Raw genomic sequence first — 115,343 nt, 5'->3', positions numbered from 1 at the left:
ATTTCATTTTTTTTCCCTTGTCGAGTTGACTCAATTGTAAGAGCGATTTAATATGCGCTCCGTCTTCAACGAGACGTAACTTAAACGATTCCCCTGTAGTTCAGTCGGTAGAACGGCGGACTGTTAATCCGTATGTCACTGGTTCAAGTCCAGTCTGGGGAGCCAAGTTTAAGTTAGATTAGATAGTTATCTAATAATGTAAAAAGTAATTCCCCTGTAGTTCAGTCGGTAGAACGGCGGACTGTTAATCCGTATGTCACTGGTTCAAGTCCAGTCTGGGGAGCCACTTTTTACAATATGAAATAGTTATCGAACTAAAAATAGCGATTCCCCTGTAGTTCAGTCGGTAGAACGGCGGACTGTTAATCCGTATGTCACTGGTTCAAGTCCAGTCTGGGGAGCCATTTTTAGAGTTAATAAAAGTATAACGATTCCCCTGTAGTTCAGTCGGTAGAACGGCGGACTGTTAATCCGTATGTCACTGGTTCAAGTCCAGTCTGGGGAGCCACTTTTATTAAAGCGTTAAAATAAAGTATTGCGATTCCCCTGTAGTTCAGTCGGTAGAACGGCGGACTGTTAATCCGTATGTCACTGGTTCAAGTCCAGTCTGGGGAGCCAACTTTATAAGTTACAAAGAGTTAAAGTAAAGAATTGCGATTCCCCTGTAGTTCAGTCGGTAGAACGGCGGACTGTTAATCCGTATGTCACTGGTTCAAGTCCAGTCTGGGGAGCCAACTTTATTAAAATAAGTTAAAGTATTACGATTCCCCTGTAGTTCAGTCGGTAGAACGGCGGACTGTTAATCCGTATGTCACTGGTTCAAGTCCAGTCTGGGGAGCCACTTTAATTTAGCAAGACGTTTGAAAGGTATTTTACGATTCCCCTGTAGTTCAGTTGGTAGAACGGCGGACTGTTAATCCGTATGTCACTGGTTCAAGTCCAGTCTGGGGAGCCAACCTTTTATAACACACCTCACCTGCTTACCATCCCAATGCTGTATCAAGTAATAAATCCACTGCAATTCAAGATTAAACCTGTTTATAATACATCCCACTAAACCTGTATCACTCTCCCTAAGAGTTTTTTGATCGTGTTGAACGGATTCTTTATGACAACCTCAAAATATTTCCAGTTGCTTCTGTTTCTGCTGTTTATAGGACTTTCCTGTCTCAACTATCAGTTCGCACAGAAAACCTTAAGTAAACAGGCAGCTGAACAACTTACGCAATACTCGACAGTGATCGCGCAAGAAAAGGCATGGCAAGGCAAGGGCCAAACGCTTTATGAATTGCTTAAGCCCCAATTTAGTTTTCAATTTTTCCAATATATCGATGCATCTGACAGCAAAAATAACTTTACGAAAGGCGAGCTAATCGCAACAAGCGACTCAATGTTAGCGCGACTATTCGTCATAGAGTCACCTCATACTCAAGTTTTACAAGCTGGTCGGCTGCAGATCAAACTTTCCACACAGTTAGTACAGAAGCAAACCATCAGCCAATTCCAAAATCATTTACTGATTATCTGGGGCTGCTTTGCTGTCATCGCTTTTCTCCACCTTCTGTTAAGCCTAAAGCAGAGAAAAAGTATTCGTTCCATCTCGACCTATATCGAAAAACTCGGTCAGCTCTCTTTCGACGCTATCGACCAATCACAATTTAAAGGTGAATTTCGAAATACAGGTTTAATCTTAGAGAAAGCCAAACAGTCGCTAAAGGCAAAAGTCGGTGAACTACATGAGCTCAATAACCAACTGAGCAAAACCGTATTTCAAGATCCCATTACTGGCTTTGCAACAAAAGCACGTTTTACCGAGAAACTCGACGAAATCTGTAAAACAGACTCTAAAGAGTTCGGGATCTTAGTCATAGTCAAAGCCACAGAGCTTGCCAATATCAATCAACTACATGGTCGAGATGCCGGCGATGATTACCTTTGCAGAATTGCTCATGAGATGAGACTTGCGATAAATGAATCTGGACGAGCGCAGTTCTTTAGGATCTCTACGGCCGACTTCGCAGTCGTGATCCCAGATAGAACAATTAAACAATGTTCAACCATAGCCAACCAACTAAAATCGGCTTTTCGTGAATATCAACACCAAATTGGCACACCGTCCATCGCCCATATTGGTTTAGTGCCTTATCTTGAAGACAGCGATCCTGCATCATTGATGACCCTTGCCGATACAGCAGTCAGTATCGCCCAAACTCTCGGACCAAATTGTTACCATATCCAAGAAAAACTTACTGGTGGTGAACTGTTTGGCGAAAGCCGCTGGAAAGTAGCCATCAATGACCTGCTAAGACGTAAAGCAATCAAGTTTTATATTCAACCGATCCGTCCATGCCGTAACGATGTTGAATCATACCGAGAGCTATTATCACGATTTTATAATAGCGAAGGAAAGCTATTACCCACGACGACGGTTATTTCCATGGCCGAACGTCATGGCATGAGTGAAGAGCTCGACAAACTAGTTGTACTCAATACCCTACGTTTATTACTGCAAACGCCGAACCTTACTGGCTTGATTGGTATTAATATCAGCGCTGCCTCTGCGACCAATAAATCTTTTGTCTCTTGGTTAAAAAATATATTAACCAAACAGAGACAGGTAGCCGCGAGGCTTGTTTTCGAAGTGAGTGAGTCTGGTATGCAAACCAACCTTAGCGCCACTTACCACTTTATTAATGAACTGCATAGCGTAGGTTCACGGATCTCTATCGAGCGCTTTGGACTCGGCTTTACCTCATTCAAATTCTTTAAAGAGGTACGCCCCGATTATATTAAGTTAGACCATAGCTATACCCAAGAGATCACCCTAGATCCACACAATAAGTTTTTCGTTAAAATGATCATTGATATTGCTCGTAAACTTGGGATCAGAGTGATCGCCACCGGTGTTGAAAAACAAGAGGATAAGCTTGCAATGGAACAGCTGCTTATCGATGGCTTGCAAGGTTACTATATCGCCGAACCCAGCCCATTGAAGCAGGATGAAAAGACGGCAAATACTGTTTAATTCTGACTATTTATAAAGCAAACTTTTTATCCTTGCTTTCTATGTGTTGTTAATAGCTTAGGAAAAGCCGATAATAGCGCTAATTCTGTCTAACAAATTGATTAGAGATGAGTGAATATCTCCTGTTATTGATCGGCACAGTGCTGGTCAACAACTTCGTATTAGTAAAATTTCTTGGCCTTTGCCCCTTCATGGGGGTGTCTAGCAAACTCGAGTCAGCCATCGGCATGTCGATGGCGACAACGTTTGTGTTAACGCTGGCCTCTATCTTAAGCTATCTGGTTAATCAGTATTTATTGCTGCCGTTTGACCTAGGCTATCTACGCACGATGAGTTTTATCCTCGTTATTGCCGTAGTCGTGCAGTTTACCGAGATGCTAGTTCAAAAAACCAGTGCGTCCTTGCATCGTGCCCTAGGTATCTACCTGCCCTTAATCACCACAAACTGCGCCGTATTAGGTGTCGCACTTCTTAATATCAATGAAAAGCATGGTTTTATTGAGTCGGCTATTTTTGGGTTTGGCGCTGCTGTTGGCTTCTCATTGGTATTGATTCTTTTCTCGGCTATGCGAGAGCGCCTTGCCGCTGCCGATGTTCCTACACCTTTTAAAGGTGGAGCCATTGCAATGGTTACCGCAGGACTGATGTCGCTTGCGTTTATGGGATTCACGGGGTTAGTTAAATAAACATGTCTGCTATTGTCATCGCTATTGTTGTACTTACAATACTCGCGCTCGTCTTTGGTGTCTTACTTGGATTTGCCGCAGAGAAATTTAAAGTTGAAGGCAACCCTCTAACCGATCAAATCGAAGCGCTTTTACCACAAACTCAATGTGGTCAGTGTGGTTATCCAGGATGCCGTCCATATGCCGAAGCCATTGCTAACGGCGATAAAGTCAACAAGTGTCCGCCGGGCGGCACAGCTACCATGGAAAAGCTTGCCGATCTGATGGGTGTCGAACCTGAGCCGCTTAGCGCTACTGAAGCCGTTCAAGTAAAGAAAGTCGCCTTCATTCGTGAAGAGGAATGTATCGGTTGTACTAAGTGTATCCAAGCCTGCCCTGTCGATGCGATTTTAGGTTCAGGCAAGTTGATGCATACCGTCATTACTGACTACTGTACAGGCTGTGATCTGTGCGTTGCGCCCTGCCCGGTAGACTGTATCGACATGCTACCCGTAGAACAAACCACCAAGACCTGGAACTGGCAGCTAAACGCTATCCCAGTTAAGCAGTTGCAAGAGGAAAAGCCGTGTTAACTTTATTAGAGCAAATTGATAAAGGGACGCTTTGGCGCTCACATGGTGGTGTTCACCCTCCAGAATTAAAATCGCTTTCTAACAAGACCATCATCAGTGAGCTACCACTTGCCAGCCAATATATTTTGCCACTGACACAGGTTGGCGATAGTGCGCTACTGGCAGTTAAAGTTGGCGATCGCGTCCTAAAAGGTCAGAGCCTGACTAAGGGAACCAGCTTCGCTTACAGTCCAGTGCACGCGCCAACATCAGGTTTTATCACCCAGATCCAGCCTATGCCAAGCAACCATGCATCCGGCATTGCGGTACTCAGTTGTGTTATTGATGCAGATGGTGCAGATGAATCAGTTGAGGTTGTCGAAGCCGATGTATCATCTTTAAGCAATCAAGAGATCCTCAGTAAAATTCAGCAAGCTGGTATTGCAGGCCTTGGCGGAGCGGCGTTTCCAACCCACATCAAGCTCAGCCCTGCCAGTGATATTGAGCTGGTAATCATCAATGGTGTCGAGTGCGAACCCTATATCACCTCGGACGATCGTCTGATGCGTGAGCATAGCGATGAGATCCTTTCGGGCATTGCGATTATTCAGAAGCTGCTAAAGCCTAAGCGGATCATTATCGCCATCGAAGATAATAAACCCGAAGCCATCGAGGCTATGCAACATGCGCTTAATCGCAGCGAGTTAGCGACAGATAGCGCCAGGATCACCGCAGTTCCCACCAAGTACCCTTCAGGTGGTGAGAAACAGTTAATTCAGATCTTAACCGGCCAAGAGGTGCCATCGGGCTCTATTCCAGCTCAGCTAGGCATGTTAGTACAAAACGTCGGTACGGCTTACGCTATTCACGATGCCGTGGTAAATGGGCTAGCATTGACCCGCCGAGTAGTAACCGTAACAGGTTTAAACAGCCAAGCACCGGGTAACTATTGGGTTCCGATTGGTACGCCTGTGAGCCATCTGCTACAACAGTTAGGCTTTAGCGGTGATCTGGCCCAAGACAAAGTGATTATTGGTGGCCCTATGATGGGTCACTCTCTACCAGATACCTCTGCGCCCGTACTAAAGGGCACAAACTGCGTTCTATTGCCTAGCAGTGAAGAGATCGCTCCAGAGCAAGCAGAGAAGCCCTGCATTCGCTGCGGTGAATGCGCAGTTGTCTGCCCGACTCTACTGTTACCTCAGCAACTGTTTTGGCATGCAAAAGCCGAAGAGTACGATAAGGCCGCAAGTTTTAACCTACATGATTGTATCGAATGTGGTTGCTGTAGCTATGTTTGTCCAAGTGATATTCCACTGGTTGAGTATTACCGTATCGCTAAATCTGCAATACGCACCCAAACCGAAGAGAAGAAGCAAGCAGACTTTGCGAAACAACGTTTTGAAGCAAGAGTACAGCGCCTAGAAGAGGAGAAACTTGCTCGAGAGGCCAAAGCCAAAGAAGCGGCTGAGCGACGCAAGACAACGATGTCTAGCGGCGATAGAGACGCCGTTGCTGAAGCGATGGCGCGTATCAAGGCGAAGAAAGCAGCCGAAAGTCTGCAAGTTAAGACAACGCCTGCTGCTGACGATAAGAAAGCACAAGTTGCAGCAGCGGTTGCCCGTGCCAAGGCTAAAAAAGGCAATACAAACGCTCAGGTTGACGCCCAACCAACAACTGGCGCTACACCAGCTGATGATAAGAAGGCACAAGTTGCAGCAGCGATTGCCCGCGCTAAAGCCAAGAAAGCGACACAAGCAGAATCGCCTGATGCCGATACTAAAACGGAGGCTATGACTGCGCCTGTCAATACAGCAGTAACTGACAAGAAAGCGCAAGTTGCGGCAGCCATTGCTCGTGCCAAAGCTAAGAAAGCTGCGCAAGCGGGCACGTCTGAGGCCGATGTTAATGCTGAGCCAATACCAACTACAGTCGATACAGCAGTAACTGATAAGAAAGCGCAAGTTGCTGCAGCTATCGCCCGTGCTAAAGCCAAGAAGGCAGCACTCGCGGCTAGCAATGATGGCACCCAAGTGCAGCATAGCGAGGTGGACACAACCACGGCGGTTAGTGATAAAACCGACTCTGAGAACGCTATAGTTCAGAGCTCTGTCATTAAACCATGTGGAGCTGAGACCTCTACAACTGATTCAGCCGAAGATGCTAAAAAAGCCCGTATCGCCGCAGCAGTGGCTAAAGCCAAGGCTAAAAAGCAGTCGCAAGCCATAGAGCCTCAGCCTAGTAAAGCCGCTGATAGTGAAATCTCAGCTGCTCCAGACTCTGATATTCAAAGGTCTGATATTCAAAGCTCTGATACTCAAACCAATGATGCAAAGACTTTTGTAACTGAGACCTCTGTAACAGACACCCCTGTCGCCGAGTCTGCTGCAGATGTGAAAAAAGCCCGTATCGCCGCAGCAGTAGCTAAAGCCAAAGCTAAAAAGCAGTCTCAAGCCTTGGAGTCTCAGCCTAATAAAGTTGCTGATAGTGAAACCCAGAATACTCAAACCTCGAATGTTCAAGTATCGAAAGCTGAGACTTCAGTAGCTGAGTCGGTTGAGCCTGAGCTAGCTGAGACAAAGTCTACCGAAACCCTGTCAGCTGACGATGCGAAAAAAGCCCGCATCGCTGCAGCAGTGGCCAAGGCAAAAGCGAAAAAGTTGCAGCAAAAATTGCAGGAAAAGGAATAAACCATGGCGTTTAAGTTAGCCTCATCACCTCATTTGAAGGTGAAACTCCAGACCCAAAGTGTGATGCGCCGGGTTATTTTATGTACCCTTCCCGGTATCGCCGCCCAATGCTATTTCTTTGGCTGGGGCGTGCTCATACAGGTGATGCTAGCCATTGTTGTGGCATTAGCAGCCGAAGCTGCTGTACTGGCTCTGAGAAAGCGAGCCGTACTTGCAACGATTAGCGATAATAGCGCCGTATTGACTGCTATCTTGCTAGGTGTTGCCATCCCACCCATCGCGCCTTGGTGGTTGGTGGTGATAGGCACCCTGTTTGCCATCGTTCTGGTTAAGCAGCTCTATGGTGGACTCGGTCAAAACATTTTCAACCCGGCTATGGCCGCTTATGTCATGCTACTGATCTCTTTCCCTGTGCAGATGACGAGCTGGTCAATTCCAACGGCTATTGCCCAAAATCCAATGGATATTGGCTTAACGCTACAGGCTATTTTCGGCTCAATGAGTGCGGAGCAGCTAAACCTGTATAAACTTGGCTTTGACGGCATCGCAATGGCAACCCCACTCGATACCGTTAAGACAGATCTATCTTTAGGATTAACGACCACTGAGAGCCTAAGCAAAGCGATATTTAGCGATGGCTATGGTATTGGTTGGTTTTGGGTCAACATGGCTTACCTCGCTGGCGGCTTGGTCATGTTAAAGCTCAAGGTTATCCGCTGGCATATTAGTTTTGCCATTATTGCTTCGCTATTTGTCTGTAGCAGCTTTGGTTATCTGCTAAGCCCTGATACCCATGTTGGGCCTTTGCTACAGCTGTTTTCCGGTGCAACCATGCTCGCAGCTTTCTTTATCGCAACCGATCCTGTTACCGCAGCAACCAGTGTTCGAGGACGCTTACTGTTCGGCGCTATTATCGGTGTATTGGTTTATGTTATTCGTACCTATGGAGGCTACCCCGACGCCTTTGCATTTGCCGTCTTACTGGCCAACCTCTGTGCACCATTTATCGACTATTACGTCAAGCCACGCACTTATGGTCACCGTACGGGCAACTGAGCATAAAGAGAATTTATTTTGAAAAAATCAATGTTAAAAAATGGTTTGCTTCTAGGTCTATTTGCGCTTTTGTGCACAGGACTAGTCGCTGCTGTAAACCAATTTACTTACGACAAAATTAAGCAACAAGAGCAGATTGAGCTAGCTCGTGTACTTCATCAGCTCATCCCTGATGAGATCCACGACAACGAACTCACTGGTCACTGTATCTTACTCAACTCGGCGGAGTTTTTAGGCACAGACAGCTCTCTGCCCGCTTATGTCGCGACAAAAGACAATAAAGGTGTCGCGATTGCCATAGAAACCATCGCTCCCGATGGCTACAACGGCAATATCCGTATCATTGTCGGGATAAGCGATAAGGGTGAAGTCTTAGGTGTTCGCACCTTGTCCCATCAGGAAACCCCTGGTCTTGGTGATAAGATTGAGCTAAGAAAGTCTGACTGGGTACGCTCATTTGATGGACTGTTTTTACTATCAGATGAAGACAAGCGCTGGAACGTTAAAAAGGACGGCGGTGACATAGATCAATTTACCGGCGCAACAATTACACCACGAGCCTATGTCAAAGCAGTTAGAAATGCCGTTAGCTATTTTAATGCTAATAAGGCACAGCTATTGTCGACACCTGCCAATTGCGAGGTTGGAAATGAGTGATTATAAAGAGCTAGCCAAACAAGGTCTCTGGAAAAATAACCCTGGACTAGTACAGCTTCTGGGTCTATGCCCTCTTCTTGCGGTTACCGCAACCTTAACCAATGCCTTAGGCCTAGGCCTAGCGACCATGTTGGTTTTGATTGGCTCTAATATCTTGGTTTCTCTAGTGCGAGATTTTGTACCAAAAGAGATCCGTATTCCGGTGTTTGTGATGATTATCGCAGCACTAGTGACAACAGTGCAGCTGCTTATCAACGCTTACGCTTATGGCCTGTACCTGTCACTAGGGATCTTCCTGCCACTTATCGTCACCAACTGTGTGATTATCGGCCGTGCAGAGGCTTTTGCTTCACGCAATAATGTTACCAAATCAGCCTTTGATGGACTGATGATGGGCCTAGGTTTTACCCTAGTCCTATCTATATTGGGCGCGGCCCGTGAAATATTGGGCCAAGGTACGCTATTTTATGGTGCCGATCAGTTGTTAGGTGAGTGGGCTAAATCATTAACGATTCAGATCTGGCAAGTTGATACCAGCTTCCTATTGGCCATGTTGCCGCCTGGCGCCTTTATTGGCATGGGCTTACTCATTGCACTTAAAAACGTTATCGACCAATACTTGGCTTCCAAACAACCTAAAGTGGAACAAGAAGCGCCGACTCGTGCACGTATTACAAAAGTGAATTAGGCCACAGCAACAATAATAAAACACACGATACGGATACTAGACAATGAATACAGAAAAACGCCGACAGATCCTTGAAAGACTAAGAGAAAATAACCCTCATCCAGAAACTGAGCTAAATTTCTCAAGTCCCTTTGAACTGTTAGTCGCTGTAACGCTGTCAGCACAGGCTACCGATGTCAGTGTCAATAAGGCTACCGATAAACTCTTTCCGGTAGCCAATACGGCACAAGCAATTGCTGACTTAGGTGTTGAAGGTTTAAAGCCTTACATCAAGACCATTGGCCTGTATAACAATAAGGCCATTAATGTCGTTAAAGCCTGTGAAATCCTAGTCGAGAAATACAATGGCGAAGTGCCGGAAGACAGAGAGGCGCTTGAATCGCTTCCTGGCGTTGGTAGAAAGACGGCTAATGTGGTGTTAAACACCGCTTTTGGCTGGCCTACGATTGCCGTTGATACTCACATAGATAGAGTCGCAAACCGCACTAAATTCGCTATCGGCAAAAACGTCGTTGAAGTGGAAAAGAAACTGTTAAAGGTCGTTCCAGCAGAGTTTAAGGTCGATGTGCATCACTGGCTTATTCTGCACGGTCGTTATACCTGTATCGCACGTAAACCTCGCTGCGGAAGCTGCATAATTGAAGATTTATGTGAGTTTAAAGATAAAGTCTATCCAGAGGAATGATCCTGTTTAGCAGGGACAATCAAGAACAACATAAGCAAACCTAGAGTCATAAAAACAAAAAAGCCGCTATTAGCGGCTTTTTGCTATCCATAGGTTTATACCGATTGGTATTAGTACATACAGATAAAGAAAACAGTTAAAAACGCAGCAATGATTGCAGTAAGACCCAGTGACATTTTCAGTTCAGTTTGCATGGTGTTCTCCTTAAAATATTGAACTAATAGTATAAGAAACAGGGGACTTTCTCAGACTAATTTAGGTATTTTGTGATCCATGCCAGACTAAAGAAATTGATCTCGCTCAATTTTTACAAAGTGTATCTATCATCATAAATTTCGATATACTTCGGCTCACTACCCTATCACTTGGATATTTATCATGGCACAACTACTACATACCATGCTCCGCGTTGGCAACCTTGAACGCAGTATCGAGTTTTACACCAAAGTATTAGGCATGAAGCTACTTAGACAAAGCGAAAACAGCGAATATAAATACACCCTAGCTTTTGTTGGCTACGATGAAGAATCAACTGGAAGTGCGGTGATAGAGCTGACCTATAACTGGGGCACTGAATCTTATGATCACGGTAACGCCTTTGGCCATATTGCTATCGGCGAAGAAGATATCTATGCACGCTGCGATGCTATCGCTGCTGCAGGTGGCAAAGTAATCCGCCCAGCAGGTCCTGTTGCTGGCGGTACAACTGAAATTGCATTTGTAGAAGATCCTGATGGCTACAAGATTGAGTTTATCCAGATGAGTTCTGCCGAGAAAGGCTTAGGCTAAGTTTTGGTTCTTTTCATCTGAGATAAAAAAAAGCGCCTTTCGGCGCTTTTTCTTTAAGGCAAATAGCGATAGCTATTTAGAAGTTCATGGTTACACCAGCAAAGTAAGTACGACCGATTGTGTCGTAAACTTCTGGTACAGTACCACCGTCACTACCGTTAGATACTTTTGATGGTTCTACATCAGTAAAGTTCTTAACACCCGCACTTAGCATCCACGCATCGTTGATGAAGTAAGAAGCAGAGACGTTGTGGTATAGAACCGAATCAACTTTATTGCCCTTAGCTAAATCATCCATTTCACCGATATAACGGTTGAAGTACATTACACTCCAATCATCTTGACCAGCTTTAATCGTGAAGTTATTACGTAACTCAGCATAAGCACCGAAGTTACCATCGATTGTACCAGTGTAATCTTTACCGTCTTGCTCAAAGTTCAGCAAGTGAGTGGTGTCGTTGCTGATAACCCAGTCTAGACTCAACGCTTCGAAGCTATATGCCAAGTTAAAGTCGATACCACTCGTATCTTGGAAACCAACGTTAGTCAATGAGTTAGTCAAGTTAGACAGATCACCATCTGGACCAATTTTAAATGTTTCACATGCTGAAGCATCGCCGCCATAACAAGCATCTAGACCAGCTTGAGTATCAAGACGCGTAATTGCGTTCTTTACTTTAAAGCGCCAGTAATCGACTGTTAATGACAAACCATCAACATAGCTTGGCGAGTAAACAAGACCAGCTGTGTATGACTCAGACTCTTCAGGCTTAAGATCTTCATCAGAAGTACGGTTAACTAAGATCTGAGGATCTTTTTCGTTACCCCAAGGATCGTCTAGGTAATCGTAAGAACCTGAATCACCACCATATAACTCACTTACACTTGGTGCACGGAAACCTGTTGCAGCAACAGTACGGATCATTAGTTCGTCAGTCGCTTCATAAGTTAAACCAATTTTCCAAGTCGATGCATTACCAAATGTAGAGTAATCATCAAAACGTAGTGCAAATTCACCAGTTAGCTTATCGGTAAACGGTACGCTCACTTCTTGGAATACCGAGATAACATTGTAGCTACCATCAGTCGGGTCTTGTTGTGCTGCAGTACTTTCACCTGCTACGACAATTGGATCTGGGTTATAGTAACCGCTCTCATAACGGTATTCGGTACCGATTGCGAACGCCACTGCACCTGCATCTAAGTCAAATAACTCACCGTTAAGACCTGCTGAGAATACATGCTGCTCGTTACCACCATTAGACTCTTGATCGTATGAAACACTATTTAGTAATTCTTGATCTGTCATCGGCTGACCCGTTAACCACGGAGCTTGGTCAGCATAGATAGCCTCTGCCATCAGGTTAGCGTTAACTGAATTCTCTACGCCTGTTTTAGCTTTGTTATTACCATAGGTGTACGACATATCCCAGTTCATACCCGTATTGATATCTAGCGAGCCTTCAAGGCCTGCAGAGACACGCCAGGTGTCAGTGTCCTGGTTATAAATACGAGGACCAACATCATTCATACGTTTTCTATAGTTAACTTGACCATTTTTGTCTGGTGTAATACCAGCATCGATCATGTCTTGATCAAGCTCTAAACATTTCAATGGATCATCACCAACCTTGCAAACGTCTAACATGATATTTGCAGGTTGCGGTGCTAACTGTTGGTTTGACTTACGCTTTGTATAAAGCACGTCACCAGTTAAAACGATATCGTCACCTAGCTCTTGAATCATGTTAGCGAACAAGCTGTAACGCTTACTTGGTGTTTGATAAAAGCTATCTTGGGTATAATCATAACCTTCTTCACGGTCAACCCAGTTGCCATCTTTATCTTTAACCTTACCGCCTAAAGAACCGTTAGGAATGAATGAGCTTGAACCTGGATCTGTCCAGTCACGGTCTGACTGAACTACGCCGCGACGATCTGAGTAAGCAGCACCAAATGTATAGTTGCCAGAGTCGGTATTGAATCCGTAAAGCGCACTGATCTCACCGTTTTCGCCGTCACTCTTATCGGTCATGCCGCCAGTAAGATCAACTTGGAAACCTTCAAAATCTTTCTTGGTGATAATGTTAACTACACCAGCAATCGCATCAGAACCGTAAACAGCAGATGCACCATCTTTTAAGATTTCAACACGGGCAATCATAGCAACTGGGATTGAGTTAAGATCAACTGCACTATCGGCACCCGAACCAGAGTTAACCATGCGACGGCCATTTAACAAAACAAGCGTACGCTGTGAGCCCATACCACGTAGATCAACCTGTGCAATACCATCTGCACCGTTGTTTGTACTAGAACCAACAGCGGCACCCGCCATTGATGTTTGCGCTTGTAGAATTTCATCTACAGATGTAAAACCTTCAGCACGGATTTCATCTGCGCCAATTACAGTTACTGGCGAAGCCGTTTCCATATCTTGACGTTGAATGCGGGAGCCGGTAACAGCAATGCGTTCTACATCGGCACCGACTTCTTCAGCAAACGCTGTATTTGACATGGTAAAAGCGCTGGTAGAAACCGAGGCGATTAAACCCAACTTAATCGCAGAGGCCAATTTAGATGGTCTGTTCATTATGTAATACTCCCTAACCTATTTATTTTTATATACACGTCATTTGTTATTCTTGACGTTGATATGGATACTGCAATTTCACGTTTAAAGCGTCAATCAAGCAATTTATTAACCATTGACACTATTTTGTTAAAATAAATAAGTTAAAACGTAACAACACTTATTCGCGCATCGCCAGCATAATGAGATCTTCGTCACGCAGCAGTTCGATACACTACAAATAAAGGCATAAACAGCTAAATCACCTAAAAACAATGCAACGTTTTTTTAACCACGCCAAAAACAATAAGCGTGACACGCATCACAAAAACAACTCCTTAAGTTTAGTAAGGGACTTACTTTTAATGATATTTTTTAGATATTGCTCATGTTTTTTAGTGCCATTTTAGGCTAGCAGTCAGTCTAGATTCAGCTTTAATAACCTTAAAAGTCGTTACTTGTGAACAAATGTTATAAAGCTCAGTTTTGGCTTTCATGACGATTGCAGCAACAGAGCCTAAGTTGATAAATAGCGATGTTAAGCGTAGAAACTAGCGACTAAGCACTATCGACAAATATGACTCAAGCTGGAGAGTAAGAGCCTGAAAACATCATGACGGGAAAGAAGAGCTATATAAATAGGAGTATTATTGAGCTTGGATCATTTCGAAGTGAAATTCGGGGCCAAAGCGCCCCGAATTCATAGGAGGGTTGAACATTAGAGCAGAATCAAAGTTGTCTCTATATACACTAAATATTTGGCTGAATAATATTAAAGTGAGTATAGGCTCGAGGAGTAGCTATCCGTCCTCTTGGGGTTCTTTGGATAAAACCTTGCTGAATTAGAAATGGTTCTAGCACATCTTCAATGGTTTCTCGCTCTTCACCAATGGCTGCCGCAAGGTTATCTAACCCCACAGGTCCACCCATAAACTTATCAATAATGGCAAGCAGTAGCTTTCTGTCCATATAATCAAACCCCTCGGCATCAACATCTAACATGTCTAATGCTTGCTCAGCGACGATTTTGGTAACGGCTCCGCTATGTTTGACCTCGGCAAAGTCTCGCACACGCCTGAGTAACCGGTTAGCGATACGCGGCGTACCACGTGATCGGCGCGCAATTTCGATAGCGCCTTCATCGTCAATCTCAAGCTCCATCACTTTAGCTGAACGCGTCACAATGCTTGATAAGTCTTTAACGTTATAAAATTCGAGTCTTAGTGGTATGCCAAAACGCGCTCTTAATGGCGATGTCAGTGCTCCGGCACGCGTTGTAGCACCAACCAGTGTAAATGGTGGCAGATCCAGCTTGATGGAACGGGCTGCGGGCCCTTCTCCAATCATGATATCCAGCTGATAATCTTCCATCGCCGGATATAAAATCTCCTCAACCACGGGGCTTAAACGGTGGATTTCATCGATAAATAGTACATCGTTAGGCTCGAGGTTCGTCAGCAGCGCCGCTAAGTCTCCCGCCTTTTCAAGTACGGGGCCCGATGTAGACTTGATATTCACACCCATTTCATTAGCAACAATCATCGCTAATGTGGTCTTACCTAAACCTGGCGGGCCATAAATCAGCATATGGTCTAACGCTTCGCCGCGTTTCTGTGCCGCTTCGATAAAGATCTTTAACTGCGCACGCGTATCATCTTGACCAGTATATTCATCCAGCAGTTTAGGTCGCATTGCGCGATCAACGGCTTCGATTTCATCGCGCTCAATTATGTTTGGCTGTATGAGTCGGTCAGCTTCAATCATCTATTTTCCTTAAAGCATCGATTTCAGCGCTGATTTAATCAGCTCTTCTGAACTCATGCCATCTGTATAAACCGCCGAAACCGCTTTGCTTGCTTGTGCAGGTTTGTAACCTAAAGAGAGCAGCGCAGCGATTGCATCTTCTTCTGCGGTATTAACCGCTTCAGGGACCTTATAGTTGGATTGCAGCATAAATTCTCGCTCTGAGCCAACAGAGGCTTCCATCAGGCTCTTGAGTTTATCGCGCATCTCCACCAACAATCGTTCTGCCGTCTTCTTACCAACACCAGGTAACTTAACGAGTGTGGCGATATCGTCACGCTCGACACAAGCGACAAATTCACTTGCAGTCATTCCCGATAAAATCGTTAACGCAAGCTTAGGACCAACACCGTTGGCCTTAATCAGTAGCCTAAATAGGCTTCTCTCTTGCTTAGAGACGAAACCATATAGCAGCTGCGCATCTTCTCGTACAACAAAGTGCGTATAAATAACAGCTTCTTGACCTAATTCCGGCAGCTCATAAAAACTGGTGAGGGGCATTTGAATTTCATAACCCACCCCAGAAACATCCACTAGCACCTCAGGTGCCTGCTTCTCTATTAATAACCCGCGAATTCGACCTATCATTTATATCGTCCATATGTTCTAACATTGGCTCTGCCACCAAGGGCGACCAAACTCTGGCAAGTATGATAATGACACACAGCCACACCTAGCGCATCTGCAGCATCGGCTTGCGGAGCGCTTGGTAATTTGAGTAGCTGCTGGATCATATGCTGTACTTGGGTTTTCTGCGCACGTCCCGTACCCACCACCGCACTTTTAATTTGCGTCGCGCTATATTCAGCGACCGGTAGGTTTGCTGCAGTTGCCGCAACGATTGCAGCACCGCGAGCCTGACCAAGTTTAAGTGCTGAGTCGGCATTTTTTGCCATAAACACACGCTCAATAGCAAACTCGTCGGGTTGGTATTGTCTGATGATCTCAGAAAGACCATCGAAAATTTGCTTCAAGCGTATGGGGAGCTCGTCAGAGGTTGTACGAATACAACCACTGCCAACGTAGATCTGCTGACGACCAACGCAATTAATCACGCCATAGCCAGTGATCCTAGAGCCGGGATCGACTCCTAAAATTATTGCCATATAAGCTTTATTCCAGACCTTCCATCACTTCGTCAGAAATATCTGCGTTATGATAAACCTCTTGAACATCATCATGATCTTCTAAGTTATCAATTAAACGCAAAAATTTTGGCGCAGTATCGGCATCTAACTCGGCTTTAGTCGATGGGAACATGGTCACCTCAGCATTGACAGACTCAAGACCTGCTGCGTCTAAGGCATCTTTCACACTACCAAAATCTTCAGGAGACGTGAGTACATCGATAGAACCGTCTTCATTGGTCACCACATCTTCAGCACCCGCTTCCAATGCCGCGTCCATTACCGTGTCTTCATCAACACCTTCATACGAGATGATGCCCTTCTTATCGAACAGGTAAGCAACCGAACCATCGGTACCTAAGTTACCACCAGACTTACTAAATGCATTACGCACGCCCGATACGGTACGGTTTTTATTGTCAGTCATGGTTTCAACTAACACCGCGGTGCCACCTGGACCATAACCTTCATAAATAATGGTTTCCAACACTTGACCATCTAGCTCACCGGCACCGCGCTTAATTGCACGCTCAACCGTATCTCGGGTCATATTATTTGATAACGATTTGTCGATAGCGGCACGTAAACGTGGATTTGAGTCTGGATCGGAGCCGCCTTCACGAGCCGCTACAGTCAGCTCACGAATAAACTTTGTAAAAAGTTTGCCACGTTTTGCATCTTGAGCCGCTTTACGATGCTTGATGTTGGCCCATTTACTGTGTCCTGCCATATCTTTCTCCTAAATGCCTTTTATACCCAAACTACCTGAAAAACTGAAAGAAATAACTAAATTAATGTGCAAGTGACTTGGGTATAGGGGGAATTACTGTTTGGTCTCAATTAGTCGAAAAAAAAGCCGAGTCTTAACTCGGCTCTTATTACATCTTACTTATTCAGCGTCTTTTACTTCAGCATCTTTAGCTTCCGCTTCAACAACACTAACACCAAGCTCGGCTAACTGCTCAGGATTGGCAAACCCTGGAGCATTGGTTAACGGACAAGCAGCTGTCGTTGTTTTAGGGAACGCCATCACGTCACGGATTGAGCTCGCGCCAGTCATCAACATGATGATACGGTCTAAACCAAATGCAAGACCTGCATGAGGTGGTGTACCGTAGCGTAATGCTTCTAATAGGAAGCCAAACTTCTCGTTCGCTTCTTCGTCATTAATACCTAGAATTCTAAATACAGCAGACTGCATCTTGCTATCGTGAATACGTACAGAACCACCGCCTAATTCACAGCCGTTCAATACCATGTCATAAGCATCAGAAATCGCACCCGTTGGGTTAGCTTCTAGCTCTTCAGGTGTCATGTTGCTTGGCGCTGTGAATGGGTGGTGCATTGCATGCAGTCCGCCATCAGAGGTACGCTCAAACATTGGGAAGTCAACAACCCAAAGTGGTTTCCACTCACCTTGAAGTAGTTCGAAATCTTCACCCGCTTTCAGACGTAGTGCGCCCATAGCTTCGGCAACGATATTAGCTTTATCTGCACCAAATAGAATTAGATCGCCAGTTTGTGCGCCAGTACGCTCAAGTAGCGCCTTAACCACGTCTTCACTTAGGAACTTAAGCACTGGAGACTGGATGCCTTCCATGCCCTTATCAAGGTCGTTGACCTTCATCCAAGCTAGACCTTTCGCGCCGTAGATAGTGACATACTTAGCGTATTCATCTAGCTGCTTACGTGAAAGCTTAGCGCCATCAGGAATGCTCAGTACTGCAACACGGCCTTCAGGATCGTTTGCTGGGCCATTAAATACCGCAAACTCAACATCTTTAACGATATCGGCAACGTCAATCAGCTCAAGCGGGTTACGTAAGTCTGGCTTATCTGAACCAAAACGACGCATCGCTTCTTCGAATGTCATCTTAGGGAACTGGCCTAAATCAACATTCAATAACTCTTTAAATAGACCGCGAACCATCTCTTCCGTCTTATCCATGACTTGCTCAGAGGTCATAAATGACGTTTCGATATCGATCTGAGTAAATTCAGGCTGACGGTCAGCACGTAAGTCTTCATCACGGAAACACTTGACGATCTGATAGTAGCGGTCAAAACCAGACATCATCAACAACTGCTTAAACAGCTGTGGTGATTGTGGCAATGCGAAGAACTGACCTTTATAAGTACGGCTTGGTACTAGGTAGTCACGCGCACCTTCTGGTGTCGCCTTAGTCAGAATTGGCGTTTCGATATCGAGGAAACCGTTACCATCTAGGAAACGTCTTACCGCACTTGTCACTTTAGAGCGGAAGATAATACGGTCAGCCATCTCTGGGCGACGTAGATCTAGGTAGCGATACTTAAGACGCTGCTCTTCGGTATTGTGCTGATTTTTGTCCATGTTGATTGGCAGTGGTGCAGAGCTGTTCAAAATGGTTAGCTCTAGACCTAAAATCTCAACCTCACCAGTACGCATATCGGCGTTAATCTGGCTGTCAGGTCTTGCTCTTACAAGGCCTTTGATCTGAACACAAAATTCGCTGCGTAGTGTGCTTGCAACGTCAAAAACTTCAGGAAGGTCTGGATCATAAACAACCTGAACGATACCTTCTCTATCACGAAGATCGAGAAAAACTACGCCGCCTAAATCTCGGCTGCGATTAACCCAACCCACTAGGGTCACTTCTTGACCTACGTGAGACTTATTGACGTCTCCACAATAATGACTGCGCATTTAACTCTTTCCTTTATTCCGCAAAGCGATGCTTGAGGATCTGGTTCAAAATAAGACAAAAGCGGCATTATAGAGAAATATTGCCGTTTTCCAAATAACTTCTCGATTAGTCGGCTAACTATCCATCAATTTAGATTAAAAATTAAATAGTTTGGCTTATCTTAGCAAAACTAGGTGCTTCGATATGCCCTGCCACCCGCATTTTTTGCACGATACATCTGTTTATCTGCAGTTTTCAATAGTGCATCGATACAATCACCATCTTTTGGATAGACTGCAATACCTATGCTAGCCGATGCACTTACAGTCTGATCATTTATAACAAAGGGCGTTGATAGGCTGCTTAATAAATTTTCAGTCACATCATAAACTGATTTAAGATCTTTGATGTTATTTAAAATAATTACAAACTCATCTCCACCAAGGCGTCCTACAGTATCGGAGCGACGAATGCTGTTAGCGAGCACCTCACTCACATGTATCAAGAACTTATCGCCAACTTGATGACCAAACTTATCGTTAATCAATTTAAAACCATCTAAATCGATAAAGATCACTGCAAACTGGGCAGTGTCTCGAGCGTGCAACAATATAGCCTGCTCGAGTCGGTCTTCAATCAACATTCGATTAGGTAACTGAGTCAACGCATCATGCTTAGCAAAATGTGCCATCTTATTCTCGGCTTCAATACGCAGTGCTACCTCTTTACGTAAACGCCGAATGACCAGCAGTGCCATGAAGATGACTAAGGTCAGAATCGAAAACGCCACTATGCTAATTTTGAGCTTATTCTCATATTCATCGCGACCAAACTCAACGGTCTGTGACACCCACTTCTGATGGATCTCTTGCTGCCGAGTGGAGTCGATATTTGCCAATACAGCATTGATGAGAGGCAGCAGTTCTTTTTTGCTATGGTGAACACCAAAATGGCTACGTTGTTGAGCGAAACCTACCAACATTGACATCTTCAAGCTAGAAAATTTATCGTTGCGCAAGTTACGACTTAAGTTCACCACCTTATCGATAAAGACGTCTGCCTTGCCCTGCTCTACCGCTTTCAATCCAGCTTGACTATCGGGCACCAAAATCAGCTTTAACCTTGGATGTTCACGCATTAACTGACCAATAATATGATAGCCTTCAACCACGGCGACTCTTTGCCCTTTGAGATCATCTAGGCTAAAAACATTAACGTTATTGAATGACGTCACCAGCCCCCAAGGCGCAGGCCAATATGAATCGGTAAAGCTCAATTGAAATTCCCGCTCCGGAGTCTTAGCCACAGAGCCCGCCATGTCCACCTCTCCGCTTATTAGCGCATCAAGCAAGTTTTGCCATTCATCAAACACTTGCGTTTCAACAGTGAGACTCAACTCATCGGCGATAATATTGACGATATCACTGTTAATCCCCGCATATTGACCCTCTTGCAGATACTCCATCGGTTGCCAGTTGCGCAGATACCCCACCTTCACAGTGCCAACCTCTTCGATTAGTCGCTGCTGAACAGGTGTTAAATTAATCAAGCCCTGTGTATTTTTATAGATTCTATCCTCTGGGTTTAACATCCACTTACGTTCAATGGTGGCTAACTCCCCTTGGGATATAAGGCTGAATCCCGCCGCAACTCTCTGGGCGAAGCCCTGCTCACTGCCTCGATTGAGCACAAACAGGTCAGTCTTAAACTCCAAGTCAATATACTGATGAAATTGCTCCCAGCTATGATTTAAAAGCAGGTAATGCTGAGTCCAAGCAGAGGCTGCAACGAACGCGCTAATCTCGCCACTTTTAGCCGCTTCAATCATGCTATCGACAGAGTGATAATAACGAATATCCGAATCAGGCAAGGCATCGACTAACTCAGGTAAGTAAGGTGACGTTGGAGAAACAGCCACAACTTTGCCCTTAAGCTCCTCCAGGCTTTGCAGTGGTTTTTCAAATGAGAATAAACGGCTAGCCACACGATATATCGTATGGGTGCGATTAAGGCCCGTCTGCATAGAAGTCGATTCAGGATAGCCTAAGTGAACATCGGCTATACCGCGCTTAATATTATCTATGCTCTGTTTCATGCTACCGGCAACAAATCGAATCGGAAGCCCAGTTTTTTCAGACCATAACTTCCAGATATCGACTAATAAACCATGGGGTAAACCGTCTGATCCGATATCAGCAAAAGGCTCAACACCTGCTTGCATCGCTATCACGATATCGTTCTGATAGCGTAAGTTTCCAAGCCAGCGACGCTGATGACTCTCAATCACCTCGGGCTCAATTTCATTAAACCCTTTCGAAATCAAGGCTGCCAGCCGATTACTGCCCTTTTGTACTGCGGGAGATATCGACAAGGCGGAGATAAGTTTACGATTCTCAACAGGAAAGTTGACCGAGATGATGTTGTTAATCTGGCTTTGTCGTAAAAAGCCTTCCAAACCTACAAATACAAAAACTTCCTCATTAATCACAGCTTTTATTAATTCACTGCGATTATCAAAGTAGCTGAATGTAAGCTTTGGTTGCAGCCGCTTTAAGATTGCTATTTGTGCCGCACCTTTAACGACACCGATTTTATAAGGGATGATATCGGCAAAGCTTTGTGCCTGTGGTAATTGGTAGTTGATGTAGAGGAAACTGTTTACACTCGCTATTTTTTCAGCAAACTCATATTGATTTTCTCGAGTGGTCGTCTTGGCCATACCAATATGCACATCGGCGACTCCCATCTCTAAATCTGTTAAAGAGGCCTCCCAGTTAGAGGGCTTAAACACCACTTGCGTGTTCGTCTGTTTCGACCATTCCAGCCAGATATCGACCAAAAGACCGCTTGGTTGATTATTTTCATCGACAAACTGAAAGGGGTAACTGTCGTTGCTCATTGCAATAGTTAGCGGCACTTCCCCTACCTTTGAATCCGAAAAGGCCGGAAACGCGATAAACATCAGCGCAAAAATTCGCAACAAACAAGTGATAGTTTTCAATTACATTTCTCACAAGGTTAAATAATTGGGTTTATTTTGTTTAATTATTGCTATTAGACAAAATTTTATGAGGAAATTCCAGTGCTAGTCTTGCTGGTTATAGAGATGTTTAGCTAGAATGAAGAGTTGAACTCTCACTATTTGATCACATGAACTCTTCTCAAGATAATCTCTTTGCCAAGCCATACGAACGCGTCAGCGACTTTCAATTCGATGACAAAGTAGCAGGTGTATTTAATGATATGATCAGGCGCTCCGTTCCTGGTTATGGTCAAATAATCAATACCATTGGCGATTTAGCCCAAAAATACGCCACGCCTAACAGCAAGATTTATGATCTAGGTTGCTCATTAGGATCGGCAACATTAAGTATTCGCCGTCGGGTAGAAGGCCGTAACTGCCAAATCATCGCCATCGATAATAGCGAGTCGATGATTGAACGCTGCAGTGAGAATCTATCGGCTTATGTGAGTGAAACTCCGGTAGAGCTAGTCTGTGGTGATATTCGCGATATTAAGATAGAAAACGCATCTTTAGTCGTGCTGAATTTCACAATGCAATTCCTTGCGCCAAGCGATCGTGAAAGCCTGCTCAACAACATCTATCAAGGCCTGCTACCTGGTGGTTTATTGGTGCTGTCTGAAAAGCTTTACTTTAAAGAAGAAAAGATCCAATCAACTTTGGATGATTTACATCTCGATTTCAAAAGAGCAAATGGTTACAGTGAGTTAGAGATCAGTCAAAAACGTAGTTCGTTAGAAAATGTGATGAAACCTGATACACTGACCGAGCATGAAAACCGGATCAGAGCACAGGGGTTTGGCCAGTTCAGCGTTTGGTTCCAATGTTTTAACTTCGCATCAATGGTGGCAATTAAGTGATTAGCTTTAGCTCGTTTTACAAACAAATTTCTGACTCTAGCCTACAACACTGGCTGGAGACACTTCCTTCTATTCTCGGCCAATGGCAACGTGAGCATAAGCATGGATCACTGCCAAAGTGGGAAAAGGTGCTTAACAAACTGCATTACCCTGAAGCTGACATCATCGATTTTAAGACCAGCGTAAAAATTGGATCCGGTGAACAACTTAGCGATGGTGAGAGAGAAAAACTTGAAAATCTTTTAGCCATTTTCAAACCTTGGCGCAAGGGGCCTTACTCTCTACATGGAGTAGAGATTGATACCGAATGGCGTTCAGACTGGAAGTGGGAGCGTGTTGTTCCACATATCTCTCCACTGCAAAACCGTACCGTATTAGATGTTGGCTGTGGTAGCGGTTACCATATGTGGCGTATGTTGGGTGAAGGTGCCAAACACGTTGTTGGTATCGACCCATCACCACTATTTATGTGTCAGTTCGAAGCAGTTAAACGTATTGCAGGCAATGATCATCCGGTGCACTTCCTACCTTTAGGGATTGAAGAATTGCCCGCGTTAGATGCATTTGACACCGTATTCTCTATGGGCGTCTTATATCACCGCCGCTCGCCTATCGATCATATCTATCAATTACGAGATCAGCTACGCACTGGCGGTGAACTCGTGCTTGAAACGCTTGTGATAGATGGCGATGAAAATACGGTACTCGTGCCAAAAGATAGATATGGCAAGATGAACAATGTTTGGTTCTTGCCATCAGTTGACGCACTGATGCTTTGGTTAAAGAAATGCGATTTCACAGACATACGTTGTGTCGATGTCGATGTCACCTCCTTGGCAGAGCAAAGAAGTACCCAATGGATGCCAAATGAGTCATTAGTCGATTATTTAGACCCTAATGATGTTAGCCTAACGGTTGAAGGCTACCCGGCACCAAAGAGAGCCACCATCATTGCCACCAAGAATCAGCCTAACAAAGATTTAATCTAGCCAAAAATAGTAAATGGGAAGCACTATGTTCAAGCAGATAATTTGTATCGCCGCAATTACCGCCGTTATTTCAGGTTGCGCAACGACCAAAGACACTAACGCACCGATCCCTGTTGATGCGGCTGCGCTCGAAGCCAGTCTAACTAAACAAGAAACAAATATTCTTGAAGCAATCGATAGTTGCAACCAAGCTCAGTCTGCAGGGTATGCCCAGCTAAGTAGTCAAGTTGAGGCGCTAAACGCTAAAGTGGCTCAGTTAGATGTGAAAAAAGAAGCCGCTGTTGTGCCAGTTGTCACCCCAGTGCAATGCCCACCTTCACCTATCGGTGATAAGTTTATACTCGGTGCTATCGAAAACGTTTATGTCGAAGAAGTTAAGGCAAGCTTTAATACTCGAATCGATACTGGTGCAGAGTCTTCATCATTAGATGCACGAAATATCATCCTATTTGAGCGAGATGGCAGTCAATGGGTACGATTTGACGTGTTTACCCAAGGCGATAAGCAGCCAGCTAAAACATTCGAATCTAAAGTTGAGCGTTTTGTTCGCATCAAACAAGATGCCGATGATAAAAGTGACCGTCGCCCAGTTATCCACGCTCACCTAGAGATTGGTCCATATAAAGCCGAGACCGACCTGAACTTAAGCGACCGTAGCCATTTGGAGTACCCATTATTACTTGGGCGCAAGTTTATGCAGGACATCGCGGTTGTCGATGTTGGACAAACCTATATCCACGGAAAAAAACAAGACGCAAAGCCGTCTAAAACAAAATAATAGGATAATTGCAAATGCATTCTAGAAAGCCTTTTTATATTTTAGTTGCTTTACTGTTTATCGCCGGGATAGCTGCAAGCGTTTACCGTGGCATTGAACACAATGTTCCATTCCTACCGGGTAAACAGGTTCAAAGCTGGACTGTGGACGCTAAAGTCAGCTTTCAAGGTACAGGCGAGCCAGCGGAAGTTTCTTTTTCACTGCCTGAAGATCCTGCATATGAAATCCTAGTTGAGAACGCAACATCTCCAGGTTATGGTTTGACCATTACCAATAACGAGATCGATCGTCGCGCTATCTGGTCGATAAGAAGGGCCGTCGGCACGCAAGATCTTTATTACAAGGTTACCCTGATCCCAACAGGCCAAGATATGCTTAAGGCCGATGGAATTCCTGCAGCACCGAGTACTTATACTTGGCCTGCAACTGAAGAAGCCGCAGCACAGCAAGCGATAGAAGAAGTCTGGTCTCGAAGTGCAACTAGCCTATCATTTGCACAGCAGCTCAATAAGGCGTTAAACGCCAACGAGCGCAGCCAGAATATTGAGCTACTGCTAGCAAGCAACTCCCCAAGCAAATTGTTCATCAGAATGCTGCACAGCAAAGGGATCCCAGCAAAAGAAGTGAGTGGTCTATATCTAGAAGATCAGCGTCGTAGACAGCAACTAGCCAACTTTGTTGAAGTTTACCATGACGGCCAATGGCACCTATTCAATGCCGAAGACGGCAGCCAAGGCCGACCAGATAACTTACTACTATGGGATCGCTCAGGTACCTCTGTGCTAGATGTGATCGGCGGAGTAAACTCACAAGTTAACTTCTCTATGCTACAAGATACGCGTTCGGCGCTGGCCACCGCTATCGACGTCATGAAAAATGACAACGCATTAGACTTCTCCCTTTATCAGCTACCATTAGAAGAACAGAGCCTATTTAAAGGGATCTTACTTATCCCTATCGGCGTATTGATGGTGGTATTCCTGCGAGTGATTATCGGCATCAAGACTTCTGGTACCTTTATGCCGGTATTGATTGCATTGGCCTTTATTCAAACCACACTACTTACGGGTTTGATTGGCTTTTTGCTAATTGTTGCATTTGGTTTAATGATCCGCTCTTATCTATCGGAGCTAAACCTTCTGCTGATCTCGCGGATCTCCGCGGTGATTATCGTGGTGATCGGCATCATCGGACTATTTACCCTGCTCTCTTATAAGTTTGGTCTCAGCGAAGGGCTAACAATCACCTTCTTCCCAATGATTATCTTGGCATGGACCATTGAGAGAATGTCTATCTTATGGGAAGAGGAAGGTCCAAAAGAGGTGTTTGTTCAAGGTGGTGGTAGTCTGTTTGTTGCAACCCTCGCCTACCTAGCAATGAGTGCCTCTTGGGTGCAGCATTGGGTATTTAACTTCCTAGGTATTCACCTAGTGATTTTGGCGCTGGTATTACTTATGGGCCAATACACAGGCTATCGCTTACTAGAGCTTAAGCGCTTTAAGCCGCTAGCTGGAGATAAATAATGTTCCTAGCTAACCCTTCAGACTTAAGGCGTAACGGCGTCCTTTGTATGAACAAGCGAAATATCGACTATATCGGTCGATATAATCCGCGTAAGTATTACAAACGCGTCGATGATAAGTTAACCACTAAGCAGTTGGCGCTGGCAAATAATATCGCGGTGCCAGATCTGATAGGTACCGTCTGTGAGCAGCACGATATCGCCAGCATCCCCGCTATGGTCAACGACATTGATGGCTTTGTCATCAAGCCCTCTAAAGGCTCTGGTGGTAAAGGGATTTTAGTGGTCACTAAGGTCGAACATGGGCGTTACTATAAGCCAAATGGTCAAGAAGTCACCCCATCAGAAGTCGACCGCCACGTATCTAATATTCTCAGCGGTCTATTTTCCCTTGGTGGAAAGCCGGATGTAGCGATTGTTGAAGGCCTTATTCAATTCGACCCGGTGTTTGATGGCTATTCCTATGAGGGGGTGCCAGATATTCGCTTGATCATCTTTAAAGGCTTTCCCATCATGGGCATGTTGCGATTATCAACGGCGGCATCAGACGGTAAAGCGAACCTTCACCAAGGCGCTGTCGGTGTTGGTATCGATATCGCAACAGGTAAAGGCTTACATGCAGTGCAGTTTGATCAACCGATTGACCTGCATCCCGATACCCAAAAAGAGCTGATCTCTATTGCCGTGCCACAGTGGGATACGCTGCTACATACCGCCTCTATGGCCTATGAGATGTCTGAGCTTGGTTATCTCGGTACCGACATGGTATTAGATAAGAATAAGGGCCCGCTGTTACTTGAGCTTAACGCACGTCCAGGCTTGGCGATTCAGATCGCCAACGGTCGTGGTATTTTGCCCAATCTACGCCATGTTGAAAAAATGGGTAACCACAACATGTCAGTAGAAGAACGTGTGGCATATGCAAAAATACACTTCAGTGCTGGCAACTCGTAAATTTAACAGCCTATTAGCTGCAATTGTAGTTATCGCTTGTTGGTTTAACACGGCAGCTCACGCTGCCGTGTCACCTATCCCACTTTTAGTCGAACAGTGCTTAAGCTACCAATTCCCCACGGCTCTGAGCGATTCATCCCTAGAGAGAGAAAAACAAGCTAGCGACATCCAAGCCATCGAGCTTGAACGCGAGCTGATCGGCTTTTTTAATATCAACGACAGAATCAAATACTATCGCCAATTCCCGCTAAACTATGGCGATCGAGAGCTACTGTTACAGTGCCAACTTTATTTGGCCGATGAGTTAGCGCTATTTTTTAACTCAGCTAAATTTCAGTCGATTCAGTTTGCCTTAGCCGGCAGTGATGATCCATCAGTCAAATCCTTAGCAATGCGCCTTAATCGACTTGCTAAAAATACCGATGCCCCTAACTACAAGGCGCAGTTACACACGGCGCAAGCCGCATTTAAACAAGGGGTCAGCAGTCAATCTTTGAGCCTCAACTTTCTAAATGAGCAGTGTAAGCTTGGCAGCAATAACGATGATAATACCTCTACAGTCGACTTTAATGACTCACTCGCTAGCTATTTAATTAAGCAGCCGGATGAGACCTGCCGTCAACAGGTATGGCAGGCATACCAAGCTAGGGCGTCGAGTCGCAATGAAACTCCGTTAGCAAGGATCCTCGATTTACGCCAGCAACAGGCAAAGCAAGCGAGTTTTACTGACTACAGCCATCAACAGTTACATCAGCAATGGCTATCAACGCCAAAGCTGGTAGCCCAATTTCTTAACAGCCAGACCCAAGCGATTAATATCGCACCTTGGAACCTAGGTTTAGCCTTATCTCAAGCCGAGCCAGTTAAGGTCAATACTGTTTCATCTAAACGCTGGCTACAAGAGATAACGACTGAACTGGAAGCCTTTGCAATTGCAATCACGCCGGTTAACGACAAGCTTTATCGAGTCTGGCTAGATGGGCGCTTACTTGGCGATATCTACATAACGCTAGGAGCTAAAAACCAGGCTAAACCGATCCGCAAGCAAGTTGTAGGGCAGCAGTTCGGTCAATTCGAGTTGATATTAAAACCTGAACTTAAAACCTATCAGCAGCAAGCAACACTGGTTGATGCAGTGGCTGGCATCATCAGCCAGCTTGCCAGTGGCCAGAGGTTCTACTTAGCAAATACCATCGGTGAAACGCAAGATACAGCCCAAATCGACACCCTTTGGCTACAGCAGTACCTTAAAGGCCAACTCCTGCCTGACTTAAAGCAAGACAGTAGAGAAGCGCTATTGCAGCAATACGCACTGCAGTTACAGGTATTTAGAGCGAAAGTCGCCCTCAATACCTATCTAGCGAGTGATAGTCCGTTGAAGTTTAACCTTGAAACGGCCTTTTCAGAGGCATTTGGTACAAGCTGGGACAATATACATGACGCACCTTATACCTATAGCGCTATAGCCTTTGAAGGACCTGTTTATTACCAAAGCTTATGGCAAAAAGCCTTAGCAAACTATATTTACCAATCGACAAAAGACTGTCAGAATCAAAAACTTGTCTTCGATTATTTAGTGGTTAATGAATCATCTAGCAAGCTTGCAAATACATTGCAGCTGTTATTAGGTGAGCCGATAACTAATGACTCACTTATCAAAAGGACTCAATATGCCTTCAATCATCAAGATCAGCACCCTCGCCGCTGCACTCTTTTGCATAAATAGCTTTGCCGCAGACCTTGCTGTCACAGAGTCTTCAAAAGCCCAAGTGTATCAAGGGATCAAAAACAACCTAGAAGAACACTTGTTCGAGCTGCCGCCTCGTGTACAAGGACACTACGGTATACGTCAATACCGTATGACGGGCGATAGTAAGTATGCCAATGCTGCACTTGTCGACCTCTATGTCGTTACCGAAGCGCAAGCTTTCTACGCCTGTAATCTCGATAAGCCCGGCTTTATCAGTGACCAAGCCGAACAAGCAATCTCTGTTCTTGGTAAAGGCCCCCGAGCCAAAGCACGTAAGAAGGCGCTACAGCCCTTCCCTGAATTTATCTTCTATACCGATGTTCTGCTACGTTTTTCGAGCCGCATCGATGAATTTGGCTTTACAGGCCCCTGTCACGATAAGTTAACCGCAGCACTGAAAAAAGCCGACTTAAAAACGGGTTTAACCGATAAAGCCATGATTGAAACTTGGGCTGCTCAATTGGTGAACTATGTTTACTGGGCCAAGCAGATTGGCGTGGGTGATTATCTTGCCGATTACAAGCAAGCCTTTATCGAAGTCTATCCAGACAGCAAAGATGATAAGCTCAATAAGAAACAGTATCGCAATAAGTTATACGGCATGACTCATTTTATCTTCGCTGCCAGCGAGTACTATCAGCACAATGTCGATGCGAAGGAGTTTGCTTGGATTTTAGATCATTTCGAGCACAATATTGACCGCATCTTAGAAGATGCCACTGACGATATTATTGCCGAAGTAGGGATCAGTTTTCTGCTTGCAGGCAAAGCAGACCACCCCGTTGTTAAAAAAACCCAACAACATATTATCAATGCCTTCGATAGCAAAGAGCAGATTATCCCTTCCCCGCGAGGCAACCCAGACTTAGTTATCGGTGAGCACCGTAATGTATTGGCTATGATGTTATTAGATTGGCCAGAGACGCTACACAAAGGCCCTTATCTGTCTGAGCTAAAGGCAACTAAAAAGTACTTACCAAAGCAAGTCACGCCATTGAAAAAATAGGCCGTGATCATTAAGAGGTCTATCACCTAGACCTCTTATTCACTTGCTTTCATTAACTTCGAACGATATACAAGCACAAAAGCAAACAAGCGCTCTAATTGAGCGCTTGTTTGCTAAGAAAAGATAATATTTAAACTTTAATATTGATTATGCTGCCGACCATATCTGATGAGCTTTGTATCTCCTCTGCCGATGCTTGTGCATTAATCCCCGCTTGCGTGACATCGACTAATGCTTGGGTCGCACTAACTTGAGTCGTTCCATTATCAACAGTCGTGGTGCCTGACACGGTCTGGCTTGCACCAGCAACATCAATCGTGGCTTGAGTTAAGTCTGACTGAGCAGACTGAAAACCATTTTGGCCAGAGATAATACTCGGTGGGATCTGCATAACATCGCCCTTATTAAGAGGAACTTACTTGCTTAATTATTATCTAAAATTTATACAAAGTACAGTTGTAACCCCAAGTATCTCCTATCTCAAAAGTGTCGTTATACTGAGCAAGACTCACGTGTACGAATAGTGTTAGAATTAGCTAATACCCTTGCATAATGATAGACTTGTAGAATAAATGTGAGATCCTGCTTACAGGCGAGTAGAAGAGGATAATCTGAATGGAAAATGCAAAAATATTGGTCGTAGATGATGACCCAATCTGTTCAAGTCTCTTACTATCCATTCTAGGCGATGATTACCAAGTTACCACGGTAAACTCCGGTGCCGATGTGATTGATATTGCAAATATCCAGCGCCCGAACGTGATTTTTTTAGATATCATGATGCCTGGTAAAAATGGTTACCAAGTCCTGAAAGATCTAAAACAAGATCCACAAACCGCTAAGCTGCCAGTGATTATCGTCAGTGCACTTGCAGAGGAGTCCGATGAAAGCCTTGGACTAAGACTGGGCGCCGATGCTTATCTAGGAAAACCTATCAGCCCAACAGAAGTCTTTGCGATACTGAAAAAGTACCTGTAACAGATGTTTCAAGCTACTTAAGCGTAAAGACCAGCTCCAAACGAGTCAAAATTATTTGGGCTTGCTTTGTCCTGCACACATTCGTCCTTGCGCGCTATTGACTATCCATTTTTAATGGTACGAGCATTAGATTTACGCTCGCACATGGCAAGCGTAAATTTATGTCCATTAAACTCGTGCCTAGCACGCATACTCCCCCTAGCTACCATCCCGTTTCCCAGTCTTTCCAAACTGGATTTAAACCTCGCTCAAGCATCGCTTTGGCGACCACTTGCGGCGTTCGCTCATCGCTGATCTCAAACTGATCCAGTTCGGTATTGGGCTCAACATAACCACCTGGCTGAGTTGAGCTACCGGCACTAACATTGGTCACCCCCAGCGCAAACAAATTATCTCGAAGCTTTGGGCTTTCTCGGGTCGATAGGCTAATCTCCAGTTGTTGATTAAACAATCTAAAGGCGCAGATCATCTGCACTAGCCCTTTATCGGTTAGCTCCACTTTTGGCGATACGCCGCCCGTACAGGGCCTAAGCCTTGGCAGAGAAATACTGTAGCGGCTGCGCCAATAGGTTTTCTCTAAATAATCTAAGTGATGCCCCATTAACAGTGCATCTAAGCGCCAATCATCTAAGCCAAGCAACACACCCAAGCCAATCTTATCGACACCGGCTCTGGCGACCCTATCGGGGGACTCGAGTCGATAGTTAAAGTCTCTCTTCTTACCTCGAGTATGGTGCTCGCTATAGGTCTGAGGATTATAGGTTTCCTGATACAACATGACCGCATCGAGACCAGCCGCGACCAACTCTTTATAGTCACGCTCCTCAAGGGGCTGCACCTCCATCGCCACATGACTAAACTGCTCGGTGACTAGCGGTAAGATCTGCTTAAAATAGGGAACGCCAACTTTAGACTCATGTTCGCCTGAAACCAGTAGAATAGCATCATAACCCATCGCTTTGATTGGGCGTATCTCATTGGAAACATCATCACAAGATAAGGTCTTACGCTTAATTTTATTACTCATGGTAAAACCACAGTAATCACATTCATTGGCGCAGAGATTTGACAGATATAACGGAATATACATGCCGATACTCGCGCCAAAGCGCTGACGCGTTAGGCTAACGGCCTGCTGCGCCATCTGCTCAAGATAAGGTTCAGCCGCTGGCGACAAAAGCGCGAGCAAACTGTCTAAATCCCCCGATGGACGCTGCAAAGCCCGCTCAACATCGGTCGCGCTAGTGGAATACAACTTTAGTTGAAGCTCAGAGCGTGACAGCTTTTGAAATACTTGGACAAAGCTCATAACCACTCCCTCGAGGTTAAATAATTATGCATCATTTAAAAACCCCGTAAGCGGACTGGTATTGTGCGCTTGATGGCTAACAGCACCAAGCCCTGCCACATATGCCTGCCGCCCCGTGTTGACCGCTTGAGCAAAGCAGCGGCCCATAGCCACGGGATCTGAACTGCTGGCAATCGCGGTATTAACCAACACAGCATCGGCACCAAGTTCCATGGCATGAGTCGCTTGAGATGGTGCGCCAATTCCTGCATCGACAATCACTGGCACCTTGGCCTGTTCGATGATGATCTTTAAGAAAGGTTCACTCACTAAGCCTTGATTTGAGCCGATAGGACTGCCAAGGGGCATCACTGCTGCGCAGCCAACCTCTTCGAGTCTACGGCACAGCACAGGATCAGCATGGACATAGGGCAAGACCACATAACCTTGCTCACATAAAATACGCGCCGCCTCCAGGGTTTCGATGGGATCGGGCATCAGGTATTTTGGATCTGGATGGATCTCAAGTTTGACCCAGTTTGTACCTAACATTTCACGCGCAAGATGGGCTGCAAACAGCGCCTCTTTAACGTTACGCGCTCCTGCTGTGTTAGGTAGCAGTTTAACCCCGCTCTCTAGCAAAGGTTTGAGAATATTGTCACTACCAGTATCCAGATCCAGCCTTTTTACCGCCAAGGTCACTAATTGAGACTCAGAAGCTGCCACTGCTTCTAACATGGTCTGAGCCGTTGCAAATTTTCCGGTACCGGTAAATAGCCTAGATTGAAATTGATGATCGGCAATCGTTAACATATTAGCCTCCTGCAACAACTGAAAAAAGTTCTAGCTTATCGTTTGCCTGACAGATCTGACTCTGCCAACGACTATGGGGCACAACTTCACTATTGAGCGCAACTGCGACTGAATTAATATCGACGGCGCGGTTCTCACAATAACTTTCAATCACATTTTGCAGTCTTGCTTTATCCGCAATCTGTTTCACTTCATCATTTACAGTAATCGAGACACTGCCATTACCTTTATACATAGTCTTTCTCCGCTGACTGTAAGCCTGCTTGCCCAAGCTCTGAGCCCAGGTCTAACTCTTGTTCTGCAGCTTGCTTTAAGCCTGAACCTGAACCTGAGCCAGAACCTTCATCTAACCCCGCTGCCAACTTCTCCCTAAGCACTGGCGCTCTATCGCCTTCACCAGCGCCGCAAACACCACAAGCCTGATTGCGGGGCAAGTTAAGCTCACGCCAACTAAAGCGTTTACCATCAAATCTAAACAGCTTACCCACGGTCTGCTTATCGCCTAACAGCTGCTGCAGCGCCATTAGTGCCTGCATCGATGCTAACGTCCCGACCATGGGCCCTAAAATACCCACTGTTTGACAGCTTTGGCTCACTGACATTTCGGCAGGAAACAAGCAGTGATAACAGCCTGTGTTTGGATTGTATCGCTGGTCAATATTGAGCAGCTGTCCGTTAAAATGTGCCGCCGATGCCGACACAAGTGGGAGCTCACTTTTTATCGCAAACCGATTAATTCGCTGACGGGTGTCAAAATTATCGCTGCAATCGAGTAACAGATCATAACTCTTACTCGTCTCCCCAAGTACAGCCCCCATATTATCGTCCGTAAGAAATTCTCCTACCGCATCCACTTGGGTCTGCGGGTAGGCCAGACTTAGTTTGCGCCTCGCAACATCAACCTTGTTATAGCCTAGGTCGGCATCACTAAATAGCAGTTGCCTCGGTAAATTGGACAGCGCTATACAGTCACCATCGACAAGCGTAATCTTTCCTACGCCCGCAGCGGCAAGCTGTTGCGCAGCTAAGTTACCTAAGCCACCTACACCGATAATCACGACATGAGAATCGATAAATGCGAGTTGCCCTGTCTCGCCAACTTCAGGCAATAGCACTTGACGAGAGTAGCGGATAAAATCGCTATCACTGAGTGCCATAACTGGTGTCCTCTAGCCATGCGCTGTTGAGCGCCTGAAATGCTGCAGCGGGATCATCGGCTTCGCTCAATGCCCGCACCATAGCAATATCATCCACCCCAGTGGTCTTAACGCTTTGAAGACGCTCGGCATCGATACCGCCAATGGCGACGATAGGTAGCTCATCTTTCATCAGCGAAACATAACGCTTTAGCTTATTGAGCCCCTGAGGCAGAGATGGCATCTGCTTGGTGGTTGTCGCAAAGATATGGCCAAAGGCCATATAGGACGGCTGATGTTGCTTTGCCAGTAAAATCTCAAAGTAGCTATGGCTCGATAACCCAAGTGCTATGCCTGCTTCACGCAGCAAGCTTAGATTACTGTCTATCAAGTCTTCTTGGCCAAGGTGTACACCATAAGCCTGATGCTTAATTGCAAGCTGCCAGTGATCGTTAATAAACACCCGCGCTCTATAATCTCGGCCAAGCGCTATCGCTTTGATGATCTGCTCTTCAAGGGTTGGCTCATTCGTGTCTTTTATCCGCAGCTGAATGGTTTTAGCCCCCGCTTTGAGTAAGGCTTCGAGCAGCGCTATATCCGCCACAACCGGATACAAGCCTAAAGGTGTGTCTATCTTTATAAAACCTGCCTGCTTAGTTGCCGCGATTTGACGACAGTGACTCACTGAACTGGGTAGCGAGTCTTGGGCCGTGGTCTGTTTGATATAGGGAAATAAACTTAAGTCACTTGGCCAAGCCGTTCTGGCTAAACAGCCCGCTCCACAGCCAGGCTGATAGCTCGCTAAAAGTCCCGCACTAACATAGGCTTTGGCGACCACCACCGCATCGTTGAGTACAAAGCCGTGGGCCATCACAGCGGCAATGGCCGATGATAAGGTACAACCTGTACCATGGTTATTCTTGCTATCGATTCGCGGGCTGGATAACCAAAAACTTTGCTGCTGATGTTGACTCGATATACCTGCTACATCACTGCAAACGAGCAGGTCATTGGCTTGTTCATGGCACCAACTTGGGCCGTAATCACCGCCCTTTGCCAGTACAGAGGTCTCAAGCTGCTTAGATAGCAGCTTGGCTGCACTAATACAGTCCTCAAGCTTATCGAGTGTCTTACCCGCCAATGTTTGCAATTCACTAACATTAGGAGTGATTAATGCCAGTAAGCCTTTAAAGGGAGTAAAATCCAGAGCGGCTGCCTTAGCTAGAGCATCACCACAGGTTGCCACCATGACAGGATCTAAGATAACGGCTACCGATATGCCCTTTTGCTGCCAAACCTGTTGCTGCTGTTTAAGCCATCTGGCTAGGCATACTATTTGTGATTGTTCTGCAAGCAAACCGATTTTAATTGCTGCAGGCGTGAGATCGGCCGCTAAGGTATCGAGTTGAGATAGCAGCATCTTCTCAGATACCGACTCAACTAACGACACTGCAACAGAGCTTTGCGCCGTCACCGCGGTGATCACGCTGCAGCCATGACAATCTAAATCAGACAAGCTAGCCAGATCAGCCTGTATACCCGCACCGCCGCCACTATCTGAGCCCGCAATCGTCCATACGATAGGCCGACTTTCTATGGGAGTTTGATTAGCATTTATCATGACTAATCCTCTAACGCAGCATCAAGTTGCTTATCACTCGCTTCATGATAAAGCTCTGCTCCCTTGGCTTTAAACTCGGCTGACATCTGTGCCATTCCCCGCGCTCGTTGAGCGGATAAGCTTAGCTCTGAGGCTTGGTTCGTGTAGGAGTCATAGGCATCTGCCGACTCGATTTGGATAGCTTTAGCTTGCTCATCTCGCTCTTTGGCTGCGGCGTAATCCCGCACCTCTTGGGTGATCTTCATCGAGCAAAATTTTGGACCACACATGGAGCAGAAATGAGCGACTTTAGCCGACTCCTGCGGCAGAGACTCATCATGAAAAGCGCGCGCCGTTTCAGGATCTAAGCCTAAGTTATACTGATCTTCCCAGCGAAACTCGAAACGCGCCTTAGACAGTGCATTATCGCGGATCTGCGCGCTCGGATGGCCTTTCGCCACATCGCCTGCGTGCGCTGCAATCTTATAAGTAATGAGTCCTTGTTTTACATCTTCTTTGTTAGGCAGACCTAGATGCTCTTTTGGCGTCACATAACAGAGCATGGCACAACCATACCAAGCGATCATCGCGGCACCTATGCCCGACGTGAAATGATCGTAACCCGGCGCAATATCGGTCGTCTGCGGCCCTAATGTGTAAAATGGCGCCTCATCGCAGAGCTCAAGTTGTTTATCCATGTTCTCTTTAATGAGATTCATTGGAATATGACCAGGTCCTTCGATGATGGTCTGCACGTCATATTCCCAAGCAATTTTCACCAACTCACCTAAGGTTTCCAACTCAGCAAACTGCGCTTCATCGTTAGCATCGGCAATCGAGCCCGGACGCATCCCGTCCCCTAGTGACAGCGACACGTCATAGGCGGCGCAGATCTCACAGATCTCTCTGAAATGGGCATAGAGAAAGTTCTCTTTATGGTGCGACAGACACCATTTGGCCATGATAGAGCCGCCGCGCGAAACGATTCCGGTTAACCGTTTTGCCGTCATAGGTACATAACGCAGCAATACACCTGCATGAATAGTGAAGTAGTCGACCCCCTGCTCGGCTTGCTCTACCAAGGTGTCACGGAATGTCTGCCAATTAAGATCTTCTGCAACACCGTTAACTTTTTCAAGGGCTTGATAGATTGGCACAGTCCCGATTGGCACTGGAGAGTTACGAATAATCCACTCTCTAGTCTCGTGAATATAGCGACCCGTCGACAAGTCCATTACGGTGTCTGCGCCCCAGCGCGTCGACCATACTAGCTTCTCAACCTCCTCTTCAATGGATGAGGTCACCGCCGAATTTCCGATATTGGCATTCACTTTAACCAAGAAGTTACGGCCGATAATCATGGGTTCGGCTTCAGGGTGGTTAATATTCAGTGGGATAATCGCTCGGCCGCGGGCGACCTCTTGCCTAACGAACTCAGCTGTGATCGGCTCTCCAATCACAGCACCAAAACTTTCGCCGCAATCTTTTTGGGTCAAGATAGGATCACCCACCTCAGCCATCGCCATATTTTCACGAATGGCGATATACTCCATCTCAGGAGTGATGATCCCTTGGCGAGCATAATGAAGCTGGGTTACTCGCTTACCGGCTTTAGCGCGGCGCGGTGGGATCAGAGACTCAAATCTTAGATGATCTAACCCGTCATCGGCCAAACGCTGCTGAGTAAAGCCTGAGCTTGCACCTGCAAGTTGCTGCGTATCATCACGCTCTGTAATCCAGTTAGCACGTAGCTTATCTAGCCCTCGATGCACATCGATATTTGCATCGGGATCTGAGTAAGCTCCGGCGCAGTCATAGACTCTTAACGGAGGATTAGCTTCAAAAACTGGCTCATCTTCCGTACCGCCCACTAAGGTATCGGCTTGGTGGATCTGACGCATACCTACTTTGAGGTCGGCTCGACTTCCCTCAAGGTAAATTTTCTCAGAATTAGGGTGCTGTAGTGGCTTTAGGTTATCGATAAATTGTTGAGCTTGAGCTCGGGTTTCGCGACGATTTGACATTAGCAAACTCACTTTTTATAAGAAATGAAGTTGCTTGTCAGGAGAGATGAGAATGTGAAAGTTGAACGGATCCCTTAGCGAATAAACGCCAGTGACACGTAACTACCGAAATGCTGTTTTGAGCTTATTTAAAAGTCGTTTTATACAGTTATTTCGCTTGTTTCCTTCGCAGGTTCTAGCCTGATCAGGTTCAACGGATCCCGAATTAACGGTCTCAGCCATATGGCACTCCGACAAGATGAGCTGGCAGTATAGACCTATCGGCTTGTTGGATACAAGGCTCAAGTTATCAAAAGCAGTCAGAGTAGCCATCAAAAACAATGAAGCACAACACTTTGTATTTAAATCAAATAAAACTAGATAGCTGATTAAAGTAAAATTTAGATGAATATTTATCAACTAAGTTTTACTGTTTTATTGGTAACATGAGCTTTTCCAGCCGTGCAGCAATCGCATCATTGATCGCTTTTTTTACCTTATCTCCACCACAATTAAATGCATAACCGATATTTTCTGCATAGGGGTTTAGCTGGGTGGGTACCTTGACGATTCGATAGCAGGTATCACCGTGTCTCACGATGCGGTTAGGGTCTAGTCTGTGGTCTGTCGAAACCACTTTGCTGTACTCATCCACCTCAGGAAAAATCAGCTCCTGCATGTCAGCGTCCATCTCACTGAGTGAACGCTTTTGAGTATACCGCCTAGCCCTATCGACGATCAGTGTATCGAGTTGATTGGCTCTTTGCTTTTCTAAGTACGATTGAGTAAATCGGCTGACGTTAGGTCGATCACTCTCTTTGCTCGCATCGGTGAAATGAGACGCTTGCTCTTTTTTATCAGCCCTACGACTATTAGCCTGTATGCTAACCATCGGCCTTGTTTGTTGTTGAAGCTGTAATTGTGACGCGACAGATACGGCTTTTGGTTTACCCTTCGATTGGGGCGAGACAGCAATGGATTTCTGCTCAGTTGTCAACTCTTTGGCAAGCGTTGCGGCTAACTCTGATTGAGATTTTGATGCAGACAGAAGCTCTTGCTCAGACTCAGATTCTAGCGTCAGGGATGTTTGTGGCGCCTGATAAAGATAAGATTGAATTTTCACCGTCGGTGCATCTTTGAGCCTTGGCACTCTTGCCGACCACAACTGATTAATGAGCAGTATGCCAAGTAGATGCAATAACAGTACTAACATAGTCACAGGTAAGGCTTTGAATTGATGTGTGACTTTGTTATGACTTTGCAGTGTTTCGCTCGCCGTATTCACTTGAGTGAAGCTCTGTTTAAAATGACAATCCTGAGCGCCATAAAGCCCTGTAATCACATCATCTTTTATCAAGAGTGTTCTATGAGCGACAAAGCTGTTTATCATTGGCACATAAGGGCATAAATCATTTTCGACCTGCTGTTCAATTTCCTGTGCCTGCGGTCTAGCTAACCTCAATCGCTTCATTCCTTTATGTTGCGAACTCCTATCGTGACAACAGCTTAGAGCAAAAGCAGTTTACATTGGTTCAACATTATTTTAAGGCAAGTCGCTTCGACTATCTCTACACTGATTATTAAATGACCCCGAGTACTATGATTAACTAATTATGATTAACTAATATGACGAACAACTATGACTACTGACGAATGGAATATGTACATAAGGACTAATGTTAGCCTTAGTGCAAAGGACTCATACAAAGGGCTCATACAACTAGCTAGTGAAAACAGCCATCACTAAACACATCAAGCTTAGCGTACACGTGTTCGCTTAAACTGTGGCTTTTCCATTGAAAACTGTTAAACTGCCCTTAATTGTGGTCAAACCAGAAGTCTTTTATACGATGCCAGTAGAACAAGCGACAGTTTCAGACAATCAGCCAACTCAGCAAGAAGGCAAGCAGATCACATCTGCAAATTACTGTGTAAATGAAGAGCGGGCTAACAGCATTAGTCACGGAATTGGTGTGATTGCAGGGATCATAGGGCTGATTTTGTGCCTTATAAAAGGTTATGACCACCTAAGTTTTGTTCAGTTAACAGGTGTGGTTGTTTACTGCTGTAGCATTATTTTACTGTTTCTGTGCTCAACCCTCTATCACAGTGCTACCTCTCCTTTGTTAAAACATCAACTCAAGATTGCCGATCACTGCGCCATCTATCTGCTCATTGCAGGCACCTATACCCCGTTGATGCTGATCACCTTAAATAGTGGTGATGCCGATCGAGTGCTGTTGGCCATTTGGTCGCTAGCAATCGGTGGAATTTTATTTAAAACACTGTTTATTGGTCGTTTTAAGGCATTTAGTCTTGTGCTGTACTTAGTGATGGGCTGGCTATGTGTAACCGTTATGCAAGAGCTGATCGCTAATATGTCTGATTTGGGCTTTAACCTGTTACTTGCAGGCGGCTTATTTTACAGCCTAGGAGTGATTTTTTACGTCGCTAAACGTATTCCCTTCAATCACGCTATCTGGCATCTATTCGTCTTAGGGGGTGCGATATGCCATTTCCTATGTATCTACTTAACGGTGATTTGAGATTTTATCCATCTTCAAATGTAAAAAGGCACGTTAAGTGCCTTTTTATTATAGATTTTCCGTTAACAGCAATCTCTAAACAGGGTCACTGACAAAACTCCTGAAACGCTTCAGTTAATTGCGCAGCCTCATCAAGCATATTCGCTTGTTTAAACAACTCGATAATACACTCGAGTGTGCATAACCCTCCCTCGATTTGATTACGGCGCAAGCTAAACTGCGACTTAGGAGTTTCGGCTAGGGAAAACCATCTCGCAGTCTTCAAGTAGGGGCTTTGACGCAGCATCTTACGCGCTTCTTGCCAGGTCGCATCCAAAATCACTAAGGTTTTCGGTAGTGATGACAATTGCTCACCACAAAAAGATTGTTGCACTGTTTGGCTCAAATTCTCTTTAGAACGATCATCAGTCTCATCTTCTGGAAATAACAGTGCAGTCTCAGGATCTTCTAACTTCGCCAACAACTCTGGCGAAGGCGCCACCCGTGACCAGGTTATTCTTTGGCAATATTGTGGAAAATACTGAAGGGCAATATTGCCAGTATTGGTAGGACGGCTGGCTTCTCGCTCATGGGTTAGTAATATTACCTGCAATGGACGGACTCTTAATTTAACGACGGCCTGAGTATATACCGAAACGGACTTAAGCTGCAGCTGACAGACCCGATAAAGCCCAATGAACCATAAAAAAGCGCCCCTCATAAGAGGCGCGCTTCATTTTACAACTGTGATTTCATTTTAAGCCGTTAATGGCTTACGAGCAAAGGGGTTGTTTACTTGTACTTTTTAACTTTCTTCAGCGCGACCTGCTGCTTCAGCATCGAAAGATGATCGGTAAACACGATACCATTAAGGTGATCCATCTCATGCTGTAACACAATCGCGAGGAACTCATCGGTATCGATTTCGAATGCTTTACCGTGACGATCCAGTGCCGTCACCTTCACGCCTTCGTGGCGATTCACTTTAGCGCGATAACCTGGAATTGATAGACAACCCTCTTCGCCTTGGTATTCACCACGAGACTCAACAATCTCAGGATTAATCAGTACCATTGGCTGATCGCGTTCATCAGATAGGTCGATAACCAAGATAGCGTGCTGGCTACCAACCTGAGTTGCTGCTAGGCCGATACCGTCATCGGTGTCATACATAGTCTCAATCAGATCATCGATAAAACCTTGAACAGACTCAATATCTGTAACAGCAACCGCTTTGCGTTTTAGGCGCTCATCGGGGATCGTTAAAATGTCTAACACTGCCATATTATTATCACACTAAAAGTAAACTAAAAAATTTCGCGCTATTATGACCGAATCAAGCGCAAAGGCAACTCTAACAGGAATTTAACTCTCACCTCCCTGTACTTATACCTCGACTTTCCCTTGTTATGGCACTCTTTGGCAATAATTCAGCACTTTTTACTGCACTTTATTACTGAACTACTTTTTGCGTTACTTACTCCGATAATCCGCTTCTATTTTGAACAATAAGCTCCACTTTCTCATAACATGTGTTAGCATAATTCAAAATGTATAAAATATACGGATAATAATATGACCCCAGCAGGACGCACTGCGCTACCCCCTACATTCTTTGTTGCCAATACCATGGAGATCTTTGAGCGCCTTGCCTGGTATGGATTTTTTGCTCTCTCTTCTCTCTATATGACCTCACCGCAAAATCAAGGTGGCTTAGGCTTCTCCGAGCAAGAGCGTGGTTTACTTCAGGGTATGATCCCCTTCTTTCTCTACCTATTCCCAGTATTAACTGGTGCCCTTGCTGACCGTTATGGTTACCGGAAGATGTTCCTCGTCGCCTACGCCATCATGTGCCCAAGTTATTATTTACTTGGGCAAGTCGATACCTTTATGGGATTCTTTGTCGCCTTTATGGGGGTGGCTGTGGGCGCCGCCTGCTTTAAACCCGTTGTCACAGGCACTGTGGCACGGACAACCGATGAGACCAACCGTGGTTTAGGCTTCGGGATCTTCTATATGATGGTCAATATTGGTGGTTTCTTAGGGCCATTTATCGCAGGTTATGTCAGAGCCATCAGCTGGGATTGGGTCTTTATCATGTCAGCGTTTTGGATTGCGGTGAACTTCATCCCAGCTTACTTCTTCTATAAAGAGCCTACGGATCAGAATCAACAAAAAGGTAAACCCCTTAAAGCGGTATTCCAAGATATCCAGGAAGTATTAGGCAATGCCCGCTTTGCTATCTTGTTTTTCGGCACCTTAATTATCTTAATGTCTTACGGTGCGAAATGGATTTCAGGGCAAACCACATTAATCACCTATGCCGTTTGGTTCAGCGCTCATCTCATCTGGGATAAGCTCGCCTCCTCTAAGAAACAAGCCCCTTGGTACGCTCAAAAGATCAGCCTAGGAAATAAACCCTTCGTGATCTACCTACTTATCCTATCTGGCATGTGGATGGTCTATCAACAGATCTTTATCACCCTGCCTATCTATATTCGTGACTTTGTCGACACCTCAGATCTGGTCTTGATGCTTGCAGGCCACCCTGATCTGCTGCAGTTCTTTGCGCCTGTAGATTTAGGTCTGTTGCAGGCAGAGTTGACCCGCTTAAGCCTTGAGGTAAACGCCGGAACACTCAATGTGAAACAAGCTTATTTTGAATTGGTTCATACTAAGGTGATGGTACCGACAGCTGAGATCAGTCAAGCCTTTGCAGCTATCGCACAAACGCCAGCGGCTGCGGCTCAATACGCACAGAGTTGGGCTAGTGAGTATCGCCAGATTAACCCTGAGTACCTCATTGGACTTAACTTCCTATCCATTGTATTGATGCAGTTGATGATCAGTCGTTTTGTCGAGCGCTTCCAGGCCCTGCCAGTCCTAGTGGGTGGCACCATTATCCTCGCGCTAGGTACCGCCATTGGCGGCATAGCTCACGGTGCTATCATGGGCGGCACTATGGTATTAACCTCCATTTTGGTCTTCTCCGTTGGCGAGATGGTAGCTTCACCTAAAAGCCAAGAGTATGTCGCGAGCTTCGCACCACATGATAAAAAAGCCATGTTTATGGGTTATTACTTCGTTTCTTCAGCAATAGGCTTTTTGCTTGCCGGTCCACTATCGGGTTACCTATATGCAGAGGTGGCCAAAGGTGCCGGTCGCCCAGATATGATGTGGTACATCATTGGCGGCTTTGGTCTATTAACAGCGTTTGGTCTAGTGATGTTCCACAAGTTTGGTACTACGCCACAGGCAGATAATGAAGCCGAAACGCCACTTGCTCAGGCAAGCTAAGCGACTTTAATAAGATATATCTGACTTGATAAAACAGGTCTAGTGAAAAGGAACATGCCCGTGTACTCAGTTACATGGGCATTTTATTTAGAAGCCAAGCGAGCATCTAGAGTCAAAATGTTAGAATTGTGAGCGCACCGCAAACACCCATTGTGTATCTTCACTTTCAAAACGCTCTAGCTTTTCCCAATCATACTGATAACGTACAACCCAAGACCACTGCGGGTTAATTTGATAACCTAGCGCTAGCCAACTTCTGGCTTCATAACGCTCTACGCCATCTATTCCCATGTTGCCCTGTGCAAAAAACTCACTATACCAATGCTCAGTCATCGGCTTAAGTAGCGTCATATTCACATTCGCAGCAGTGCTATCTTTATAGGATTTTACTGCTAGGTGATTTACAGCGAGTTCGGTGAAGAGCTGAGTCGCAAACCAACCTTGATGCTCGGTCATTAAACCTAGTTGATACTGATAATGGCTGGCTTTGCCCTGTGGGGTATCTGTTTTGCCATGTTGAACCGAGGCTCTAAGGTTCAGCTGGTTAGTGGAATACAGATAGCCTAAATGCCACTTATCGCCACCTAAGTTGGTATTGGCGGAAAACTTTTGATGACTCGTGGCAAAACTTCCCCCGAGTTTAAACACATCTCCGTCGAAGCCTAAGTAAAGCGAATCATTTAAATTAAGTGGATCGGCAATATGCCTAAAATCATTGGCATAAATCGGCGCAGAAATAGCAGAAAGAAATAACAAAGAGCCTACAAAAGGAGTGAACGCCTTTACTGACATTATATATACCGGTAAAAAAGCGCTATTATTACTTTAGCATCAAGACTCAGCAAGGGGTTTTACTTTATATTACAACCGATTAACCAAAACATTCACCACAACCAACCGGTTAACAGGTGCAACCAGCATGCTGCGCTTAATGGTTACAAACAGATCAGTGAGTTGATCTTATTGCCGTTAGAATTTACCGTAACAAAGGAAATCATTATTCATGCAAGTTAGCAATAAACCCTCACCGATGGCTAAAATTTGGCACATAGTGTCTATGATCCCTGAAGGTAAGGTCTATTCTTACGGTAAGGTCGCTGATTTAGCAGGCCTGCCCGGTCGGGCGCGCTTGGTCTCAAAGGCATTACGCGCGGCGCCACCCGAGATGGCGCTTCCTTGGCATAGAGTCATTAATAGTCAGGGAAAAATATCCTTTGCAGAGCATACGCCCCCCTTTATAGAGCAGATGCAGAGCCTGCGTGCAGAAGGAATTATAGTGAACCGTGGCAGAGTTAAGTTGTCTGACTATGAGTGGCAACCCGATATCGCAACATTAGTGCTTTCAATGCCATATTAGAAAGCGAGTAAGGAGTTATATTTGGCTAAAAAATTTCCGACCCTATTCGCCATCAGCCTGTTATTTGCAAGCAGTTCAACACTTGCCGAAACGACGGCACTCACGCCTCATACTGCAGAGTATCAAGTCAATTACGGCAGTATAGAACTCGGCCGTGCCCGTTATATTCTCGATGCGCCCCAAGGTAACTTCTTCCAGTATCGTTTCGATAGTGATATCGGGCTATTAATGCTGTCCGATAAACGCCATATCCGTAGCGATTTTACCTTAGAGGATGACAACCAACTGGTGCCTATGCGCTACTCTGTCGAGCGAACCGGAACAGGACCCAGTTTTAGAGAGCAAGCCGCCTTTGCTAAAGGGCAAAATGTGGTTCATAGCCGCTATAAAGAGGAGCGCGCTCAGTTCCCCTACGACAACGATCTGTTCGACCCACTGATGGTGCAGCTGCAGTTTAGGCTCGACATGCAGGCCCATAAAGATGAATTGCATTACACTATGGTCAAAGAGGGCGAAGTCGATGATTACGCCTTTAAGATTGTGGGTAAAGAGCGCGTCAATATCGACAGTGGCAGTTATCAAACCATCAAGTTTGAGGTCGTACGCGATAGCAAAAAACGCCAAACCTTCTTCTGGATGGCGCCAGAGCTCAGCTACCTGCCAATACGGCTAACCCATTTCGAAAAAGGCAGCAAACAGCTAGACATTAAACTGCTCAATTATCGTTTTGAGCCAACATCGCCAACAAATACACCGGCCACAAAGCAGGCACAACTGAACGATGATGCCAGTAATGAAGAAGGCGAGTAAACGTTAAGAAGGCGAGCGACAAGACACTTCTCATTTCTGAGCTAGAGATAACAAAAAAGCTCGCTAAGTTAGCCTTAGCGAGCTTTTTAATTTCAGGATAGATTAGGGAGCAGATGAACTAATAAGCTCGCCCTTCTTAAATAACTTCCATTCGCCTGGACTCAGCACATTCCACTGCTCATTATTGGTCAATGGACGTGTGGCGATGACAGTTACCACATCATTCGGAGTAGTTTCTTTATCGAAATCGATTACCACATCGGTGTCGATAAGCTTTGCTTTACCAAAGGGCGCGCGGCGAGTGATATAACAGAGATTATTGCTGCAGTAACTCATTAGGTGCTCGCCATCACTTAAGATCATGTTAAACACACCTAAGGCGCGAATTTCATCCGCTAACGTCGAAATATAGTGATATACAGCCAACCTGTCGTTGGGAGCCTTATCACCAAACTTCTCCACGACTTTGTCCATGATCCAGCAGAATGCCATCTCACTGTCGGTGTCCCCCACAGCAGTAAAACGTGTCGATACAAACTTTTGTTCATAGTCACTCAGTTGGCCGTTGTGAGCATAGGTCCAATATTGCCCCCAAAGTTCTCGAGTAAAAGGGTGGGTGTTTTCTAATGACACACATCCGCGGTTAGCTTGGCGGATATGACTCACGACCACTTCACTCTTTATCGGATAGGACTTAATGAGCTGCGCAACATGGGATTCACTGCTAGGGCGTGCATCTTTAAAGGTACGATTGCCCTTACCTTCGTAAAAAGTGATCCCCCAACCATCGACGTGAGGCCCAGTGACACCACCTCTTTGTGCTAATCCTGTAAAACTAAATACAATATCTGTCGGAACATTGGCACTCATGGCCAGCAACTCGCACATTAATTCAATCCCGTTCAATCACTACCTCTATATCATTATATTCTAACCACTTGATAGCTGCAGTGGAATGCTTAGTCGATGAGAAATAAATTTAAACATTTGTTTAAAAAAATCTTGTATTAAAATTAACTAAGGTTTAGATTTTATGAGACACAGGTCTGACCACGCACTATAATTGTGATGTCAACCTCAAAATAAGTGCCTTTAGGTTAACTATCGGTCACACATATAAGGAGAATTACAGTGACTACCCTACTATGGATCTTGGCGATGATTTTTACGATAGGCGCCTTCGCTTATCTAAGAGTCGCTTTGCTCACCGCCACCTTAGGCACCGCGATTGTATTGGCAATCGGAACCGGCGCCGCCAGCGTAAGCCCATTACTATGGGTAGTGTTTCTTGCCATTGCTCTCCCTCTTAATATCAGCTCATTCAGACAAAATGTCATTACCCGCCCATTATTGAAAATGTATCGTGGGATCATGCCTGAGATGTCTTCGACAGAAAAAGAAGCTATCGAAGCGGGAACCACCTGGTGGGAAGCGGACCTATTTGCAGGCAAGCCAGATTGGAGCAAGCTACATAACTACCCAAAAGCTAGCTTAAGCGCCGAAGAGCAAGCCTTTCTCGACGGTCCAGTCGAAGAAGTTTGCCGTATGGTAAATCAACACCAAGTTTCTCATGAGTTAGCAGATCTGCCTGAAGAGGTGTGGCAATACCTGAAAGATAACGGTTTCTTTGCGATGATCATCAAAAAGAAATTTGGTGGTTTAGAATATTCTGCCTACGCACAATCACGCGTACTGCAAAAGCTTGCAGGCTTAAGCAGCGAGCTGGCTTCAACGGTTGGTGTGCCTAACTCATTAGGCCCAGGTGAACTTTTGCAGCATTACGGTACCCAGGCTCAGCAAGAGTATTACCTTCCGCGCCTTGCTAAAGGTTTAGAAGTCCCCTGTTTCGCCCTCACTAGCCCAGAAGCAGGCAGCGATGCGGGTGCGATTCCCGATTACGGCATTGTCTGTAAAGGGGAATGGGAAGGCGAAGAAGTGCTGGGTATGAAGCTCACCTGGAACAAACGTTATATTACCCTAGCACCCACTGCAACGGTATTAGGCCTCGCCTTTAAGCTGCGCGATCCTGACCAATTGCTCGGTAGCCAAGAAGAGCTAGGGATCACCTGCGCACTTATTCCAACTGATGTCGATGGTGTTGAAACAGGCCGTCGTCACTTCCCACTAAACTGCATGTTCCAAAATGGTCCAACCCGCGGCAAAGATGTGTTTGTACCACTCAGTTTCATCATTGGTGGCGCCGAGATGGCTGGCCAAGGCTGGAGAATGCTGGTTGAGTGTCTATCGGTTGGCCGTGGTATCACCCTACCGTCAAATTCGGCAGGCGGCATTAAGACTGCGGCCGTTGCAACGGGTGCCTATGCTCGCATTCGTCGCCAATTTAAGCTACCTATCGGAAAGCTAGAAGGAATTGAAGAGCCGATGGCGCGCATCGGTGGTAACGCCTACCTGATGGATGCGGTAACCACTCTGACCACCACAGGTATCGACCTTGGCGAAAAGCCATCGGTGATCTCTGCAATCGTTAAATATCACCTGACTGACAGAATGCAGCGATGCGTCATCGATGCCATGGACATTCATGGTGGTAAGGGCGTGTGTTTAGGCCCAAATAACTACCTAGGTCGTGGCTATCAGGCTGCTCCTATCGCTATTACCGTAGAGGGAGCCAACATTCTTACCCGCTCGATGATCATCTATGGTCAAGGCGCAATCCGCTGTCATCCCTATGTCTTAGCCGAGATGGAGTCGGCGTTTGATCCGGATGCAAACAAAGGCCTACGCGACTTTGACGCCGCTATCTTTGGTCATATCGGATTTACCACCAGCAACCTAGTTCGTAGCTTGTGGATGGGCTTAACTTCTAGCTACTTCTCTAACGTCCCTTATGCTGATAAGACCAAGCGTTACTATCAGCAGATGAACCGCTTTAGTGCCAACTTGGCCCTGCTATCGGACTTAGCGATGGCAACCTTGGGTGGTAACCTTAAGCGTAAAGAGCGTATTTCGGCGCGCCTAGGCGACCTACTGAGTCAGCTTTATTTGGCATCAGCAACTCTTAAGCGTTATGAAGATGAGGGCCGCCTTACCGAAGATCTACCGTTAGTACAGTGGGCCGTTGAGGATTCACTGTATAAGCTACAGTCTTCACTCGATGATCTGTTAGATAACTTCCCAATGGGACTCGGCATTGCACTGCGCGCGGTTATCTTCCCGTTTGGTCGCCCTCTTAAGCGTCCAAGCGATGTGCTTGACCACAAGGTGGCTAAAATCATGCAAACACCTTGTGCAAGCCGTGAGCGTTTAGGTAAGGGACAATTTTGGACACCGAGTGAGCATAACGCCGTTGGTATTCAAGAGCAGACCTTTAAAGATATTATCGCCTCTGAGCCTATCTACGACAAAGTCTGTAAGGCTGCAGGTAAACGCCTCCCCTTCATGTGGTTAGATAAAGTTGCCGCCGAAGGTAAAGCCCTAGGGGTACTGAGCGAAGAGGAAGTTGCGCTACTTGAGCGCGCCGAGATTGGCCGCATGAAGTCTATCAACGTCGATGATTTTGACCATGAAGAGTTAAAAGCACGCACGCTTGAATACACAAAAGAGGTGCAAGCGGCGTAAGTATTATTTATATACCTAAGTCATAAGCACAACAAAAAAGAGTTCTAAATTATTTAGAACTCTTTTTTTATCAGACATCTCTTATCAAATATCAGTTATCTAATATCAGTTATCTAATATCAGTTATCAAACATCTGTTACCAAGCATCAAGCTCATGCAAAGTAAGTCAACGAATAGATAACCAACTAGCTTAGATCGAAGCGGTCTGAGTTCATCACCTTTGTCCACACTGCAATAAAGTCCTCCACAAACTTTTGTTGATTATCATCTTGAGCGTAGACCTCTGCATAGGCCCGAAGGATTGAGTTAGAGCCAAACACAAGATCAACCCGAGTCGCCGTCCACTTAACCTTTGCCGTTTCGCGATCACTGATCTCATAAAGATTGCTACCTAAAGGTTGCCACGCGTTATTCATGTCGGTCAGATTAACAAAGAAGTCATTTGTCAGTGCGCCTAGACGTTCGGTGAACACACCATGGCTCACACCGGCGTAATTCGTACCCAACACGCGCATACCACCAAGCAGCACCGTCATCTCTTGCGCTGTAAGCCCTAACAGTTGCGTTTGATCAAGCATCAACTCTTCAGCGCTGACGGCATAATCACTCTTTAACCAATTACGATAACCATCATGAAGCGGCTCTAACACATGGAAAGACTCAACATCGGTCATTTCAGCAGTAGCGTCTCCGCGACCAGACGAAAACGGGACCTTTATTGCAAAGCCTGCTGCTTTAGCGGCCTGCTCAACACCAAGATTACCCGCAAGCACAATGACATCAGCCACACTGACACCATTTTGCGCAGCAATGGGTTCAAGCACCGCGAGTACTCTATTGAGTCTTTCAGGTTCATTGCCTTGCCAGTCTCTTTGTGGTGCCAAACGGATCCTTGCCCCATTAGCCCCACCGCGAAGATCTGAGCCGCGGAAGGTTCTTGCGCTATCCCAGGCTGTGGTAACCATATCGCTAACACTCAGACCACTTGCCGCTATTTGTGCCTTAACCGCCTCAACATCATAATTAGTGCAGCCTTTAGGCACAGGATCTTGCCAAAGGAGATCTTCTGCTGGAACATCAGGGCCTATGTACCTTGTTTTCGGCCCCATATCACGGTGGGTCAGCTTAAACCACGTTCTAGCAAACACATCTGAAAAGTATTCAGGGTCCTTGTAGAATCGTGCAGAAATCTTCTGGTAATCGGGATCCAACTTCATCGCCATATCGGCATCAGTCATAATTGGATTATAGCGATGGGTCAGATCCTCAACATCGACTGGCTTGTCCTCCTCTTTAATATTGATAGGCTCCCACTGCCAAGCTCCTGCAGGGCTTTTACTCAGCTGCCACTCATGATTAAGTAATAGCGTGAAATAACCGTTGTCCCATTGAGTCGGGTGCGTTGTCCACGCGCCCTCAAGTCCACTAGATACAGTGTCACGGCCTATGCCACGCTGGCTTTTGTTTATCCAACCCAAGCCTTGATCTTCTATATCAGCCCCTTCTGGGACAGGCCCTAACAGCGCAGCATCTCCATTGCCGTGGCATTTACCCACGGTATGACCACCAGCGGTTAGCGCAACGGTTTCCTCATCATTCATCGCCATACGACTAAAGGTAACGCGAACATCATTGGCGGTTTTAAGTGGGTTCGGATGACCATCGACACCTTCAGGGTTAACGTAAATAAGCCCCATCATCACAGAAGCTAATGGGTTTTCAAGATTGCGTTCCCCAGAGTAACGACTCCCTTCACTGCCGCTCGGTGCCAGCCACTCCTTTTCTGCTCCCCAGTAAATATCCTTTTCAGGATGCCAGATATCTTCACGGCCGAAGGCAAAACCAAAGGTTTTAAGACCCATTGATTCATAAGCTATGGTGCCTGCATAAGCAATTAAATCAGCCCAACTCAGCTTGTTGCCATATTTCTTCTTTATTGGCCAAAGCAAGCGACGAGCCTTATCTAGATTAACATTGTCCGGCCAAGAGTTTAGCGGGGCAAAACGCTGATTTCCCCTACCTGCTCCACCTCGTCCATCGGCCGTACGGTAAGTCCCTGCTGCATGCCATGATAAACGGATCATTAGCCCACCATAATGACCCCAGTCAGCTGGCCACCAAGCTTGGCTATCAGTCATCAGCGCATGAAGATCTTTTTTAAGTGAATCTACATCTAATAATTTGACCTGTTCACGATAGTTAAAACCTGCACTCATAGGGTTAGTTTTACTGTCATGCTGATGCAAAATATCGAGATTTAGCGCCTTAGGCCACCACTCCATATTTGACATACTGATTTCAGTGGTGGCGCCATGTATCACCGGACATTTATTGTTAGGCATAGGCTATCTCCTAAATATTTAGCAAGTTATTACCAAATCGGCTAATTCTTGGTATGTATAGGGTTAAAGGTTTAACTAGTGTAGTTGTTTATTCTGAATTTTCGATAAGCGAATATGTAAACCTTTAACTGATAACCGTTAAACTAAGCAAGTAAACTTTTTGGGTTGTTTTAGAGAACATGAGAGTTGAAGGCTTGAGTTGATTATTTGCAATGACTCGTGACGCTTAAGGTACAAAATCTGAGTAACCTTCGGCCGCGATAAACTCAACTCCCTTTATGTTGGCCTTCACAAGTTGCTCGACCACTGTTCTATGGAAGAACACATGCTTATAGCAAGCCGGATCGAAGAAAATTAACCGCTCTTCCAATGCGACCGCCTCTAATACCAATCAGTATAAGAAGTTGATCTACTCAGAACGATTTTTGGCAAATTAATTCAAGGTGAATAACTGAAAGAATGGTTAAGCTCGATGTCGACCCAATTCGCTCCAAGAGTAGAGGTTAACTCTAACCGATCAAAAATCGCTTTACGCAATGAAAAAGTCATTATCAAGAGCAACAACAGTTACTTTTCTATTGTTATTCGGCAAAACCTAAAAAGATTGGCAGATAAACCCGCCCGTCATTCGCTAATTTACGGGTTTTTGCTAAGTACATTTGTTAGAATCCCCCATTATTTTTGGCAACAACCCTGACACTAAGGCTTGCAGCCGCGCTCTGTTATCAATAACGGTTATTCACTGATGGTTTAGCATTGTCGAGTTTTGTACAGTGTATTTTCAGACAGTACCTTTTTTAGACCGTTTATTTATACAGGCTATTTCGTATGACTATTTAAAGGCAGGTTATGACCGTTCTTCTAATGACTCCACCTATGACCCAGCTGAATACGCCGTATCCGGCGACAGCGTATTTAACCGGGTTTCTACGCTCTCAAGGCTATGAGGCGGTGCAGCGAGATCCTGCTATTGAGCTTTTCCTAGAGATGATGACGGCGCCAGCGCTGGAGATTATTCGTCAGCATGTGGAACAAAACTTCGAACACTTTGAAGACGATGAACTGCCCGATGTCATCTTTAACTTTTTGGCGGAGTTTGACCGTTACCACCTCGCCGTTGAGCCAGCTATTCGCTTCTTACAGGGTAAAGATCCAAGCCTAGCACTGCGTATTAACTCCCGTCGTTTTTTACCAGAAGGCCCAGCATTTGACGCAATTGCGCAGATGGAAGCGGTATCTGGCGATGTGCTGCAAGCAGCCTTTGGCAATTTAGGCGTGCAAGATAAGGCCAAGTATCTGGCGACCCTGTTTATCAATGATCTGTCGAGCGTCATTACTCAGGGGGTCGATCCCTACTTTGAAGTGAGCCGTTATGGCGAGCAATTAGCGGCGGCTAACCCAAGCTTTGACAACCTCTACGATACCTTGATGGATGAACCAAGTTTCAGCTCAGAGATCTTAGAACAATTAGTTGAGCAGTATTTGGAAGAGACGCAACCGAGTGTCGTGGCGTTAACCGTGCCCTTCCCCGGCAATATGTTAGGCGCCCTGCGCATTGCGCAAACCTGTAAAGCGATCAATCCAGAGCTCCCTATCGTAATGGGCGGCGGTTTTATCAATACCGAGCTGCGAGCACTCAAAGATCCAAGAGTGTTTGAGTTTGTCGATTTTATCTGTCTCGATGATGGCGAGCGACCTTTTATCACCTTGCTGGAATACTTTGAAGGCAAACGTGATGTCGATGAGCTGGTGCGCACCTACTTCCTCGCCCAAAATGACAGTGGCGAGATCTACGTACACTTCAATGAAAATGCAGAGCTGCAAGATATTCCACAAACTGACGTGGGTGCCCCCGTGTACGACGGCCTGCCTTTAGGTGAATACCTGTCTTTATGTGAAATGCTCAACCCGATGCACCGCATTTGGAGTGATGGCCGCTGGAATAAACTGACCATCGCCCATGGCTGTTACTGGCGTAAATGCAGTTTTTGCGATGTTAGCCTCGACTATATCGGCCGTTTTGACGCCGCAAGCGCCGATGCGCTCGTGGATAGAATCGAGCAACTCATCGAAGAAACTGGCGAGACCGGCTTCCACTTTGTCGATGAAGCGCTACCGCCAAAGCTTTTATTTGCGCTTGCAAAACGACTCATTGAACGCAATGTGGTGATCAGCTGGTGGGGCAATATTCGTTTCGAGAGAACCTTTAGCCAAGCGCGTTGCCAATTGCTGGCAGATTCAGGTTGTATCGCAGTAAGCGGCGGCCTTGAAGTAGCATCAGATCGACTATTGAAGCTAATGAAGAAAGGCGTCAGTGTTGAGCGAGTCGCTCAGGTAACCAAGGCCTTCAGCGATGCCGGAATATTGGTTCACGCCTATTTAATGTATGGTTTCCCGACCCAAACTGAGCAGGAAACGGTCGATTCGTTAGAGATGGTGCGTCAGATGATGCAGCAAGGTTGTTTCCAGTCAGCTTACTGGCATCGATTTGTCGCCACGGTTCACAGCCCTGTTGGCATGAACCCTGAAAAGTTTGGTATCACGCTTACTGAGCGTCCTGAGATCTTATTCGCTGAAAACGATGTCGAGTTCACCGACCCAACTGGTACCGATCATGAGATGCTTGGCGAGGGGCTACGAAAGGCAATCTACAACTATATGCACGGCATCGGCTTTGACCAGCCAATGAGCTTCTGGTTTAACCAGAAAGTTACCCCCACGCAGATGAAAAAAGATCTTGTCTCAAGAGCGATTAACAACCTAATCGACAGCAGTGAAGACTAACCTTCTACGATTGAGGGCCAACTGCAGTTAAGAGCCCTCAGCTGTAAATAGCCTGCTGACTACCAATAGCGTTAACCTATCAAAAAGGCCACTTTCTTATTAAAAAGAAAGTGGCCTTAAACCGTATAGAGTCAAACTCGCTGCATAGATAGTGCTATATATCCACATTGGCCTTTTTGAAAACAGCAATCACAAATTGCTGCGGCTCAGTTTTGGACAAAAGCGGCTCACCACAAGAAAGGCAACTAGAGCTCTTAGTAAGCTCTCATGTCGCTACTTCTGTGGAACGCTGTAAAGCCCTCCATGGCCGCTCTACGGTTTCATCCTTGAAACCGAAGCCCACAGCCGCAGCGACATCTGACCATTCATCTCACGAATTCACTCCCTCAGATATTACAAACTCATTTTTGGACAGAAGCTTGTTAGTGTTAAAGCTCTTAAAGTGATGAGTCTTATTAGGTAACGTATGGAAAGTGGATATACGGTAACGCTCCAATAAGCGGTGAGTAATAGCTTGCTAAAATGTGAAACAAAGTGGAACCGAGCAAGCTGTTACGAATCCGACTTTATTGCCTTGTTATAAGTCGTTTACTTAGAAATTAGATCACCAACCAGCTTTGAAATATTATTCATACCACTTTCTATACGTTCACTTAACACACCAGTTTTTTGGTATGTAGGAACCATGATATCAAGTTTCTGAAATTCATCATGATTCACAATGATATCCATGTAGGATTGTAACACCTCAGTCTTAGTGCTTTTTCTTATTAGATCTTTTTTTACTTTTTCTTCATGACGGCATATTTCAACAACATCATCGTCATCATATTTTGCATAATAAAGTTCTCGACCAAGCCTTTTTTGCGACCACTTTAACTTACCTAACAACCTTTTAATTTCTTCCTGAAGCTCCGTTGTCCCCATTTGTCTCTGGTACCTCTGTTACTTTTAACTGGCTGTCCCAGCGGGGACAGTATTCTTTAACTCAATAGGAGTAAATTATGTCTAAAAACTCAATGTCAAAAGCCGCTGCTGCTCGAATTCAGTCGGCAACTGCAAAAGCAAATGGCGGAGTAGTCCCTAAAGGATCATTCGCTGCAAGAGCGCAATCTGCAGCAAGCCAATCAGGCTCCACTCCTCCACCTAACGGTCCAAGTAAAACTGGCAATCCTTCTGGCGGTGATCGCGGTAACAATCCACCAAAAAGCAAGTAGGGGGATCTATGCCAGATACATCAACTATGTCTGACGAGGAGCTAGACCTTTGGTCTGATATCAATAATCCGAATAATGATGCTGATATGGATGACTGGGCTGATGCCCATAATCCAAACAACGACGATTACTTGGATGATTAAATAAAAGTAGCTTGGGCCTGCCCAAGCTACTTACATTGCTCAGCATTCCGTTCAAAAGCTTTCAAAAAACCTTCTTCATCAACTTTGTATCGAATATATGAAATTTCGTTCATCGTATCCTCAAAAGCACAAAGACATAACTTCTTCTTGGAACCATAACTGCTATATGATAGCGGTTCCTTATATGAACTAGAGCACGCTTCTAAAACTGCGTATTCGATGTCTAGAGGATAACGGTTATCGGTTATTGCATAATCAATAAATTGACTACCACCATAAGCAAGTATCGCCGCTATACCTGCAGCTTTCAGTGGCTTTTTCACCGTGAATTTTTCAATAACACTTGCACAGGTTTTACAATGAAATTTAACTGTTGCACCAATTTCGGCCTTCTCGCCGCAACTACATGATTCTGACATTAGCACTCCATGCTAGATTTAGACTTATAACAGCTTATTATATAGCGGCTCGATAATGTTCCGGTTCAAATTCAACTTAGTAGCTGCCGCGTCAACCTAAGCAATTGTTTAATAAAGACAAAGCGAATCCTTAAGACCAATTTTATTAATATCAAGCCCGCAAAAGTGAGCGCCTTGATGTAGAGGTCTCTACAACCTTTTATCAATTACCGTAAATTCAAGAAGTTATCAGAAAAGTAGAAGTTTATCGAGCATAAAGCACCCGATTTTTGCTCACTTTACTCACGATTCATCAGCGTAAAATTATAACTGTGTATCTATCTAGTACTTTAAAGTCTGCTCTGATTGCCCAAGACATTAAGAAATATAAGCCGCTATTTGAGTTCTCAGGCGTAGAAATTTCTCCCGCTAGCTCGTATTGGGGCATTTTCAATTTAGAAATTGAACCACCAAAGCTTAACTTGAAGAAGGAAAACATCCAGTGTAGATACGGCTGCGGGCTTCGATGACATGGATGTCATCGCAGAGCTTACAGGGATTGTACTTGCAGCGTCTCGCAGCAGTGTCTGCACATACCCCGCTGGAGGCGATTGATAACTATGAAGCTAAAACATATAACATACTTCCCCGTAGCTATTGCTTAGAGAAAAATGTAATCAGCCTTCATTCGAAGGCTAATCAACTTTGAGGCAAAACTGAGTTACGGCACATACAGAAAACACCAATCCCTCATCGGAGTTACCGAAGTGCGTTGGAATCAATTGTGTAAACCCGACACGGATGTCGGGTTAGCTTTCGCGGGGCAGGTCGTTCTTTGGCATCCATGCCATCACGGCATTTATGAATCCATTCACATCAGATGCCCCATCGGAAGTGTTAGGTTATTTCGAATAAGTACGAGGAAGACAACTTCGTCTGGGGCGCTGAGGGTTCGTTAAGGGGGACAAGCGCTTTCCCCCTTGCCTCGGGTGTGGGCGAAGCGCTACGACTTTCGTCAAGCGAAGCTTGATAGTTCCAGCTGATAGCCACAGCACAAAACAGGTAGCCGCTAGCTATTACACTACTAGCATCTGCCTGATGAGCGCCTCACACTGAAGCTGATCCATATATTTGGGCACAGGATAGTTAAAGTGCGCTTCCTTCAGCGCCGCTCTAGCTAACTCGGGCACATCTTCAACTTTAAGGGCATCGAGCTGCGGTGCGATACCGTACTCTTTCAGCATCCCCTGAATATGCTCGATAAATCCCTGCGCCAACATTTCATCACCATCACTTTCTTTACCAAGACCACAGGCCCGTGAAAGTCTGGCCAGACGGGGCGCGGCGGCCTCTTTTGAATAATTAAGTACATAGGGTAATACGATGGCATTGGCTAGACCGTGGGGGGTGCCATATTTAGCCCCCAGATTGTGGGAGATAGCGTGCACATAACCCAAACTTGCCTTGGTAAACGCTAGCCCCGCGTAATAGGAGGCCATCGCCATATTGTGCCGCGCCTCGATATCGCTACCGTCTTCAACCACTTCCGATAAATTCTCCATGATTAGGCGCGTCGCTGCTATCGCGTAGGCATCGGTATCTGCTGAGGCATTCATGGAGATAAACGCCTCGACGGCATGTGTCAGTGCATCCATCCCGGTTGCGCTCGTCACATGGGGTGGCAGTCCTGTCATTAACGATGCATCCAGTGCTGCCATCATAGGCACAAGCTTGGGATCGATAAGCGGTGTCTTCTTATGAGTCAAGGGATCGGATACCACTGCGGCGATAGTCACCTCTGAGCCCGTTCCCGCCGTTGTCGGTATGACAAATAGTGGCGCCGGCGTTCTCCATACCCGAAATAGCCCGGTGAGTTTGGCTATCTTTCGATGATTATTCACTCTTGCGGCGATCACTTTTGCCGCATCTATCGGCGATCCGCCGCCGACGGCTAAGATGGCATCGCAACTATGACGCTGATAGAGGGCTAAGCCTGACTCAACCTGAGTATAAGTAGGATCGGGCAGCACACCATCATAGATGACATATTCAACACCAGTGTCCGATAGGCGATTTTTAATCGCATCTAAAAGCCCCAAGTTGATCAAAACGCTGTCGGTGACAATCAGTACCCTCTTCATCCCCATATAAGCAATGGCTTCACACAGCTCTAATGATGAACCTGCGCCGGTAAACAGGGTGGGCTTAGGCATGGGGATTATCTTGGCCGCCAACTTCAACGCCTTCATATAGCCCTTATATGCCGAAACCTGAAGAGGAAAAAGCCTACTTTTAGTATTGTGATCCATGGCAACTGTCCCTTTGTCTTTTTATCTTTTGTGTCGGTTTTTGTTTTTGTCTCTAGTGTCTTTCTCGAAGAGTTAATCCATTTCATCTCTTTGATAAAGCGTGAGGCGATAGTAAAACTCGATTGGTTTCAATGTTCACCGAAAGATGTCCACTCTTTTGTAGAATAACTACTCTAACAGGTTGGCGGCAATTTAGAAGATAAATTGAGCAGTTTAGCAAGGCGATTTCAGCGCTGTTTACTGAGCTGTTTACAGAGCCGTTTGAAGAACAGTTTGAAGGACGGTTTGCGGGGCAATTTTCACGAAGGTTTAAAGCAAAGTTAGTAGAGAGACAAACCACTATGGAGTCACAGTAAAGAGACTTATGTAATGATGTCTACCTAGAATAACCGCGTCCTTGCGGTTAAATACATTCTCTGAACATGTTACTCCTTGCTGCCCGTTGCCATTCATTGGGCAGCAGCGCCAAACAGAGCTTGCTATCAAGCTTGGGAGACTATGCCATAGACTCAGTTATTATCGTTGGCGATTGCGGTTGCGGCGCCAATAATCGCCCCGCCCACTATGACACCAGTCAGGAAATTATCCCTATTATTTGGCCTATGGTGATGGCGATTATCATGCAACGCATGACGGATTTCACGGCGAGCTTCGCGTTTTTCTCTGGCGACCTCTCGGTAACCCTCACGAATTTCACGTCTGGCACATTTGCGGGTCTTGCAACGTAGTACTTCTCGGGCGGCTTCGCGCTTTTCGCGGTTGACTTCGCGGATCCCCTCACGGATCTCTTTGCGCACTTCATAGCGGCCAGCATTAGCATCAAAGCTCCCTAGACCAGCAATCATTAATACTGCCAGGGCGAGTGTCAGGCCTTGTTTCATTTCTCGCCTCTCGTGTCTTGGTAAAAAGCTGCGGCACGTTTTTCAAAGTTTGCCAACGCTTCTGTGCACTCCTGCACATTGAGTTCGATATTGCTGCCGTATCCAAAGCTAGCGGCATAGAGAAACGCTCGGTCACCACCTAGGGTACGGCTGATTTCGCTATTGATATTCATTGCCTCGGTTTCTAATTGTGCGCGTTGTTCTGCGGCCACACAACCCAGTGCTAAACCTGTCTGATAGCCGAAATTCTTCAGTCCTGTATCAATTTGCTCTTCTTTTAGCAAAACATCCTGCTGCGGTTCATCAGCCAAGACAGGTGTTGCCAATACCGTTATTGCGACAAGTAATAATATATTTGAGGTGCGATGCATAAATTTCTCCATATCCTCAACCTTTGCCCAATGACACCTGCTGTGAAGTTTAGCACTTCACACCAAGTGAGTAAGTTTCAGTGATTATTTGCTGATGGCGCTAGTAGGCCAGTGCGAAGATGAACGCAAGCTGAACGCAGTTCGCAGCTCGGGCGCTGAAAAAACAACAAGTTCTCTCTCTGTTTGCTTGTTGTCGCGGCAATCAAATAAGGAGTCTGTTGCGTAAAAAATACTAACCGATAGTCCGTTTAAAATTGCAAAGCCAATAATAACCACTGCACAGAATCACTAATAATCAATAAGATAGATTGCTCTACCGTGACAACTAATCGTTCACTGAGCAATCTGCCTCTTAGCTTCACTAAGCAGGTTCACTGTCAGAGACAAGAGTGAAACTGAGAGTTAAAGTAAGAGTAAATCATCGGAGAAATAGTGATGTTCTATAGATTTTAAGCAATCTAACTGACTGTTTTATAATCTTGGTAAGCTCAACTATTTTCTTTTAGCAGGAAGCTCTGCACTATCGACTTAAAAAGTACAGCGTAGAATGAACGGACTAGGTCAGTCAGCAGAAGGCGAAAAAGCAGGAAAAGAGAGCAAAAACCCATGGCTCTTGCCCTCTTTGTCGTTTTACTGCACCAATGAATAGAAGATTGCTGAGATTGATACCAATCCGATAATCACCACAAAAACATTGCTTATAGCACCTGAGTATTGCTTCATCGCAGGCACTTTCATGATGGCATACATAGGCATGATAAATAGCAGCAGCGCAATAATTGGACCACCTAGGCTTTCAATCATTCCCAAAATATTCGGGTTGATTGTGGCTACGGCCCACGTGGTCAATAGCATAAAACCAGCGGTAACACGGTTCAGAATGACAGGGTTAACCTCTTTTCCCTTGCCGCGTGCAGCCTTAATGATTAAGCCATTAAAGCCTTCACTCGCCCCGATATAGTGGCCAAAGAATGACTTAGTGATAGCGATGATCGCAACAATAGGCGCAACATAGGCGATAATAGGCGTATCAAAATGGTTTGCCAGATAAGTTAATATCGACACATTTTGCGCTTTCGCCTCGGCTAAGTTGGCAGGCGAAAGGCTAAACACACAACTAAATACGAAGAACATCACAGTGACAACCATAAGAATATGGCTGAAAGCTAAGATCCGTGAGCACTGCTTGTCGGTATTATCACCGTGAAGTTTCCTACGGTCTACTGCAAAAGCGGAGATAACCGGAGAATGGTTAAATGAGAATACCATCACCGGCAGTATCAACCACAATGCCATTAAGATGGTGCTTATACCTCCCTCTGCTGGCATCACATTGCTAAATATAGACGTGTTCCAGTAAGGGATTAGATAAACGGAGAGCAGTAAAAGTACAGCAACGAATGGGAAAACCAGCACACTCATCGCTTTGATAATTAACTGCTCACCTAAGCGAACCACGGCAATCAAGCCAATAATCAAGATTAAGGCTAAAGTTGCGCGGTTAGGCGGAGTAATACTTAGCTGATGCTGCATAAAGCTTTCAACAGTATTGGTTAGTGCAACACTGTAAACGAGCAAAATGGGGTAGATAGCAAAGAAATAGAGTAAGGTGATAACCTTGCCCATACCGACACCAAAATGTTCCTCTACCACTTCGGTGATCCCAGCCTCTGGATTTGAGCCCGAAAGCACAAAACGTGTTAATCCGCGATGAGCGAAGAAGGTCATTGGCAGTGCTAGGAGTGCCATGATTAAGAGAGGAATTAAGCCACCTTGAGCCGCATTAATTGGCAGGAAAAGCGTGCCCGCCCCCACAGCCGTACCATAGAGGCCCAATACCCACAGAGTATCGCTCTTGCTCCAGCTTGATTTAACCTCGAGTTGTACCGGGGTATTTTCAGTTTTGTTAATTACAGAGTCCATTATGGACATCTCCTTAGACGGTTTTTATATAACCTTTTAAGGGTTCTGTTTTCATATCTAAATCACAGCTAAAAGCCGCCGAAAATATCAACCTCAGCGACTCAGGCAACATAAGATAGGGAGTTTAACCACAAAGAGTGAATGAAAAACTGGCAGAACCTAGTAAAGGCCGCGCAGTATAGGGAAGAGAGCTAGGGAGAAATGTGATTTCGAACAAACTTATTTAGGTTTTGCAAATAAACCAAACTGTTCGTTGTTTTTTCGACCATTCAATATGTGTGTCAATAGTGTGTGACGACGACCACGCTCATGTCGGTGCATCATGATTTGTGAAGGGACACTAAAAAAATATATGCTTCTGTATGCCAAGCTCTCTTTATTAACTGAAGGGCCCTATTCTAGCCAAATGGCGATTTCCTCTGAGAACACAGGAAAAACCGATGACACAGTTATTAACAGTTGGAAAGAGAGGAGCTAACCTGCTTGTTCTGCTATGAGGCGAATCAACAATGGGGACTTTCAATTGAGAAGTCGAAGCTTAGTAACCTAAACAAAAGAAGCTACTCACCTACAGCGTAGCTATGCTTGCCTTATAGGGTTGGCTCATCGCCATGTTTGTTATGTGTCTAGCCGTACTAAGTGTCTAGCCGAGCACGGCGCCCATGACTCTTGTGGCTACTTTTCGATTCAATACTTAATTAGCTAAACACCAGCATCCGCGACCATCTGTCTTTGCTTGATAAAGAGCCTTGTCAGCTTTTTCTATCATTGAATCTAGCGTGCACTTTGGTGATGAGAGAGAAATGCCAACACTGACAGAGACTCGTATGCTTTTTCCATCAGAGGCTTTAAGATAAGTCTTAGACATGACTTCTTGCAGTCGTTCTGCAACAATCTCTATCCCCTGCTCTGTCATACCGTTAAGGATTATAACAAACTCATCCCCACCAATTCGACCGAGCAAATCGCTCTCTCGTAAAACCAGGCTCATCGCTTTGGCGGCAGTTTGGAGAAAAAGATCACCAAACAGATGACCATAGGTATCATTTACTCCCTTAAAATAGTCAATATCAATCAACATAATAGCCATTTGTGACGCACTGCGATGAGCCTGTTTTAACTGTGCGCCAGCGAGATCGAGTAAGAATCGACGAGATAACACTCCCGTTAATTGGTCAGTGCGAGCTTGTTCGAAAAACTTATTCTTAAGAGATACGACCTCAGAGATGTCGGTTGAGATGTTAATTAAACCAGAAGCTTTGTTATTGACTTTAAAGGGGGCCCTTGCAACCCAAAAATGCACTTTTTCACCATTGTTCCCGGTAGCACTTTCTTCGCTTATGATTTTTTGCCCCGTTTGCAATACTTCGGAATCAAGTCGGATGGTCTCATCTGACATATATGAAAGTATTATCTCTTTGTCGGTTTTACCTACTATATTTTCAGCGTTTTGCCCAAGCAATGAGGCTGCATTTGAATTGATATATTGATATCTTCCTTTTGCGTCTTTCATGTATACACAGGAGGGGATATTTTCTAGAACAAGGCTAAGAAGCTCTTCCTTTTCTTCTATCTCCTTTCTTATCTGAACATTTTCAGTAATATCAGATGAGATCCCGCATAGGGCGGTAATATCACCATTTTCATCATATATTGGTAACTTTACAGACCAATAGGTACGTTCTTCTTCAGTCCCTTCCATGACTGATTTTTCTTCAACTTCAATACGCTTACCTGTCTGCAAGACGATTAAGTCATTTTGACGCAACTCATCGCAGGCTTTAAGATCGAAGAATTTTTCATCCGTTTCTCCAATAACCTCTTCTGCCGAGTAACCAAAAACCTGGCATGTCTGATGGTTTGCATAGGTATATCGCCCATCAGTATCATTGGTGTAAACACATGCTCCAATATGATCCAAAATAAAATTGAGACGTTTATTTTCATTTTTTAAACGTTCATTTTCTGCTTTTAGTTTTTCGGTTTCGGATTTTTCTTTATTCATTGTACCTACACTTGAATTCAAGTACGAAGGCCGATGCCAGTATCACACTGAACATTTTCGTAACTATTGTAATCAATTAAAAAGATATACCGTTATGGTCTATATCAAGTGTAGATATGGTTTAGCTCATAGCAAACAGAAATTCGATATGGTTAACTCCGTTACATACTGATTTGGCATGACTTCCATCCATGGAGGTCAGACATAGCTAGATATTGTTAGCGATACTCGCAGTTTTACTCGGTTCAGCCACGTTATCATTGCCGCCCTCAAATTTAACCGCATCGGCAGGAATTAAGCTGATCAGTTCAACACCAACGGGGATCTCGCTCTCCATTTCGCCGCTAATCAGCCTCACCTTGCCCTCTTGCAGATAAATCAGCGGGATTGCAGCTTGTGAATATTGCTCCATAAACATGGCGTAATTGAAGTTCTCTGTTAGACGAGTACTCTTTATCGTGGCGCCTTTTGCCATTAAGCTGGCGAGTTTTGAGTACGAAACCCCATCACCAAATAGACACAAGCGCTTCAGATAAGACTCTGAAAGCTGATGGCGTGCACTGGAGGTTTCGCCATTATTAAGGCCATAGACCTTTTCTTCACCAAACACATCTTGGAAATAGAAGTTTACTAAGGGATTAAGCTGACGGTACGGTGACATCACCAAGACTCGGCCTATTCCGACCATATTCATATGGTTTTCTGCATGCTCAGATGCAGGGTTACCAAAATACACAGGTATGTTATCCATGCGTGCGAGACGAATATTATCCCAGTTATTGTCGGCCAGTAGCACAGTCACGCCTTTGCTCTGTAATGTTTTTGCCAATGCACGAGGGAATTGAGAGGCGCCGAAAATAAGCAGACCTTGGGAGGAATCGGCAGTAACACCGAGAATTTTAGCCCACCTGCCTGCAGTTAAGCTCTGGATCACCACAGTACCGATAATAATCAAAAATACCAAAGGCACGATGAGCTCAGCACCTTTAATACCAATAGCCTCAAGTTTTATGGCGAATAAGGACGACACGGCTGCGGCAACGATGCCGCGAGGGGCGACCCAGCTTAAAAACCATTTATCACCATTAGATAAGGAGGTTCCGACACCGCAGCACCAGATACTTAATGGCCTTGCGATCAACATGACGACAGCTAATAGCGCTAAGCCCTCCCAACCTAGGCTAAGCAAGGCATCGGCATTGAGGCGCGCTGCCAGCAAGATGAACAGCGCAGAGATCAACAGCACTGTGAGGGTTTCTTTAAACTCGAGAATATCGGCAATGTCGACGCCTTTCATATTCGCTAGCCAAATCCCCATCACAGTCACAGAGAGCAAGCCCGCCTCTTCTTGTAATAAATTTGAGCCAACAAACACCGCTAACATAAGAGTTAAAACAGCGGTATTGCGAAGATAATGGGGGAGCAAGTTATTACGCAAAACGAGGCCGACTAAATAACCACTGATCACACCAAAACCTAGGCCTACGGCCAACATGGCACTGAGGGCGTGCAGAACATGGGTCGTTGGATCGGCGGCAACGGCAATATACTCAAACACCAACACCGCAAGCAGTGCACCAATAGGGTCGATAACAATCCCTTCCCAGCGCAAAATACTCGCAAGTTCAGTCTTAGGCCTAACGCTTCGAAGCATAGGCACTATGACTGTTGGGCCAGTCACTACCACTAACGCACCAAAAAGCAGTGCCATTGACCACTCAAAATCGAGTAGATAGAAGGTGCCGACAGCGATACAGGCCCAAGTGATCACAGTGCCGAGTGTCACCAGTCGAGTCACCATTACGCCGTGTTCCTTAATCTCTTTGAAATTAAGGGTTAACGCACCTTCAAACAGAATAACTGCAACTCCGAGTGAAATGATCGGAAATAGTAGATCACCAAAAATGACATCGGGTTGAAGAAATCCAAGCCCTGGTCCAAGCAATAGACCACACAGGAGCAAAGGCAAAATAGCTGGCAGTCGAAGCTTCCAGCCTATCCACTGACAAAACAATGATAAAACACCTAGCAAAGCAAGCATCGCAGTGATCTGCTCAAGCATACCTTTAATCCTTATCTAATCATTTCTATTGAAATCTTGGTTTGTTAAAAGAGACGGTCAAGTGTAAAAACTATAGCCAAACCTGAGTAAAATACGATAACGCTAAGAAAAGTAAATCAATATTATCGTTAAATAATCCGGATGGATAAGAATACAGCAAGGTTCGAGCTTTAGGTGCTAGGTGCTAGGTGCTAGGTGCTAGGTGCTAGGTGCTAGGTGCTAGGTGCTAGGTGCTAGGTGCTAGGTGCTAGGTGCTAGGTGCTAGGTGCTAGGTGCTAGGTGCTAGGTGCTAGGTGCTAGGTAAATAGAGAAGCAGATAAGATTTCAGTTTAAAACATTTATAAGTAGAAAAAGTGATAAACGAAAAAAGCCCTCACATTGCACTGAAGGCTTTCGTCTTTGTGTTGGCACAGCGGCCAGGCTTGGAACACTGCCGAACCCGCGACCTCGTTGTGACAAGATTAGTAGCTTCGACTTAGCTGTAAAATAGATAAAAACAAAGAACGAAAAAAGCCCTTACATTGCTGTAAGGGCTTTTGTCTTTGTGTTGGCACAGCGGACAGGCTTGGAACACTGCCGAACCCGCGACCCCGACGTGACAGGGTATCCAATACAAAATAATTTAAAATCTGCAGAACGAAAAAAGCCTCTACATTGCTGTAGAGGCTTTCGTCTTTGTGTTGGCGGAGCGGACGGGACTCGAACCCGCGACCCCCGGCGTGACAGGCCGGTATTCTAACCAACTGAACTACCGCTCCTAAACTTTTCTAGAAATCATCAAGTCGATTTCTAAAGTCATTGTTATGTCACTAACATGACTTACGACTAACTAAACTAGTTAGCTTTTACTAAATTGGCGGAGCGGACGGGACTCGAACCCGCGACCCCCGGCGTGACAGGCCGGTATTCTAACCAACTGAACTACCGCTCCTAAACTTTTCTAGAAATCATCAAGTCGATTTCTAAAGTCATTGTTATGTCACTAACATGACTTACGACTAACTAAACTAGTTAGCTTTTACTAAATTGGCGGAGCGGACGGGACTCGAACCCGCGACCCCCGGCGTGACAGGCCGGTATTCTAACCAACTGAACTACCGCTCCAAAACTTTGCTAGAAATCAATCTTATTGACTCCTAATGTTACTCGTTATGTCACTAACAAATAACTAAAATTTAGTACTTGATTGGCGGAGCGGACGGGACTCGAACCCGCGACCCCCGGCGTGACAGGCCGGTATTCTAACCAACTGAACTACCGCTCCACATCAAGTGCGGTGAATAATACGTAGAGAGAGGTAGTCCGTCAATAAGTTTTTTATAAGATCTTTACTGACTAGTCGAAAAACGAACAATCCGTTTTTTTTTGAGCATTTACTGAGAAAAACTAGCTCTTTCCGACTTGATTATCAGTATCTTCCGGCATCGTCAGATCGATTTGGTCCAATTCGAGCAATACCTTTTCTCGGCGGATCTCTTTTTCCAGTCGCGCCTCAGTAGCGGCTAATGCTTTTTTAAGATTACTGCGTTTACGAAGAAACAGTAAAACCACAATTCCGATAATCACTAAGACCACATTAATGGAAACTATCAATACAATAGCCTCCTCTTTTGCTTTTTGCTCCTCAGCCTTTGCCAACGCTTCGGCTCTTGCTGCGAGCTCCTCTTCGCTCGGTGGGGGTTCCGGCGGCTGGATCAGATTAAAGAATAGCTCTGGTAAACTTAAATAGATCTCTCTGCCATCATGTGTTGTGCTTACTGCATTGAGTTTTAAATCGTAGCTACCAAAATCAATCACTCTTGGTAAGGCAAACTGAGTCTGTTTTTCATTGAAGTGAGTTATGGTTACCGGAATAACTTTGCCGGTAGGCCCCATAATTTCGGCCTCGAGATGAGTTTGCTCTAGCAATAACACCTCATCATCAATCTGAATGTCTAATGTCCAGATCCCAGATTCAGAATTATCAGTCTCTAACAGCGCCACATTAATTGGCCGCTTAGACAACCTAAACTCCTGTGAGTATTCCCGCTCTAGCACAGTGTTTTTCGCCTGGACTTGTAAGGTGTAATCCCCCCAAGGCTGCTCTAGGTTTAAATCACTGGTAAACACACCATCATCGGGCCGCTCATCAAGCTCCTCACCATTATCTCGATAAGCGCCAACGATTATGATACCTGCAGCGTAATTTTCATCTGCGGTGTTATTTTTACTGATAAATCGAGCCGTCCAATTCATCATAAAATCGAGACCAGGCAGACGTACCTTCTGCTCATCACCCAGTAACCTAGCGGTTAACTTAAGGCGCTCGCCTTGAAAAAGCGGCTGTGGAATGGCATCGACATCAACGGTTAGCGTCGAGACTTTCTCTATTACCGACCCCTCTACCACTTGGCCTAGCAGCTGCCACGGACCCGGCATTGGCTTCTTGATGGTGATCATGTCACCGGTTAGCCCCTCCATCCAAGATACTGTGCCTTCGGGATGACGATTAACGTACCATTTGCTGCCATCGGGGCGCACAATCACCACAGGGGCACTGCCGTACTCGCGGTGAATAAGTAACGTTATCGAATCGACCATATGATCGATTTTAAAACGATTTTTCAGTTCGGAGGCATGATTTGAGAGCACCACATTCGCCACTGCAACACCACTAATAGAGAGGTAGCAGAGTACAAAAGCCGTAAAAAGTTTGACTCTTCTAATCATATTGGGGCTCATAAAATGACATTTATCCACGCCAGAGGCATTGTCCTGATTTTGCGACTAAGTCTAATCGCTCTTCGTGTCTAATCAGTTCATCGGCCGATGCGGCGATCACTTTAAGTTTTGATCTATTTGGGCTTAAACGGTTAATACCACCGCCCTCTTGCCCTGCTTTTTCACTAGAAAGGTTAAATTTAGTTTGGCCACCGGTCATCAACAGGTAGACGTCAGCCAAAATCTCGGCATCGAGTAATGCCCCGTGCAGATCACGAGCCGAGTTGTCGATACCGTAACGCTTACACAAGGCATCTAGATTGTTTTTTTGCCCTGGGTGCAAAAACTTAGCAACTTCAAGGGAGTCAAGCACCTGACAGATGTCAGTGGTCTTCGGTCCCAATGGTTGCAACATAGAGAATTCATGATCCATAAAGCTAACGTCGAAGTTTGCATTATGTGCCACGATCTCTGCGCCATCGATAAACTCGATAAAGCTTTGAGCAATTTCATGAAATTTCGGCTTGTCAGCCACGTACTCGTTGGTAATACCGTGGACCGCAATCGCCTCTTCGTCGATCGGCTGCTGCGGATTGATATATTCATGATAGTGACGACCGGTTAAACGACGGTTAATCACTTCGACACAACCAATTTCAATAATACGGTGACCTAAATAAATCGGACCGCTCGATTGGTTCATACCTGTGGTTTCGGTATCGAGAATAATCTGCCGCTTGGCGCTTGAAACAATATTCATATGAATTTATACATTTCTCAGTTAAATTTTTTGGGTATACTCGCCCGCAATTATAGCTATGGTAGCAACTTGATGACTGGACTGAAACAGATCTCTATCTATACCGACGGTTCTTGCCTAGGAAATCCGGGTCCTGGCGGTTATGGCATCGTTTTAAAGTACAAAAAACACACCAAAGAGCTGGCCGATGGCTTTGCTCTCACTACCAATAACCGTATGGAGCTCCTTGCGCCTATTATAGCGTTAGAGGTATTAAAGGTGCCGTGTGAAGTAATATTAACCAGCGACAGCCAATATATGCGTCAAGGGATCACCCAGTGGATCCATGGCTGGAAGCGTAAGGGCTGGATCACTTCAACCAACCAACCTGTCAAAAATGTCGATCTCTGGAAACGCTTAGACGCAGTGTCTCAACGTCATCAAGTTGAATGGCGCTGGGTTAAGGGCCACGCTGGCCACAGCGAAAACGAACGCTGTGACGACTTGGCTCGCCAAGCTGCAGAGATAAAACCGACACAAGAAGATAGTGGTTATATTGCCCAGCAGAAACAAGAATAGCACTTGTTAATCCAGCTTTTTTAAGCTCATTGTTGAAATAGCGATGAAACTGCGTCTAAGCAGTTTCTTAGCTTCACTCTTTCGCCTGCACTTTAGGCGACAAAAATTAACTTTCGGTATTTAAAAAAGTCTGACAAAAATTGATAAAGGCTAAGCCCACAGGTGTAAATTGGCGGCTCTTATGGTGAATACGATAAAACTTTCGCTCTAGTTCCAGCCCCTTTACGTCAATAACCGCCAGCTCCTTACGGATCAACTCTTTCTCAAGCGTTAACTCAGATAACACCCCAAGCCCCGCCCCTTGCTTTACCGCTTGCTTAATGGCATCGGGAGTCGAGAAACGAAACTTCTCTTGTGGCTGCATATCCAATGCATTAGCGGCATTAACAAAGCAGTCGCGGGTGCCAGAGCCCTCTTCTCGCATCACCCAAGGCATTCCACTGAGTTCACTCGGAGCCACTGTTTTTCCAGCCAACGGATGAGCAGGGTGACAAAATACCAATAGCTTATCCTTGTGCCACGCCTCCACCGCGATGCGACTATCGAGACATTGTCCCTCGATAAAGCCCATCTCACTTCTAAACTCCAAGACCGCTTTAAGCACAGCGTGACTGTTGTCGATATCCACATTCACAAGCGTGTTGGTGTGCTGCTGGCAAAACGCGACCGCCGACTTTGCCAAGAGGTAATTACCTATCGTTGAACTCGCACTCACATTGAGGTTACCACCAAGCTCAGTGCCTGCCGGTGAAAAAGCATGTTCAATCTGTTCGATTTTTTGTAAAGCTTGCGTCGCTAAGGGTAATAAGAGGCTCCCTTGAGAGTTCAACCGCAGGCGATTGCCGATACGCTCAAATAATCGCGCATCCAATTGTTTCTCTAATTCCGATAGTGCCATCGATGCCGCTGGAGATGACAGACTGAGCATGTCAGCCGCTTTTGCAACTTGGCCACTTCGAGCGACTGCTTCAAATACGGCTAGCTGTTTTAATGTAATACGCATTGAGACTCTTAAAGTTTATTTGAAGATTTTGGTGCATGTCCTGCCCGGCTAGCACTCGGGGCTGTAGACCAGTTTGGCCGCTTAACTCTGCGTTTAGCCTGTATTGGAGTTAATGGAGATTCCAATTTTCTCGCCACCAAGACATAAACACTGCCGGTACTGGGCAACCAAGACTTGAGCGCATGGGACCAAATATTGCCCGCCTTAATATCACTGAGCAGATGATGATGCAGTATACGCTCGTCTGCAACGACTTGATAACCCAACAACCCAAGCCAGTCTTTAACCCTCGAGGGCATAAAGAAACGGCCACACCAAGGGATCTCTTGCTGATATTTAGGCAATAACTTACCCATAAACATCGGGCTAAGAGGATTGAACCCGGTGATCACCAAGTGCCCTCCAGAGATTAATACTCTGTCCACTTCGCGAAGTAAACGATAGGGATCCGTCTCAAACTCAAGTAGAAAGTTCATCACCACTGCATCGATACTGGTATTTTGGATCGGTAACTGGCAGTAATCCCCCTCAATATCCGCCTGTGGCTCATCGAATAGAGAATATTTACGATTAATACCCACCCCCGTTTTAGCCATCTTATGGCTCAAGGGGCCAAGGCTAAGCAGGTAGTAACCAAAAAGTCTTGGCCACCAAGGAGACAGCACCTGCTCAACGCTTTCGCGAATAACGGGGCCATTTGGAAGTTCTGACCAATGATAAGGCTTTAACGGTAATGCTGACTGTGACAAATCAATCTCCAAAATCACTGATACCCTACTTTAATAACGAAAGCGGTATACAAGCAATAGCTTTGCTCAGTAAACTGGTTTAAGCGCTCAAATAAATTCGCTGGAGCGGTAACTTATACCAATTGTATTAAATATTTAATCAATTCAGAATCGCTCAAGCTTTTCAATTCAAGGCCCATGGACGACAGAATGGTTATTCCCTTGTGAGTCGATGCTAAGCTGAAGTGGAATGCTTGAGCACTTCCCGCAGGATGGCTGATGTTTAAAGCAAGTGGTAAAGCACTGCATGCTGCCCCTGAAACTCTTGATATACGACTAAATGGATTTAGGAGTTAGGGGCCAGAGCCGAGAATAACGATTAACTTTAAGTTCCCAGCTTGCCTTCAGCGCTTTGAATTACCACCGAATGAACAGATACTTAATGTAATTGGTATTAATTAAATGAGAGAGTTTTGACATGTTACATATCACTCCATTACCCGCGCTTGATGATAATTATATCTGGCTGTTTCAATCTCAGCAAAATCCCGGTGTCTATGTAGTCGACCCAGGTGACGGCCAAGTTGTTATAGACTATTTAACCCAGACCCAGCATCCACTGCTTGGAATCCTCATTACCCATCATCACTATGACCACACAGGGGGCATCGCATCACTTGTCGCCAAGTTTGGTGACAACCTGCCCGTATATGGCCCACAAGTTGAAAATATTGCTGGTATAAACCGACCCATTTCAACTAGCGGTAACATTGCATTAGAGAATAGCGACTTTAACGCACGCATCATTGAAGTTCCAGGCCACACACTAGGTCATATCTGCTACCTTATTGAAGATGTGCTGTTTTGCGGTGATACCCTGTTTAGCGGCGGCTGCGGTCGTCTATTTGAAGGCTCGGCCGAGCAGATGTTCAACTCATTAACCGAGTTAACTCAGTTAGCCGATACCACTAGAGTCTGCTGCGCTCACGAGTACACCTTAGCTAATTTAACCTTTGCCAATCGAGTAGAGCCTCACAACCGAGCACTTATCGATTACACAGAGAAAGCCAATGCACTGCGAGCCCAAAACCTACCTACCTTACCCTCCTCTATCGGCTTAGAAAAGGCGATCAACCCCTTTTTAAGGAGCGATAGTGCAGAAATTTGGCAATCTTTATCCATTCAATTCCAACAACCTATCGAAAATCCATTGCAAGGCTTCGCACTTCTGCGCCAATGGAAAGACAATTTCTAAAAAATAATCTACAATAGCCCGCTATTCCAGCGCCACCAAGCCAGATTTACTCTGGCTTTTTTGAGCCTAATTAGAGGACACACATTTTAGATGCGCGTACCATTTTTATTCGTCGCAGGGGGCATTGCCCTGTTGACAGGTTGTCAAACTTTAGACAGCCAGCAGACTTCGGAAGGGATCCCTGCTAAGCCAGTTGCAGTTGAGAAAGTCGCCCCAAAACCTATCGTGCCAGAAGTTGTTGAGGTCGCTGAGATCACCGATATTTGGCAACGTATTCGTCTTAATATGCAGATGGAAGTACCTGATGAAAAGCTTGTTCGCCAATATCGCGACTGGTATATCAAGCATCCTCAGCATTTAGAGCGCGTATCTGAACGCGCTACGCCGTTTATGTATTTGATCGTAGATGAAATTGAAAAGCGCAATCTCCCCATCGAACTGGCTTTACTGCCAATCGTAGAAAGTGCTTTCGACCCTTTTGCCTACTCACATGGTGCGGCATCAGGCCTTTGGCAATTCACTTCGCCAATGGCACGCCACTTCGGACTACAGATGAACTGGTGGTATGACGGCCGCAGAGATGTACCAGCCGCCACAACCGCTGCTTTAGATATGCTTGAGTACCTTCATGGTAAAACAGGGCAAAATTGGTTATATGCCATTGCAGCCTACAATACTGGTGAAGGCCGCGTGATCAACGCTGCAAAACGCAATAAGAAGAAAGGCATATCGACAGATTTCTTTAGTCTAAATCTGCCAAGAGAAACTGAGCGTTATGTTCCTCAGTTACTGGCACTAGCTGATGTGATTAAAAATGCCGATAAGTATGGCATCAAACTGACCCCGATCAGCAATGAGCCACAGATCGAAGTTGTCGATATCAGTAGCCAAATTGATTTAGCACTCGCGGCAGATATTGCAGGGATGACGACGTCGGAGCTACATAAGTTAAATCCTGGTTTTAACCGCTGGGCAACGGCGCCAGAAGGCCCACACAAACTTGTGCTGCCTATCGATAAAGCCGATGCTTTTAAGCTGGCATTAAATAAGACGAATACAACAGATCGTCTAAACTGGGAACGCTATAAGATCAAGTCGGGAGACAGCTTAGGCTTAATTGCAAAACGTTATCGTACAACGGTTTCGGCATTAAAAGCGGTCAACGATATTAATGGCAACACCATTGTTGCTGGCAAGTTCCTGCTGATCCCTGTTGCGGCAAAGAACCTTGATGAATATCTTCTATCAGCCGATCAGCGCTTAGCCCGTCAGCAAAATAAAGCGCGTGGCGCGAGTAAAATTACTTACAAGGTTAAATCTGGTGATTCGCTATGGAAAATCGCCAAGCAGCACAAGGTTAAAACTGCGCAGCTTGCGAGCTGGAACAGCATGGCGCCAAAAGACCCACTACAGATTGGCCAGAAGTTGGTGATCTGGTCTGGTACCGCAACCAACAAGAGTGGTTTGAGCGAAGTGATGCGCACCGTTAACTACAAGGTTCGCAGTGGTGATTCATTGGCCCGTATCGCCAGTAAATTTAACGTTAGCGTTAACGATTTAGTGCGCTGGAACTCGCTCGAGAAGAGCAAGTACCTACAACCTGGTCAGATGCTGAAGCTCTATGTGGATATGACAAAAGTCAGAACCTAAACAGGCTAACTGTCAGGTTTAGAAAAATAAAAGGCGACCTAAGGTCGCCTTTTTTGTGTCTATCAGATAAAAAAACTAGTAATGGTAGATCACCGGATTCATCGCTGGGCGCTGTGACTCTGTTGCCCGTCCAGCAAAAATTGCTTTCAGACTATAGCCTTTACCGATTTTTGCCGCGATATCTGCAGGAATTTTAAACTTAACATACTGAGTTTTCCCTGCAGGCATCACTCCTTCTCGAATCGCTTGGGTAAACATCATCTCATTTGACCAAGCCCATACTCGCTTACCTTGTGGGTCAAGCAACCATAGATCTGCCGTCATGCCAGATGGAAACATTAATGGGATGCCATAACGTTGATTATTGCTATATTCCAACGTGATATCTGCATTACTTGTCACCACAAGCTTAGCGTCTAATAACTCCTCACCCACAGGCGTGCCCTCTTTATGCTGTCGCTGTTCGCCATTACTGGCCCCCACAATGCTGGCCGCAGCAGAGAGTTTGCTCGGTTGCACTTGAGGCTGAACCGAACGATCGCTTGGTGTATTAACGGCAACTGTAGCAGCATTGGCCTCAGAACTCTTCACGTTTGCAGCCTCTGTTTGCTGGCCGGAACACCCCAGCAAAGCAAGCACGATGAAAGATAAAAATGCTTTATTCGTCATTAAAAGCCTCCAAATTTCTTAAACAACTTATCTTTAAGTTTGTCGGTCTCATCTTTGAGCTTCGAATCGAGCAAGGCCTTTGTGTCTAGGGCAAACTTGGGATCAGACATAGTGCCACTAATGACAAATGGGATCTCAACTCCGTAGAGTGCATCGCGCGTCTCACCGCCTTGACCTTCAAGTGAGCCAACAACGGAAGTGGTTAACTTATAATCTAAAGCCTCATTAATAATATTCGCCGTTCCAGCACCTGTAAGACGGATTAGCGGCGATGCCATATCCAGATCTGGATTAGAAACCACGCCGTTGGCAACATGAAATGAACCAGTCATGCTCGTAAAGTCGGTCTTCTTTTCGCTTGAGCTGGAACTTGCCGACAGATCGCCGCCCAACTTCGCTTTGGCCTCACGGATCATCTGCGGAATATTCACCCCATGGATCGCACCATCGGCGATCTCAAACTTCCCGTTTGCGACTAAATTCTTCTTCAGGTTGTCAGGCAGTAAGCTGCGTCCCTTACCAGCGACATTAAAGTTTGCTTTACCATCTAACATGTCCACTTCGGCCATATCGATTAGCAAGGCACGAATGTCGACCCCAGATAAATGCTCATCAAACTGATATTTTGCGACCTTTTCACGGCCATCGAGCCTTGCGGTAGCGCTAACTGTGCCACCGTATAGATCAGCCGATAACTGTTTAATATCGGCAATGCCACTTTTCATCTGTAACTTCATCACCCAGTTTTGAGTTTTTAAGTTGGCAACTTTGACTGATTTAACGCTCACATCAACATCGAGATTAACCGACTTCATCGCTCTCAAATCTGGCTCAACGGCATTCGATGCTGTAGCTGCGGGTTTATCTTGACTGCTCGCTTCGCCCTCTTGTTTTGGCAGTAACGCATCGAGATCGACATCACCAACCTCTAGCTTAGCGACGACACTCGGGATTTTACTCCCGTATGCGATATCGAGTTTACCCTTAGCATCAATATTAGCGGCACTGAAACTTGATAGCACTAGATTCATCGTCTGCTTATCTAACGCCACGATTAATGAGGTGTTAAGGTCTGCCTTTAAGCTGCCATTTGGTATCCCCTCACCAGTCACTTGATTACTCACGGCGAAATCGTTAATGGTGATCGTCTGTAGATCTTGAGCAACCTTGAGCTGGCCCTCTCCTTGGCTGACAAGCTTGATATCAGGCAAAATGGCGGAAAACTCATACTTTAGCGGTGCAAATTCTCCCAGCTGAAAGCGACCTAAAGTCAGCTCTTTGAGATCGAATATTTGCTCAGTTTTATTTAGGTGGTCGATATTAATAATCTTGGTGTTGGTAATTGCGACACCGCCAATATCGAGGCGGGCAAGCGTTGCATGCTTTGTAGTGCTGCTTTTCGTCGTTGACTCTGCAGTCGCCTTAGAGGCTGCTCTGCCCGCCAAACCATCGAAGCTGGTACGTCCATCCTTTTGCGTCTCAAGATTCAAAGTCAGGCCGTCGAGATTTAACTGGGAGATCTCAACCTCTTTCTTTAGTAGTGGCATTAATGCCACTTCAGCAACAACCTGATTAACCGCAACCATAGCACTATTTGTGAATCCTTGTGGGTTCGACAAGGTGAGCTGGCCTAGCTTAATACCTAAGGTTGGGAAAAAGGTCCAAGAAAGGTCACTACCAATAGTCAAATTACGCCCGGTTTGCTCCTTCACGAGTTCAACAATTTGTGGTTTAAAATCATTGGGGTTAAAGATAACGGTGACATAAAGCACCAAGGCTAGAACTAATCCTAAGACTGTTATAAAGAACCATTTTAAAAATTTCATGATAGATCCCATCTGTTATCACTGAGAAACTAATACAAACTGACTCGCTTAATAGAGACGAGTGACTATAAATTTAGCACGGATAATGCTCGACTGGACACGGCAACACCGTTAGCATCGGCGTAAATATATGAATGTGGAGATATGATAACCCCATATATTTCAAGTGCAAGATCCACTTCTCCCAAACCTTTTTTCTCCGTTTTTATCGGGTTCGCACCAACAGCCTTAACGCCAAGATTGATCGTTTTTAGTGTCGCCACATCACGGACGCAACCAAAAATAACTACACCATGCCAGCCATTATCTGCTGCACTCTGGGCTATCATATCGCCCATTAACGCACAGTCCATTGCCCCCTGGCCATCAACCACCAAGACTTTTCCCCTGCCATCTTGGGCTAAGAGCTGTTTAACTTTTGAATTATCTCTATAACACTTTACTGTGACCACTTCCCCCCAAAAACACTCCTGCTTACCAAAGGAGGTAAACATCGGAGGAAGCAAAATAAGTTCATCGCCATAGACATCGAATAAGTCGGGTAATAGATCTAGCATTCAGCCTCCATGCAACATATTAAGTAAAACTTCCCATAGACTGACAGGTAAAGCGTATAAACCCAAGTATTAACGCAGACTTTTAAGTATAATTTATGACATCCAGACTTTTCCACGAAGAAAATACAAACTATAATATTAACCAGTATCTGTACTCGGATTCCTCCGTACGTTAACCGTAGGTAAAAATGAACACTAATATCGACTTAGAAAGTGCTATCGCTGCACTGGACCAATATGGTTATGATAAGAAACATTCTAGCGACCTAGAGCAAGCTCGTAATAAAGCCCAGATGTTAAAATATGTCGACTCGCTAGACTTTAGTCTTCGTCGATTATTAATATTACAGGAAGCGGTTAATGAGCTAGTTGAGAAAGAAAAGAAACAACTCGCTCAAAAAGAAAATATTCAGACATATAAAACAAAGATCATTAACCTTTCTCGTCAATTTAATCTTTCTTATGATGAAGTTGTTCAGATAATGAAACAACAAGAAAGCAGTTAATCATTCAGCTATTCAGACCGATATAATTCCCAGCCATTAGTCATTTATATAAAACTATAGCTGTTAATTAACACGGACAGGTGATATCGCAGCCTCGATTTTGCAGCCTATGGATGGGCTTGCTCTCTCCTTTGGTACTCGACAATCCCGCACTCTCTGTTCCATATGGTCCTCTTCGTATGAGTTCACCAGCAGCCATTGCTTGCAATGGCTGAAATAGCTCACCCCTCCTTGTTATGGCTCAGCGTGCTAGCGCAAATTAAACTTTTTGTTTTTTAAATAATCCTTATAGAATAAGTCGTTACGGGTTTAGAAAACTTACTCAAATCTTGGCTACCTGCAAGTTTTCATTAACTAAATAATCATTCAACGTATATTCATAACTTACCTTGTTTACTTTTAGTATTTTTATTCCACATCGAAACATTTAAATACTTAAATAGTGTCTGTTTAACACTTTTAATCTTGTTAATTCTAAGCCCAAGTAAAATACTGAAAAATAACAAGTACAAACTAGGCTCAATAACTTCAGATTTAACCGACCAGTAAAAATGAACAGGCACTAATATGGCAATAACATAAATACCATTATGAAGCTGCTGCCAGCGCTTTCCCATTTTTCGCCTAATAGCTGAAAATGAGGTGAGCGCTAATGCCGCTAATAGAATATAGGCCGTTGCACCAACAATAATGTAGGGCCGCTTAACCACCTCTTCAAAAAAAAGTGACCAAGCAAACAACAGATCTAAGCTAAAAAATGCCAACACATGCAAACTGGCATAAGCGAAAACATACAAGCCCACTAGGCGTCGAGTCTTCATCAAGATCCCAAGCTTATATCGTTTGGCAAGCGGTGATATGAGTAAGGTAGCGGCTAAGGTATTTAATGCACCAATACCGGTAAAGTGGATAATATATTGCACCGGATCCCCGCCGGCATTATTACTCATCACTTTTAGAGCCAAGTAAACAATTGGGCTCAGTGCGATAAAGTGAAACAAGGCTTTTAGCCAAAACAGATTACGGCTAGTCGAGCCCATGATTGTCCCCTTTAGATAGTCCCATAGATAGTCGTATCATCACTTTAATAGAAACGTTTAAGATCGATGCCGCTATAGAGACTGGCAACAGACTCACTATAACCATTAAAAGGCAGCGTCTTGATACGCTTTGCCGAGAAAAGTCCTCCTTCAGCGATACGTCTTTCCGACGCCTGAGACCATCTAGGATGATCAACGTCTGGGTTAACATTGGCATAAAAGCCATACTCACTTGGCGCAAGTCGATTCCAAGAGGTTGGTGGCTGCTTATCAGTTAATCGGATACGGACCACAGACTTAATGCTCTTGAAACCGTACTTCCACGGGACGACCAAACGAATGGGCGCGCCATTTTGCGGCGGCAGTGTTTTGCCATAAAGCCCAACTGACATAAAGGCTAGATCATTCATCGCCTCGGCTAAAGTCAGGCCTTCAACATAGGGGTAATTAATACCGCCACCCACATAGGGGTTCTTCTGCCCAGGCATCTGCTCTGGGTCGTACAAGGTTTCAAAAGCCACATACTTAGCTCGACTGTTTACTCCCACCTTTTTCAATAAACTGGCTAACGAGAATCCCACCCAAGGGATCACCATTGACCAAGCCTCTACACAGCGAAAGTTATAGGCGCGCTCCTCTAACGGAAACAGCTTAAGCAGATCGTCATAATCGAGTGTCATCGGCTTATCAACCTCGCCATCAATCACCAATTTCCACGGATCGACTTTCAGCTCCTGAGCATTTTCTTGTGGGTCAGTCTTACTGGTACCGAACTCGTAAAAGTTATTATGGGAGATAATTTTCGATTCAGGCGTTAACTCACCATAGAGCAGATGGTCATACTCAGTTTGTTTCTCGAAGGCTAACGCCTGAGTCAAAAAAGCCACTTTTTGTTTATCGCTTGAAAATAACTCAAACACTCCAGCATTGGCATGGGAAGAAAGCAGTGCGCCAGCGCCAACAAAGCCTAACTGTTTTAAAATCCTTCGGCGATCTTGATAGACCGCTTCTGGGGTAATATCACTATCTTTTATGTTATTCCAGACAACTGTTTTTTTTATATTCATCCGCTGCTCCGTCCCATCTCTTACACTAATGCAATCTGCTTAACTAATCAGACCGACAAAACAATAAAAAGGTTTCAACCTCTTTGTGGTTACATTTACTTAACAGCTGCCTATGTCTGCAGCAGTTACTTTACGAATCGCTTCGTTAAGCTTGCAGTGTCTAAACTGCCATGCCACCCTAAAGCTTCATTTATCATGTTAAGAGCCTTCTCACATGCCAATAGAGCTTGCCTTCACCACGCCACAAATCGTCATCATTGCTGCCATAGCCTTTCTTTCAATGCTAATAGGCGCACTCTTCAATCAGAAGAAAACCCGCAGTAGATGGGAGCAAGCTCGAGGTCAGCTACTCGAAGAAATGGAACAGACCAAGCTTGAGCTTAACGGTGAAATTCTTGAGCTAAAAGAAACTATTCATCAAAAAGAGTTAGTTATCGATCAGTATCAAGACAAACTTGAGTTTCGTTTAGAGCAATTAGGTAAGGCACAAGCCCAAGCTGAGCGCACCCAGGAGCTTGAGCAATCACTGGCCGATAACCGCCGTAAACAGATGGAAACTCAACTGGCATTGTCAAAGTCCAACGCCATGCAGCAGACCCTCACCGCCAGCTTCGAAGCTAAGCAGCAAGCGCTCAATGATAAAATACAGCTACTGGAAGATTCAGAGGTTCGCCTCAATGCCCAGTTTGAAAATTTAGCGACTAAAATCTTTGAAGCACGAAGTGAAAAACTGCAAACCCAGAACAACCAACAGTTGGACAGTGTTTTAGCGCCTTTCAAACAGCAGCTGGAAGGGTTTAGAGCTCAGGTTCAAGCATCTTATTCACACGAGCAGACCCAGCGTAGTGCGTTGAAACATCAGTTAGACTCATTAACCGAACTTAACTTAAAGATGAGCCAAGATGCTGTTAACCTCACTAAGGCACTCAAAGGGGATAACAAGCAGCAAGGTAACTGGGGAGAGGTCATTCTTGAGCGAGTTCTACAAGAGAGTGGACTGAGAGAGGGTCACGAGTACGATACTCAGACCGATCTAAAAAATGAAGTTGGTAAACGTTTTAAACCCGATGTGATTGTTCATCTGCCAGAAAATAAAGATGTGGTTATCGACGCAAAGATGTCACTTGTGGCCTACGAGCGATACTTTAACAGCGACGATGAGGAAGTTCGTGCGCAGGCAATTAAAGAGCATATTATCTCGGTTAGAGCACATATTAAGGGCTTGAGTCAAAAAGATTATCAGAAACTACATGGCTTAAAGAGCCTAGATTATGTATTGATGTTCATTCCACTTGAACCTGCATTTTTGTTGGCACTAGAGCATGATCCAAGCTTGGTAAACTATGCCCTTGAGAGTAACATCATGTTGGTGAGTCCGACTAACTTATTGGTGGCACTGCGTACCATTAATAATATTTGGCGCTATGAATACCAAAACCAAAATGCGCAGTTAATTGCCAAGCAAGCGGGTAAAATTTATGACAAGTTATGTGGCTATTTAGACGATATGGAAAAACTTGGGCGCGCTATCGAGTCTGCCGATAAAAGCTTTAGCAACGCCATGAATAAGTTATCGACCGGTAAAGGCAACGTCATCCGTCAGGCGCACCAGATGCAGCAATTAGGTGTAGAAACCAGTAAAAAAGTGGATGCCCAACTTCTAGATAAAGCGCTAAGCTTATCGGGTGATGATTTTCATCACGATGAATTAACGTTGAGAAGTGAAAGAATATCTTAATCGAGGCTGTTAGGGGGATAGTTACAAATGCACAAGCAGTTGAGTCGCATTTTAATCACAGTGGTAGTCGTGCTTGCATCCTCCACGGCAACGGCTTCCTCACTCACTAAAGAGCAGCAACAATATCTTGATGCGCGCAGTGCGCTCAGTAAGAAACAATTAGCACGCTATGAGTCACTTAGAGCTGAGCTCGATGATTATCCACTCACCATCTATCTCGATTTTCATCATAAAATTAACGACATTCTCAAACTGCCCGCTAATCAGGCCAAACAAGCCTTCAATGCTTTCGAAGACAGCCCATTGTATAACACGGCTCGCTACCGCTACCTGAAACGTAGCGGCAGTCAAAAACGCTGGAAAGACTTTTTAATTATCAGCCCAGACAAACCAAACAATGTCACACTACAGTGCTACTTTTTCCGGGCGCAGTTACAGCAAGGCGACAAGCAAGTGGCGTTTGATGGTGCCAAATCCCTGTGGTTATATGGCCGCTCCCGCCCAAAAGAGTGCGACCCTTTGTTTAAAGAGTGGCAAAAAGCTGGGCTACGTAGCCAAGAGTTAATTTGGTCGCGCATGTTACTCAGCTTCGAGCAGGGGCAATATGGACTACTGTCCTACCTTTCACGCCAATTGACTACCAATAAAGATGACGCTAAGCGCTTACTGGCCGTCTATAAAGATCCCCGCAGCCTTCGCCATAAGTCGAAATTCAGCGGCTCGGCCAAGATTAATGCCACCATAGTGGATTTAGGCTTACGTAAATTAGCCAAAAAAGATCTCAAGCAAGCGGTAAAGCTGTTTGCAGCCTATCAAAAAGCGGATCGCTTTAGTGATTATCAAGGGCGAAAGCTTAGCCGTTACTTAGTCAGGCGAGCGCTGATTTATCAAACACCAGAACTCCAGAGTTATATCGACACTATTCTGCCCTTGCTCGATAGTGACGACTTGGTGGAGATGCGACTACGTTGGGCGCTTAGAGATAATGATCAAAAGAGCTTTAGCCAATTTTTACCACAGCTGAGTGAACAGAAACAAAACAGTGCACGCTGGAAGTATTGGCGTGCAACGGTGCTGGCAAAAGAGAACAGTAAGCAGAGCCAAGAGCAGTCTCAAGCACTATTTAACAAGCTAAGCCAAGAGCGTAATTTCTACGGTTACCTTGCTGCCGCTAAGCTAAAACAGCCCCATCAACTACAACACAAAACCAGTGTCAGTAATGAGGCCTTAAGGCAGGAGATATCTTCTGACAAAGGCTTAGCGCGAGTTCGAGAGCTTATCGCAATCGATAAACAATCGGATGCCAGAGCCGAATGGGTGATGTTACTTAACCGCCACGATAAGCAGATGCAAAAGGAATATGCCGTCTATGCCGTTGAGCAAAAGTGGCATAGCCTAGGCGTACAAGCCAGTATTCAAGCTCAGCTTTGGAACGACATGGAGATGCGTTTCCCCTATGCGGCGCAGCAATCCTTTACTCAAGCGAGTAAGAAGTATGGTGTCGATATCGATGACATTCGCGCGATATCTCGCCGCGAAAGTGCCTACTTTCCCAATGCGACATCGGGAGTCGGTGCCAGAGGTTACATGCAGTTAATGCCTGCAACCGCCAAACAAACAGCCAAGAAAACGAAGCTAGCCTACAAGGGCACCAAAAGCTTATATGATGAAGAACTCAATATTGCCTTAGGCAGTGCCTATTACGGCGACTTACTAAAACAGTTCAATCACAATCGAGTACTCGCCACGGCATCCTACAATGCAGGACCCCATAGGATCAGTAATTGGCTTAAAAGGAGTGATGGTCAGCTTGATGTGGTTAGCTTTATTGAATCGATTCCCTACCGAGAAACACGGGAATATGTACAAGCGGTATTGAGCTACCGAGTCATTTATCAAGTTAAGCAAGGTAAAGAGCCGGAGTTGCTTTCAGAGCAGGAGCTAACATACAGCTACTAAACAGTCTGTGCTTTGTTTTATCTGGGGCGGTGCCATACCAGACCACCCATCAACAGATAAAACAAGGTACTTCAATCACTTAAAGCATATCAAAACTCCCCCCAAAATCTCTTAACACCTTGTTGATACCCACTGCCTAAGCAAAATAATCTCAGCTCTCTGGAAAGGCGACGTATTTTCCACCATAGTAGAAGAGAGAAAGGATTTGTCAGCTCGTTAACAATAACAAACCATTGCTTGCACCAAGGACTCCTATGCACAATGACAATATTAACGCTATCTTGCAGCAACTCGACACTGTACTGCTCGGCAAGCCTCATCAGATTAAGTTGGCTCTGACCTGTATTCTCGCCAAGGGGCACCTACTTATCGAAGATCTTCCCGGTATGGGCAAGACCAGCCTCTCTCAAGGGCTAGCGCAAACACTCGGCCTGAGCTACCAAAGGATCCAGTTCACTAGCGACATGTTGCCCGCCGATATTCTCGGTGTTTCTATTTTCGATAAAGAGCAATCCCAATTCATCTTTCATCCCGGACCGATTTTTAAACAGATGATCCTCGCCGACGAGATCAATCGTGCCAGCCCTAAGACCCAGAGTGCATTGTTAGAGGCCATGGCAGAACAACAGATTACCGTCGATGGTACGACCCATTCATTACCACAACCCTTTTTTGTGATCGCGACTCAAAACCCAAGCGAACAATCGGGCACCTTCCCTTTACCGGAATCACAGCTCGACCGCTTCATGATGCGAATATCCATAGGTTATCCCGCCCCAGAGGCAGAGCTGGCAATGTTGAAAGGCCAAGACAGTGTTTCAAAGGCGCAAGTACTGCCCCAATGTCTAACCCAGTTAACCTTGCAAGAACTGCAGGCAATCACCCAAGAGATCAGCGCATCAGACGCGCTGCTGCAGTATATTCTTGCCTTAGTTAATGCCTCAAGGGATGCGCCACAAGGTGCAGGATTGTCGCCTAGAGCCAGTAAGGCGATACTTCAAGCAGCCAAGGCTTGGGCGATGATTAGCGGTCGAAAATACCTAGTTCCCGAAGATGTGCAATCGATATTTCCACACGTAGCCGAGCACAGAATACGACCGTTTTCACAGCAACAAGGTGAGGCACTATCGGCTAAAATTCTTAATAAAGTCAATCCAATACTATAGTCATTCACAATGATGGCATGCTCACCTCCACATATCCGCTAATGAATAGGTAAGTTAATTACTAGGAGTTTATGCAAGGTCAAATAAAAATGAAAACCAAGTTAAACCAACAGTGGCAAAGCTGGATCTCAAGGCGCCTTCCCCCAAAAGAGCGGGTTACCCTTAGCCATAAGAGTATTTTTATTTTGCCGACAGGCTTTGGCCTGACTTGGCTGACTCTGCTGATTATCTTGTTTTTGTTTGGCACTAATTACCAAAATAACCTCGTTATGGGGCTAAGCTTCCTGCTACTTAGCATTTTCAATACCTGCATCATCTACAGCTATAAAAACTTAGCCGGCCTGACCTTATCTGGCTCTCAAGCCAGTAATCCTGTCGCTGGTCAACCTATCTACTTTCCGGTAAACCTCACTTCCCCTAACAGCGCCTATGAAGTTCAGCTTAATTTTGAAAACCAACCGATAGAGGTCATCAACAAGGTTAACCCACACCTGACTCAAGCCCTCATCGGCTACAATACCCCCCATCGCGGCGTGAATCATCCTGGGCGGATAAAAGTAGAGACTCGCTATCCGCTGGGACTGTTTCGCGCCTGGTCTCATATCGATTTAGCACTAGCACAGCTGGTTTATGCTGAACCGATACTCGATCCTAAGCCGCTGTGTTTAAGCGCTCAACAATCTTTGGATCAACAAGAAACTGGCAAATATGTGACTGGCATAGACGAATATAAAGGTTTGAAGGAATACGCCCGCGGGGAATCATTAAAACAGGTCGCTTGGAAGCAATGGGCGCAGGGGCGTGGCCTGTTAACCAAAGAGTTTGAGGAGCCTCAGGGCGCACCGATGTGGCTTTCACTTGAGGATGAAGTGCAAGACCTTGAGTTGGCGTTAAGCCACCTTGCTTGGCATACCGAGCAACTGAGTGCCAAAGGGCAAGTTTTTGGTGTAAAGATTGGTGGCGTTTCAATCCAGCCCTCCCATGGCGAGCATCACAGAAAGCAGGTGCAGACGCAACTGGCACTATTTCCCAACCCTAAGACCCCCACCAAGGCTGCTCTATGACAGTAAAAGAGCAACAGAGGATCTCTCGTCATACCTTGATGTGGCTACTGATCACCAATATCGTCATCTTGTCTCCCCTTTATGAGCAAGTCACACTGTGGTCTCTGGCGATCTGCGCTATCTGTATCTTCTGGCGCATCGGGATCTATCTTGGCAGAGTCGCTAAGCCGCCTAAATGGTTGGTGACAACCCTAGCGTTTTCCTCGGCCATGACGCTGGCGATGGTGGCGAGTAAAATCGGGGTGCTGACCGCCATGGTCAACCTGCTTATTTTAGGTTATGCGCTAAAATACATCGAAATGCGTAATCGTCGTGATGTTCGTGCGGTCGTATTAGCAGGATATTTCCTCATCGCCTTTACCTTCATCGATCAGCAAAGCTTATTGGCTAGCCTTCACCTATTAGCCGCCACCATGATCAACACCTGCGTACTCATTAGCCTCTATCATGATGAAGGCAACTTTAAATATGCGGCTCGATTAGGCGCTAAGATCATCCTGCAAAGCCTCCCCTTAGCCATTATTTTGTTTCTTGTCTTACCTCGCCTCCCCCCATTGTGGATGGTGCCGCTACAAAATGGGGCTCAAACCGGGCTATCCGATAGGGTGAGCTTTGGTGATATAGGCAAGCTAACCCGCTCCAGCGCCTTGGCTTTTAGAGCCACCTTTAATGGCAACGCCCCAAGCAACGACAAGCTTTATTGGCGCGCCATTGTACTGGAGGACTATAACGGCCGAGATTGGACGCAAAACCCACGCATTATTGAGGCGCAATCGGCGCTAAGTACCTCTCTACCGACAACGGCGCTTTCACGACTAGTCGCAAACTCATCCACAATCGATTATCAGATTATCGCCGAACCGAGTGCGCAGCATTGGCTATTTGCCCTAGATGTCGCCACCAGTCAAGATCTTGGTATAAAACATCTTGCAGATTTCAGCCTCTACGCCAATCGCCCCATAGATCAAAGGCGTCTGTATCAAGTAACCAGCTTTAATGAGCTGATGATGGATAGCCAGTTAAGTGATAGCAGTAAAACAACTAACCTTACGCTTCCAAGTGGGAGTAATCCCAAAACCCGCGCCTTGGCACAGCAATTTGCCATTAACTACCCTAACAATGTGCAAAGACTTAACGCAATGATGCGCTACTTCGCTCAACAGCCTTATTACTACACCTTGCAGCCGCCGAGTGTCGGCAAACAGCAAATTGATGACTTTCTGATAGAGAACAAGGCAGGGTTTTGTGTTCATTACGCCAGTGCATTTGCCTTTATGGCACGCGTAACGGGTATTCCGGCCCGCTTAGTCACCGGATATCAAGGCGCAGAATTCAACCCCAGTGCAGGTTATTACGGTATCTATCAATATATGGCTCATGCTTGGGTTGAAGCTTGGCTACCCGGTAAAGGTTGGGTTCGCTTCGATCCCACCGCCATGATCGCCCCGGAGCGAGTCGAGCAAGGCTTTGATGCTTTTTTTGACCCTGAGTCCACCTATTTAATGGACAATCCTTTTAGCGCCCTCGCTTATCGCGATAATGCCTTACTTAATCAGATGCGTATGCAATTTGCCAGTGTCGACTACTTCTGGAGTGTGTGGGTACTCGGCTTCAATGATCAAAAGCAGCAACGGGTACTAGAGGAGATCTTAGGCGAAGTCACCCGAACTAAGCTCACCATCTTTATTCTCATTAGCCTCTGCATCATCGGCTTAACCATTGCCTATAGCGCTGGCCTAATTCAGTTCCACCGCTCAAGCGATAAGCACCTTAACGCCTACTATTCTGTGTGTAAGCTTTTGCGCCAAAGAGGACTTGGTCGAGCTCACCATGAAGGCCCTCTCGATTACAATAAGCGGGTGGCGGCCGCCTTTCCTGACATAGCTGAAGATTTTGACAACTTGACTCAGTACTTCATCACTATTAAGTATCAAAACCTCAGTAAGCGCCGCCATAGACGCTTTTCTCGATTACTTATCAAGCAATCGAGATGGCTAAAAATCAATATCATTAAACAGAGATTGGCACTTAATAAAACAAACACATAGAATGGTTTGATCTGGCAGCTTCTCTGCCCATTCGCCTGCATTGTTGTTAAAGGAACGCCATGCTATATCTAGTTCAATCAAACCAAATGGAAGCGTTATCACAGCTTTTAGCTAACGAACTGCGTAGCCCATTGCCAAACAGCCCACTGTTGATGCCAGAGCATATTTTGGTACAGAGTCCTGGCATGTCCACCTGGTTACGACTAGAGATAGCAAGACAAAATAATATCGCAGCGGGCCTTGAGTTTCCGTTGCCCTCGAGCTTTATCTGGCAGCTGTGTCATACCCTTTTAGAGGATGTGCCTAAAGAGAACGCCTTTACCAAGGCCGCGATGACATGGAAGCTGATGGAGTTACTCCCCACGCTTATCGACCGAGAAGATTTTGCCCCGCTAGCGAATTATCTAAATAACGGTAATCCTGACAGCACTGCTAATTTAGTCGATGAAGATGCGTCAGTGGACAATGCGACTCAAACTGAACAGAGCGAGCAAAACCCACTTAAGCTCTATCAGCTTTGTGGCCAAATTGCCGATATTTTCGACCAATATTTAGTGTATCGTCCCGACTGGATCAGCGCCTGGGAAGCCAATGAACCCAGCTTGCCACCAAAAGGCGATAGGCTTAGCCCTGCGCAGGCCTGGCAGCCAATCCTGTGGCGAGCGCTGATTGACTTTAATGGCAACACCTTAGGTAAGAGTCGCTATCACCGCGCTAACTTGCACCAAGCCCTATTCGATGCACTCGATGATCCCAACACCAACCTAGATGCTCTACCTAGACGCTTATTTGTGTTTGGGATCTCCTCTATGGCGCCGCAAACACTCGATGTCTTACACTACTTAGCTAAACGCATCGACGTGATCATGCTCAACCTAAGCCCCTGTCAGCACTACTGGGGCGATATTGTCGACCCACGCCTGCGCGCCCGTATGGCGCTGCAATATGCCGACAAACACAAGCTCGAAGTGGAATGGGAAGATAAGCTCGAAGTGGGTAACCCACTGCTAGCTAACAACGGTAAAATGGGCCGTGAATTACTCGATTTGCTATTAGAACTCCCAGAGGAACATACCGCTTTCAACTTAGACTGCTACCAAGAGCCAACACCTAACAGCATGCTAAATGGCGTGCAATATGACATCTTAGAGCTGACCACCCGTGGCCAGAGTCTTGGGCCCGATGCCTCGCTGTACCTAAGCTTAGAGGGTAGACGCGTCATTGCTGATTCTGATGACTCAATCACGGTTCGTAGCTGTCATAGCCCACTGCGCGAAGTTGAAACCCTGCATGACCACCTGCTAGAGATGCTATCTCGGCCTCTCACAGAGGAACAAATTGCTACCGGAGTCACACCGCTAGCACCCAAAGATATCGTGATCATGATGCCCGATGTCGCGGCTTATGCGCCCTATATCGATGCCGTATTTGGCGCGAAACAGGGCGGCCACTATATTCCCTATGCCATTGCCGATCGCGGTGCAGCCCAAGAGTCACCGCTTATTGCCAGCTTCTTACACCTATTGAAGATTAACCAGAGTCGTTTTGGCCTAACCGATATTCTCAGCATTTTGGAAGTCCCAGCAGTACTACGCCGTTTCGAGCTGGACGATGAGAGTTTAGCGGTGATCAAGCGCTGGTTGGAGCAAGCTGGGGTTCGCTGGGGACGGGATGAGACCAGCCGCTGCGAATATCAACTGCCCGCATTCGAGCAAAACTCTTGGGCATTTGGGATTAAACGCTTAATTTTAGGTTATAGCTTTAGTGACGATGCCCCGCTTTATCAAGAGCGACTATCGGTCAATGGCGTTGAGGGACAAACGGCGCAGGCACTGGGTAAGCTACTCGACTTTATCGAAGCCCTCGATAACGTGCATCACTCACTCGCTCAAGCTTGTAGCCTAATCGAGCGTATGGCGCAGCTTGAGGCGATCCTCGAAAACTTCTACGAGGTTGACGATGACGAGCTAGTCCAGCTTCAAGAGATCCGTGAGGCGATTGTTAAACTCAACGAAGAGCTCAACGAAGCGGGTCACACCACGCCGTTAACCATTGAGGTTATTCAGAATTGGTTTAACAGCCGCTTATCTGAGTCTCGAGTCGGCCAGCGTTACCTCGCCGGTAGCGTCAACTTCTGTACCTTGATGCCAATGCGCTCAATTCCCTTTAAGCTAGTGTGTTTACTCGGTATGAACGATGGCGTCTATCCGCGGGTTCAGCACCCTGTCGGCTTTGATCTGGTGGCGCAAATGGGGCCAAGAAAAGGCGATCGCTCTCGTCGATTAGACGACAGATACCTATTCCTTGAGGCGATCCTGTCGGCTCGAGAGCAGCTCTATATCAGCTATATAGGCAATAGCGAACGCGATGACTCAGAGCGGATCCCATCGATGCTGGTTTCTGAGCTTATCGAGTATTGCCAACTGGTTTATCTGCCACAGTCTCTTGAGGCGCAAGCAAGTGCACTATCGCTTGAAGCTGATGCTAGCGCATCGCAGCAGCTTATCGATAACATCGAAAAAGGGGTAACTGAGCACCTTATTCGTAAGCAGCCTCTGCAGCCCTTTGACCCGCGTCTCTATCGTGCGCCAAATAACGCAAAGAGCCAAGATGATGCGACTAAGCTACAACAGAGCTACTCCGCTCAGTGGTGCCCAGTTCCTGCGCAATCAAGCGAAGGGACAAACACTTCAACAGATAAAGCGCAAACAACCGCGAGCTATAACGGCTTTATCGGCCACCATACTCAGCTCCAGACCTTTAGCGAAAATGCTCTCGATGAAGCCATGGATAGCATCGGGGGGGAAGCCGAGGAGCTTGAGCTGTCAGCACTTATTCGTTTTTTTAGAAACCCGGCGCAATATTTCTTCAACCGTACTTTAAAGGTCGATCTGGGGCTGGATATTCAAGCCGATGATAATGACGAGCCCTTTAGCCTCAACGCCCTTGAGCGCTACAAGCTGCAGGCGACACTACTGGATAACGCCATAGAAAATGGCGAAGAGCGACCGCAGCAGGCGCTACTTGAGCGGTTAAAAGCCCAAGGAAACTTGCCGTTAAAGCCCTTTGACGATCTGATTTTAAATCAATATCTGCATGATATTAAGCCGCTTATTGGTCGCTGCTTATACTTAAAAGGAGAAGGCTCTCACTCGGTAGATATCGATCTGTTATTCGATGAAGCCGATGATAACGATGACGTTAGCAATAGCTTAGCCCTGAACCTTGTCGGTCGCATCGATGATCTAAGTGCCAAAGGGCTCGTTAACTACCGCCCCGGCACCGCCAATGGCCGCGACTTAATCCGGGTCTATCTGCGTCACCTTTGCCTATGCGCCATGAGAGGTGAAGCTAACAAACTTGCTCAAACTCAAGCTGATCCCGTACTAAGCAACATAGTAAGCAACGGCAACATAGTAAGCTACCTGCTCGATATCGGCCATTTCCATGCCTTTGCACCAGTGACGCCGACTCAGGCAAAAGCGCAACTTAAGCAATGGCTAAGCTACTTTAAACAGGGGCAAGTGCAGCCACTGATGTTTATGCCACGCACCGCCATGGCCTATGTTGAAGCAGAGGGAAGCCACTGGGAGAAGCTTATGGAGGCGCAGCCACAATGGCTCGATGAACAGAGCCAGCTAGGTGAAGGCTTAGAGCCCCATTTTCAGCGTCTTTACCGCTTCCCAGAAGATTTCAGTGAGCAAACCTTTGCTAAAACGGCGACCCGTTTGCTGCAACCGCTTTTAAGCTTATATCACAAAGACAAGCTCAGTGAGTTAGCCACCTTCGTTGAGGCTGGACTCGACACCGTTGATCTAGCGTTAGCATCGACGCCAACTATCCAAGGCGAGGCTAACGAATATGAACGATAAGATGAGTGGCCAGCTCAGTGAGAGCCAAGCAGAGAATATGACAACTTTAACCAATACATCGCAAGCTTCGCATATTGTGACCGAAGCCTTGGATACCCTAACCCTTCCCTTTGGTGGTAGCCGTTTGATTGAGGCCAGCGCGGGTACGGGCAAGACCTATACCATTGCTGGACTCTATGTGCGCTTGCTACTCGGCCATGGTATAGAGGCACCGCTAACCTGCGAGCAGATCTTGGTGGTAACCTTTACCAATGCCGCAACGGGTGAGCTGAGAGACCGTATTCGTAAGAAGATCCAGCTGGCCTATCGCTGCTTTATCGGCCTTGCAGTCGATGATGAATTGATTAACTCGCTCTATCGTGCGACGCCCGAAGCCAGTCTGCCTATCGCCCGAAAGCGTCTCGATTTGGCGCTTAAATCCCTAGATGAAGCGGCGATCTTCACCATTCATGGATTTTGTCAGCGTATTCTGGCAGATATGGCGTTTGAGTCGTCCTTGCTGTTTGAGTCTGAGTTTACCCTCGATGATAGCGAGTTTCTGCACCATGCGGTGCGAGATTTCTGGCGCGAGAAATGCTACCCCTTATCAGGCTGTCTGGCGGATGCGATTGTTAGCAAGTTTAGCGACCCCGACGCCCTTTCTCGTCAACTCAGACCGCTTCTAGGTGCTAGCAGTGCGGTAGCCAGTCCAAAACCTCAGCCTTTTGATAAGCTCGAAGCTGAGCTGACCCAGAGTTTAAGCCGATTTAAACTTATCTGGCCAAGGGAACGTGAGCAAACAGAAACCCTGCTAAATGAACTGCCACTCAATGGTGCGCGTTTTGGTAAGAAAGCCGATGGCTACCCAAAACTGGCTAAGATGCTCGATGATCTCGACAATTGGGTTGCCTTTGGTCAGGCGCTGCCACCAGCTAAGGTACTGGAAGCGCTATCGCTTAACGGCCTTAAGCTCAATAAAGGCGGCGAAGTGCCCACAGCGCAGCAGGCTCCAATGCTGGATCATATCGAAAGGTTGGCAGAGCTTATCGCAAACCTTATTCCAAGCTTTCTCTATTGTGCACGGGATGGCATCGCCACGCGCTTTGCCAAGCAAAAGCTAGAACGCAACCTATTGACCCCAGATGATCTGCTGCTAACACTGGCTAACGCGCTTACCGCCTCTAAAAATAGTGCTTCTAAAAATAGTGAGCCCAAAGACAGCAGCTTAGCCATGAGTATCGCTCAGCGTTTCCCAGTGGCATTAATTGATGAGTTCCAAGATACTGATCCATTGCAGTTTGAGATCTTTAACTCTATCTATCAAAGCGCTTCAGCAACAAACACCCTTGCGAGTGCCTCGGCACAGAACGACAAACTCAGCCTGTTAATGATTGGCGATCCTAAGCAGGCGATCTACGCCTTTCGCGGTGCAGACATTCATACCTATATTCAGGCTCGAGCTCAAACCGCAAAGCACTATAACCTAGATACCAACTATCGCTCGAATCGGCAGATGGTGGATGCGGTCAACTGCATCTTCAGTCACAGAGACGATCCCTTTATCAGCCAATCTATTCCCTTCGAGCCAGTAAAGGCATCGAGTTTTGCTGATAAAAAAGTGCTCAATGAAAAGAGTGCAGACAACAGCGCCCTGAGACTCAGACTCTTAAGCGAAGAGAGCGAAAAAGGCCTCAATAAGACCACGGCCAGACAGTTAATCGCCGAAGATGTGGCCGATGAGATTGCCAAACTGTTAATCGATGCACAGCAAAACCTATGCGCGATTGGCAAAAAGCCACTAAGAGCAAAAGATATCGCCATCTTGGTCAGAGACAGACACGAAGCCAATGTGGTTCGTGCCGCTTTAAGTCAGCGGCAAATCGGCTCAGTCTTCTTAAGCCGAGATAGCGTGTTTAACACCTTGGAAGCGCGAGAGCTTGCGCTGGTGCTTTATGCCATGGCAGACCCTAAGGATGAGCGCGCATTAAGAAGTGCCTTAGCCACCTCGCTGCTCGGTTATAGCGCCGAGGCGATCCATAGCTTTAACCAAGATGAAGACAAGCGTCAGACACTGCTCGAGCAGTTTGCACAGCTACATCAGGTATGGTTAAAGCGTGGCATCATGCCTGCCCTGCTGACCCTTGCCAGTCAAACTCAGATCATCGAGCGCTTACTGAATGGTGAAGAGGGAGATAGACGCTTAACCGACTTTAGACACTTAGGAGAGCTGCTGCAGCAAAAAGCCACCGAACTCGATGGTAGCAGCGCACTGATCAACTGGTATGAACAAGCGCTTATTGAAAATCTACCCAATGAAGAGGCGCAGCTACGTTTAGAGAGCGAGCAGAACCTAGTCCAAGTGGTCACCATTCATAAGAGTAAGGGGCTTGAATACCCTATCTGTTTCGTGCCATTTGTCAGCTTAAGCCGTGATAACCGTAAGAGACCCGCCCCAATGCTCTATCATGATGATAACCAGCTTATCTGGGATATTGAGCAGACAGATGAAGGTTGGGAACGTCAAAAACGTGAAACCTTAGCCGAAGATCTACGCTTACTCTATGTGGCGCTAACAAGACCCGTACTTAAGTGTTATCTGTATATCACCAACCATAGCCGATTCACCAAAAAATCGGGCATGACAAGCCAATTGCATGAAACCGCAATCGGCTATCTGTTAGGGGTTGAAGATAAGGCTTGTGACTACGAGAGATTACTGGCTCAAGCTAAATTACTTGAGGCTAGCGATCCTGAAGCCATTAGCTTAACAGAGCTAGCAGCTGCGGGGAGCGATCAGCAGCGAGAGCCAAATCTAATTGTGCTACAGACAGAAGATAATGCCGAGCAGCAATTGGCCCCTAAAGAGCTCAATAGGCCGCAACTCACCCCATGGCGAGTAGGCAGTTATTCCGGCCTTGTAAAGCATCTAGCCCATGAGAAGGTGCTACCGGGTATGGACGATGAACAGTTCCCAGAACTGGATGTAATACAAGATGAGGTCGATAGCTCACCATCACGCTTTACCTTTGAGCGCGGCGCCAATGCCGGTAGCTTTATGCACTTAGTGCTAGAGCTGATTGATTTCACGCAGGCACAAACGGATCTTGAGGTGCAGCTACCTATCGCCATGGCAAAATATGGTATAGATGAAAGCTGGACCGAGGTGCTCAAAGACTGGTACCTAGACTTACTGCATGCTCCATTAGCCAATGATAACTCGCTGATGCTTGCGCAGCTAAAACCGACACAAAAGTTGGTTGAGATGGAATTTTATCTGCCGATCACTCAGCTTAATGCCGACAAGCTCAATTCGCTGTTGCTTGAATTTGGTTACAGTGCAGGTCTAAATTTTGATGAGTTACAGGGCATGTTAAAAGGCTTTGTGGATTTAACCTTTGAGCATAATAATCAGTTCTTTATCGCCGATTATAAGTCGAATCATTTAGGCGATGATTTAAGCCAATATCACTATAGCAACATGCAGCAAGCGATCCGCAGTCACAGGTACGATCTGCAATACATCATCTACACCCTCGCCCTGCATCGCTATCTGACACTGCGTATGGCCAATTATGATTACGAGCTGCATATCGGCGGCAGCTTTTATCTCTTCTTAAGGGGCATGTCTACAAGCAGTCCACAATCCGGCGTATTTTACGATAAGCCGCCTAAGTTACTCATTGAAAAGCTCGATGCCTTATTCGGGAACATAATGACAGCAGCAAATTCTGAACAAATGAATAGCGCTCAAGTGGAGGCCCAATGATCACCACCACTAAACCGATTAACGAATTACTCAAAGAGTGGCAAGAGCAGCGCCTCATCACCTCGCTAGACCGCCACTTTGCGCTGCAACTGGCCCAGCTTCATCAGGAGTCTGCGCCACTGTTTACCCTTATTTGTGCCTTGGTAAGTCAGTATCTATCGAGCCAGCATACCTGCTTACCGCTCAAGCAGATCGACACCGATAACCCATTTAAAGAGCAGATAAGTCAGTGCCGAATCGATCTCAACGTCGAAGAACTTGAAGATGCCCTATTGCAGTTTGACGCCATTGGCAGTGTCGATGACGCCGAACTTAAGCCGCTGATTATCGATAAGGGTAACTTATATCTACAGCGCTATTTCAGCTATGAGACACAGGTCGCCGAACACCTAAATCGACTCGCGTTCGCACCTATCGATTCCAGCCTTGCCAATCAAGCTGAACTTAATGACGCCAGCAAGCTATTAAACCAGTTATTTCCTGCAAATGAGCAGCAATACGATTGGCAGAAAATTGCCACCGCTACGGCGATGACCAAAAAGCTCGCCGTGATCACTGGCGGCCCGGGTACAGGTAAAACCACGACGGTCACTAAGTTGCTGTACTTGTTGTGCTCAAGGCAAGAGATGACCATCAGACTGGTCGCCCCAACAGGCAAGGCGGCGGCGCGTCTAAGCGAGTCGATTAAGGCTTCAAAACTCAGGCTTGCCGATGAGATGAGTCAATTGGGCGTGGTCGGCATCGATAAAAACATTGCCAAAATTCCAGAAGAGGCCGCCACTCTACACAGATTGCTAGGGGTGATCCCAAACTCTCACCAGTTTAGGCACCATAAAGATAATCCCTTAAGGCTCGATCTGCTCGTCGTCGATGAAGCCTCAATGGTGGACTTGCCTATGATGCACAAGGTGTTGTCAGCATTACCCGAGCATGCAAGGTTAATTTTGCTTGGTGACCAAGACCAGCTCGCCTCGGTTGAAGCGGGCGCTGTACTTGCCGATATTTGCGCGGGATTAAAACAGGTCAATAAGAGGACTAAGCAGAGTCGCTGGCAGATGCATTATTCACAAGCCCAAGCCGAACTACTGAGCCAACTAACCAGTACTTCATTAGCGGAATTTATTAGCCCGAACCCTAAGATTGGTGACAGCTTATGCATGTTGATGCACAGCCACCGCTTTCAGGGCGATGCGGGGATCGGCCAACTCGCAACGGCAGTCAACCATGCTAACTTGCCGCGTATCGCTGAGGTTTGGCAGTCAGGTTATCAAGAACTGCTTTGGATTGAACATGCTGCCAATACGAGTCATGGCAGCAGCTCATTTGACAATAAAGGACTCGACAGTCTACTCGAACAAAGTGTCGAGCAGTACGGCGTCTACCTAGCAGCCATGTCTCAGGGTGAGATCGATGCCGATAAGATCATCGACAGTTTTAACCAATACCGTATTTTATGCGCCATGCGCGCAGGTGAATACGGCGTTGAGGGGATTAACCAAAGTGTCACTACGGCGCTCGCTGCCAGAGGTTTAATCCAGCCAGAACAAGAGTTTTATGCTGGGCGTCCGATTATCATTCAGAGCAATGATTATAACCTAGGGCTATTTAACGGTGATATTGGCCTTATTCTGCCCGATTGCAGTAGCCAAAGTGGCCGCTTAATGGCGCACTTTATTCAAGCCGATGGCAGCTTACTCAAGGTGTTACCCGCGCGGTTACCGAGCCACGAGACTTGTTACGCCATGACGGTACATAAGAGCCAAGGCAGTGAGTTTAGTCATGTGTCTTTAGTACTACCGATAAAGCCAAGCGTGGCACAGCAGCAACTGCTAACCAAAGAGTTAGTCTATACCGCTATCACTCGCGCTAAGCACCACTTTACCTGCCTAGGCAGTCAAAGAGTGTTTGAACAAGCCAGCCGTAGCCTAACCCAGCGCGCTTCGGGCTTAGCGCAACGTTTATGGCGCGATTAAGCTTACCTTATTGTAGAGCCAGAATAGTGCACCTAAACCTAAAGACGGTGCACTAACTCGGCTAAATATGATGCACTCATTTGCTCTATTAGGGCAAAGGGCCACAGACTCGAATATAAAAACAGCATTTAAGCTAAATCGGCTAGGCAATACTTGCATTAAAAAGTGATTCAGCCATAGTGATTCAGCTGACTTTTATCATGGGTAACAGGTGGAGACAAAATGACCCAGAAGAATTTATTACTATTGTGTGGTGGCGGCGGTGATGAGCACAGCATTTCACTGTTATCGGCCAATTATTTTGAAGCGCAATTAGCCACGTTACCCCACTTCAATGTGCTACGTGTTGAGCTCAATGCTAAAGGTCAATATCACACTCAAGCTGGCGAGCTTTGCGAGTTAACCAACAGCAAGCAGATCCGCTTCGATGATGAAACGAAAGCGCCTTGGGATGTGGACTATGTGATCCCTTGTATTCATGGCTACCCAGGTGAAACCGGTGACATCCAGTCCTATTTCGGCTTGATCAATCTACCCTACTTTGGCTGTGACTCAGAATCTAGTAGCAACTGCTTCAATAAAGTGACCGCCAAGATGTGGTTTAGTGCACTTGGGATCCCAAATACCCCCTATATTTTCTTAAGCGAGTTTAATCAGCAGTCACTAGAGCAAGCTGAAGCGGCTCTAGAAAATTGGGGTTCAATCTTTATTAAAGCGGCTTCACAGGGCTCATCTGTAGGTTGTTATCGCGTTGATAGCATCGAGCAGCTAGCTAGCTCATTAGAAGAGGCCTTTACCTTCTCACCTTATGTGGTGATCGAGAAGACGATTACCGCCCGTGAGCTAGAGGTCGCCACCTATGAGGTCGACGGTGAAGTCATCGCGACAAAACCGGGTGAAATTATCTGTGCCAGCAATACCTTCTATAGCTTCGATGAGAAGTATGCTGAAAACAGTCAAGCACAGACGGTGATTGAAGCCGATGTCGATGCAGAGATTGCCAAGCAAATTCAAGAATATGCGATTAAAGCCTTTAAAGGGATGAAGTTACGTCACCTGTCGAGAATTGACTTCTTCTTAACCGAAGATAACGAAATTCTGCTGAACGAGATCAACACCTTCCCAGGTCAAACGCAGATCTCGATGTTCCCTAAGATGCTACAAAATCATGGTCATGATTTTGCCCAGTACCTTTCGGGTAACATTATGGCGCAGTTAAAGTCATAAACGAAATGCCATTAGACCAGAGATAAAAAAGCCAGCGCAATATGCGCTGGCTTTTTAGTTTTAAGCTATCGTAACAAGACTAGATCACCAGCCTTCTACAGCTTCCATATCTGGAAGATGGGGCAGCCCCTAGTAGTCCAAGTCGTGGCACGCTAATGCGATACACTTGAAAAGATAGCTTATATGAAAACGCACGGTATCTACCGTGCGTTTTTAATGTGAATATGAAGCGATTAGGCCTGTGCTATCTGATTCAAAATACGTTTTTCTGAAATAGGATAAGCAGTGCCTAACACCTGTGCAAAACAGGAGACGCGATATTCCTCAATCATCCAGCGGGCTTCGATTAACACATCTGGTACAGGCATAGACTTAGGCAACTTCGCCATCTGCGCCTTCAACACTTCCTGTACCTTATTGATACTGTGCATATGCAAACGGTCTCGATTAGGATCCACTGGTAGCTTCTCCAAACGGTTTTCTATTCCTTTAAGGTAACGGTTAAGATCCCCTAATCGCTGCCAGCCGGATTGCTCCACAAAGCCTTTAAACACCAGTTGATCCAGCTGGCTTTGAATATCACTCATCGCAAAGGCGATATCTAGGCTGATCTTGCCCTTCAGTCGCTTCTTAATACGGTTGTAGATGGTCAGAATTTCCTCCACCTTAAGCGCAATTTTTTCAGCGGTTGGATTAAGCTCTTGTCTCACCCAGTCTTTCGCTTCGGCGAATGAAGTTTCCGAGCGAACATCGATGCCCTTCTCATCCAAAAGCTGCTGCACCGCAGCCGATAAAATATCATCGATTAAGATATTCACCTGACCAAATGGATTAAAGTACATCGCCAGTTTTGCTTTGTTAGGCAGTGACTTTTGCAAGTGTTTTACTGGTGATGGAATATTGAGCAACAGTAATCGCTGTAGACCGAGCTTATGTTGTTTCTCCGCCTCAAATTCATCATCAAATAACTTGATTGAAACACTGGTTTTATCATCCACCAGCGCAGGGAAAGCTTTAACTTCAAAGTTACCCTTCTTCTGCTCAAACTGCTTAGGCAGATCGCCAAAGCTCCATTGCTCTAGCCCTTTTTGCTCAATACCAGAATCGGCAACCTGACGAATAGCCTGCACAACCTGCCCCTGCATACTCGCCTTTAATGGCTCCAGCTCACGTCCTTCAGCAAGTAACTTGCCCTTATCACCTTCAATCTTAAAGTTAATTAAAAGGTGTTTAGCAAGCTGCGATGAATCAAAATCTTCTGGCGAAATACGGGTACCACTCATGCGCAGCAATTGCTTACACATGGCATCAACAAGCGGCAACTCAAACGGCGTCATCGCCTGCAAACAGGCTTTGGCGTAATCTGGTGCAGGCACAAAATTGCGGCGCAGTGCCTTAGGTAACGACTTGATCAGCGCGATACACTTCTCTTCACGCAGACCCGGTACTATCCAGTCAAAATCTTGTTCATCGACTTGGTTAATCAGTGCCACCGGAATATGCACCGACACACCGTCATCAACGGCAGACGGCTCAAAGTGATAACTGACATTGAGCACCAAGTTACCCTTATGCCATTTTTCAGGGAAGTCCAGCAGCGAAATATGATCGCTACTGCGCTGCATCAAAGACTCGCGCTCAAAGTCTAAAAGCTCTGGTGTGGTTTGCTTAGTTTGTTTCCACCACTTTAAGAACTTAGGCGCGTTATAGATCCCATCGGGGATTTTTGGCTCATAAAACGCGTATAGCGCCTGTTCATCCACCAAAATATCACGGCGACGAGACTTATGCTCAAGGGATTCAATATCTAGCAGTAGCTTCTGATTCTTAATAAAGAAAGCTTCGTTAGTCCGTAGTTCGCCGTCAGCCAGTGCCGAGCGAATAAAGATCTCACGGGCCTCAACCGGCTCAACTGGACCATATTGTACCTTGCGGCGGTTAACAATTTGCAAGCCGTAGAGCACTTGGTTCTCAAGTGCGACCACCGAGCCCTGCTTAGACTCAAAGTGTGGCTCTACGTAGTTCTTCTTCACCAGATGCGCCGCTAGAGGCTCAACCCATTCAGGCTGAATTTTAGCGCAGCAACGGGCGAATAAACGTGAAGTTTCAGTAAGCTCCGCCGCCATAATCCATTTCGGCCCTTTTTTCGCTAAAGGCGAGCCGGGGAACACAAAGAACCTGCGATTACGGGCACCTAGATATTCATTATCTTTTTCTTTAAAGCCGATGTGGCTCAGCAAACCGGTTAGCAGTGAGCGATGCAACGCTTCGTAGTTAAGCTCTTCGGTCGGCGCATTGAGCTTCCACTTCAGCTCATGGGTTGCCTGTCTTAGCTGCGTATATAAGTCTTGCCACTCACGAACGCGCAGATAAGCCAAGAACTCGCTCTTACACTGCTTTCTAAACTGACTACTCGACAGCTCTTTCTGGCTCTGCTTTAAATAATCCCAAAGGTTAAGCCATGAGACGAAATCTGAGTCTTTATCGCTAAAACGGTTATGGGCCTGATCCGCCGCTTGCTTCTTGTCCATTGGGCGTTCACGAGGATCTTGAATAGAAAGACCCGCGGTGATCACTAAGGCTTCATGTAAACAACCATTTTGCTGAGCCTCAATCACCATGCGCGCAAGACGTGGATCCACAGGAATATGCGCCAACTGACGCCCGAGCTGAGTCAGATTCAGCTTACCTTTGCCCTTTGTGACAGCCTGCAGCTCTTCAAGCAGCAAGAAGCCGTCTCGAATATAACGCGCATCAGGTGGCTGAATAAACGGGAAGCCTTCGATATCGCCTAAACCTATCGACAGCATCTTCAAAATAACAGAGGCTAAATTGGTACGCAGAATTTCAGGATCGGTAAATTCAGGGCGCGAGATAAAATCATCTTCGCTATACAATCGAATACAAATACCCGGTGCGACACGACCACAACGCCCTTGCCTTTGATTGGCACTCGCTTGAGAGATTGGCTCTATGGGTAGGCGCTGCACCTTAGTACGGTAACTATAACGACTAATACGCGCGGTACCTGGGTCAATAACGTAACGGATACCGGGTACGGTTAATGAGGTTTCAGCAACGTTGGTCGCTAATACAATACGGCGGCCTACATGGCTCTTAAAGACCTTTGACTGCTCACCGTAAGAAAGGCGTGCGTATAGCGGCAAGATCTCTGTATCACGATACTGACGACGATTAAGCTGCTCGGCAACATCTCGAATTTCTCGCTCACCATTCATAAAGATCAAGATATCACCCAGACCTTCATTGATCAGCTCATCGGTTGCCGCAAAAATACCTTCGATAAGATCAAGATCCTCATCTTGATCTTGCACCAGTGGACGGTATCGAGTTTCTACTGGATAGGTACGCCCAGAGACTTCAATCACAGGAGCATTATTAAAGTGTTTAGAGAAGCGATCGACATCGATCGTTGCCGAGGTGATGATCACCTTCAGATCTGGACGCTTCTGCAACACGTTTTTCAAATAACCCAAGATAAAATCGATATTAAGGCTACGCTCGTGAGCCTCATCGATAATGATGGTATCGTATTGATTTAGATACTTATCGTTAGTTAATTCGGCTAATAAAATACCGTCGGTCATTAACTTGATATACGAGTCACTGTTTATGGCATCGGCAAAGCGTACTTTAAAACCAACGGCTTCACCCAAAGGAGTATTTATCTCTTCGGCGATACGGGTGGCAACGCTGCGGGCCGCTAATCGGCGTGGCTGGGTATGACCAATCAAGCCGCGAGAGCCTAAGCCCAGCTCAAGACAGATCTTAGGCAACTGAGTCGTTTTACCCGAGCCTGTTTCACCCGCCACAATCACAACCTGATTGTTAGCTATAGCAGTGGCGATCTCTTCGCGTTTCTGCGATACCGGCAAGCTATCGGGATAGGTGATTTTCGGGCGATTAGCCAAGCGCAGCTCAACTTTTTGTCGAGACTCAAGCGCCAACAGCTCAAGGTTTTCAAGAGTGGCTGTTTTTTTCTCTGAGTCGGGCTCTTTTCTAAGCCTAAACAGACGACGCCTAATTTTTGCGGCGTCCGCTTCATAACAGGATTTTAAGAATGTGTTAGAGAGGGGATGCTGTTGCGAACTCAAGTGCAAATTCCATAGCCAATACTAAAGAGGACGATCCTAGCAAGGAACGTTGCAGGTTGGTATAGCTGACTTAAAAATACTTTATGTTATCAAGCCAAACACGCCATTAAAAACCACGGTATCGTGCTCAAATTGGGTTTACTTGATAAGAGCCAGCGCCATGGCTCACTCTTATCGGGTTCCAATCAGAAACCAAAGTTAATTGAGTGATCATGCTGGTGACAGATAACACTGCTGCATATAGGTATTAATCGCTTCGAGCACATTAGCACGGCTTATAGTGCCTACTACTTTTCCCTCTTCCACCACTGGATAGATTTTAGGTTTTGGGCCTAACATCTGTTCAGCCAGTTGCAACACACTCGAATTAGGCGTGACCGACAACACGTCTGTACGCATGCAATCTTTAACTATCGCGATTAAGTCACAGTGATAGCTACTTTTTAGCATCACGGCTAGGCAATCTTGCTGCGACAAAAAGCCCACTAAGTGGCCATCATCTTCAACTACGGGCGCACCGAGCTTTTTATGCTCTAGCAATTGCTCTACCGCCGTCGCTAACGACATAGAAGGCGTTAACAACACAGGTTGGCGATCCATGTGTTCTTTTACGTTGATTGAATCCATTTCATTCCCCTATTTAGTTGCTCTTTTTTAGTTTAGCCAAGAATTAACAACTACGACGAGGATTAATGCAATAAGCATAAACGGAAAAGTGATAAAGCCTGTATTAAAGCTAATACATGGGGAATATTATGATATTTGGGATATTTTTTAATGGTCGAGATGATGCCAGAACTGAGATTTGATGCGTATTTTGATACTGGTGGTGAGGTGTCTAGAGATGTAGTAATATTGGCTCGGATAGGGTTCGGGGCAACATAGACCATACAGACCTACACTCATACAGTTCAGTACTCACACAGATTAGCTATACCGCCTCATCAAGCAATGCTTAAGAGTTAAACCTCCCTTCCTAAAAGTCCTCTTAAACTTATCTTCAGCATTGCCTTTCTGGCAAGTTTGTTCAGCGCCCGCAACTCTTTTGAAGACAGTAGCAAAATATATCCATCAATCGAGCTCGGTACTCTTTTACCCTCACCACATTCAATCTAATCAATTCATCCCAATGAACATACTAAGATGTTGATATAACAAGAATTGCATATAGTGCGCTGTCAGTTTACAAAAACAAGCTTACTCACCTCAACTTCATCTTTATGGACTATCTGGTTCCGTCCCCGACTTTTGGCACAATACAAATAATTATCAGCCATTTTTAACAGCTCAGATTGCGACATTTGAGCTTGATGCAGAGCTAAGCCGCCGCTTACGGTAATGGGAATATCCTGTTTATCACACTCGATTCGCTGTTGAGCAACACTCTTCCTTATCTTCTCAGAGCGTTCGAGGGCATCTTCTAGATCACTCGTACCTAACCAAATACAAAACTCTTCACCGCCAATACGAAAAACACGACTCTCATCTATCAAAGTCTTAAAACATTTAGCTACTGATACCAGAGCCAAATCTCCAATGTCGTGTCCATAGGTATCATTGATAGATTTAAAGTTATCAAGATCGAGTAATAATAGAAATTCTCCTTCATGATCAATAAAGCCCTCAGAAAATGCCAAACGATTATTAGTTTTGGTCAGCGAGTCACAGTGAGCCAGCTTGATTAATGAGTCATGGGCACTTTCTCTACTAAGCTCATAATAGTGCGAAACGGTCCAGATACAGGTATAGCAGAAGAGAAAGTTAATCATCACAGGTTCAATATCAAACTCTCCAAGGAAGGTTAATTTATAGAACAAGATCGAACCGATGGAGATGAAAACAAACAGTGATACTCGAAAAGCAAATCGTTTTCCAAGAAGCAGATAGGAGATAATGGGGAAAGAGAAGCCCCAAACGAACAATGCATCGATTAATGGAAAGCTATAGGTGCCAAATACGATCAGAAAAGCCAAGAAGAGCAAGTAAAAATAGAGTTTATTAATACTGTAATTATTCTTTCTGCTGTTATTCCAGAAAATATCAAATGAAAAACCAGCAAAAATAAGTTCTAAAGCAGCAAAAGAATAAGCTTGATGATAGACAATATTAAAAATAGCAAATGAAATAGCAGCAATAAAGAGCGCAAAGCTCAATGATGCGAGCACTTTTGACCTTATTTTATTTGTTAGATCTAACCCGCTGCCATCCATGATTCCTTCCCTTCCCTAAAAGTATTACTTTTAGGGTGATGATATCAACCTTCCACACGCGCAACAAGTTGTTAACCATCCAGCAATTAAATAAACTCAACAGTTAATCTCATGATTAACACGCGATAATTATTAAGCAAATACTAATAAAAACTCCAAAAAGGATATGGAATGTGCACAAGAATTTTTAACAGTTTGAACCCTGAGTTCCCTATGACTGGCAGAAACTTTGACTGGTTTAGTCCGTTAACTACTTACCTATATAGAATTCCTAAGAGCAAAGAGCTACGCACTGGCAGCTTAAAACAACAGGCACACCCAGTCGAATTCTCAAACCACGATGTTTTCACTTGGCAGGCAAAATATGCCAGCATCGCTTCCCTAGTAGGAAATGATCAACTTGGATTGGGCAGCGTTGATGGCATCAATAGCCAAGGCCTCGCTGTTAATGGTCTTGAAGATCTATTTGCTTACTTTGAAGATAATGACAAGATCATCGATGATGGAAAAATAAAGCCCCTCGCCCTATTAAAAGCCATAGACAAAGATCGCAACGCATTTCTTGATCAACTTAATATACCTGAAGATGCCCAGCTTCTTAGCTCTCTTCGTTGGGTACAATTCACCTTAGATTGCTTCGATACAGTTGAGGCGGCAACCAGCTACTTCAGTCAAAATCCAGATCAGCTATACATTTACAGTGATGATGTACCTGACGGATTAGACACCACCACAAAGGCTAAGCTGCACCTGACTCTCTCAGATAGAAATGGCGACTCGGCCATTATTGAGTTAAGAGATAATGGATTTAAGATCTATCACAACCGCAAATACAATGTAGCAACGGTTAACCCTGGTTATGATGTGCAGCTTGCACTATTAAAACCATGGCAGAAAAAATGGCAACAAGAGGTTCACCTACAAGACACCCTCGCAGGCTTTACCCTCTTTGATCTGCCTGGTGGCCCCGTGTCGCAACAACGCTTTGCCCGTGCAGCTTATTACTATGAGTTTTCTCAGCCTGCCAGTAACCGCCAAAATGCCTTGGCTCAAACAAGAGCGCTTATGGCGGCTACCGCAACGCCACTGTGCTACAACTCGATGAAACACTCAAGTGTAAAGGGACAGTCCTCAAATACACTATGGTGCAGTGTCAGCGAACATGCCGCTTTGCGCTATCACCTGATAAACACCTATTCCATAGCACCTGTATGGGTAAGTTTTGATAACCCAAGCAACAACTGTGAGCGTCTTCTCATCCTCGAAAGAAGCTCCACAGGAGAAGCGATATCCAGTGAACTGATGGGAGATGTACAACAACAGCTACGCCCCTGCGATAACCCTTTTGTGTAGTTAAGCTAAATCGGCTGAACTAATTGAATGACAAGCTGCGAGCTCCCTATGGCGGGACCAGCTCGCAGCTTTTTACTTATTGAAGCAATATGCCAGTCTGCTTGTCGGATAACCAGTTTAAAGCTCTTTTTATGCAGAGTTCATTGGGCTATTCTGATGTTTAGAATGCCTTCTAACACAGTGACTTATTCAGTGATAATAAGGGGGAACTTCCGAGATTTTTTCTTGGCGTTAGCATAACAAACTCTTCTCTTCAGTCTTAACTAAAGCCTTGAAGAGGAGCCGTATCCAACGATTTGGAGGTAGGCTGAGTTATTTATTAGTTATTTTTCGCTAACGACGCAGGCGTTAACAATACAGGATCGCGATCCATGTGTTCTTCTACGTTCTTGGGCCCATTTCATTGCCCTACTTATTTAGTTGCTCCTTTTAGTTTAGTTAAGGCTTAATAACTAAAAAGGGGATTAAAACGATAGGCCTATTCGAAATAGGCCAAATAGCTTTAACAAGCAATGCTAATAAGCTCAATCACCTATGTTTTACTCACATAACTTAGGATACGGTTCGACTCCGAAAATGCCGTCATTACCTGTTTGACCCCTGCAGGCTCGAAGCTAACACCCGCTATCTCCAAACCATTAAATAGCGCATAGGTAATCCGACTTAACTTTTTATCCTCAAGCTTAGAAAAGCCCGAAAAGAAAACATATTCACCGAAAAGCGTGCCATCAACACAAGTATCTGTTCTTACAGCCTTTATGTATTTATTGCCAACTAAAATAATAGAGTCTACATTATGAGCAACTTGATATTTCTGGCTACACTGCCCCATATTTTCGGTCAGTTTTACTGTATAACGGCCGTCCAAATAGTTATCAAGCTGAGCAATGACCTCATGACCACTCGCTTTTACCGTCTTACCAACCGCACTGACGGTATGATTTTCATGCTGATTAACCTGCCATTGTTTCTTAGCCAGTTCCTTAGCAGCGACATGGCTATTTGGTTGTAGAGAGCAGCCACTTAAAAATATTAAGCCGCCAGTCATGAGCATCGAAAAAGCTTGTTTCATTGTAGAGTTCGTCTCTTTATATATTGTCAATTATGAAAAATAGAGTGATAGCGTCTAAGGCGCTTCTCTTGAGAAAAGGCGCTTAACAATTTAAATTTCTTGGTTAGCTATAGGGTAGGTTTAAAAAATCGCTAACAAAAAATCAGTTTTTTCACCATCTAAAACAATATTTTAAAGCGACAAAGTTTTGGCATCAATCAAGTATCGTCAAGACTTTGACTTCTATCTCAATAAAACTTGATTGTGACTTTGAGGTACGTTAGGCATACATAAAAGCACTAAGAATGCATAAATAAGCCAATAATTCGCAATTCTTGACTACAAACGTAAAAAGCCGAGGATTATCCTCGGCTTTTCGTTAAGCGTAAACTTACTTGTGCAACGGTGCTTGAAAACTCACGCCTGTATCCCAAGGCTGCTCAATCCAAGTGTCCTGTGGGATATCAACAATATAGTCGTCGACTAATGGCTTGCCTGCTGGTTTAGCACAAACAGTGACAAATTTAGCTTTAGGGTAAATTTCGCGTACGATTTTTGCTGTAGAGCCGCTATCAACCAAATCATCGATAACGATAAAGCCTTCACCATCACCTGGTGCCTGCTTAATGATTTTAGTCTCGCGTTGATGATCATGATCGTAGCTAGAGATACAGATAGTATCCACATTACGAATACCTAGCTCTCGAGCGAGAATTGCGGCAGGTACTAACCCACCGCGGCTAACCGCAATAATACCTGTCCATTGCTCTGCTGGTAGCAGACGCTCAGCCAACTGACGAGTATAACCTTGCATTTGATCCCAAGTGATCAGAAATTTCTTGCTCATGTGCAACCTTTTATGCGAAAACGCTATTTTAGGGGAAAGAGATTGCGCGGCATTTTGGCTTTTTATTCAGAACCATACAAATATATGTTCGTGACGTATTTCACAGATTTCGATTAACTTACGGTTGATGATGTAAGCCATAGTGCGAGTTGCACAAAAGCGTTACACAATCGGTAAAGACTCTAAAGATAATTGTTAGGGGTTATGTTGTAAGAGGTTTGAGCCTGACAATTGCAAGTTTCAGCTATAAGAAGCGTCAAGGTTTACCGGTTGGTTTAAGATCCGCACTTTTTAACTGCTGATACTTCTCTAACACACCATTGCGGTCCAAGCCTCGTTTTACGTTGGTACACAACTTACCAAAGCGGCGGATCTCATCAAATTGCGGCGTCTGTCCGTTCGATATCGCCGCTTCCCAATAGCTCAGTTCGCTATCGACTAGCTCTAACAGTTTTTTAGGACAACCTAGGCAACTACCGTCAGGCCCACAAACAAATGTTTCCGACTCATACAGAGGGAACTCCTGCTTAACCTGCTCGATGATTTGCAGCATCGCAGTTGTCCGATCTGGCTTTTGATCCGTTGTGCGTTGTCTCTTTTCAGCAGTCATCAGATGTTTCACAAGGTTCATTTTCGCTCATTATATAACCTTGCTGACGATTTTATTAGTGAATAATATTTAACCGTCTTGCCGGGGATAATTCGACGACAATAAAAACAAGTTACGAAACCATTCATTTACGCACCAAGAGCTGCTAGTGACTCTTAGTGCGCTTCATCTTTGGCTATAAATCAGACCAGATCATGACCTGAGCAGGTTCGTTATTTTTCCGAGTTGCGCGGTACATACCTTCGGTATTAAATGGCGTTGCAATATTGCCGCGTTGGTCGATAGCAATCACGCCGCCAGTGCCACCAGCGGTAATGAGACGCTGATTAATCACTTCATCGGCCGCTTGAATAATCGATTTTTTCTGATACTTCACCCGAGCGCAGATATCACCCGCCACATGATAACGAATAAAGTACTCACCATGGCCTGTGGCCGACACAGCACAAACACCGTTCTCGGCATAGGTGCCAGCACCAATTACTGGCGAATCACCAATGCGGCCAAATCGCTTAGCAGTCATGCCCCCAGTGGAGGTGCCTGCCGCCAGATTGCCACTCTGATCTAAAGCTACTGCGCCCACTGTGCCAAATTTATAGTCAAACTCGCTATAATCCAGGGCGCTTTGTCGGTAATTATGGGGTGTGTTAGAGCCTGTACTAAAGCCACTATTGGCCTGATAATCGGGGTTGGACTCCGCTTTTTGAATTTTATCTTTAGCGCTTTTGAGCTGCTGATAACGGCTCTCAGTATCGAATGTGTTTACAGGAACTAACTGAAACCCTTGAGTGAGGGCGAACTCTTCTGCACCTTGGCCAGATAACATTACATGGGGAGACTTTTCCATCACGGTGAAGGCTAAATCGATGGGATTTTTAATATGTTTTACCCCAGCAACGGCACCCGCATTCATGGTTTTTCCGTCCATGATTGATGCGTCCAGTTCATGAGCACCATCATAGGTATATACGGCACCAATGCCCGCATTAAATAGCGGGCTGTTTTCTAGGATATTTATCGATGCACGAACGGCCGATAAACTGTCTCCACCTTTAGCTAAAATATCGTAACCCGCATCAACCGCTTGCTGTAATTTTGCGCGATAAGCTTCTTGCTGCTCGGCGGTTAAATTTGCCTTAGAAATAGTGCCTGCGCCACCATGAATCGCAATTGAAAAAGGCCTATCACTGGCCATGCCACTTGCTGCGAAAACTGTTGATATTATGAGCAATGATGTACGACTTAGCATCTTGAAATTCACAAACTGTATCCTATTGTATTTATTTGCTCTCTTTGTAACCATTTTCGACCATAATTACAATCAGCAACTTGCTTGAGCTAACGATTCTAGTGACAATAGCTTGTCTAAATTAAACTAATACTAAGAGTCTAATTTTTGTTAAAAAGTTTGCTTCGAGTACTAACCATAACCTTACTGCTTATCAGTGCTACATGCGTAACATTTTCAGTTCGGGCGAATGATTGGATAACACTCAAGATTAAAGGTGTCGAGGGTAGCTTGGCACGTAACGTAAAGGCGCACTTGGGTACACTACCTGACTCGAGTGTGCAGCGTCGTGCTTTTATCTTTAATGCTGAAGACAATATAGAGGCAGCGATGCACTCTATGGGTTATTACCACAGCAAAATTTCTCAGCACGTCATCAATAATGACAAAAAAGCGTGGGTGTTCAATATTGATATCGATGCCGGGCCACCGACATTAATTAGTTGGATTGATATTCAAGTTAAAGGTGAAATGCGAAATGACCCTGTCTTTGAAAAATGGCTCAGCCAATTAACAATCCGCCCTGGCGATAGACTCAATCAAGGTGTTTACGAGGATATCAAGTCGCAATTACTGACTCTCGCACTCGCTAGAGGGTATTTTGATGGCAAATTTGACCAAGCCAGGATCGCCGTTAACCGCGATTTTAATACTGCCAAAATCTCACTCTATTATGACTCGGGTAAGCGGTACCATATAGGTAAGGTCAGCTTTACGGGCTCTACATTAGAGCCGCAAATTTTAGAGCAATTGATCCCATTTAAACTTGATGCTCCCTACAGCACCGCAAACCTAGGTCAGTTAAACAGACAATTGTTAGATACTGGTTATTTTTCCAATATCAAGGTGCTACCTCTGGTTGATCAAGTCAAAGGGCTGCAAGTTCCGGTGCGTGTAGAGCTAAGCTCACGGCCTTATCACTCTATCGAGTTAGGTCTAGGTGCAGATATTGGTAATACGGTTGATAACAACCTTGAACCAAGAGTACGAGTGACCTGGCGTACCCCGCAAATTAATAAATATGGCCATTCGCAGGAAACCACTGCCGAGTGGTCACCAGATAAACCTAAGTTTTTAACCACTTATACGATCCCGCTCAGCCATCCAATTGACGACCAATTAAAGATCCGCGTGGGGATACTACGGGATAAGTACGGTGTCACTCAGGTTTACAATCCTGACGAGCGTCAATTTAATAATACGGGACAACTTGAGGCGACCAAAAAGGTATTAGCGGTGATCAGACATCAGCGCCTTAAAAGTAAATGGCTATTTAACTATTCAGCTGAGGTCATGAACGAAAATTATACCCAATCGGGTGTGGATTATGATCCCAAGTTTGTGCTGTTTGGCACTAGCCTCTCGAAAACGGTTCGTGGCGATAATTCTCTCGACCCCAAATCTGGCTTCTTCCAATTCTATAGTCTCGAATATGCCGATCCTAACTTGGGTTCAGAGGTTAGACTGGCACGGTTACAGAGCAAGTTCATCTGGATTGATACGTTTTTTGAAAAACATAGGATCGTTTCACGCTTAGATATGGCGGCAAACTTAACCAGTAATAATTCATTGGCAGAGATCCCGCCCTCATTACGTTATTTTGCCGGTGGTGACCAAAGTATTCGTGGCTACAGTTACAATGAACTCGGCCCATCAATTGATAGTGTAAATGCTGAAGGAGAAGTGATCAGAGAGGTCATCGGTGGACGTTATCTCATGGTCGGTAGCTTAGAGTATCAATACTATTTAACGCCGCACTGGCGTGTAGCGACATTCGTTGATGCGGGTAATGCATTTGATGTTAATCAAATTGAACTGGTGACGTCAGTGGGCGCAGGTATTCACTGGATCTCGCCAATCGGTCCTGTAAAACTGGATGTCGGTATTGGTTTGAAAGAAACCGATACGATTAGTCGTCCCTGGCGAATTCACATCACTATGGGGTCAGTGTTATGACGACACCTTCCCCTCAAGCTCCTGAAGCTAGTTTACCCGTTAACCCATCAGCTAATAAGCGCTCTTGGCAGGCTCAAATATGGCGCTGGTTTAAACGAATTAGTCGCGTCATTATTTACACACCGCTGCTGCTTCTAGTGTGTACGGCAATGTTAATTGGTACCCAATTTGGTGCTCATATTGTCGTAAAGCTGGCTGATCTCTTTGTGCCTGATCTAGAGGTTGATTACAAGTCGGGTCAAATTAACCGCCAACTTGAACTGAACTATGCCGCTTGGCAGATGAATGGAGTCAAAGTTGAGATTTCAGATCTTGTACTAGCTTGGAACCCGATGTGCTTATTGCAGAAACAGCTTTGCGTAGAGCAGTTAAGTAGCTCAAAAGTCAATATTGAAATAGACACAGCTCTAATTGGTGAAGCCCCCCCTACACCGGATAATGCAGCCCCAGTACTTAACAACGTGGAGTTTACCGATTCATCAACCGCTTCAGACTCGAGTAATGTTAGCGTTAAAGAGTCTAAAAACGCCGCTGCAAGCGACTCAATAGATACTGATGAGACTATAAACCAAGAGATCACTCTGCCCTTTGGAATTAGCTTAATTGCCGGCGCGCTGCAAAACGTCACGGTTCGGGTTAATGACATGGACTTTAACGCCAATCAACTTAACTTAAGTGCTGAGTGGCTTGCTACCGGTATTCGTGCCAGTTCCATCTATTCAGAGGGCTTGTTAGTCTCCATTCCTTTCGAAGAGGCAGGTAAACAGCAAGATACAAGCTCAATGAAACCTGTTGATGCCAATAACAACGAAGCTATAGTTAAAGCAAAACAAAAGCCGCAACAGGCAAATACAGACAAAGATAAAGCGGCCAGTGACGACTGGGCAATGGCAAATCTTCCACAAGTATTTATGCCAATTCCTGTATTTGTTGAGGACTTAAATATTGATAATGGCGATTTGATTCTTGGATCTCGTAAAGACCATTTTACCAGCCTGCATTTAAATGGCAGTTACCAACAGTTTTTAATCAATATTAATGACTTTAAAGCTAGCCATAGTTACGGTGACATTAGACTTGTAGGCCAAATGTCACTTATTGACGATTACCCGATGGATATTCAGTCATCAGTAAAACTTCTCCACGTCACTGAGTTACCAGGGCTTAACAAGCAAAACTTAGACATTACGGTTAAGCAAGGCTTTAAGGAGCTAAAAAGCCAGATAGTTGGTAGTGGTCAGTTTAGCTTTGACATCGACTCGACAATTGAATTCGCCAAGTCAAATATCCCCTACCAGTTAAGTTTGAATGCAAAGCAGTTACAGTGGCCACTCAAAGAGGCTGAGTTTAATGTCAACAATATTAAGCTCACCAGTAAAGGTGACTTAGACACTCAAAATGTGACACTACGAAGCCTGTTCTCATCTAACTACCAGCCGCCACTCGATATTGATGCTGTACTAAAGCATGCGAATGGCCGCATTGATTTTGATAAATTACACGCTTATAACGATCTCCTTGGTTCGATTGTCCTACAAGGCCAATTTGAGTATGCAGAACAATTAAACTGGGATGCTAAAATTGTCGCGCAAAACCTTGATATCAGTCAGCTAAAAGTAATTAAAAACCAAGTGTTACCTGATAGTGATATTACAGGCCCCTTAAATACGAGTGGCATGTTTAATCTCACCGACAAGAGCTGGTCTATCGATGTGGAACAAGCAAATCTTAGTGGCCATGTGATGCATTACCCGCTTAATATTGATGGTGCAGTTGCCATTAACAATAAATGGTATCTAAGCTCTGAAGGCCTCAATGTCAGCGCGTTACAGAGCCGACTATTCCTCCAAGGAGAAGTCGATAAGCACTGGGCGTTAACAGGAAAGCTCAATGTACCCGATTTGAGTTTATGGCAAGCTGACGCCCAAGGAACCATTAACGCTGATATTAATGTATCGGGTGAAAATGAGCATCCTGATATTGCTGTGTCGTTAAATGCTAACGATCTACAGTTTCTAGCATTAGAGCTTGCAAGTTTGTCTCTCGATGGCCACTACAACCCATTTGATGATCAGGGTTTTAAAGCGACAGCTAACTTGCATGACTTTAGCTACCAGGATCTCAACCTCTCTAGTATTGTGGTTAACACTGAAGGTGACTTAACCCAACAGTCATTGAGTCTCAAGTCTGAGGGCGATCTTAAGCTAACTACAGATATGAGTAGTCAGTACGATGTGCACAAGCAAGATATTACAGCGCAGATAAATCGGCTTTCACTCGGATCCAAGCTCGGAGATATAACCCTTGAAGCCCCTGTGGCTGCTGAATATAGTTTAGATAAGGAAACTGGAAAAGTAGCACCATTTTGCCTGTCTCACGTTGGCGGGCAGCTATGTGTTAAAGCGCCAATTCAACTTGGCTTAAGTGGTCAGGCAGGCCTTGAATTTGTGGGTGATCTTGGCGTTTTGGTAAAGCCATGGTTACCAGAGAGCCTTAGCTGGGAAGGGCCTGCTACCCTAACCTCAAATTTTGAGTGGTTTAAAGATAAAAAGCCCAGCGGCAATGTTGAGTTAAAGCTATCTCAAGGCCATATCGACTTTAAAGCGACAAATAGTAGTGATGTTGCTATCGGCTATAAGTCGCTACAGCTACGCAGCCGTTTAGATGAGAAGCAACTAGTTAGCTCGCTGTCTCTAGAATCCTATGACATCGCAAGCATGGATGCGAACCTAGCAATTAATGTCACTCCCGATAGAAAAATGCAGGGACAACTGATATTACAACAAATTAACTTGCAAGCATTATCTGAATTGCTGCCCGAGCTTGAAGTTCTCGAAGGAAAAATCTCAAGCAAACTGCAAATTGGCGGTAGCTTAAGTGAGCCTCAAGTATCAGGTGAAATCTCCCTCAATAACGGTTCCATTATGGCAACCGCAAATCCAACCTTATTAGAGGATGTCGATCTCGACTTTATCTTTTCAGGCAAACAAGCAAAAATCGATGGTGAACTCAAAATGGGCAAAGGCAAAGCCCATGTGGACGGCGAACTCGATTGGGCTCAGAAAAAACTAAAGGGCGCATTCAGTATCAAGGGTAAAGACTTA

The 115,343-nt window shown here is 45.4% G+C and carries 86 protein-coding genes, 12 tRNA genes and 1 riboswitch (1 of these 99 running past the window's edge); of the genes, 49 read left to right on the top strand and 49 right to left on the bottom strand.

Features of this window, described 5'->3' with window-relative positions:
* Positions 1-89 precede the first annotated feature (89 nt).
* The 17 genes from JMA39_RS02595 to gloA all read left to right on the top strand — a co-directional run bounded on the left by JMA39_RS02595 (position 90) and on the right by gloA (position 10,827).
* Positions 90-165, top strand: a tRNA-Asn gene (locus JMA39_RS02595).
* 45 nt (positions 166-210) lie between these two features.
* Positions 211-286, top strand: a tRNA-Asn gene (locus JMA39_RS02590).
* A gap of 42 nt (positions 287-328) precedes the next feature.
* Positions 329-404: transfer RNA gene (locus tag JMA39_RS02585), tRNA-Asn, on the top strand.
* A gap of 28 nt (positions 405-432) precedes the next feature.
* A tRNA-Asn gene (locus tag JMA39_RS02580) sits at positions 433-508 on the top strand.
* Positions 509-542: 34 nt separating this feature from the next.
* Positions 543-618: transfer RNA gene (locus tag JMA39_RS02575), tRNA-Asn, on the top strand.
* Between the two features lie 40 nt (positions 619-658).
* Positions 659-734 (top strand) — tRNA-Asn (locus tag JMA39_RS02570).
* Between the two features lie 31 nt (positions 735-765).
* Positions 766-841: transfer RNA gene (locus tag JMA39_RS02565), tRNA-Asn, on the top strand.
* A 38-nt stretch (positions 842-879) separates the two neighbouring features.
* Positions 880-955, top strand: a tRNA-Asn gene (locus JMA39_RS02560).
* A 153-nt stretch (positions 956-1,108) separates the two neighbouring features.
* The gene (locus JMA39_RS02555) at positions 1,109-3,025 is read left to right on the top strand and encodes an EAL domain-containing protein (protein ID WP_202720256.1); all 1,917 of its coding nucleotides are present in this window, start codon (positions 1,109-1,111) and stop codon (positions 3,023-3,025) included.
* Between the two features lie 107 nt (positions 3,026-3,132).
* Positions 3,133-3,711 carry an electron transport complex subunit RsxA gene (rsxA, locus tag JMA39_RS02550; RefSeq protein ID WP_012155587.1) on the top strand — a complete coding sequence of 193 codons (579 nt, stop codon included), beginning with the start codon at positions 3,133-3,135 and terminating at the stop codon, positions 3,709-3,711.
* Between the two features lie 2 nt (positions 3,712-3,713).
* Positions 3,714-4,283, top strand: coding sequence for an electron transport complex subunit RsxB (gene rsxB, locus JMA39_RS02545; RefSeq protein WP_202720255.1), 570 nt, complete (start codon positions 3,714-3,716; stop codon positions 4,281-4,283).
* Complete coding sequence (gene rsxC / locus JMA39_RS02540) at positions 4,277-6,952, top strand: electron transport complex subunit RsxC (RefSeq protein WP_202720254.1); 2,676 nt, start codon at positions 4,277-4,279, stop codon at positions 6,950-6,952. The genes rsxB and rsxC overlap by 7 nt, the downstream gene beginning before the upstream one ends.
* Positions 6,953-6,955: 3 nt before the next feature.
* Positions 6,956-8,008, top strand: a complete 1,053-nt coding sequence (rsxD, locus tag JMA39_RS02535) for an electron transport complex subunit RsxD (RefSeq protein WP_202720253.1) — start codon at positions 6,956-6,958, stop codon at positions 8,006-8,008.
* A gap of 18 nt (positions 8,009-8,026) precedes the next feature.
* Complete coding sequence (gene rsxG / locus JMA39_RS02530; protein WP_202720252.1) at positions 8,027-8,665, top strand: electron transport complex subunit RsxG; 639 nt, start codon at positions 8,027-8,029, stop codon at positions 8,663-8,665.
* On the top strand, positions 8,658-9,353 hold the full coding sequence (locus JMA39_RS02525; protein WP_202720251.1) for an electron transport complex subunit E: 696 nt from the start codon (positions 8,658-8,660) through the stop codon (positions 9,351-9,353). Before rsxG ends, JMA39_RS02525 begins: the two co-directional genes overlap by 8 nt.
* Positions 9,354-9,396: 43 nt before the next feature.
* Positions 9,397-10,038: an endonuclease III gene (nth, locus tag JMA39_RS02520; RefSeq protein WP_202720250.1), complete on the top strand. Its 642-nt coding sequence runs from the start codon at positions 9,397-9,399 to the stop codon at positions 10,036-10,038.
* A gap of 378 nt (positions 10,039-10,416) precedes the next feature.
* Entirely contained in the window at positions 10,417-10,827 is a 411-nt protein-coding gene (gene gloA / locus JMA39_RS02515) for a lactoylglutathione lyase (protein WP_202720249.1), read from the top strand.
* A gap of 76 nt (positions 10,828-10,903) precedes the next feature.
* Here gloA and JMA39_RS02510 read toward each other — a convergent pair whose 3' ends face one another.
* The 7 genes from JMA39_RS02510 to JMA39_RS02480 all read right to left on the bottom strand — a co-directional run bounded on the left by JMA39_RS02510 (position 10,904) and on the right by JMA39_RS02480 (position 21,912).
* Complete coding sequence (locus JMA39_RS02510) at positions 10,904-13,420, bottom strand: TonB-dependent receptor plug domain-containing protein (RefSeq protein ID WP_202720248.1); 2,517 nt, start codon at positions 13,418-13,420, stop codon at positions 10,904-10,906.
* 729 nt (positions 13,421-14,149) lie between these two features.
* Positions 14,150-15,163 carry a Holliday junction branch migration DNA helicase RuvB gene (gene ruvB / locus JMA39_RS02505; protein WP_202720247.1) on the bottom strand — a complete coding sequence of 338 codons (1,014 nt, stop codon included), beginning with the start codon at positions 15,161-15,163 and terminating at the stop codon, positions 14,150-14,152.
* A 9-nt stretch (positions 15,164-15,172) separates the two neighbouring features.
* Positions 15,173-15,790, bottom strand: a complete 618-nt coding sequence (gene ruvA, locus JMA39_RS02500) for a Holliday junction branch migration protein RuvA (RefSeq protein ID WP_202720246.1) — start codon at positions 15,788-15,790, stop codon at positions 15,173-15,175.
* Positions 15,787-16,308 (bottom strand): crossover junction endodeoxyribonuclease RuvC, encoded by a 522-nt coding sequence (ruvC, locus tag JMA39_RS02495; RefSeq protein WP_202720245.1) that lies wholly within the window; start codon positions 16,306-16,308, stop codon positions 15,787-15,789. The genes ruvA and ruvC overlap by 4 nt, the downstream gene beginning before the upstream one ends.
* 7 nt (positions 16,309-16,315) lie before the next feature.
* Positions 16,316-17,059 carry a YebC/PmpR family DNA-binding transcriptional regulator gene (locus JMA39_RS02490; RefSeq protein WP_202720244.1) on the bottom strand — a complete coding sequence of 248 codons (744 nt, stop codon included), beginning with the start codon at positions 17,057-17,059 and terminating at the stop codon, positions 16,316-16,318.
* Between the two features lie 159 nt (positions 17,060-17,218).
* On the bottom strand, positions 17,219-19,015 hold the full coding sequence (gene aspS / locus JMA39_RS02485; protein ID WP_202720243.1) for an aspartate--tRNA ligase: 1,797 nt from the start codon (positions 19,013-19,015) through the stop codon (positions 17,219-17,221).
* A 170-nt stretch (positions 19,016-19,185) separates the two neighbouring features.
* Positions 19,186-21,912, bottom strand: coding sequence for a transporter substrate-binding domain-containing protein (locus tag JMA39_RS02480; protein ID WP_244999904.1), 2,727 nt, complete (start codon positions 21,910-21,912; stop codon positions 19,186-19,188).
* Positions 21,913-22,145: 233 nt separating this feature from the next.
* On the opposite strand from JMA39_RS02480, the gene cmoA reads away from it, so the two are divergent.
* Genes cmoA through JMA39_RS02445 form a run of 7 tightly spaced genes read left to right on the top strand, consistent with a single transcriptional unit; the run spans position 22,146 to position 29,876 of the window.
* A complete protein-coding gene (gene cmoA, locus JMA39_RS02475; RefSeq protein WP_202720242.1) occupies positions 22,146-22,877 on the top strand; it encodes a carboxy-S-adenosyl-L-methionine synthase CmoA in 732 nt (243 codons plus the stop codon).
* A complete protein-coding gene (cmoB, locus tag JMA39_RS02470) occupies positions 22,874-23,866 on the top strand; it encodes a tRNA 5-methoxyuridine(34)/uridine 5-oxyacetic acid(34) synthase CmoB (protein ID WP_202720241.1) in 993 nt (330 codons plus the stop codon). The genes cmoA and cmoB overlap by 4 nt, the downstream gene beginning before the upstream one ends.
* Positions 23,867-23,891: 25 nt before the next feature.
* Positions 23,892-24,644 (top strand): ATP-dependent zinc protease family protein, encoded by a 753-nt coding sequence (locus JMA39_RS02465; RefSeq protein WP_202720240.1) that lies wholly within the window; start codon positions 23,892-23,894, stop codon positions 24,642-24,644.
* 14 nt (positions 24,645-24,658) lie between these two features.
* A complete protein-coding gene (locus JMA39_RS02460) occupies positions 24,659-26,167 on the top strand; it encodes a UUP1 family membrane protein (RefSeq protein WP_202720239.1) in 1,509 nt (502 codons plus the stop codon).
* Complete coding sequence (locus tag JMA39_RS02455; protein WP_202720238.1) at positions 26,167-27,120, top strand: alpha-L-glutamate ligase-like protein; 954 nt, start codon at positions 26,167-26,169, stop codon at positions 27,118-27,120. Before JMA39_RS02460 ends, JMA39_RS02455 begins: the two co-directional genes overlap by 1 nt.
* Complete coding sequence (locus JMA39_RS02450) at positions 27,086-28,846, top strand: M3 family metallopeptidase (protein ID WP_202720237.1); 1,761 nt, start codon at positions 27,086-27,088, stop codon at positions 28,844-28,846. The genes JMA39_RS02455 and JMA39_RS02450 overlap by 35 nt, the downstream gene beginning before the upstream one ends.
* Positions 28,791-29,876 carry a DUF3541 domain-containing protein gene (locus tag JMA39_RS02445; RefSeq protein WP_202720236.1) on the top strand — a complete coding sequence of 362 codons (1,086 nt, stop codon included), beginning with the start codon at positions 28,791-28,793 and terminating at the stop codon, positions 29,874-29,876. Before JMA39_RS02450 ends, JMA39_RS02445 begins: the two co-directional genes overlap by 56 nt.
* Before the next feature lie 130 nt (positions 29,877-30,006).
* Here the strand turns inward: JMA39_RS02445 and JMA39_RS02440 are convergent, their stop codons facing one another.
* Positions 30,007-30,267, bottom strand: a complete 261-nt coding sequence (locus JMA39_RS02440; RefSeq protein WP_202720235.1) for a chemotaxis protein — start codon at positions 30,265-30,267, stop codon at positions 30,007-30,009.
* Between the two features lie 224 nt (positions 30,268-30,491).
* Between JMA39_RS02440 and JMA39_RS02435 the strand changes: the two genes are divergently transcribed.
* Positions 30,492-30,854, top strand: a complete 363-nt coding sequence (locus tag JMA39_RS02435) for a response regulator (RefSeq protein WP_202720234.1) — start codon at positions 30,492-30,494, stop codon at positions 30,852-30,854.
* 202 nt (positions 30,855-31,056) lie between these two features.
* On the opposite strand, the gene thiH is transcribed toward JMA39_RS02435, so the two are convergent.
* The 7 genes from thiH to JMA39_RS02400 form a co-directional block, all read right to left on the bottom strand.
* Positions 31,057-32,163, bottom strand: a complete 1,107-nt coding sequence (thiH, locus tag JMA39_RS02430) for a 2-iminoacetate synthase ThiH (protein WP_202720233.1) — start codon at positions 32,161-32,163, stop codon at positions 31,057-31,059.
* Between the two features lie 24 nt (positions 32,164-32,187).
* Complete coding sequence (locus tag JMA39_RS02425) at positions 32,188-32,955, bottom strand: thiazole synthase (RefSeq protein WP_202720232.1); 768 nt, start codon at positions 32,953-32,955, stop codon at positions 32,188-32,190.
* Between the two features lies 1 nt (position 32,956).
* A complete protein-coding gene (gene thiS / locus JMA39_RS02420) occupies positions 32,957-33,190 on the bottom strand; it encodes a sulfur carrier protein ThiS (protein WP_202720231.1) in 234 nt (77 codons plus the stop codon).
* A complete protein-coding gene (locus tag JMA39_RS02415; RefSeq protein ID WP_202720230.1) occupies positions 33,183-34,112 on the bottom strand; it encodes a HesA/MoeB/ThiF family protein in 930 nt (309 codons plus the stop codon). The genes thiS and JMA39_RS02415 overlap by 8 nt, the downstream gene beginning before the upstream one ends.
* A complete protein-coding gene (thiE, locus tag JMA39_RS02410) occupies positions 34,099-35,712 on the bottom strand; it encodes a thiamine phosphate synthase (RefSeq protein WP_202720229.1) in 1,614 nt (537 codons plus the stop codon). Before thiE ends, JMA39_RS02415 begins: the two co-directional genes overlap by 14 nt.
* A gap of 2 nt (positions 35,713-35,714) precedes the next feature.
* A complete protein-coding gene (gene thiC, locus JMA39_RS02405; RefSeq protein ID WP_237732542.1) occupies positions 35,715-37,715 on the bottom strand; it encodes a phosphomethylpyrimidine synthase ThiC in 2,001 nt (666 codons plus the stop codon).
* A 144-nt stretch (positions 37,716-37,859) separates the two neighbouring features.
* A riboswitch (TPP riboswitch) is annotated at positions 37,860-37,958 on the bottom strand.
* A gap of 163 nt (positions 37,959-38,121) precedes the next feature.
* On the bottom strand, positions 38,122-39,156 hold the full coding sequence (locus JMA39_RS02400) for a hypothetical protein (protein WP_202720228.1): 1,035 nt from the start codon (positions 39,154-39,156) through the stop codon (positions 38,122-38,124).
* 388 nt (positions 39,157-39,544) lie between these two features.
* Between JMA39_RS02400 and trhA the strand changes: the two genes are divergently transcribed.
* Positions 39,545-40,240: a PAQR family membrane homeostasis protein TrhA gene (trhA, locus tag JMA39_RS02395; RefSeq protein WP_202720359.1), complete on the top strand. Its 696-nt coding sequence runs from the start codon at positions 39,545-39,547 to the stop codon at positions 40,238-40,240.
* 85 nt (positions 40,241-40,325) lie between these two features.
* Here trhA and JMA39_RS02390 read toward each other — a convergent pair whose 3' ends face one another.
* Together JMA39_RS02390 and def are read right to left on the bottom strand one after the other, a co-directional pair.
* Complete coding sequence (locus tag JMA39_RS02390) at positions 40,326-40,940, bottom strand: tRNA-uridine aminocarboxypropyltransferase (protein ID WP_202720227.1); 615 nt, start codon at positions 40,938-40,940, stop codon at positions 40,326-40,328.
* A gap of 71 nt (positions 40,941-41,011) precedes the next feature.
* Positions 41,012-41,503 carry a peptide deformylase gene (def, locus tag JMA39_RS02385; RefSeq protein ID WP_202720226.1) on the bottom strand — a complete coding sequence of 164 codons (492 nt, stop codon included), beginning with the start codon at positions 41,501-41,503 and terminating at the stop codon, positions 41,012-41,014.
* 291 nt (positions 41,504-41,794) lie between these two features.
* Here def and JMA39_RS02380 point away from each other — a divergent pair, with 291 nt between their 5' ends.
* Positions 41,795-43,516, top strand: coding sequence for an MFS transporter (locus JMA39_RS02380; protein WP_202720225.1), 1,722 nt, complete (start codon positions 41,795-41,797; stop codon positions 43,514-43,516).
* A gap of 120 nt (positions 43,517-43,636) precedes the next feature.
* Here JMA39_RS02380 and JMA39_RS02375 read toward each other — a convergent pair whose 3' ends face one another.
* Positions 43,637-44,308 carry a hypothetical protein gene (locus JMA39_RS02375; RefSeq protein WP_202720224.1) on the bottom strand — a complete coding sequence of 224 codons (672 nt, stop codon included), beginning with the start codon at positions 44,306-44,308 and terminating at the stop codon, positions 43,637-43,639.
* 211 nt (positions 44,309-44,519) lie between these two features.
* Here JMA39_RS02375 and JMA39_RS02370 point away from each other — a divergent pair, with 211 nt between their 5' ends.
* Entirely contained in the window at positions 44,520-44,873 is a 354-nt protein-coding gene (locus JMA39_RS02370; RefSeq protein WP_202720223.1) for an MGMT family protein, read from the top strand.
* A gap of 21 nt (positions 44,874-44,894) precedes the next feature.
* Positions 44,895-45,683: a DUF3108 domain-containing protein gene (locus JMA39_RS02365; protein WP_202720222.1), complete on the top strand. Its 789-nt coding sequence runs from the start codon at positions 44,895-44,897 to the stop codon at positions 45,681-45,683.
* A 102-nt stretch (positions 45,684-45,785) separates the two neighbouring features.
* On the opposite strand, the gene JMA39_RS02360 is transcribed toward JMA39_RS02365, so the two are convergent.
* Entirely contained in the window at positions 45,786-46,571 is a 786-nt protein-coding gene (locus JMA39_RS02360) for a class II glutamine amidotransferase (protein WP_202720221.1), read from the bottom strand.
* A gap of 243 nt (positions 46,572-46,814) precedes the next feature.
* Here JMA39_RS02360 and fadE point away from each other — a divergent pair, with 243 nt between their 5' ends.
* Positions 46,815-49,262: an acyl-CoA dehydrogenase FadE gene (gene fadE / locus JMA39_RS02355; protein ID WP_202720220.1), complete on the top strand. Its 2,448-nt coding sequence runs from the start codon at positions 46,815-46,817 to the stop codon at positions 49,260-49,262.
* Positions 49,263-49,448: 186 nt separating this feature from the next.
* Here fadE and katG read toward each other — a convergent pair whose 3' ends face one another.
* Both katG and JMA39_RS02345 read right to left on the bottom strand, forming a co-directional pair.
* Entirely contained in the window at positions 49,449-51,605 is a 2,157-nt protein-coding gene (gene katG, locus JMA39_RS02350) for a catalase/peroxidase HPI (protein ID WP_202720219.1), read from the bottom strand.
* Positions 51,606-51,831: 226 nt separating this feature from the next.
* Positions 51,832-51,975 carry a hypothetical protein gene (locus tag JMA39_RS02345; RefSeq protein WP_202720218.1) on the bottom strand — a complete coding sequence of 48 codons (144 nt, stop codon included), beginning with the start codon at positions 51,973-51,975 and terminating at the stop codon, positions 51,832-51,834.
* A 479-nt stretch (positions 51,976-52,454) separates the two neighbouring features.
* Between JMA39_RS02345 and JMA39_RS02340 the strand changes: the two genes are divergently transcribed.
* Entirely contained in the window at positions 52,455-54,389 is a 1,935-nt protein-coding gene (locus JMA39_RS02340; protein ID WP_202720217.1) for a B12-binding domain-containing radical SAM protein, read from the top strand.
* A 588-nt stretch (positions 54,390-54,977) separates the two neighbouring features.
* Here the strand turns inward: JMA39_RS02340 and JMA39_RS02335 are convergent.
* Positions 54,978-55,316, bottom strand: a complete 339-nt coding sequence (locus tag JMA39_RS02335) for a hypothetical protein (protein WP_202720216.1) — start codon at positions 55,314-55,316, stop codon at positions 54,978-54,980.
* Positions 55,317-55,393: 77 nt separating this feature from the next.
* Between JMA39_RS02335 and JMA39_RS02330 the strand changes: the two genes are divergently transcribed.
* Both JMA39_RS02330 and JMA39_RS21275 read left to right on the top strand, forming a co-directional pair.
* Entirely contained in the window at positions 55,394-55,606 is a 213-nt protein-coding gene (locus JMA39_RS02330) for a hypothetical protein (protein WP_202720367.1), read from the top strand.
* An 8-nt stretch (positions 55,607-55,614) separates the two neighbouring features.
* Positions 55,615-55,749, top strand: coding sequence for a hypothetical protein (locus tag JMA39_RS21275; RefSeq protein ID WP_256260991.1), 135 nt, complete (start codon positions 55,615-55,617; stop codon positions 55,747-55,749).
* Between the two features lie 26 nt (positions 55,750-55,775).
* Here JMA39_RS21275 and JMA39_RS02325 read toward each other — a convergent pair whose 3' ends face one another.
* The 13 genes from JMA39_RS02325 to dnaQ form a co-directional block, all read right to left on the bottom strand.
* Complete coding sequence (locus JMA39_RS02325; RefSeq protein ID WP_202720215.1) at positions 55,776-56,168, bottom strand: hypothetical protein; 393 nt, start codon at positions 56,166-56,168, stop codon at positions 55,776-55,778.
* A 1,055-nt stretch (positions 56,169-57,223) separates the two neighbouring features.
* Entirely contained in the window at positions 57,224-58,381 is a 1,158-nt protein-coding gene (locus JMA39_RS02320; protein ID WP_237732539.1) for an iron-containing alcohol dehydrogenase, read from the bottom strand.
* Positions 58,382-58,965: 584 nt separating this feature from the next.
* Positions 58,966-59,337, bottom strand: coding sequence for a hypothetical protein (locus tag JMA39_RS02315; RefSeq protein ID WP_202720213.1), 372 nt, complete (start codon positions 59,335-59,337; stop codon positions 58,966-58,968).
* Positions 59,334-59,720 (bottom strand): hypothetical protein, encoded by a 387-nt coding sequence (locus JMA39_RS02310; protein ID WP_237732538.1) that lies wholly within the window; start codon positions 59,718-59,720, stop codon positions 59,334-59,336. Before JMA39_RS02310 ends, JMA39_RS02315 begins: the two co-directional genes overlap by 4 nt.
* A 618-nt stretch (positions 59,721-60,338) precedes the next feature.
* The gene (locus JMA39_RS02305; protein WP_202720212.1) at positions 60,339-61,631 is read right to left on the bottom strand and encodes a serine/threonine transporter; all 1,293 of its coding nucleotides are present in this window, start codon (positions 61,629-61,631) and stop codon (positions 60,339-60,341) included.
* A 694-nt stretch (positions 61,632-62,325) separates the two neighbouring features.
* Positions 62,326-63,636, bottom strand: a complete 1,311-nt coding sequence (locus JMA39_RS02300; RefSeq protein ID WP_202720211.1) for a sensor domain-containing diguanylate cyclase — start codon at positions 63,634-63,636, stop codon at positions 62,326-62,328.
* A 208-nt stretch (positions 63,637-63,844) separates the two neighbouring features.
* Positions 63,845-65,698, bottom strand: a complete 1,854-nt coding sequence (locus JMA39_RS02295; RefSeq protein ID WP_202720210.1) for a cation:proton antiporter — start codon at positions 65,696-65,698, stop codon at positions 63,845-63,847.
* 681 nt (positions 65,699-66,379) lie between these two features.
* Positions 66,380-66,456 (bottom strand) — tRNA-Asp (locus tag JMA39_RS02290).
* 96 nt (positions 66,457-66,552) lie between these two features.
* Positions 66,553-66,629: transfer RNA gene (locus JMA39_RS02285), tRNA-Asp, on the bottom strand.
* A gap of 96 nt (positions 66,630-66,725) precedes the next feature.
* A tRNA-Asp gene (locus JMA39_RS02280) sits at positions 66,726-66,802 on the bottom strand.
* Positions 66,803-66,885: 83 nt separating this feature from the next.
* Positions 66,886-66,962, bottom strand: a tRNA-Asp gene (locus JMA39_RS02275).
* Between the two features lie 122 nt (positions 66,963-67,084).
* A complete protein-coding gene (locus tag JMA39_RS02270; protein ID WP_202720209.1) occupies positions 67,085-68,419 on the bottom strand; it encodes a TIGR03503 family protein in 1,335 nt (444 codons plus the stop codon).
* Between the two features lie 10 nt (positions 68,420-68,429).
* Positions 68,430-69,158: a DNA polymerase III subunit epsilon gene (gene dnaQ, locus JMA39_RS02265; RefSeq protein WP_202720208.1), complete on the bottom strand. Its 729-nt coding sequence runs from the start codon at positions 69,156-69,158 to the stop codon at positions 68,430-68,432.
* 72 nt (positions 69,159-69,230) lie between these two features.
* Here dnaQ and rnhA point away from each other — a divergent pair, with 72 nt between their 5' ends.
* Entirely contained in the window at positions 69,231-69,716 is a 486-nt protein-coding gene (rnhA, locus tag JMA39_RS02260; RefSeq protein ID WP_202720207.1) for a ribonuclease HI, read from the top strand.
* A 106-nt stretch (positions 69,717-69,822) separates the two neighbouring features.
* On the opposite strand, the gene JMA39_RS02255 is transcribed toward rnhA, so the two are convergent.
* Both JMA39_RS02255 and JMA39_RS02250 read right to left on the bottom strand, forming a co-directional pair.
* A complete protein-coding gene (locus JMA39_RS02255) occupies positions 69,823-70,719 on the bottom strand; it encodes a LysR substrate-binding domain-containing protein (protein ID WP_202720206.1) in 897 nt (298 codons plus the stop codon).
* 8 nt (positions 70,720-70,727) lie between these two features.
* On the bottom strand, positions 70,728-71,468 hold the full coding sequence (locus JMA39_RS02250) for a class I SAM-dependent methyltransferase (RefSeq protein WP_202720205.1): 741 nt from the start codon (positions 71,466-71,468) through the stop codon (positions 70,728-70,730).
* Between the two features lie 457 nt (positions 71,469-71,925).
* Here JMA39_RS02250 and gloB point away from each other — a divergent pair, with 457 nt between their 5' ends.
* Complete coding sequence (gene gloB / locus JMA39_RS02245) at positions 71,926-72,702, top strand: hydroxyacylglutathione hydrolase (protein ID WP_202720204.1); 777 nt, start codon at positions 71,926-71,928, stop codon at positions 72,700-72,702.
* A gap of 90 nt (positions 72,703-72,792) precedes the next feature.
* Positions 72,793-74,352 (top strand): LysM peptidoglycan-binding domain-containing protein, encoded by a 1,560-nt coding sequence (locus JMA39_RS02240; RefSeq protein WP_202720203.1) that lies wholly within the window; start codon positions 72,793-72,795, stop codon positions 74,350-74,352.
* 75 nt (positions 74,353-74,427) lie between these two features.
* Here the strand turns inward: JMA39_RS02240 and JMA39_RS02235 are convergent, their stop codons facing one another.
* The 3 genes from JMA39_RS02235 to JMA39_RS02225 form a co-directional block, all read right to left on the bottom strand.
* Positions 74,428-75,021, bottom strand: a complete 594-nt coding sequence (locus JMA39_RS02235; RefSeq protein ID WP_202720202.1) for a BsuPI-related putative proteinase inhibitor — start codon at positions 75,019-75,021, stop codon at positions 74,428-74,430.
* Positions 75,021-76,847, bottom strand: coding sequence for an AsmA family protein (locus tag JMA39_RS02230; RefSeq protein WP_202720201.1), 1,827 nt, complete (start codon positions 76,845-76,847; stop codon positions 75,021-75,023). The genes JMA39_RS02235 and JMA39_RS02230 overlap by 1 nt, the downstream gene beginning before the upstream one ends.
* Before the next feature lie 65 nt (positions 76,848-76,912).
* On the bottom strand, positions 76,913-77,404 hold the full coding sequence (locus JMA39_RS02225) for a putative 4-hydroxy-4-methyl-2-oxoglutarate aldolase (protein WP_202720200.1): 492 nt from the start codon (positions 77,402-77,404) through the stop codon (positions 76,913-76,915).
* A gap of 188 nt (positions 77,405-77,592) precedes the next feature.
* Between JMA39_RS02225 and JMA39_RS02220 the strand changes: the two genes are divergently transcribed.
* Positions 77,593-77,910 carry a hypothetical protein gene (locus JMA39_RS02220; protein WP_202720199.1) on the top strand — a complete coding sequence of 106 codons (318 nt, stop codon included), beginning with the start codon at positions 77,593-77,595 and terminating at the stop codon, positions 77,908-77,910.
* 377 nt (positions 77,911-78,287) lie between these two features.
* On the opposite strand, the gene msrQ is transcribed toward JMA39_RS02220, so the two are convergent.
* Positions 78,288-78,950: a protein-methionine-sulfoxide reductase heme-binding subunit MsrQ gene (msrQ, locus tag JMA39_RS02215; protein ID WP_237732536.1), complete on the bottom strand. Its 663-nt coding sequence runs from the start codon at positions 78,948-78,950 to the stop codon at positions 78,288-78,290.
* 44 nt (positions 78,951-78,994) lie between these two features.
* The gene (msrP, locus tag JMA39_RS02210) at positions 78,995-80,017 is read right to left on the bottom strand and encodes a protein-methionine-sulfoxide reductase catalytic subunit MsrP (RefSeq protein ID WP_202720198.1); all 1,023 of its coding nucleotides are present in this window, start codon (positions 80,015-80,017) and stop codon (positions 78,995-78,997) included.
* A gap of 214 nt (positions 80,018-80,231) precedes the next feature.
* Here msrP and rmuC point away from each other — a divergent pair, with 214 nt between their 5' ends.
* From rmuC to JMA39_RS02165, 9 genes are all read left to right on the top strand, one after another.
* Complete coding sequence (gene rmuC, locus JMA39_RS02205; RefSeq protein ID WP_202720197.1) at positions 80,232-81,755, top strand: DNA recombination protein RmuC; 1,524 nt, start codon at positions 80,232-80,234, stop codon at positions 81,753-81,755.
* A gap of 27 nt (positions 81,756-81,782) precedes the next feature.
* Positions 81,783-83,714: a transglycosylase SLT domain-containing protein gene (locus JMA39_RS02200; protein WP_202720196.1), complete on the top strand. Its 1,932-nt coding sequence runs from the start codon at positions 81,783-81,785 to the stop codon at positions 83,712-83,714.
* A 254-nt stretch (positions 83,715-83,968) separates the two neighbouring features.
* A complete protein-coding gene (locus JMA39_RS02195; protein ID WP_202720195.1) occupies positions 83,969-84,880 on the top strand; it encodes an AAA family ATPase in 912 nt (303 codons plus the stop codon).
* An 89-nt stretch (positions 84,881-84,969) separates the two neighbouring features.
* Positions 84,970-85,944: a DUF58 domain-containing protein gene (locus JMA39_RS02190; protein WP_237732533.1), complete on the top strand. Its 975-nt coding sequence runs from the start codon at positions 84,970-84,972 to the stop codon at positions 85,942-85,944.
* Positions 85,941-87,992: a transglutaminase TgpA family protein gene (locus JMA39_RS02185; RefSeq protein ID WP_202720193.1), complete on the top strand. Its 2,052-nt coding sequence runs from the start codon at positions 85,941-85,943 to the stop codon at positions 87,990-87,992. The genes JMA39_RS02190 and JMA39_RS02185 overlap by 4 nt, the downstream gene beginning before the upstream one ends.
* A 59-nt stretch (positions 87,993-88,051) precedes the next feature.
* Entirely contained in the window at positions 88,052-91,864 is a 3,813-nt protein-coding gene (recC, locus tag JMA39_RS02180) for an exodeoxyribonuclease V subunit gamma (protein ID WP_202720192.1), read from the top strand.
* Positions 91,865-91,901: 37 nt separating this feature from the next.
* The gene (gene recB, locus JMA39_RS02175) at positions 91,902-95,609 is read left to right on the top strand and encodes an exodeoxyribonuclease V subunit beta (RefSeq protein ID WP_202720356.1); all 3,708 of its coding nucleotides are present in this window, start codon (positions 91,902-91,904) and stop codon (positions 95,607-95,609) included.
* Positions 95,606-97,582, top strand: a complete 1,977-nt coding sequence (gene recD / locus JMA39_RS02170) for an exodeoxyribonuclease V subunit alpha (RefSeq protein WP_202720191.1) — start codon at positions 95,606-95,608, stop codon at positions 97,580-97,582. Before recB ends, recD begins: the two co-directional genes overlap by 4 nt.
* Positions 97,583-97,804: 222 nt before the next feature.
* The gene (locus JMA39_RS02165; RefSeq protein WP_202720190.1) at positions 97,805-98,809 is read left to right on the top strand and encodes a D-alanine--D-alanine ligase; all 1,005 of its coding nucleotides are present in this window, start codon (positions 97,805-97,807) and stop codon (positions 98,807-98,809) included.
* A gap of 233 nt (positions 98,810-99,042) precedes the next feature.
* Here the strand turns inward: JMA39_RS02165 and hrpA are convergent, their stop codons facing one another.
* The 3 genes from hrpA to JMA39_RS02150 all read right to left on the bottom strand — a co-directional run bounded on the left by hrpA (position 99,043) and on the right by JMA39_RS02150 (position 105,134).
* Positions 99,043-102,924 (bottom strand): ATP-dependent RNA helicase HrpA, encoded by a 3,882-nt coding sequence (gene hrpA, locus JMA39_RS02160; RefSeq protein WP_373316318.1) that lies wholly within the window; start codon positions 102,922-102,924, stop codon positions 99,043-99,045.
* Positions 102,925-103,134: 210 nt separating this feature from the next.
* Complete coding sequence (locus JMA39_RS02155; RefSeq protein ID WP_202720188.1) at positions 103,135-103,551, bottom strand: CBS domain-containing protein; 417 nt, start codon at positions 103,549-103,551, stop codon at positions 103,135-103,137.
* Between the two features lie 551 nt (positions 103,552-104,102).
* A complete protein-coding gene (locus JMA39_RS02150; protein ID WP_202720187.1) occupies positions 104,103-105,134 on the bottom strand; it encodes a GGDEF domain-containing protein in 1,032 nt (343 codons plus the stop codon).
* A gap of 171 nt (positions 105,135-105,305) precedes the next feature.
* On the opposite strand from JMA39_RS02150, the gene JMA39_RS02145 reads away from it, so the two are divergent.
* The gene (locus tag JMA39_RS02145; protein WP_202720186.1) at positions 105,306-106,487 is read left to right on the top strand and encodes a linear amide C-N hydrolase; all 1,182 of its coding nucleotides are present in this window, start codon (positions 105,306-105,308) and stop codon (positions 106,485-106,487) included.
* Between the two features lie 532 nt (positions 106,488-107,019).
* Here JMA39_RS02145 and JMA39_RS02140 read toward each other — a convergent pair.
* The 4 genes from JMA39_RS02140 to JMA39_RS02125 all read right to left on the bottom strand — a co-directional run bounded on the left by JMA39_RS02140 (position 107,020) and on the right by JMA39_RS02125 (position 110,244).
* Entirely contained in the window at positions 107,020-107,559 is a 540-nt protein-coding gene (locus tag JMA39_RS02140) for a hypothetical protein (protein ID WP_202720185.1), read from the bottom strand.
* 370 nt (positions 107,560-107,929) lie between these two features.
* Positions 107,930-108,385 (bottom strand): xanthine phosphoribosyltransferase, encoded by a 456-nt coding sequence (gene gpt, locus JMA39_RS02135; RefSeq protein ID WP_202720184.1) that lies wholly within the window; start codon positions 108,383-108,385, stop codon positions 107,930-107,932.
* Positions 108,386-108,641: 256 nt separating this feature from the next.
* Positions 108,642-109,016, bottom strand: coding sequence for a hypothetical protein (locus tag JMA39_RS02130; protein WP_202720183.1), 375 nt, complete (start codon positions 109,014-109,016; stop codon positions 108,642-108,644).
* Positions 109,017-109,170: 154 nt separating this feature from the next.
* The gene (locus JMA39_RS02125; RefSeq protein ID WP_202720355.1) at positions 109,171-110,244 is read right to left on the bottom strand and encodes an isoaspartyl peptidase/L-asparaginase family protein; all 1,074 of its coding nucleotides are present in this window, start codon (positions 110,242-110,244) and stop codon (positions 109,171-109,173) included.
* 147 nt (positions 110,245-110,391) lie between these two features.
* Between JMA39_RS02125 and JMA39_RS02120 the strand changes: the two genes are divergently transcribed.
* Entirely contained in the window at positions 110,392-112,239 is a 1,848-nt protein-coding gene (locus JMA39_RS02120) for an autotransporter assembly complex protein TamA (RefSeq protein WP_373316319.1), read from the top strand.
* Positions 112,236-115,343, top strand: the 5' portion of a protein-coding gene (locus JMA39_RS02115; RefSeq protein ID WP_202720182.1) for a translocation/assembly module TamB domain-containing protein. 936 nt of this gene lie beyond the right edge of the window; only the first 3,108 of its 4,044 coding nucleotides appear in the window; it begins with the start codon at positions 112,236-112,238; its stop codon lies beyond the right edge, outside the window. Before JMA39_RS02120 ends, JMA39_RS02115 begins: the two co-directional genes overlap by 4 nt.

This window comes from Shewanella schlegeliana (assembly GCF_016765635.1).
Lineage (GTDB): Bacteria > Pseudomonadota > Gammaproteobacteria > Enterobacterales > Shewanellaceae > Shewanella > Shewanella schlegeliana.
This window is presented reverse-complemented; position numbering and strand designations above follow the sequence as displayed.

Bases quoted from the DNA above. Each gene is read 5' to 3' on its own strand.
- JMA39_RS02555 (WP_202720256.1), top strand. From the start codon at position 1,109: ATGACAACCTCAAAATATTTCCAGTTGCTTCTGTTTCTGCTGTTTATA.
- rsxA (WP_012155587.1), top strand. From the start codon at position 3,133: ATGAGTGAATATCTCCTGTTATTGATCGGCACAGTGCTGGTCAACAAC.
- rsxB (WP_202720255.1), top strand. From the start codon at position 3,714: ATGTCTGCTATTGTCATCGCTATTGTTGTACTTACAATACTCGCGCTC.
- rsxD (WP_202720253.1), top strand. From the start codon at position 6,956: ATGGCGTTTAAGTTAGCCTCATCACCTCATTTGAAGGTGAAACTCCAG.
- JMA39_RS02525 (WP_202720251.1), top strand. From the start codon at position 8,658: ATGAGTGATTATAAAGAGCTAGCCAAACAAGGTCTCTGGAAAAATAAC.
- nth (WP_202720250.1), top strand. From the start codon at position 9,397: ATGAATACAGAAAAACGCCGACAGATCCTTGAAAGACTAAGAGAAAAT.
- gloA (WP_202720249.1), top strand. From the start codon at position 10,417: ATGGCACAACTACTACATACCATGCTCCGCGTTGGCAACCTTGAACGC.
- JMA39_RS02510 (WP_202720248.1), bottom strand. From the start codon at position 13,420: ATGAACAGACCATCTAAATTGGCCTCTGCGATTAAGTTGGGTTTAATC.
- ruvB (WP_202720247.1), bottom strand. From the start codon at position 15,163: ATGATTGAAGCTGACCGACTCATACAGCCAAACATAATTGAGCGCGAT.
- ruvA (WP_202720246.1), bottom strand. From the start codon at position 15,790: ATGATAGGTCGAATTCGCGGGTTATTAATAGAGAAGCAGGCACCTGAG.
- ruvC (WP_202720245.1), bottom strand. From the start codon at position 16,308: ATGGCAATAATTTTAGGAGTCGATCCCGGCTCTAGGATCACTGGCTAT.
- JMA39_RS02490 (WP_202720244.1), bottom strand. From the start codon at position 17,059: ATGGCAGGACACAGTAAATGGGCCAACATCAAGCATCGTAAAGCGGCT.
- aspS (WP_202720243.1), bottom strand. From the start codon at position 19,015: ATGCGCAGTCATTATTGTGGAGACGTCAATAAGTCTCACGTAGGTCAA.
- cmoA (WP_202720242.1), top strand. From the start codon at position 22,146: ATGAACTCTTCTCAAGATAATCTCTTTGCCAAGCCATACGAACGCGTC.
- JMA39_RS02465 (WP_202720240.1), top strand. From the start codon at position 23,892: ATGTTCAAGCAGATAATTTGTATCGCCGCAATTACCGCCGTTATTTCA.
- JMA39_RS02460 (WP_202720239.1), top strand. From the start codon at position 24,659: ATGCATTCTAGAAAGCCTTTTTATATTTTAGTTGCTTTACTGTTTATC.
- JMA39_RS02455 (WP_202720238.1), top strand. From the start codon at position 26,167: ATGTTCCTAGCTAACCCTTCAGACTTAAGGCGTAACGGCGTCCTTTGT.
- JMA39_RS02450 (WP_202720237.1), top strand. From the start codon at position 27,086: ATGCAAAAATACACTTCAGTGCTGGCAACTCGTAAATTTAACAGCCTA.
- JMA39_RS02445 (WP_202720236.1), top strand. From the start codon at position 28,791: ATGCCTTCAATCATCAAGATCAGCACCCTCGCCGCTGCACTCTTTTGC.
- JMA39_RS02440 (WP_202720235.1), bottom strand. From the start codon at position 30,267: ATGCAGATCCCACCGAGTATTATCTCTGGCCAAAATGGTTTTCAGTCT.
- JMA39_RS02435 (WP_202720234.1), top strand. From the start codon at position 30,492: ATGGAAAATGCAAAAATATTGGTCGTAGATGATGACCCAATCTGTTCA.
- thiH (WP_202720233.1), bottom strand. From the start codon at position 32,163: ATGAGCTTTGTCCAAGTATTTCAAAAGCTGTCACGCTCTGAGCTTCAA.
- JMA39_RS02425 (WP_202720232.1), bottom strand. From the start codon at position 32,955: ATGTTAACGATTGCCGATCATCAATTTCAATCTAGGCTATTTACCGGT.
- thiS (WP_202720231.1), bottom strand. From the start codon at position 33,190: ATGTATAAAGGTAATGGCAGTGTCTCGATTACTGTAAATGATGAAGTG.
- JMA39_RS02415 (WP_202720230.1), bottom strand. From the start codon at position 34,112: ATGGCACTCAGTGATAGCGATTTTATCCGCTACTCTCGTCAAGTGCTA.
- thiE (WP_202720229.1), bottom strand. From the start codon at position 35,712: ATGATAAATGCTAATCAAACTCCCATAGAAAGTCGGCCTATCGTATGG.
- thiC (WP_237732542.1), bottom strand. From the start codon at position 37,715: ATGTCAAATCGTCGCGAAACCCGAGCTCAAGCTCAACAATTTATCGAT.
- trhA (WP_202720359.1), top strand. From the start codon at position 39,545: ATGCCAGTAGAACAAGCGACAGTTTCAGACAATCAGCCAACTCAGCAA.
- JMA39_RS02390 (WP_202720227.1), bottom strand. From the start codon at position 40,940: ATGAGGGGCGCTTTTTTATGGTTCATTGGGCTTTATCGGGTCTGTCAG.
- def (WP_202720226.1), bottom strand. From the start codon at position 41,503: ATGGCAGTGTTAGACATTTTAACGATCCCCGATGAGCGCCTAAAACGC.
- JMA39_RS02380 (WP_202720225.1), top strand. From the start codon at position 41,795: ATGACCCCAGCAGGACGCACTGCGCTACCCCCTACATTCTTTGTTGCC.
- JMA39_RS02375 (WP_202720224.1), bottom strand. From the start codon at position 44,308: ATGTCAGTAAAGGCGTTCACTCCTTTTGTAGGCTCTTTGTTATTTCTT.
- JMA39_RS02370 (WP_202720223.1), top strand. From the start codon at position 44,520: ATGCAAGTTAGCAATAAACCCTCACCGATGGCTAAAATTTGGCACATA.
- JMA39_RS02360 (WP_202720221.1), bottom strand. From the start codon at position 46,571: ATGTGCGAGTTGCTGGCCATGAGTGCCAATGTTCCGACAGATATTGTA.
- katG (WP_202720219.1), bottom strand. From the start codon at position 51,605: ATGCCTAACAATAAATGTCCGGTGATACATGGCGCCACCACTGAAATC.
- JMA39_RS02340 (WP_202720217.1), top strand. From the start codon at position 52,455: ATGACCGTTCTTCTAATGACTCCACCTATGACCCAGCTGAATACGCCG.
- JMA39_RS02335 (WP_202720216.1), bottom strand. From the start codon at position 55,316: ATGGGGACAACGGAGCTTCAGGAAGAAATTAAAAGGTTGTTAGGTAAG.
- JMA39_RS02330 (WP_202720367.1), top strand. From the start codon at position 55,394: ATGTCTAAAAACTCAATGTCAAAAGCCGCTGCTGCTCGAATTCAGTCG.
- JMA39_RS21275 (WP_256260991.1), top strand. From the start codon at position 55,615: ATGCCAGATACATCAACTATGTCTGACGAGGAGCTAGACCTTTGGTCT.
- JMA39_RS02325 (WP_202720215.1), bottom strand. From the start codon at position 56,168: ATGTCAGAATCATGTAGTTGCGGCGAGAAGGCCGAAATTGGTGCAACA.
- JMA39_RS02315 (WP_202720213.1), bottom strand. From the start codon at position 59,337: ATGAAACAAGGCCTGACACTCGCCCTGGCAGTATTAATGATTGCTGGT.
- JMA39_RS02310 (WP_237732538.1), bottom strand. From the start codon at position 59,720: ATGGAGAAATTTATGCATCGCACCTCAAATATATTATTACTTGTCGCA.
- JMA39_RS02305 (WP_202720212.1), bottom strand. From the start codon at position 61,631: ATGGACTCTGTAATTAACAAAACTGAAAATACCCCGGTACAACTCGAG.
- JMA39_RS02300 (WP_202720211.1), bottom strand. From the start codon at position 63,636: ATGAATAAAGAAAAATCCGAAACCGAAAAACTAAAAGCAGAAAATGAA.
- JMA39_RS02295 (WP_202720210.1), bottom strand. From the start codon at position 65,698: ATGCTTGAGCAGATCACTGCGATGCTTGCTTTGCTAGGTGTTTTATCA.
- JMA39_RS02270 (WP_202720209.1), bottom strand. From the start codon at position 68,419: ATGAGCCCCAATATGATTAGAAGAGTCAAACTTTTTACGGCTTTTGTA.
- dnaQ (WP_202720208.1), bottom strand. From the start codon at position 69,158: ATGAATATTGTTTCAAGCGCCAAGCGGCAGATTATTCTCGATACCGAA.
- rnhA (WP_202720207.1), top strand. From the start codon at position 69,231: ATGACTGGACTGAAACAGATCTCTATCTATACCGACGGTTCTTGCCTA.
- JMA39_RS02255 (WP_202720206.1), bottom strand. From the start codon at position 70,719: ATGCGTATTACATTAAAACAGCTAGCCGTATTTGAAGCAGTCGCTCGA.
- gloB (WP_202720204.1), top strand. From the start codon at position 71,926: ATGTTACATATCACTCCATTACCCGCGCTTGATGATAATTATATCTGG.
- JMA39_RS02240 (WP_202720203.1), top strand. From the start codon at position 72,793: ATGCGCGTACCATTTTTATTCGTCGCAGGGGGCATTGCCCTGTTGACA.
- JMA39_RS02235 (WP_202720202.1), bottom strand. From the start codon at position 75,021: ATGACGAATAAAGCATTTTTATCTTTCATCGTGCTTGCTTTGCTGGGG.
- JMA39_RS02230 (WP_202720201.1), bottom strand. From the start codon at position 76,847: ATGAAATTTTTAAAATGGTTCTTTATAACAGTCTTAGGATTAGTTCTA.
- JMA39_RS02225 (WP_202720200.1), bottom strand. From the start codon at position 77,404: ATGCTAGATCTATTACCCGACTTATTCGATGTCTATGGCGATGAACTT.
- JMA39_RS02220 (WP_202720199.1), top strand. From the start codon at position 77,593: ATGAACACTAATATCGACTTAGAAAGTGCTATCGCTGCACTGGACCAA.
- msrQ (WP_237732536.1), bottom strand. From the start codon at position 78,950: ATGGGCTCGACTAGCCGTAATCTGTTTTGGCTAAAAGCCTTGTTTCAC.
- msrP (WP_202720198.1), bottom strand. From the start codon at position 80,017: ATGAATATAAAAAAAACAGTTGTCTGGAATAACATAAAAGATAGTGAT.
- rmuC (WP_202720197.1), top strand. From the start codon at position 80,232: ATGCCAATAGAGCTTGCCTTCACCACGCCACAAATCGTCATCATTGCT.
- JMA39_RS02200 (WP_202720196.1), top strand. From the start codon at position 81,783: ATGCACAAGCAGTTGAGTCGCATTTTAATCACAGTGGTAGTCGTGCTT.
- JMA39_RS02195 (WP_202720195.1), top strand. From the start codon at position 83,969: ATGCACAATGACAATATTAACGCTATCTTGCAGCAACTCGACACTGTA.
- JMA39_RS02190 (WP_237732533.1), top strand. From the start codon at position 84,970: ATGAAAACCAAGTTAAACCAACAGTGGCAAAGCTGGATCTCAAGGCGC.
- JMA39_RS02185 (WP_202720193.1), top strand. From the start codon at position 85,941: ATGACAGTAAAAGAGCAACAGAGGATCTCTCGTCATACCTTGATGTGG.
- recC (WP_202720192.1), top strand. From the start codon at position 88,052: ATGCTATATCTAGTTCAATCAAACCAAATGGAAGCGTTATCACAGCTT.
- recB (WP_202720356.1), top strand. From the start codon at position 91,902: ATGACAACTTTAACCAATACATCGCAAGCTTCGCATATTGTGACCGAA.
- recD (WP_202720191.1), top strand. From the start codon at position 95,606: ATGATCACCACCACTAAACCGATTAACGAATTACTCAAAGAGTGGCAA.
- JMA39_RS02165 (WP_202720190.1), top strand. From the start codon at position 97,805: ATGACCCAGAAGAATTTATTACTATTGTGTGGTGGCGGCGGTGATGAG.
- JMA39_RS02155 (WP_202720188.1), bottom strand. From the start codon at position 103,551: ATGGATTCAATCAACGTAAAAGAACACATGGATCGCCAACCTGTGTTG.
- JMA39_RS02150 (WP_202720187.1), bottom strand. From the start codon at position 105,134: ATGGATGGCAGCGGGTTAGATCTAACAAATAAAATAAGGTCAAAAGTG.
- JMA39_RS02145 (WP_202720186.1), top strand. From the start codon at position 105,306: ATGTGCACAAGAATTTTTAACAGTTTGAACCCTGAGTTCCCTATGACT.
- JMA39_RS02140 (WP_202720185.1), bottom strand. From the start codon at position 107,559: ATGAAACAAGCTTTTTCGATGCTCATGACTGGCGGCTTAATATTTTTA.
- gpt (WP_202720184.1), bottom strand. From the start codon at position 108,385: ATGAGCAAGAAATTTCTGATCACTTGGGATCAAATGCAAGGTTATACT.
- JMA39_RS02130 (WP_202720183.1), bottom strand. From the start codon at position 109,016: ATGAACCTTGTGAAACATCTGATGACTGCTGAAAAGAGACAACGCACA.
- JMA39_RS02125 (WP_202720355.1), bottom strand. From the start codon at position 110,244: ATGCTAAGTCGTACATCATTGCTCATAATATCAACAGTTTTCGCAGCA.